Source organism: Ramlibacter sp. (genome assembly GCF_029866045.1).
Classification (GTDB): Bacteria; Pseudomonadota; Gammaproteobacteria; order Burkholderiales; family Burkholderiaceae_C; genus Ramlibacter.
Window position 1 is genome coordinate 1 of the sequence record NZ_JARXAB010000023.1, and the last position, 80,926, is coordinate 80,926.

Annotated in this window: 82 protein-coding genes, 1 tRNA gene and 3 pseudogenes; 66 read left to right on the top strand and 20 right to left on the bottom strand. The window is 65.9% G+C overall.

From position 1 onward, the window contains the following. Window positions 1–84: pseudogene (locus QE494_RS02380) on the top strand (glutamate synthase); the annotation flags it as partial. Window positions 85–131: 47 nt separating this feature from the next. Here QE494_RS02380 and QE494_RS02385 read toward each other — a convergent pair. From QE494_RS02385 to QE494_RS02395, 3 genes are read right to left on the bottom strand one after another with little or no spacing between them, the layout of a single operon-like run. Next, window positions 132–965, bottom strand: a complete 834-nt coding sequence (locus tag QE494_RS02385) for an NADPH-dependent oxidoreductase (protein ID WP_300041177.1) — start codon at window positions 963–965, stop codon at window positions 132–134. Window positions 966–1,023: 58 nt separating this feature from the next. Next, window positions 1,024–2,010, bottom strand: a complete 987-nt coding sequence (locus tag QE494_RS02390) for a tripartite tricarboxylate transporter substrate binding protein (RefSeq protein WP_300041179.1) — start codon at window positions 2,008–2,010, stop codon at window positions 1,024–1,026. 38 nt (window positions 2,011–2,048) lie between these two features. Next, a complete protein-coding gene (locus tag QE494_RS02395; RefSeq protein ID WP_300041181.1) occupies window positions 2,049–2,831 on the bottom strand; it encodes a citryl-CoA lyase in 783 nt (260 codons plus the stop codon). 238 nt (window positions 2,832–3,069) lie between these two features. Between QE494_RS02395 and QE494_RS02400 the strand changes: the two genes are divergently transcribed. The 25 genes and pseudogenes from QE494_RS02400 to tatC all read left to right on the top strand — a co-directional run. Continuing rightward, window positions 3,070–3,906 (top strand): ABC transporter ATP-binding protein, encoded by an 837-nt coding sequence (locus tag QE494_RS02400; RefSeq protein ID WP_300041183.1) that lies wholly within the window; start codon window positions 3,070–3,072, stop codon window positions 3,904–3,906. Continuing rightward, the gene (mlaE, locus tag QE494_RS02405; RefSeq protein WP_300041185.1) at window positions 3,903–4,685 is read left to right on the top strand and encodes a lipid asymmetry maintenance ABC transporter permease subunit MlaE; all 783 of its coding nucleotides are present in this window, start codon (window positions 3,903–3,905) and stop codon (window positions 4,683–4,685) included. Before QE494_RS02400 ends, mlaE begins: the two co-directional genes overlap by 4 nt. Window positions 4,686–4,715: 30 nt before the next feature. Next, entirely contained in the window at window positions 4,716–5,228 is a 513-nt protein-coding gene (mlaD, locus tag QE494_RS02410; protein WP_300041187.1) for an outer membrane lipid asymmetry maintenance protein MlaD, read from the top strand. Between the two features lie 3 nt (window positions 5,229–5,231). Continuing rightward, window positions 5,232–6,101: a VacJ family lipoprotein gene (locus QE494_RS02415; protein ID WP_300041189.1), complete on the top strand. Its 870-nt coding sequence runs from the start codon at window positions 5,232–5,234 to the stop codon at window positions 6,099–6,101. Continuing rightward, window positions 6,098–6,787: a phospholipid-binding protein MlaC gene (locus tag QE494_RS02420; RefSeq protein WP_300041191.1), complete on the top strand. Its 690-nt coding sequence runs from the start codon at window positions 6,098–6,100 to the stop codon at window positions 6,785–6,787. The genes QE494_RS02415 and QE494_RS02420 overlap by 4 nt, the downstream gene beginning before the upstream one ends. A 108-nt stretch (window positions 6,788–6,895) precedes the next feature. Further along, window positions 6,896–7,204 (top strand): lipid asymmetry maintenance protein MlaB, encoded by a 309-nt coding sequence (locus tag QE494_RS02425; RefSeq protein WP_300041193.1) that lies wholly within the window; start codon window positions 6,896–6,898, stop codon window positions 7,202–7,204. Window positions 7,205–7,234: 30 nt separating this feature from the next. After that, window positions 7,235–8,200 carry an ABC transporter ATP-binding protein gene (locus QE494_RS02430; RefSeq protein WP_300041195.1) on the top strand — a complete coding sequence of 322 codons (966 nt, stop codon included), beginning with the start codon at window positions 7,235–7,237 and terminating at the stop codon, window positions 8,198–8,200. Continuing rightward, window positions 8,197–8,952 carry an ABC transporter permease gene (locus QE494_RS02435; protein ID WP_300041197.1) on the top strand — a complete coding sequence of 252 codons (756 nt, stop codon included), beginning with the start codon at window positions 8,197–8,199 and terminating at the stop codon, window positions 8,950–8,952. Before QE494_RS02430 ends, QE494_RS02435 begins: the two co-directional genes overlap by 4 nt. A gap of 36 nt (window positions 8,953–8,988) precedes the next feature. Continuing rightward, window positions 8,989–9,228, top strand: coding sequence for a BolA family protein (locus tag QE494_RS02440; protein WP_300041199.1), 240 nt, complete (start codon window positions 8,989–8,991; stop codon window positions 9,226–9,228). Window positions 9,229–9,239: 11 nt separating this feature from the next. Next, window positions 9,240–10,502, top strand: a complete 1,263-nt coding sequence (gene murA / locus QE494_RS02445) for a UDP-N-acetylglucosamine 1-carboxyvinyltransferase (RefSeq protein ID WP_300041201.1) — start codon at window positions 9,240–9,242, stop codon at window positions 10,500–10,502. A gap of 10 nt (window positions 10,503–10,512) precedes the next feature. Then, window positions 10,513–11,187: an ATP phosphoribosyltransferase gene (gene hisG / locus QE494_RS02450; protein WP_300041203.1), complete on the top strand. Its 675-nt coding sequence runs from the start codon at window positions 10,513–10,515 to the stop codon at window positions 11,185–11,187. Window positions 11,188–11,224: 37 nt separating this feature from the next. Next, entirely contained in the window at window positions 11,225–12,541 is a 1,317-nt protein-coding gene (hisD, locus tag QE494_RS02455; RefSeq protein ID WP_300041205.1) for a histidinol dehydrogenase, read from the top strand. A gap of 47 nt (window positions 12,542–12,588) precedes the next feature. Beyond that, the gene (locus tag QE494_RS02460) at window positions 12,589–12,825 is read left to right on the top strand and encodes a CopG family transcriptional regulator (protein WP_300041207.1); all 237 of its coding nucleotides are present in this window, start codon (window positions 12,589–12,591) and stop codon (window positions 12,823–12,825) included. Then, window positions 12,803–13,252, top strand: a complete 450-nt coding sequence (locus QE494_RS02465; protein WP_300041209.1) for a PIN domain-containing protein — start codon at window positions 12,803–12,805, stop codon at window positions 13,250–13,252. Before QE494_RS02460 ends, QE494_RS02465 begins: the two co-directional genes overlap by 23 nt. Beyond that, window positions 13,249–14,340, top strand: a complete 1,092-nt coding sequence (gene hisC / locus QE494_RS02470) for a histidinol-phosphate transaminase (RefSeq protein ID WP_300041211.1) — start codon at window positions 13,249–13,251, stop codon at window positions 14,338–14,340. Before QE494_RS02465 ends, hisC begins: the two co-directional genes overlap by 4 nt. Next, entirely contained in the window at window positions 14,337–14,963 is a 627-nt protein-coding gene (hisB, locus tag QE494_RS02475) for an imidazoleglycerol-phosphate dehydratase HisB (RefSeq protein ID WP_300041213.1), read from the top strand. Before hisC ends, hisB begins: the two co-directional genes overlap by 4 nt. Before the next feature lie 51 nt (window positions 14,964–15,014). Beyond that, window positions 15,015–15,659 (top strand): imidazole glycerol phosphate synthase subunit HisH, encoded by a 645-nt coding sequence (hisH, locus tag QE494_RS02480; protein ID WP_300041215.1) that lies wholly within the window; start codon window positions 15,015–15,017, stop codon window positions 15,657–15,659. Between the two features lie 83 nt (window positions 15,660–15,742). Next, window positions 15,743–16,483: a 1-(5-phosphoribosyl)-5-[(5-phosphoribosylamino)methylideneamino]imidazole-4-carboxamide isomerase gene (gene hisA / locus QE494_RS02485; RefSeq protein WP_300041217.1), complete on the top strand. Its 741-nt coding sequence runs from the start codon at window positions 15,743–15,745 to the stop codon at window positions 16,481–16,483. Between the two features lie 54 nt (window positions 16,484–16,537). Beyond that, window positions 16,538–17,317 (top strand): imidazole glycerol phosphate synthase subunit HisF, encoded by a 780-nt coding sequence (gene hisF / locus QE494_RS02490; protein WP_300041219.1) that lies wholly within the window; start codon window positions 16,538–16,540, stop codon window positions 17,315–17,317. Between the two features lie 132 nt (window positions 17,318–17,449). Continuing rightward, a complete protein-coding gene (hisI, locus tag QE494_RS02495) occupies window positions 17,450–17,839 on the top strand; it encodes a phosphoribosyl-AMP cyclohydrolase (protein ID WP_300041221.1) in 390 nt (129 codons plus the stop codon). Beyond that, a complete protein-coding gene (locus tag QE494_RS02500) occupies window positions 17,836–18,225 on the top strand; it encodes a phosphoribosyl-ATP diphosphatase (protein WP_300041223.1) in 390 nt (129 codons plus the stop codon). Before hisI ends, QE494_RS02500 begins: the two co-directional genes overlap by 4 nt. 85 nt (window positions 18,226–18,310) lie before the next feature. Then, complete coding sequence (locus tag QE494_RS02505; RefSeq protein WP_300041225.1) at window positions 18,311–18,670, top strand: histidine triad nucleotide-binding protein; 360 nt, start codon at window positions 18,311–18,313, stop codon at window positions 18,668–18,670. 106 nt (window positions 18,671–18,776) lie between these two features. Further along, entirely contained in the window at window positions 18,777–19,043 is a 267-nt protein-coding gene (tatA, locus tag QE494_RS02510) for a Sec-independent protein translocase subunit TatA (RefSeq protein ID WP_300041227.1), read from the top strand. Window positions 19,044–19,122: 79 nt separating this feature from the next. Continuing rightward, window positions 19,123–19,584: a twin-arginine translocase TatA/TatE family subunit gene (locus QE494_RS02515; RefSeq protein ID WP_300041229.1), complete on the top strand. Its 462-nt coding sequence runs from the start codon at window positions 19,123–19,125 to the stop codon at window positions 19,582–19,584. Further along, window positions 19,584–20,351, top strand: a pseudogene (gene tatC, locus QE494_RS02520) (twin-arginine translocase subunit TatC); the annotation flags it as partial. The gene QE494_RS02515 and the pseudogene tatC, both read left to right, overlap by 1 nt. A 304-nt stretch (window positions 20,352–20,655) precedes the next feature. Here the strand turns inward: tatC and QE494_RS02525 are convergent. Next, on the bottom strand, window positions 20,656–21,837 hold the full coding sequence (locus QE494_RS02525) for a S1C family serine protease (protein WP_300041231.1): 1,182 nt from the start codon (window positions 21,835–21,837) through the stop codon (window positions 20,656–20,658). Window positions 21,838–21,890: 53 nt separating this feature from the next. Here QE494_RS02525 and QE494_RS02530 point away from each other — a divergent pair, with 53 nt between their 5' ends. From QE494_RS02530 to QE494_RS02570, 9 genes are all read left to right on the top strand, one after another. Continuing rightward, window positions 21,891–22,667 (top strand): Nif3-like dinuclear metal center hexameric protein, encoded by a 777-nt coding sequence (locus QE494_RS02530; protein ID WP_300041233.1) that lies wholly within the window; start codon window positions 21,891–21,893, stop codon window positions 22,665–22,667. Continuing rightward, window positions 22,664–23,719, top strand: a complete 1,056-nt coding sequence (gene pdxA / locus QE494_RS02535; protein ID WP_300041235.1) for a 4-hydroxythreonine-4-phosphate dehydrogenase PdxA — start codon at window positions 22,664–22,666, stop codon at window positions 23,717–23,719. Before QE494_RS02530 ends, pdxA begins: the two co-directional genes overlap by 4 nt. Window positions 23,720–23,835: 116 nt before the next feature. Beyond that, a complete protein-coding gene (gene petA, locus QE494_RS02540; protein ID WP_300041237.1) occupies window positions 23,836–24,432 on the top strand; it encodes a ubiquinol-cytochrome c reductase iron-sulfur subunit in 597 nt (198 codons plus the stop codon). Between the two features lie 8 nt (window positions 24,433–24,440). Continuing rightward, the gene (locus QE494_RS02545) at window positions 24,441–25,853 is read left to right on the top strand and encodes a cytochrome bc complex cytochrome b subunit (protein WP_300041239.1); all 1,413 of its coding nucleotides are present in this window, start codon (window positions 24,441–24,443) and stop codon (window positions 25,851–25,853) included. Window positions 25,854–25,874: 21 nt separating this feature from the next. After that, window positions 25,875–26,654 carry a cytochrome c1 gene (locus QE494_RS02550; RefSeq protein WP_300041241.1) on the top strand — a complete coding sequence of 260 codons (780 nt, stop codon included), beginning with the start codon at window positions 25,875–25,877 and terminating at the stop codon, window positions 26,652–26,654. Between the two features lie 146 nt (window positions 26,655–26,800). Further along, a complete protein-coding gene (locus QE494_RS02555) occupies window positions 26,801–27,412 on the top strand; it encodes a glutathione S-transferase N-terminal domain-containing protein (RefSeq protein ID WP_300041243.1) in 612 nt (203 codons plus the stop codon). Window positions 27,413–27,463: 51 nt separating this feature from the next. After that, complete coding sequence (locus tag QE494_RS02560) at window positions 27,464–28,036, top strand: ClpXP protease specificity-enhancing factor (RefSeq protein WP_300041246.1); 573 nt, start codon at window positions 27,464–27,466, stop codon at window positions 28,034–28,036. Between the two features lie 68 nt (window positions 28,037–28,104). After that, window positions 28,105–28,180, top strand: a tRNA-Thr gene (locus QE494_RS02565). A gap of 277 nt (window positions 28,181–28,457) precedes the next feature. Further along, on the top strand, window positions 28,458–28,973 hold the full coding sequence (locus tag QE494_RS02570; RefSeq protein WP_300041335.1) for a glutathione peroxidase: 516 nt from the start codon (window positions 28,458–28,460) through the stop codon (window positions 28,971–28,973). Between the two features lie 18 nt (window positions 28,974–28,991). Here the strand turns inward: QE494_RS02570 and QE494_RS02575 are convergent, their stop codons facing one another. Beyond that, window positions 28,992–29,315, bottom strand: a complete 324-nt coding sequence (locus QE494_RS02575) for a DciA family protein (protein WP_300041248.1) — start codon at window positions 29,313–29,315, stop codon at window positions 28,992–28,994. Between the two features lie 238 nt (window positions 29,316–29,553). Between QE494_RS02575 and secA the strand changes: the two genes are divergently transcribed. Continuing rightward, window positions 29,554–32,313, top strand: coding sequence for a preprotein translocase subunit SecA (gene secA, locus QE494_RS02580; RefSeq protein ID WP_300041250.1), 2,760 nt, complete (start codon window positions 29,554–29,556; stop codon window positions 32,311–32,313). A gap of 223 nt (window positions 32,314–32,536) precedes the next feature. Continuing rightward, the gene (gene cqsA / locus QE494_RS02585; protein ID WP_300041252.1) at window positions 32,537–34,006 is read left to right on the top strand and encodes an alpha-hydroxyketone-type quorum-sensing autoinducer synthase; all 1,470 of its coding nucleotides are present in this window, start codon (window positions 32,537–32,539) and stop codon (window positions 34,004–34,006) included. Here cqsA and QE494_RS02590 read toward each other — a convergent pair. Further along, window positions 34,003–35,001, bottom strand: coding sequence for a response regulator (locus QE494_RS02590; protein ID WP_300041254.1), 999 nt, complete (start codon window positions 34,999–35,001; stop codon window positions 34,003–34,005). The two genes, cqsA and QE494_RS02590, sit on opposite strands and share 4 nt — an antisense overlap. Continuing rightward, window positions 34,998–36,155, bottom strand: a complete 1,158-nt coding sequence (locus QE494_RS02595; protein ID WP_300041256.1) for a sensor histidine kinase KdpD — start codon at window positions 36,153–36,155, stop codon at window positions 34,998–35,000. The genes QE494_RS02590 and QE494_RS02595 overlap by 4 nt, the downstream gene beginning before the upstream one ends. Window positions 36,156–36,497: 342 nt before the next feature. Here QE494_RS02595 and QE494_RS02600 point away from each other — a divergent pair, with 342 nt between their 5' ends. Together QE494_RS02600 and QE494_RS02605 are read left to right on the top strand one after the other, a co-directional pair. Beyond that, window positions 36,498–37,166 (top strand): helix-turn-helix transcriptional regulator, encoded by a 669-nt coding sequence (locus QE494_RS02600; RefSeq protein WP_300041258.1) that lies wholly within the window; start codon window positions 36,498–36,500, stop codon window positions 37,164–37,166. A 99-nt stretch (window positions 37,167–37,265) separates the two neighbouring features. Further along, complete coding sequence (locus tag QE494_RS02605) at window positions 37,266–38,048, top strand: type III pantothenate kinase (RefSeq protein WP_300041259.1); 783 nt, start codon at window positions 37,266–37,268, stop codon at window positions 38,046–38,048. 118 nt (window positions 38,049–38,166) lie between these two features. Here the strand turns inward: QE494_RS02605 and QE494_RS02610 are convergent, their stop codons facing one another. After that, window positions 38,167–39,363 (bottom strand): M20 aminoacylase family protein, encoded by a 1,197-nt coding sequence (locus tag QE494_RS02610; RefSeq protein ID WP_300041261.1) that lies wholly within the window; start codon window positions 39,361–39,363, stop codon window positions 38,167–38,169. A gap of 124 nt (window positions 39,364–39,487) precedes the next feature. On the opposite strand from QE494_RS02610, the gene QE494_RS02615 reads away from it, so the two are divergent. Continuing rightward, a complete protein-coding gene (locus QE494_RS02615) occupies window positions 39,488–41,638 on the top strand; it encodes a molybdopterin-dependent oxidoreductase (protein ID WP_300041263.1) in 2,151 nt (716 codons plus the stop codon). A gap of 35 nt (window positions 41,639–41,673) precedes the next feature. Then, window positions 41,674–42,786 carry an aminopeptidase gene (locus QE494_RS02620; RefSeq protein WP_300041265.1) on the top strand — a complete coding sequence of 371 codons (1,113 nt, stop codon included), beginning with the start codon at window positions 41,674–41,676 and terminating at the stop codon, window positions 42,784–42,786. On the opposite strand, the gene QE494_RS02625 is transcribed toward QE494_RS02620, so the two are convergent. Continuing rightward, window positions 42,767–43,021 (bottom strand): acyl-CoA-binding protein, encoded by a 255-nt coding sequence (locus tag QE494_RS02625; protein ID WP_300041267.1) that lies wholly within the window; start codon window positions 43,019–43,021, stop codon window positions 42,767–42,769. The two genes, QE494_RS02620 and QE494_RS02625, sit on opposite strands and share 20 nt — an antisense overlap. A gap of 285 nt (window positions 43,022–43,306) precedes the next feature. Between QE494_RS02625 and QE494_RS02630 the strand changes: the two genes are divergently transcribed. From QE494_RS02630 to QE494_RS02685, 12 genes and pseudogenes are all read left to right on the top strand, one after another. After that, entirely contained in the window at window positions 43,307–44,413 is a 1,107-nt protein-coding gene (locus QE494_RS02630; protein ID WP_300041269.1) for a glycosyltransferase, read from the top strand. A 9-nt stretch (window positions 44,414–44,422) separates the two neighbouring features. Beyond that, window positions 44,423–45,439: a hypothetical protein gene (locus QE494_RS02635; RefSeq protein WP_300041271.1), complete on the top strand. Its 1,017-nt coding sequence runs from the start codon at window positions 44,423–44,425 to the stop codon at window positions 45,437–45,439. 177 nt (window positions 45,440–45,616) lie between these two features. Beyond that, a complete protein-coding gene (gene argB, locus QE494_RS02640) occupies window positions 45,617–46,477 on the top strand; it encodes an acetylglutamate kinase (protein WP_300041273.1) in 861 nt (286 codons plus the stop codon). 120 nt (window positions 46,478–46,597) lie between these two features. Continuing rightward, a pseudogene (locus QE494_RS02645) lies at window positions 46,598–47,287 on the top strand (response regulator); the annotation flags it as partial. A gap of 171 nt (window positions 47,288–47,458) precedes the next feature. After that, window positions 47,459–48,265, top strand: coding sequence for a HAMP domain-containing sensor histidine kinase (locus tag QE494_RS02650; protein ID WP_300041275.1), 807 nt, complete (start codon window positions 47,459–47,461; stop codon window positions 48,263–48,265). Window positions 48,266–48,424: 159 nt separating this feature from the next. Continuing rightward, complete coding sequence (gene slmA / locus QE494_RS02655) at window positions 48,425–49,072, top strand: nucleoid occlusion factor SlmA (protein WP_300041277.1); 648 nt, start codon at window positions 48,425–48,427, stop codon at window positions 49,070–49,072. 140 nt (window positions 49,073–49,212) lie between these two features. Next, window positions 49,213–49,878, top strand: coding sequence for a TetR/AcrR family transcriptional regulator (locus QE494_RS02660; protein ID WP_300041278.1), 666 nt, complete (start codon window positions 49,213–49,215; stop codon window positions 49,876–49,878). 49 nt (window positions 49,879–49,927) lie between these two features. Continuing rightward, on the top strand, window positions 49,928–51,724 hold the full coding sequence (locus QE494_RS02665) for an acyl-CoA dehydrogenase C-terminal domain-containing protein (protein ID WP_300041280.1): 1,797 nt from the start codon (window positions 49,928–49,930) through the stop codon (window positions 51,722–51,724). A gap of 68 nt (window positions 51,725–51,792) precedes the next feature. Further along, window positions 51,793–52,245 (top strand): DUF2147 domain-containing protein, encoded by a 453-nt coding sequence (locus QE494_RS02670; protein WP_300041282.1) that lies wholly within the window; start codon window positions 51,793–51,795, stop codon window positions 52,243–52,245. A 14-nt stretch (window positions 52,246–52,259) separates the two neighbouring features. Further along, window positions 52,260–54,689 carry a 3-hydroxyacyl-CoA dehydrogenase/enoyl-CoA hydratase family protein gene (locus QE494_RS02675; RefSeq protein ID WP_300041284.1) on the top strand — a complete coding sequence of 810 codons (2,430 nt, stop codon included), beginning with the start codon at window positions 52,260–52,262 and terminating at the stop codon, window positions 54,687–54,689. Window positions 54,690–54,708: 19 nt separating this feature from the next. Next, a complete protein-coding gene (locus QE494_RS02680; protein ID WP_300041286.1) occupies window positions 54,709–55,917 on the top strand; it encodes an acetyl-CoA C-acyltransferase in 1,209 nt (402 codons plus the stop codon). A 65-nt stretch (window positions 55,918–55,982) separates the two neighbouring features. Further along, a complete protein-coding gene (locus QE494_RS02685) occupies window positions 55,983–56,747 on the top strand; it encodes an enoyl-CoA hydratase (protein ID WP_300041288.1) in 765 nt (254 codons plus the stop codon). Between the two features lie 9 nt (window positions 56,748–56,756). On the opposite strand, the gene QE494_RS02690 is transcribed toward QE494_RS02685, so the two are convergent. Both QE494_RS02690 and QE494_RS02695 read right to left on the bottom strand, forming a co-directional pair. Continuing rightward, window positions 56,757–57,821 carry an AI-2E family transporter gene (locus QE494_RS02690; RefSeq protein WP_300041290.1) on the bottom strand — a complete coding sequence of 355 codons (1,065 nt, stop codon included), beginning with the start codon at window positions 57,819–57,821 and terminating at the stop codon, window positions 56,757–56,759. Beyond that, the gene (locus tag QE494_RS02695) at window positions 57,818–58,231 is read right to left on the bottom strand and encodes an acyl-CoA thioesterase (protein WP_300041293.1); all 414 of its coding nucleotides are present in this window, start codon (window positions 58,229–58,231) and stop codon (window positions 57,818–57,820) included. The genes QE494_RS02690 and QE494_RS02695 overlap by 4 nt, the downstream gene beginning before the upstream one ends. A 43-nt stretch (window positions 58,232–58,274) precedes the next feature. Here QE494_RS02695 and QE494_RS02700 point away from each other — a divergent pair, with 43 nt between their 5' ends. The 7 genes from QE494_RS02700 to QE494_RS02730 all read left to right on the top strand — a co-directional run bounded on the left by QE494_RS02700 (window position 58,275) and on the right by QE494_RS02730 (window position 66,080). After that, window positions 58,275–60,098 (top strand): ABC transporter ATP-binding protein/permease, encoded by a 1,824-nt coding sequence (locus QE494_RS02700; protein ID WP_300041295.1) that lies wholly within the window; start codon window positions 58,275–58,277, stop codon window positions 60,096–60,098. Window positions 60,099–60,156: 58 nt separating this feature from the next. Continuing rightward, window positions 60,157–61,107: a LysR substrate-binding domain-containing protein gene (locus QE494_RS02705; protein ID WP_300041297.1), complete on the top strand. Its 951-nt coding sequence runs from the start codon at window positions 60,157–60,159 to the stop codon at window positions 61,105–61,107. Between the two features lie 135 nt (window positions 61,108–61,242). Continuing rightward, window positions 61,243–62,664: an aspartate ammonia-lyase gene (locus tag QE494_RS02710; RefSeq protein WP_300041299.1), complete on the top strand. Its 1,422-nt coding sequence runs from the start codon at window positions 61,243–61,245 to the stop codon at window positions 62,662–62,664. Window positions 62,665–62,914: 250 nt separating this feature from the next. Next, window positions 62,915–63,814 carry an amino acid ABC transporter substrate-binding protein gene (locus QE494_RS02715; RefSeq protein ID WP_300041301.1) on the top strand — a complete coding sequence of 300 codons (900 nt, stop codon included), beginning with the start codon at window positions 62,915–62,917 and terminating at the stop codon, window positions 63,812–63,814. 110 nt (window positions 63,815–63,924) lie between these two features. After that, window positions 63,925–64,647 carry an amino acid ABC transporter permease gene (locus QE494_RS02720; protein WP_300041303.1) on the top strand — a complete coding sequence of 241 codons (723 nt, stop codon included), beginning with the start codon at window positions 63,925–63,927 and terminating at the stop codon, window positions 64,645–64,647. Between the two features lie 2 nt (window positions 64,648–64,649). Further along, window positions 64,650–65,321 (top strand): amino acid ABC transporter permease, encoded by a 672-nt coding sequence (locus tag QE494_RS02725; RefSeq protein WP_300041305.1) that lies wholly within the window; start codon window positions 64,650–64,652, stop codon window positions 65,319–65,321. Window positions 65,322–65,342: 21 nt separating this feature from the next. Next, window positions 65,343–66,080: an amino acid ABC transporter ATP-binding protein gene (locus QE494_RS02730; RefSeq protein WP_300041307.1), complete on the top strand. Its 738-nt coding sequence runs from the start codon at window positions 65,343–65,345 to the stop codon at window positions 66,078–66,080. Window positions 66,081–66,901: 821 nt separating this feature from the next. Here the strand turns inward: QE494_RS02730 and QE494_RS02735 are convergent. The 3 genes from QE494_RS02735 to QE494_RS02745 form a co-directional block, all read right to left on the bottom strand. Continuing rightward, window positions 66,902–69,199, bottom strand: a complete 2,298-nt coding sequence (locus QE494_RS02735; RefSeq protein WP_300041337.1) for a TRAP transporter large permease subunit — start codon at window positions 69,197–69,199, stop codon at window positions 66,902–66,904. Then, entirely contained in the window at window positions 69,199–69,777 is a 579-nt protein-coding gene (locus QE494_RS02740) for a TRAP transporter small permease subunit (RefSeq protein WP_300041309.1), read from the bottom strand. Before QE494_RS02740 ends, QE494_RS02735 begins: the two co-directional genes overlap by 1 nt. Before the next feature lie 83 nt (window positions 69,778–69,860). Further along, a complete protein-coding gene (locus QE494_RS02745; protein WP_300041311.1) occupies window positions 69,861–70,979 on the bottom strand; it encodes a TRAP transporter substrate-binding protein in 1,119 nt (372 codons plus the stop codon). Between the two features lie 303 nt (window positions 70,980–71,282). On the opposite strand from QE494_RS02745, the gene QE494_RS02750 reads away from it, so the two are divergent. The 4 genes from QE494_RS02750 to QE494_RS02765 are packed head-to-tail and all read left to right on the top strand — an operon-like array spanning window position 71,283 to window position 74,356. After that, window positions 71,283–71,705: a rhodanese-like domain-containing protein gene (locus QE494_RS02750; RefSeq protein ID WP_300041313.1), complete on the top strand. Its 423-nt coding sequence runs from the start codon at window positions 71,283–71,285 to the stop codon at window positions 71,703–71,705. 41 nt (window positions 71,706–71,746) lie between these two features. Continuing rightward, window positions 71,747–72,976, top strand: a complete 1,230-nt coding sequence (argJ, locus tag QE494_RS02755) for a bifunctional glutamate N-acetyltransferase/amino-acid acetyltransferase ArgJ (protein ID WP_300041315.1) — start codon at window positions 71,747–71,749, stop codon at window positions 72,974–72,976. 7 nt (window positions 72,977–72,983) lie between these two features. Continuing rightward, window positions 72,984–73,865 carry an ATP-binding protein gene (locus tag QE494_RS02760; RefSeq protein ID WP_300041317.1) on the top strand — a complete coding sequence of 294 codons (882 nt, stop codon included), beginning with the start codon at window positions 72,984–72,986 and terminating at the stop codon, window positions 73,863–73,865. 11 nt (window positions 73,866–73,876) lie between these two features. Beyond that, a complete protein-coding gene (locus QE494_RS02765; protein WP_300041339.1) occupies window positions 73,877–74,356 on the top strand; it encodes an NUDIX domain-containing protein in 480 nt (159 codons plus the stop codon). An 11-nt stretch (window positions 74,357–74,367) separates the two neighbouring features. Here QE494_RS02765 and QE494_RS02770 read toward each other — a convergent pair whose 3' ends face one another. The 6 genes from QE494_RS02770 to pilB form a co-directional block, all read right to left on the bottom strand. Beyond that, on the bottom strand, window positions 74,368–74,556 hold the full coding sequence (locus QE494_RS02770) for a DNA gyrase inhibitor YacG (protein WP_300041319.1): 189 nt from the start codon (window positions 74,554–74,556) through the stop codon (window positions 74,368–74,370). Continuing rightward, window positions 74,553–75,308: a cell division protein ZapD gene (gene zapD, locus QE494_RS02775; RefSeq protein ID WP_300041321.1), complete on the bottom strand. Its 756-nt coding sequence runs from the start codon at window positions 75,306–75,308 to the stop codon at window positions 74,553–74,555. Before zapD ends, QE494_RS02770 begins: the two co-directional genes overlap by 4 nt. Window positions 75,309–75,318: 10 nt before the next feature. Beyond that, a complete protein-coding gene (gene coaE / locus QE494_RS02780) occupies window positions 75,319–75,918 on the bottom strand; it encodes a dephospho-CoA kinase (RefSeq protein ID WP_300041323.1) in 600 nt (199 codons plus the stop codon). A gap of 30 nt (window positions 75,919–75,948) precedes the next feature. Next, a complete protein-coding gene (locus tag QE494_RS02785; RefSeq protein WP_300041341.1) occupies window positions 75,949–76,920 on the bottom strand; it encodes an A24 family peptidase in 972 nt (323 codons plus the stop codon). Window positions 76,921–76,955: 35 nt separating this feature from the next. After that, window positions 76,956–78,173 (bottom strand): type II secretion system F family protein, encoded by a 1,218-nt coding sequence (locus QE494_RS02790; protein ID WP_300041325.1) that lies wholly within the window; start codon window positions 78,171–78,173, stop codon window positions 76,956–76,958. Between the two features lie 108 nt (window positions 78,174–78,281). After that, window positions 78,282–80,024 (bottom strand): type IV-A pilus assembly ATPase PilB, encoded by a 1,743-nt coding sequence (pilB, locus tag QE494_RS02795; RefSeq protein WP_300041329.1) that lies wholly within the window; start codon window positions 80,022–80,024, stop codon window positions 78,282–78,284. A 286-nt stretch (window positions 80,025–80,310) separates the two neighbouring features. Between pilB and QE494_RS02800 the strand changes: the two genes are divergently transcribed. Further along, complete coding sequence (locus QE494_RS02800; RefSeq protein WP_300041331.1) at window positions 80,311–80,457, top strand: hypothetical protein; 147 nt, start codon at window positions 80,311–80,313, stop codon at window positions 80,455–80,457. A 1-nt stretch (window position 80,458) separates the two neighbouring features. Beyond that, on the top strand, window positions 80,459–80,926 hold a 468-nt coding region (locus tag QE494_RS02805; RefSeq protein ID WP_300041333.1), incomplete at its 3' end, for a hypothetical protein.

Here is an 80,926-nt window from a genome sequence, read left to right on the forward strand (position 1 = left end):
GTGGTCTGGGCCATCCGCGAAGGCCGCCAGGCGGCGCGGGCGGTGGACGAGTTCCTGATGGGGGCGAGCGTCCTGCCGCGTTGAGGACCTGCTAAGGGCGGGTCCAGCTCGAGAGCCTATCCCTTGATGGGTCAGCGCGCCAAAAAGCCCCGCGCCTTCAAAGCCTCGGCCAGCCGGTCGCGCCCCCTCATGGCTTCCGGGCCGCGAACGCGGTGCAGCGAGTGTTCGGCCCAATCGCCGTTGGTCTTCATCTGTTGTGACTTGTAGAAGTCCGCCATCGTGGCCACGTAGCGGTCGACGGGCTCGCCCTGGGCTGCCGTGTCGTAGCGTTCCCGGTGGAGCACGGCATCGATCGGCAGGCGTGGTTTGATGGAGGTTGGCCGCGCCGGGTCGGGGTAGCCCACGCACATGCCAAAGACGGCGACGGTGCGTGGCGGCAGGCCCAGTTCGGCGGCCACTTCTTCTGGCCTGTCACGCATGCCGCCGATGTAGACCACCCCCAAGCCCTGCGCCTCGGCGGCCACCGCGGCGTTTTGCGAGGCCAGTGCGGCGTCCATCGCGCCGACCAAAAGCAGCTCGAGGTAGTCCAGCCCGTCACGCGGTCGATTGCGTCGCTCCCCCACTGCCTCAAGCCGAGCGAGATCTGCCAGCCAGACCAGGTACAGCGGGCACTCGCGGATATGGCGCTGGTCTCCCCCCAGGCGTGACAGCCGCTCCTTGGCGGCCGGATCCTCCACCGCCACCACGCTCCAGGTTTGCAGGTTGGACGAGGTCGACGCCGACTGGGCGGCGGCAATCATCATTTCAAGCGCCTGCGCCGGTACCGGCTGCGGCGTGTAGGCGCGCACCGAACGGTGACTCAGAAGCAAGGCGAGCGCGGGATCTTCCGCGACGTCCGGCAGTGAAGGGGCATCGGCGCCGTAGCGCGCCTGGAGCAGGGAGTTGATGTCGGTCTGGGTTGTCATGGGGTCAGATTTCAGCGAGGCATGCGGACGGGCCGTTGGTGGGCCGTGTCAAGGTGGATCAGCGCGGCGCCATGGTGGACGGCTTGATCAGCCGCTTCCAGCGCACCACTTCGTCGCGGATGAACGATTCGAATTCCTGCGGACTGGAGGTCCGTACATCTCCGTCGATCACCGCCAGGCGCTTCTTCACTTCCTGGTCGGCCAGGCTGGTGCGCAGTGCTTGGTGGATCTTGTCGACCACTTCCTTGGGCGTGCCGGCGGGGGCCAGCAAGCCCCACCAGACCACCGCGTTGAACCCGGGCACGCCTTGCTCGGCCACCGTCTTGGCGTCGGGCGCGGACTTGAGTCGGTACTGGCCGGTCGAGGCGATCACCTTCACACGCTTGGCGTCGATCAGGGGCTGCACCTGGGACATGCCTGTGAAGGTGAGGTCGATGTGCCCTGCGGCCACATCGGAGATGGCCGGGCCGGCGCCGCGGTAGGGAATGGTCTGGATGTTGGTGCCGGTGGCCTCCTTGAACAACTCGGCGGCCAGGTGCGCGCCGGAGCCGTCGCCCGAGGTCGAGATATTGAGCTTGCCCGGGTTCTTCTTCGCCAGGGCAATCACCTCCTGCACGGAGTTGGCCTCCAGCGTCGTGCGCGCCACCATCGCGAAGGGGTAGGAGATGACGTGGCTGATGGGGGCGAAATCTTCCGGCGTGCGGTATTTCAGGTTGGGGACCAGCGAGGGGTTGGTCGACAGCGCCGTGCTTGCAAACAGCAGCGTGTAGCCGTCGGGCGTGGCACGCGCGACGAACTCCGAGCCCGTCACGGTGTTGCCGCCACCCCGGTTCTCGATCACCACCGGCTGGCCCAGGGCGGCGGAGAAGTTCTCGGCCCAGCTCCGTACGATGAAGTCGCCACCGCCGCCGGCAGCAAAGGGCACGACGATGCGCACGGGGCGGGTGGGCCAGGGGTCTGCCGCGAACACCGGCAGGGCGGCGGCCGCCAGGGCGGCGCACAGCGCACGCCGGGTGAAAGAATTCAGCAGTTGGGCTTTTTTCATTTGCAGGTCTCCTTTTTTGTGTCAATCGGGTGGGCGCTTCAGGCCGGCGGCCGGTGGTGGGCGGTCGCCATCTCCTCAACCATGGTCTTCATCTCGCGCGCCAGGGGGTCGCGCAACTCCTCCAGCACATGGGCTACCAGGCCGATGGCCCGGGCCATCACGCCAATGCCTCGGACGATCTCCCAGGGCAGTCCGAGCTCGCAGGCGATGGCAGCAATGGCGCCGGTGGCGTTGACTGGCAGGCTCTTGCCCAGGCGCCTGCCGGCCTCCTCGGCGACCGCCTGCATCAGTGCGACGTAGGGCCCCTCAAAGCCTTGTTCACGGGCGATGGCAAAGAGCGCGGGGGCCCGCGGGTCCACCGGCTTGTGAATGTGGTGGCCGATGCCTGGAACGTTGCCGCCGGCGGCCATCTCGCGCTCCACCAGATCGCGCGCCAGCGCAGCGATGTCTGCGTCGGGATCCGGCTGGGGCATGGCCTGCTGAAGCAGCCGGGCCGCGTCCTCCATGCTGCCGACGAACACGCTGCCCAGACCGCACAAGCCCGCGCCCACCGCGGCCTGCATGGCCTCGGGTGCCCCGGCGATCGTCAGCCGAGTGACCAGTGCGCTGGGGGTCAGGCCGTGCTCGACGAGGCAGACCGCGATGGCGTTGAACATCACCGATTCGCGCGGTGTCGGCAGCCGGTCGGTCATCTCGAGAAAAGCCATGTCACCCAGAGACACCTTGCCCAGGATGTCCTTGCAGACGTCCAGGCCTTTGACGGTGATGGTGTCGGTGGTGCTCCAGGCGATGTTCGTCTGGATGGTCTTTCGCTTTGCCATGGGTACTTTTGACAATGGTGGGCAGCGTGCCGCCGAAATTCAGGGTGTCGCTTTGCTCGCAAATGTAAACCGGACCCGGACTCGCCCGTTACTTCGTCCGGCACCTCGTCCGGTGTCACCCCGCTGTGTGGCCATCTATTGGCACCACCCGAGGCAGCGCTGCTTGACCCGATGCCACCGTATCATTGGGGAGAAAGTTCCCGCCGGTCATCTTCATGCCGCCGGCCTCATCGCGTCCATGCCCCTGACTGCCCCTTCCCCCTTGGTGGAATGCCGAGACTTGCGTTTCGGCTACGGTAACCGCCCCATCCTCGATGGGGTGAGCTTTACCGTGCCGCAGGGCAAGGTGACGGCCCTCATGGGCGCCTCAGGCGGCGGCAAGACCACCGTCTTGCGCCTGATCGGTGGCCAGGTCCGCCCTCAGGGCGGCAGCCTGCGCTTCGAGGGGCAGGAGGTGGCGGCGCTCGACCGCTCCGGCCTCTACGCCATCCGTCGACGCATGGGCATGCTGTTCCAGTTCGGCGCGCTGTTCACAGACTTGTCGGTGTTCGATAACGTGGCCTTTCCCCTGCGCGAGCACACCCACCTGCCCGAGGCGCTGGTGCGCGACATCGTGCTCATGAAGTTGCAAGCGGTCGGCCTGCGCGGCGCGCGTGACCTGATGCCCAGCGAGATTTCCGGCGGCATGGCCCGTCGCGTCGCCCTGGCCCGCGCCATCGCCCTGGATCCAGCGCTCGTCATGTATGACGAACCCTTTGCTGGCCTCGACCCGATCTCCCTGGGCACTGCCGCCCAGCTCATTCGGCAGCTCAACGACGCTCTGGGCATTACCAGCCTCGTCGTCTCGCACGACTTGGAGGAGACCTTCCGCATTGCCGACCAGGTCATCATCCTGGCCGGCGGCAAGATCGCTGCCCAGGGCTCGCCGGCCGAGGTGATGGCCTCTGAAGACCCGCTGGTGCGCCAGTTCGTCCATGCCCAGGCCGACGGCCCGGTCCGATTCCATTACCCCGGTCCCACCGTGGACCAGGACTTTGGCCCAGCCGGCGCGCCAAGCCGGGGAGGGCAGCGATGAGGTTCCTGCACCCCGCACGGGTGGGCTACGCCGTCCGCGGCCAGGTGGCGGACCTGGGCCGCGCCGCTCGCCTCTTCGGTCGCCTGATGCGTCTGTCGGGCCCAACCCTGGCCCGCTTCGGCCTGGTGCGCGACCAGATCCACTTCCTGGGCAACTACTCCCTTGCCATCATCGCCATCTCCGGGCTCTTCGTCGGATTTGTGCTGGGCCTGCAGGGCTACTACATCCTCCAGCGCTACGGCTCTGCCGAAGCCCTGGGCCAGCTGGTGGCCCTGACCCTGGTGCGCGAGCTCGGGCCGGTGGTCACCGCCTTGCTCTTTGCCGGCCGTGCCGGCACCTCGCTTACTGCCGAGATTGGTCTGATGAAGGCCGGCGAGCAGCTGGCGGCGATGGAAATGATGGCGGTGGACCCGGTGCGCCGCATCTTGGCGCCCCGGCTGTGGGGCGGCATCATCGCGATGCCGCTCCTCGGCGCGGTGTTCAGTGCGGTCGGTATCCTCGGCGGATGGGTCGTGGGCGTGGTCATGATCGGAGTCGACTCCGGCTCTTTCTGGAGCCAAATGCAGGGTGGGGTCGAGGTCTGGAAGGATGTTGGCAATGGCCTGGTCAAGAGCTTCGTGTTCGGCATTGCGGTGACCTTCATCGCCCTGTGGCAGGGCTACGAGGCGCACCCCACGCCCGAGGGTGTGTCTCGCGCGACCACCCGCACGGTGGTGAGCGCCTCCCTGACGGTGCTGGGCCTGGACTTCATCCTCACCGCAATGATGTTCAGCCTGTGAGTTGGGCGAACAGTTAGAAGGATTTGCAAGATGGAACGTTCTAAGAATGATGTGTGGGTGGGTCTCTTCGTCCTGGTGGGCGCGGCGGCGATCCTTTTTCTCGCCCTGCAGTCGGCCAATCTGCTGACCTTGAGCTTCCAGTCCACCTATCCGGTGGTCGCCAAGTTCGACAACATCGGCGGCCTCAAGGCCCGTGCTGCGGTCAAGAGCGCTGGCGTGGTGGTCGGTCGGGTGCAGTCGATCACTTTCGATGACAAAAGTTTCCAGGCCAGGGTGACTTTGGCGCTCGAGTCGCGCTACGCTTTCCCCAAGGACAGCTCCCTCAAAATCCTGACCAGCGGCCTGTTGGGTGAGCAGTACATCGGAATCGAAGCCGGCGCCGAAGAAAAAAACCTCGGCACGGGTGATCAGGTGTCCAGCACCCAGTCGGCCGTGGTCCTCGAGAACCTGATTGGACAGTTTCTCTATAACAAGGCCTCCGATGCCGGCGGCTCTGCTGGCAAGCCCGCGGCTGCCGGTACCCCGGCCGCGACTCTCAAGTAATCCATGCGTTTTAAGTCGTCCTTCCATCGTCTGCTGCGCGCCGGGGCCCTGGCCCTGGTAGCGGCCTGGCTGGCGGGCTGCGCGAGCCTGGTCGGGGATCCAACCCACCCGGTTGATCCCTTCGAGCCCATCAACCGCAAGGTGATGGCGTTCAACGACGACCTGGATTCGGCCGTGCTCAGGCCGGTGGCCGTGGCCTACCGCGACCACATGCCCCGGCCGGTCCGGCATGGCGTGAGCAATGTCCTGGGCAACATTGCCGATGTCTGGTCCTTCTTCAACAGCACCTTGCAGCTCAAGCTCCGCCAGGCCGCCGAATTGGGAGGCCGGGTGGTCATCAACTCCTTGTGGGGTCTGGGCGGCCTGGTGGACGTGGCCAGCGACCTTGGCCTTGAGCATCGCTCCGAGGACTTTGGCCAGACTCTGGGCCGCTGGGGCGTACCTTCGGGGCCTTATCTGGTGCTGCCGGTGCTGGGCCCCTCCAGCGTCCGTGACGCCGCCGCCACCCTGACCCTAGACCGCTACATGGACCCGCTGACCCACATTGACCATCTCCCGGTCCGGTTGTCGATGTTCGGCCTGCGCGCGGTCGACACCCGCACCAACCTCCTCAAAGTGACTAACGTTCTAGACGATATCGCGCTGGACCGTTACACCTTCACCCGTGACGCCTACCTGCAGCGGCGGTTCGCCGAGGTCAGCCGGGGTCGACCCGCGCTGCCGCCCCTCGACCCGGGCGACACGTGGGACGGGCGTGACGACAGCCCGGCGCCCGCCGTGCCTGCCGCGACCACCCCTCCGGTTGGCGCTCAAGTCAGCCCGGCCTTGCCACCACCAGGGCTGCCCGCGCCAGAGCACAATCCGAAGCCATGAGCACTCCCGACTTCTCCCTCGCGCTTTCCCGGACCCGCCGCCAGCTGCTGACTCTGGCTGTCCTGCCGCTGTTCCTCGCCCTGGCTACCTCACTGGCCCTCCTGCCAGGTGCCGCCCGTGCGGCCGAGGAATCGCCCGACGCGTTGGTTCGGTCCCTCTCGGAAGAGATGCTCAAGACCATCCGCGCCGACCCCGCACTGCGCTCCGGCGATATGCGCCGGATCATGGCCTTGGTCGATGCGAAGGTCATGCCCAATGTGAACTTCCAGCGCATGACCGCGCTGGCGGTGGGTCCCACCTGGCGGCAGGCCTCCCCCGAGCAGCGCAAGCGCCTGCAGGAGGAGTTCAAGACCCTGCTGGTGCGCACCTACGCAGGCGCGCTCACCCAGATCCAGGATGAGACGGTGGTGGTCCGACCGGTCCGTCTGTCACCCGGTGACACCGAGGTGGTGGTCCGCACCGAAATCCGTGGCCGTGGGGACCCGATCCAGTTGGACTACCGTCTGGAGAAAACGCCCGGTGAGGGCGCAGGCTGGAAGATCTTCAACCTCAATGTCCTCGGTGTCTGGCTGGTCGAGACCTACCGCAGCCAATTCGCCCAAGAGATCAATGCCCGTGGCCTCGACGGCTTGGTCAACGCCCTGGCCGAACGCAACCGGACGGCTGGCAGCCGCCCGCGCAACTGAAGGGCACAACCGCCCGCGTAACTGATTGGCTGGACAGATCGGTTCGACGGATCGGCCCACCCCAGACCTTCTCTCGCCCTGCGCGCGACCACCTCACACTCGAAGCCCATGCCGACCCTGGCCCTGCCCTCCACACTGACCCACGCTGAGGTGCCTGCCTGCCTGCAGGCCCTGGCTGCGGCCTGCGCCCCGACGGATGCAGGAGCGGGCGTGGGTGTGGGTGGTGCCGCAGCCCAGACCCTGGTGGCCGATGCATCGGCCTTGGCGCACTTCGACTCCTCGGCCCTGGCGATCCTGCTCGAGGCCCGTCGGCTGGCCGCAGCCCGCGGCCTGAGCTTTTCAGTGCAGGGCCTGCCCGTGCGCCTGGCTGGTCTGGCCGCGCTTTACGGCGTGGGCGACCTTCTGTCCGGCCAATAGCAGCCTAGCCGCCTAAAATGGCGGGTTCCCATGCCCGTTGCCATCTCCTTTCAATCCGTCTCCAAGACCTACCGCTCCGCCGACCGTGAGCTGCGGGCCTTGGATCAAGTCAGTTTTGACATCCAGCCCGGCGAGTTCTTTGGCCTGCTGGGACCCAATGGCGCGGGCAAGACCACCCTGATCAGCATCCTGGCTGGCTTGGTGCGTCCCACCTCGGGCCAGGTCACCGTCCATGGCCACGATGTGCAGGCCGATTACGCCCAGGCGCGCCGCCAGCTGGGCATCGTGCCGCAGGAGCTGGTCTTCGACCCCTTCTTCAATGTCCGCGAGGCGCTTCGCTTCCAGTCAGGCTACTTTGGCGTCAAGCACAACGAGGCCTGGATCGACGAACTGCTCGAAAGCCTGGGGCTTGCCGACAAGGCGGGCAGCAATATGCGCCAGCTCTCTGGCGGCATGAAGCGCCGGGTGCTGGTGGCCCAAGCATTGGTGCACAAGCCGCCGGTCATCGTGTTGGATGAGCCCACGGCCGGCGTGGACGTGGAGTTGCGCCAGACGCTGTGGCAGTTCATCGCCAAGCTCAATCGCGAAGGCCACACGGTGCTCCTGACCACCCACTACCTTGAAGAAGCCGAGGCCCTGTGCAGCCGACTGGCCATGCTCAAGTCGGGCCAGGTGGTGGCGCTCGAGCGCACCTCCGAGCTGCTGCGCGCGGCCTCGAGTAACGTGCTGCGCTTCAAGACCGACGGGCATGCCCTGCCGCCGGCCCTCGCAGCCAAGGCCCGCATCACCGGCCGCATCGTGCAACTGCCGGCCCATGACGCGCGCGAGATCGAGGCCTATTTGGCCGCGGTGCGTGAGGCGGGTCTGGTGGCCGAAGACGTAGAAATTCGCAAGGCCGACTTGGAGGACGTCTTCCTCGACGTGATGGCCGACCGGCAGAAGGCGGGCGCCGCGCCGGCGGCGTCGAGCCCGGCTTCGCTGGAGGCGGCGCCATGACCGGTTGGCAGACCCTGTTCTACAAGGAAGTGCTGCGCTTTTGGAAGGTCGGTTTCCAGACCGTGGCGGCGCCGGTGATCACTGCGCTGCTCTATTTGATGATCTTCGGGCATGTGCTCGAGGGCCATGTCAAGGTCTACGACCGCATCGAGTACACCGCCTTCCTCGTTCCCGGGCTGGTGATGATGTCGGTGCTGCAAAACGCCTTTGCCAACAGCTCCTCGTCGCTGATTCAAAGCAAGATCATGGGCAACCTGGTCTTTGTGTTGCTCACGCCGCTATCGCACTGGGCTTGGTTCCTGGCCTACGTGGGATCGTCCGTCGCTCGCGGACTGGCGGTGGGCACCGGCGTGCTGGTGGTCACCTCGTTTTTCGTGCGGCCGGAGTTCACCTACCCGCTGTGGATCCTGCTGTTTGCCCTGCTGGGTGCGGGCATGCTGGGCGCGCTGGGGCTGATCGCCGGCTTGTGGGCAGAGAAGTTCGACCAGATGGCCGCCTTCCAGAACTTCATCATCATGCCGATGACGTTCCTCTCGGGCGTGTTCTATTCCATTCATTCCCTGCCGGGCTTTTGGCAGCAGGTGAGTCACCTCAACCCCTTCTTCTACATGATCGACGGCTTCCGCTACGGCTTCTTTGGCCAGAGCGATGTGTCGCCCTGGATCAGTTTGACCATCGTGGGCAGCGCCTTCCTGGTCGTCTCTGCGGTGGCGGTGCGTCTTCTGCGCATCGGCTACAAGATCCGCAGTTGAAGTCCGCCTCCTTTTTCTTTTTTCCAGCGCAAACCCATGACTGCCGAAGAACTGCAAGCCATCATCGCCGCCGGCCTGCCCTGCCAGCACCTGCAGGTTCAGGGCGACGGCCGGCACTGGTCGGCCGTCGTCGTCTCGACCGAGTTCGAAGGCAAGCGCCTCGTCGCCCGTCATCAGCGGGTCTATGCCACCCTGGGTGAGAGAATTCGCAACGATGAGGTGCACGCCCTGTCGATGAAGACCCTCACACCGGCCGAATGGGCCGCGCAGGCCTGACCGGACCACTGATGGACAAACTCCTCATTCGCGGCGGCCGCCGTCTCCAGGGCGAGGTGCAGATCGCTGGCGCCAAGAACGCCGCCTTGCCCGAGCTGTGCGCCGCCCTCCTCACCGACCAGCCAGTGGTGCTCAAGAACGTGCCGCGACTGCAGGACGTGAGCACCATGATCCGCCTGGTGCAGAACATGGGTGTGACCGTTATCCGCGAGGGCGAGCAGGTTCACCTGGACGCCGGCGCCCTGACCAAGCCGGAGGCGCCCTACGAACTGGTCAAGACCATGCGTGCCTCGGTGCTGGCCTTGGGCCCGCTGCTCGCCCGCTTTGGCCGCGCCCGTGTGTCGCTGCCGGGTGGCTGCGCCATCGGCTCGCGACCGGTGGACCAACATATCAAGGGCCTGCAGCAGATGGGGGCTGTCATTGCCGTCGAGCACGGCTACATGATCGCCAGCCTGCCCGAGGGCCGTACCCGGCTGCGGGGCGCCGTGATCCGCACCGACATGGTCACGGTGACCGGCACCGAAAACTTCATGATGGCCGCCGCCCTGGCCGAGGGCGAGACCGTCCTTGAGAACGCGGCGATGGAGCCCGAAATCGGCGACCTGGCCGAGATGCTGATCGCCATGGGCGCGCGCATCGATGGCCACGGCACCAGTCGCATCCGCATCCAGGGCGTGCCGCGCCTCTCGGGCTGCACGCATCAGGTGGTGGCCGACCGCATCGAGGCCGGTACCTTTTTGTGCGCGGTGGCCGCCACTGGCGGCGAGGCCTTTCTCAAGGACGGCCGGGCCGACCACCTGGAGGCGGTGATCGACAAGTTACGCGCCGCCGGCGCCCAAGTGGAGGCAACCCCGGGCGGAATCCGCGTGTCTGCGCAGAGCCGGCCGCAGGCGCAGAGCTTTCGCACCACCGAGTACCCCGGCTTCCCGACCGACATGCAGGCACAGTTCATGGCGCTCAACGCCATCGCCCAGGGCTCGGCCATCGTGACCGAGACCATCTTCGAGAACCGATTCATGCACGTCAACGAGATGGTTCGCCTAGGCGCGCACATCCAGGTCGACGGCAAGACGGCCTTGGTCGAGGGCGTGCCGCGGTTGTCAGGCGCCACCGTGATGGCCACCGACCTGCGGGCGTCGGCGAGTTTGGTCATTGCCGGTCTGGTGGCCGAGGGCGAGACGCAGGTCGACCGCATTTACCACCTCGACCGGGGTTACGACCGTATGGAAGAAAAACTTCGTGGCCTGGGTGCCGACATCAAGCGGGTGAAGTGAGGGCCTTGCAATGAGCGACACCAACGTCACCTCTAGCTCCGTGACCCTCGCCCTGTCAAAGGGCCGCATCTTCGACGAGACCCTGCCCCTGCTTCGGGCCGCCGGTATCGAGGTGCTGGAAGACCCCGAGAAGTCGCGCAAGCTCATTCTTGCGACGAACCAAGCGCAGGTGCGCGTGGTCTTGGTGCGCGCCTCTGATGTACCCACTTACGTGCAGTACGGGGGCGCCGATCTGGGCGTGACCGGGCTCGACACCCTGATCGAGCACGGCAGCCTGGGCCTGTACACCCCGCTGGACCTGGGCATCGCCAAGTGCCGGGTGAGCGTCGCGGTACGCGCCGACTTCGACTACGCCCGCGCGGTGCGCCAGGGCGCTCGCCTGCGGGTGGCGACCAAGTACACAGGCATCGCTCGCGAGTTCTTCGCCACCAAGGGCGTGCATGTGGACATGATCAAGCTCTATGGCAGCATGGAGCTGGCGCCGCTCACCGGCTTGGCCGACGCCATCGTGGACCTGGTCTCCACTGGCAATACGCTCAAGGCGAACCACCTGGTCGAGGTCGAACGCATCATGGACATCAGCTCCCGATTGGTGGTCAACCAGGCCGCCCTCAAGCTTAAGCAGGCGCCGATCCGGCGCCTGATCCAGGCCTTCGCCACCGCCACCGGCGGCAAGGCGTCCTGATTCACGCCACCCGCCCCCGTTCCACTCCGCTTTTCTCATGAGCTTTTCTGCCCGCCCCCTGCGACTTGCCACCTCGGACGCCGGCTTTGACGCGGCCTTCCAGGCGCGCCTGCATTGGTCGGCCGACACCGACGCCCAGGTCGAAAACCGCGTGGCCGAAATTCTGGCGGCGGTGCGCCAGTCCGGCGACGCCGCGGTGCTCGAGTACACCGCCCGCTTCGACCATTTGCCCGCCCACACCCTGGGCGAGCTGGAGCTGACCCAGTCCGAGCTCAAGGCCGCCTTCGAAGGTCTGCCCGCCGACCAGCGCAGCGCCCTGGAGCAGGCGGCCGCCCGCGTGCGCAGCTACCACGAGGCGCAAAAAAAGGCCTCGGGCGAAAGCTGGAGCTACCGCGACGCCGACGGCACCTTGCTGGGACAAAAAGTCACCCCGCTCGACCGGGTCGGCATCTACGTACCCGGCGGCAAGGCCGCTTACCCCTCCTCGGTGCTGATGAATGCCATCCCCGCCCATGTGGCGGGCGTGGGCGAAATCATCATGGTCGTGCCCACCCCGCGCGGCGAGAAAAACCCGCTGGTGCTGGCCGCCGCGTATGTGGCCGGGGTCACCCGCGCCTTCCAGATCGGCGGTGCGCAAGCCGTGGGCGCTCTGGCCTATGGCACGGCCACCGTGCCCCGGGTCGACAAGATCACCGGCCCGGGCAATGCCTATGTGGCCGCCGCCAAGAGGCGGGTGTTTGGCCAAGTGGGCATCGACATGATCGCTGGGCCCAGTGAAATCCTGGTGCTGGCCGACGGCAGCACCCCGGCCGACTGGGTGGCGATGGATCTCTTTTCGCAGGCCGAGCACGACGAGCTGGCCCAGAGCATCCTGCTGTGTCCGGATGCCGCCTACATCGACCGGGTGCAGGCCGAGATTGACCGCCTGCTGCCGCAGATGCCGCGCGCCGAGATCATTGCCAAATCGCTCACCGGTCGCGGCGCGCTGATTCACACCCGCAGCATGGACGAGGCCTGCGCCATCAGCAACCGTATCGCGCCCGAGCACCTCGAGATTGCTTCGAACGAGCCGCACCGCTGGGAGCCGCAGCTCAAACACGCAGGCGCCATCTTCCTGGGTGGCTTCACCAGCGAGTCGCTGGGCGACTACTGCGCCGGCCCCAACCATGTGCTGCCCACCAGCAGCACCGCGCGCTTTTCCAGCCCGCTGGGCGTCTACGACTTTCAAAAGCGCTCCAGCCTGATCGAGGTCAGCGAGCAGGGCGCCCAGGTGCTGGGCAAGATCGCCTCGGTCCTGGCCCACGGCGAGGGCTTGCAGGCCCACGCCCGGGCGGCCGAAATGAGGCTGAAGTAACTACACGAATTTCGTGTTGCACGGGATTCGTGGGTTAGACTGGGTGCATGAAGAACGTCACCATCACCGTCGAGGACGAGGCCCTGGAGTGGGCTCGTATCGAGGCGGCCAAGCGCAATACCAGCGTGTCGCGGCTGGTGGGCGAGTTGCTGGCCGATCGCATGCGCCAAGAAGATGCCTACGAGCTGGCTATGCGCGAGGCGCTGAACTTCCCGTCCTGGGGTAAATCGGAAGGCCCCTACCTGACCCGCGACGAACTCTATGACCGCGCTCGTTTTCGTTGACACCAACGTCCTGCTCTACACCCATGACGAGCGGGACCTGGACAAGCAGGCCCGTGCCCGTGAGTGGGTGGGCTGGTGCTGGCGCCAACGTGCCGGCCGTATCAGCACCCAAGTGCTCAATGAGTTCTACAACAACGCGATCACCAAGTTTCGCAAGTCGGTCACCTTGCAGGAGGCGCGCCACCAAGTGACCCGCCTGCGGCTGTGGCAGCCGCCCCACTTGGATGTCTATACCGTCGATGGCGCCTGGGCCTTGCAAGACCGCTACCCCCTGAGTTATTGGGATGCGCTGATCGTTTCCTCGGCTCACCAGCAAGGCTGTGCCTGCCTGCTTTCCGAGGATCTTCAGCACGGCCAACTGCTTGACGCTGTGCGTGTGGTGAACCCCTTTCAGGCCTTGCCCGCCGATCTCCCCGCCCTGACATGAGCCAGCCCTTGCCCCCTCCGATCGACCCCCGCATCGCCCGCCTGATCCGCCTCGACGTACAGTCCATGCACGCCTACGTGGTGCAGGACGCCGCCGGCTTCGTCAAGCTCGACGCCATGGAGAACCCCTACCGGCTCTCTCCCGAGCTCCAGGCCCAGTTGGGTGAGCGCCTGGGCCAGGTGGCGATCAACCGCTACCCGGGTCCGCGCATCGACGAACTCAAGGCCGCCTTGGCTGCCCACGCCGGGCTTCCCGCCGGCTGCAGCCTGATCCTGGGCAATGGGTCAGACGAGCTCATCTCCCTGCTGGCCCTGGCCTGCGCCCGGCCCGGCGCCACCGTCCTCGCGCCGCTGCCTGGCTTCGTGATGTACGCGATGAGCGCACAACTGCAGGGCCTGCGGTTTGTCGGCGTCGACCTCACCGCGGATTTCGCGCTTGACCTGCCGGCCATGCTGGCCGCCATCGAGCAGCACCAGCCGGCCATCATCTACCTGGCCTATCCGAACAACCCGACGGCCAATCTGTGGGACGTCGCCGCCATGGACGCCATCGTCGCCGCCGCGCCAGGCCTGGTGGTGATTGACGAGGCCTACCAGCCCTTTGCTAGCCGCAACTACCTGGGCGGCCTGGCCGCCCATCCCCATGTGGTTTTGATGCGGACTCTGAGCAAATTTGGGCTGGCCGGCATCCGTCTGGGCTACATGATGGGTGCCAGCGCCCTCATCGCCGAGATCGACAAGGTGCGCCCGCCCTACAACGTGAGCGTGCTTAATGCCGAGGCGGCGCTCTTCGCCCTCGAGCATGCCGACGTCTACGAGGCCCAGGCCCGCGAGCTGCGCGAAGAGCGGCAGATGCTGCTGGAGCGCCTGGCGCAGATGCCAGGGGTCCTGCCCTTCCCGAGCGACGCCAACATGATCTTGGTACGGGTGCCCGATGCCAAGGCTGTTTTCGAAGGTATGAAGCGCCGAGGGGTACTGATCAAGAACATTTCTACAATGCACCCCTTGCTGGCCCAGTGCCTGCGCCTGACTGTCGGCAACCCCGAAGAGAACGTGCGTATGCTCGCCGCCTTGCAGGCCTCACTATGACCACCACTTCCGCCCCTACGGCCACGACGCCGGCCGCCCGCACCGCCGAAGTCTCGCGCAATACCGCCGAGACCAAGATCCGCGTGCGCGTCAACCTGGACGGCACCGGCCAGGCCAAGCTGTCCACCGGCATCGGCTTTTTCGACCACATGCTCGAGCAGATCGCCCGCCACGGCATGATCGACCTTGAAATTGAGGCCCAGGGCGACCTGCACATCGACGGCCACCACACGGTCGAAGACGTGGGCATCACCCTTGGTCAGGCTTTCGCGAAGGCGATGGGCGACAAAAAAGGCATTCGCCGTTACGGCCATGCCTATGTGCCGCTGGACGAGGCGCTCTCTCGCGTGGTGGTCGACTTCTCTGGCCGCCCGGGCCTGGAGATGCATGTCCCCTTCAAGAGCGGAATGATCGGCGCCTTCGACACGCAGTTGGCCTTTGAGTTCTTTCAGGGTTTTGTGAACCACGCCTTCGTCACCCTGCACATCGACAACCTGCGCGGTGAGAACGCCCATCACCAGTGCGAAACCGTCTTCAAGGCCTTCGCCCGCGCCCTGCGCGCCGCGGTGGAGGCAGACCCGCGCGCGGCCGGCATCATTCCCTCCACCAAGGGCTCGCTCTAAGCCGCCCCTGCGGCAGATGGCGCGAGCGGTGAGCGGACAGGCAAAGAACGAATGAAAACCGTCGCCGTCGTTGACTACGGCATGGGTAACCTGCGCTCTGTCACCCAGGCTGTTATGCATGTGGCCTCGGGCAGCGGGGTAGAGGTTGTCTGGGCTCGCCGCCCCGAGGAGGTGCTCGCTGCCGACCGGGTGGTGCTGCCTGGCCAAGGCGCGATGCGCGACTGCATGCGCGAACTGCACGCCAGCGGCATGCATGCGGCAGTGCTGCATGCCGCAGCGCACAAGCCGCTCATGGGTGTCTGCGTCGGTATGCAAATGCTGCTCGATCGCTCCGAAGAGGGCCCGACCGAATCCCTGGGCCTGATCCCGGGCGAGGTGGTGCGCTTCCAGCTGGCCGGTCGGCACCAGGCCGACGGCAGCCGTTTCAAGGTGCCCCAGATTGGGTGGAACCAGGTGCGCCAGAGCCGCCCCCACCCGGTCTGGGCGGGGGTGGAAGACGGCAGCTGGTTCTATTTCGTCCACAGCTACTACGCCCGAACGTCGGATGCCCGCCACAGCGTAGGGGAGGCCGACTACGGTGGCGGCTTTACGGCAGCGGTTGCCCGGGATAATATTTTCGCTACCCAGTTCCACCCTGAAAAAAGTGCGCAGGCCGGCCTCGCTCTGTACCGCAACTTCTTGCTCTGGAATCCCTGATTTCCCAGCGCCCTGCGATCCGCCGCACCCGCCCACCTTTTGAGCCCGTCGCACCGTTTCATCCACCCCCGCCGCCGTTTCACATGCTCCTGATCCCCGCCATCGACCTGAAAGACGGTCAATGCGTGCGCCTCAAGCAAGGCGACATGGACCAATCCACCGTCTTCAGCGAGGACCCGGCCGCCATGGCCAAGTCTTGGCTAGACAAGGGCGCCCGTCGGCTGCACCTGGTTGATTTGAACGGCGCCTTCGCCGGCAAGCCGCAGAACTTTGCGGCCATCAAGACCATCCTCAAAGCGGTGGGAGATGACATTCCGGTGCAGCTCGGGGGCGGCATCCGCGACCTCGACACCATCGAGAAATACATCGACGGCGGTTTGCGCTACGTCATCATCGGCACCGCTGCGGTCAAGAACCCGGGTTTCCTCAAGGATGCTTGCACCGCCTTTGGCGGGCACATCATCGTCGGCCTCGACGCCAAGGACGGCAAGGTCGCAACGGACGGCTGGAGCAAGCTCACCGGCCACGAGGTGGTCGACCTGGCCAAGAAATTCGAGGACTGGGGCGTCGAGTCCATCATCTACACCGACATCGGCCGCGACGGCATGCTCTCGGGCGTCAATGTTGAGGCCACCGTCAAGCTGGCCCAGGCGCTCACCATTCCGGTCATCGCCTCTGGCGGCCTGGCCGGCATGGCCGACATCGAGGCCCTGTGCGCGGTGCAAGACGAAGGCATCGAGGGCGTCATCTGCGGCCGAGCGATCTACTCCGGCGACCTCGACTTCGCCCAGGGCCAGGCCCGCGCCGACGAGCTGGCCGGCTGACCCTCCCGCATTTGATCCCGCCCACCGGCCGCCTGGCCTCCTGAAGGTTCCCGCTTGCTTGCCAAACGCATCATCCCTTGCCTCGACGTCACCGGAGGCCGGGTCGTCAAGGGCGTCAACTTCGTCGAGCTGCGTGACGCTGGCGACCCGGTGGAAATCGCTGCCCGCTACAACGAGCAGGGTGCCGACGAACTCACCTTCCTGGACATCACTGCCACCAGCGACGGGCGCGACCTCATCTTGCACATCATCGAGGCGGTGGCTTCGCAGGTCTTCATCCCCCTCACCGTGGGCGGTGGGGTCCGCACCGTCGAAGACGTGCGCCGCCTGCTCAACGCCGGCGCCGACAAGACCAGCTTCAATTCGGCGGCTATTGCCAATCCGCAGGTCATCTCCGACGCCTCGGACCGCTATGGCTCCCAGTGCATCGTGGTGGCCATCGACGCCAAGCGCCGTGTGGGCGACGATCTGGCTGCCCGTGGCGAGGGCTGGGATGTCTACAGCCATGGCGGTCGCAAGAACACCGGCCTTGACGCGGTGCAGTGGGCGTTTGACATGGCCCGCCGCGGCGCGGGTGAAATTCTCCTCACCAGCATGGACCGCGACGGCACCAAGAGCGGCTTCGACCTGGCCCTCACCCGCGCCGTGGCCGACGCGGTGGAGGTGCCGGTCATTGCCTCCGGCGGGGTGGGTAACCTCGAGCATCTGGCCGATGGCGTGCAGCAGGGCGGCGCCGACGCGGTGCTGGCTGCCAGCATCTTTCACTACGGTGAGTACACCGTGGCCCAAGCCAAAGAGGCCATGCGCGCCCGGGGTATCCCGGTGCGGCTCTGAGCCCAGCCCGCAACCGTCTGGCGCGGGGGTGACCGCCCTGGTGATGGCGGCCGCGACGCACGTGGCGCCGCAGGCGGCTGCGGAGGCGGCAAGCGCGTCGCCGCTCCTCGCGCCATCAGCGACAATGCCAGCATGGAGTGGCTGGATCAGATCAAGTGGGATGCGCAAGGCCTCGTGCCCGTCATCGCCCAGGAGGCGACCACCGGCGACGTGCTGATGTTCGCCTGGATGACCCGCGAGGCGCTGGCGCTGACCGCGCGTGAGGGCCGGGCGGTTTATTACAGCCGCTCGCGTCAGCGCCTGTGGTTCAAGGGCGAGGAGTCCGGTCACGTCCAGCAGGTGCACGAGCTGCGCCTGGACTGTGACCGCGATGTGGTGCTGCTCAAGGTCACCCAGACCGGCCATGAGCCTGGCATCGCCTGCCACACCGGCCGCCATAGCTGCTTTTTCCAGGTCCTCAAGGACGGGCAGTGGCAGGCGGTTGACCCGGTCCTCAAAGACCCGGAGAGCATCTACAAGTGAACCCATCTTCCAACGATTCGCTGGCCCGCCTGGCTGCTGTCATCGAGAGCCGAAAGCCGGCCGCCGGGGGCGACCCCGAGAAAAGCTATGTCGCCCGCCTGCTTCACAAGGGGCCCGACGCATTCCTCAAAAAGGTCGGCGAAGAGGCCACTGAGGTGGTCATGGCGGCCAAGGACCTGGCCCATGGCCCGGTCGATGCCGCAGCCAGCCGGGCCGCCCTAGTCGGCGAAGTGGCCGACCTCTGGTTCCACACCATGATCGCGCTGGCCCATTTCGGGCTGTCGCCGGCCGATGTCGTGGCGGAGCTTGAGCGCCGCGAGGGCCTCTCTGGTCTGGAGGAAAAGGCCCTGCGCAAGGCCCAGGCCCGCGAGGCCGGGCAGACTTAACGCTGGCCAAGACGCGACCCCCTCAAAGCGCCACCCTTCGCACCTTTGACCCCACCGCCTGGGTGGGTGTTCCCGGAGCTCCCTTATGACCCACGACCCAAACTGCCTCTTTTGCAAGATCGTCGCCGGTACGATTCCCTCGCGTAAGGTTTACGAGGACGAGGAGATCTTCGCCTTCCACGACATTCACCCTTGGGCCCCGGTGCACTTCCTCATGATCCCCAAGGCCCACATCCCCTCCATGGCCCAACTCGGGCCTGAGCATGCCAACCTCATGGGCCGGCTGATGACGCTGGCCCCGCGCCTGGCCCTGGAGCAGGGCTGCAACCCCTACCCCCAGGGGGGGTTTCGCATCGTTGCCAATACCGGCGGCGAGGGCGGCCAAGAGGTCCACCACCTGCATATCCATGTGATGGGCGGTCCGCGGCCCTGGCTCAGGGGCTGAGGGCCCGACACGCGCCGCAGGGTCGGCGAGCGCTGCAATCCCCGTCCGCGAGACCGGCCCGGGCGCGCAGGACTAGAATCAGGCTAAGTTCTTTCAGGAGTTTTCCATGGGTTCCTTTTCCATTTGGCACTGGCTGATCGTGCTGGCGATCGTGGTGCTCGTGTTCGGCACCAAGAAGCTGAAGAACATCGGCTCTGACCTCGGCGGCGCAGTCAAAGGCTTCAAAGACGGCGTGCGTGACGGCACCACCCCCGCGGAGCAGGCCCAGCCGGCTGCGCCGGCCGCCCCCGCCCAGCAGGTTTCTGCGTCTGCCACGGTCGACGCCAAGAACGATGGCAAGACCATCGACGTCGAGGCCAAGAGCAAGTCCTGACCTGGCCACCCGGATTCGGCCCGCCTCTCCTGCGGGCCGCCCCTGACGTGCACCCCCGGGCCTCTTCCCCCTTCCCCTCGTGATCGACATCGGCATTTCCAAGATAGCGCTTATCGGCGCGGTGGCGTTGATCGTCATCGGGCCGGACAAGTTGCCGCGCCTCGCCCGCACGATCGGCGCGCTCTTGGGCAAAGCCCAGCGCTATGTTGCCGATGTGAAGGCCGAGGTCAATCGGTCGATTGACCTCGACGAGCTGCGCAAGATGAAGGACTCGGTCGAGACGGCCGCCCGGGACGTGGAGACTGCGGTGCACGAGACCACCTCCGGTATCGAGCGTGACCTCGGAGCCATCGTCGACGAGTCCACCTCCGCCTCAGAGCCCCTGGCCACGCCAGTCCCCGAGTACAAGAACCCCGGCAAAAACTGGCGCCTTAAGCAGGGCGCCATGCCGCAGTGGTACAAAGCCCGCGCCGGTGTGCGCCGGCATGTGCTCTCCGGGGCCGCCCGCGTGGCGCGCTACCGGCCCAAGAAATTCAGCTGATGGCCGCAACTGACAAAGAAGACGAACTGGCCGGTACCGAGCAACCCTTCGTCTCCCACCTGATCGAGCTGCGCGACCGCCTGGTGAAGGCGCTGATCGCAGTCGTTGTCGCCGGCGCCGTGCTGGCGCTGTGGCCGGGACCTGGCCGCCTCTACGACTTCCTGGCCGCCCCCCTGATTGCCACGCTGCCCCAGGGCGCGACGCTCATCGCCACCTCGGTGATCTCGCCCTTTTTGGTGCCACTCAAGATCTTGCTGATGGCGGCCTTCCTGATAGCGCTGCCGGTCGTTCTCTACCAGGTCTGGGCCTTCGTTGCCCCCGGCCTCTACAACCACGAGAAGCGGCTGGTGCTTCCGCTGGTGGTCTCGAGCACCTTGCTGTTCTTCATCGGCGTGGCTTTTTGCTACTACTTCGTCTTCGGCCAGGTGTTCAAGTTCATCCAGAGCTTCGCCCCCAAGAGCATCACTGCTGCGCCTGATATCGAGGCTTACCTGAGCTTCGTGCTGACCATGTTCCTGGCCTTCGGCCTGGCTTTCGAGGTTCCCATCGTGGTGGTAGTCCTGGCTCGCATGGGCGTCGTGACCATCGAGAAGCTCAAGGCCTTTCGCAGCTATTTCATCGTGCTGGCCTTCGTCATCGCCGCGGTGGTGACGCCGCCGGACGTGGTGTCGCAGTTGGCCCTGGCCATTCCGATGTGCATCCTCTACGAGGTGGGCATCGTGGCGGCCAAGTTCTTCATGACCTACACCAAGGCGCCCGAGGAGCCTACCGACGGCGCGGCCGCAGACCAGACGGCTGGCCAGGGCGCGCAGGCCGCGCCCACTCCCGCTGACGGGTCTACAGCCACCGCTGACGGGCCTACGACGCCTGCCGGTCAGTCGCCCAGTGAGGTCACAGTTGCTGGAGAAGCCCCTCCTGGCGCAAGCGGTGACACGCTTGCGGCGACGGGTCCAACCGAACCACCTCGGCCCTGATCCGGGAGGCTTGCTTGGCATCTGGCGCCTGGCCAGGTCTAAGCTTTGCGCGAGCGCCCAGCGCAAGGGTTCCCGGTCCCGGATGTGGGGCGGCTGCCTAGCGCGGCCCCTGCGGCCCCTGCGGCCCCTGTGACCCTTGAGACATAGGCGGCCGAGGCCGCAGGCCTGGCGTGATTTTCAGCGCTAGCTCGTCCGCGCGGCGCTGCACTTTGAACACGGTCTCAACCCCGGGTTTGAGCGCCGCCACTTGGCTCAGCAACTCGGGCACGTTGCCCACCCGCTGGCCGCCGACCTCCTCGATGACGTCGCCGGGCCGAATGCCCGCCTTGGCGGCTGGGCCACTTTGCAGCACGCCGGTAATCAAGACGCCGCGCGCCGCCTGTGCGCGGAAAGTCTCGCGCAGCTCGGGCGTGAGGTCGGCAGGCTCCACCCCGATCCAGCCACGGCGCACGGACCCCTCTTTCACGATGCTCTCCAGGATCTGACGCGCGGTAGCCACGGGAATCGCAAAGCCAATGCCCATGCTGCCGCCTGAGCGGGAGTAAATGGCGGTGTTGATACCCACCAGGTGGCCCTGGATGTCGACTAGCGCGCCGCCGGAGTTGCCAGGGTTGATCGCGGCGTCGGTCTGGATGAAGTTCTCGAAGGTGTTGATCCCCAGCTGGTTGCGGCCCAGGGCGCTGACGATGCCGCTGGTCACCGTCTGACCCACGCCGAAGGGGTTGCCGATCGCCAGCACCTGGTCGCCCACCTGCAGTGCGTCGGAGCTGCCCAGGGTGATCGCTGGCAGCTTGTCCAGGGTGATGCGCAGCACAGCAAGATCGCTCTCCGGGTCGGTGCCGATCACCTTGGCCCGGGCGCTGCGGCTGTCGTTGAGAACCACCTGAATCTCATCGGCGCCCTCCACCACATGGTTGTTGGTGAGGATGTAGCCCTCGGGGCTGATGATCACCCCGCTGCCCAGGGCCGCCTGCGGCTGGTTGCCCTGGTCGCCGAAGAAGAAGCGAAACCAGGGCTCGTTCGCGTGCGGCCCCTGTCCGGCGGCCTTGGATGTGTTGATGCTCACCACCGCCGCAGCGCCCCGCTGGGCCGCCTGCCGGAAGCTCCCCGGGGGTGCGGCGCCGCCAGAGGAGGGCGCCGCCTCCAGCAGGGCCACGCCGGAGCTTCGGCCCAGCCCTGGCGCCTGGCGCAGCCAGTCCGGTTGCAGGGTGGTGACCACGAAATAGGCCGCCAGCAGGACCGTTACCGACTGGGAAAAGAGGAGCCAAAAGCGTCGCATGGCCGGAGAATAACGCCGGTCGATCATCGACAATGCGCCTCGAACGGATTCCCATGGCCACCCTGCAACAACTTATTCAAGCCTGCGACGGCCTGCTCCAGCCCGAGCGCTTCCGCGATTACGGCCCCAACGGCTTGCAAGTCGAGGGGCGCCCGCAGGTGCACAAGCTGGTTTCTGGCGTCACCGCCAGCCTGGACCTGATCGACGCAGCGATCGCAGCCGGCGCCGACGCGGTTCTGGTGCACCATGGCTTGTTCTGGCGCGGCCAGGACGGCCGGGTCACCGGCTGGATGCGCCAGCGTCTGGCCCGCCTGCTGGCCCACGACATCAGCGTGCTGGCCTACCACCTCCCTTTGGACGCACACCCGGAGTTGGGCAACAACGCCCAGCTCGGTCGGGTCCTGGGCCTGCTGGCTGACGCCCGATTCGGGGAGCAAGACCTGGGCTTTCTCGGTGGACCGGCCGACGGCCAGGCCTTTGCCGACACTGCGGCCCTCAGGGCCCGTGTGGAGCAGGCGCTGGGGCGTCAGGTCACGGTGGTCGAGGGCCGCAACGCCCAGGGCGCAGCGCCCGCATCCTTGACTCGCATCGCTTGGTGCAGCGGCGGAGCCCAGGGCTACTTTGAGGCCGCCATCGCCGCCGGCGCCCAGGCCTTCCTCACCGGCGAGATTTCCGAGCCTCAGGCCCATTACGCGCGCGAATGCGGCGTGAGCTTCTTGGCCTGCGGCCATCACGCCACCGAGCGCTACGGAGCGCCGGCGGTGGCCGCTCGTGTGGCGCAGGACCTGGGCCTGGCGCACGAGTTCATCGACATCCCGAACCCCGCATGAGCACGCACCTCCCGATCGCGCTGACCATGGGCGACGCCGCTGGCATCGGTGGAGAGGTTCTGGTCAAGGCCTTTGCCACCGAGCCCGCGCTGATGGCCGGCTGCTTTGTCGCTGGCGACCTGGCGCACCTGCGCCGGGCTGCCGCCGCTGTGGCGGCGACCGGTGTCGGGCCGGCCCCGGGCATGGCACTGCCGGTGGCCCTGATCGAGGGGCCCGAGCAGGCCCACGCGGTGCCCGCAGGCTGTCTGCCTGTCGTTCAGGTCGGCGCGCCGTCGGCCACCCTGGTCCCCTGGGGCCAGGTGGACGCCCAGGCCGGTCGCATGGCAGCCGAGTCTGTCATCTGGGCCGCTCGGCAGGCGCTGCGCGGCGAGGTGGCGGCGGTGGTCACCGCGCCCCTGCACAAGGAGGCGCTGGCGGCTGCAGGCGTGGCCTTTCCGGGACACACCGAGCTGCTGCAGGCCGAGGCCGCCGCGCACCTGGGCCGGTCGATCGCCGAGGTGCCGGTGCGGATGATGCTGGCCAGCCCCGCCCTGCGCGTCGTGCTCGTGAGCATCCATGTCTCCCTGCGTCAGGCCATCGAGGCGGTGACGTTCGAAAACGTGCTGCAAACCCTGCGCATCACCCACGCCGCCCTGTCCCGGGCCCTCGGCCATCCCCCGCGCATCGCGGTGGCGGGCCTCAACCCCCATGCCGGGGAGGGCGGCCTGTTCGGCCGCGAGGAGATCGATTTCATTGCACCGGCGGTTACAGCAGCGCGCGCCGAGGGCATGCAGGTCGAGGGGCCTAGGGCGCCCGACACCATTTTCATGCGCGCCCGCCACGCGCCAGACCACCCCGGCGAGTTCGATGTCGTCGTGGCGATGTACCACGACCAGGGACTCATCCCGGTGAAGTACCTGGGCCTCGATGAGGGTGTCAACGTGACCCTGGGCCTGCCCCTGGTGCGTACCAGTCCCGACCACGGTACTGCTTTCGATATCGCCGGCAGCGGCCGTGCCGACCCCGCCAGCTTGCTGGCGGCGGTGCGAAGCGCACGCAGCCTCGTGCTTTGAATCCTTCCGTACCACCCGGTCTGGCGCCCGCTGTCTCCACACATCGAGGCGGGCTGAAATGGTTCGCTACAATCGCGGGTTGTCCCTAATCCAAGCATCTTCCGTCGAGGACCCCCATGAGTAGCACCCCAGTGGACGCCAGCAAACGGACGTGGTTGATCGCGTCTGGCTGTGCCGGCGCAGTGGGCGGCGCGTTCGTCGCCGTTCCCTTCGTGAGCAGCTTCCAGCCTTCCGAGCGCGCCAAGGCCGCAGGCGCTGCCGTGGAGGTCGACATCTCCGCCCTCCAGCCCGGCGAAAAAGTCACTGTCGAGTGGCGAGGCAAGCCGGTCTGGATCATGAAGCGCACGCCGGAACAATTGGCCGCCCTGCCCAAGTTCGATGGTCAGCTGGCCGACCCCAAGTCCGATCGCACCGCGTACCCCACTCCGGACTACGCCAAGAACACCCACCGTTCGATCAAGCCCGAAATTTTTGTGGGTGTGGGCATCTGCTCCCACCTGGGCTGCTCGCCCAGCGACAAGTTTCAGGCGGGGCCGCAGCCTTCGCTGCCCGATGACTGGCAAGGCGGCTTCCTCTGCCCCTGCCACGGTTCCACCTTCGACCTGGCCGGCCGCGTGTTCAAGAACAAGCCCGCGCCTGACAACCTCGAGGTGCCGCCGCACATGTATGTGTCCGACACCAAGCTGGTGATCGGCGAAGACAAGAAGGCGTGAGACAGACCATGGCTCAATTCAAGGAAATTTCCCCCAATGCCTCGGCCTCCGAGAAGCTGACCAACTGGTTCGACAACCGCTTCCCGACCGCCTTTGCCGCGTACCGCGACCACCTGTCCGAGTACTACGCACCGAAGAACTTCAACTTCTGGTACTTCTTCGGCTCGCTGGCGCTCCTGGTGCTGGTGATCCAGATCGTCACCGGCATCTTTCTGGTGATGAACTACAAACCCGACGCGAACACTGCCTTCGCTTCGGTCGAGTACATCATGCGTGATGTGCCCTGGGGCTGGCTGATCCGCTACATGCATTCCACCGGCGCCTCGGCCTTTTTCGTCGTGGTCTACCTGCACATGTTCCGCGGCCTGATCTACGGCAGCTACAGAAAGCCCAGGGAGCTGGTCTGGATCTTCGGCTGCGCGATCTTCCTGTGCCTGATGGCTGAGGCCTTCATGGGCTACCTGCTCCCCTGGGGGCAAATGTCTTACTGGGGTGCGCAGGTGATCGTGAACCTGTTCGCCGCCATTCCCTTCATCGGCCCTGACCTGGCGCTGCTTATTCGCGGCGACTACGTGGTGTCCGACGCTACCCTGAACCGCTTCTTCAGCTTCCACGTGATCGCGGTGCCCCTGGTTCTGCTGGGCCTGGTGGTGGCGCACATCCTGGCGCTGCATGACGTCGGCTCGAACAACCCGGATGGCGTCGAGATCAAGGGCCCCAACGCCCCCAAGGATGCCAACGGAAAGCCCCTTGACGGCATTCCCTTCCATCCGTACTACACCGTTCACGACATCTTGGGCGTGTCTGTCTTCCTGTTGGTGTTCTCCGCCATCGTGTTCTTTGCGCCTGAATTCGGCGGCTACTTCCTGGAGTACAACAACTTCATCCCAGCCGACCCGCTCAAAACCCCGGCGCACATCGCCCCGGTGTGGTACTTCACGCCGTATTACTCAATGCTGCGCGCCATTACCTCCGAGATGGTCTACGTGCTGGTGCTGTGCGTGGTAGCAGCCGCTGCCCTGGTGTCACTGCGCTCCAAGCTGCCCACCTTCATCAAGGGCGGTATCGTGATCGGCGCCGTGGTCGGCATCGCCCTGCTGCTGGGTATTGATGCCAAGTTCTGGGGTGTGGTCGTGATGGGTGGCGCCGTGATCATCATGTTCTTCCTGCCCTGGCTCGATCACAGCCCGGTGCGCTCCATCCGCTACCGCCCGAGCTGGCACAAATACGTCTACGGCGTGTTCGTCGTCAACTTCTTCGTTCTGGGCTATCTTGGCGTGCAGCCGCCCTCGCCGATCGGTGAGCGCGTCTCGCAGGTGGGCACCTTGTTCTATTTCGGCTTCTTCCTGCTGATGCCGTGGTGGAGCCGCCTGGGTGAGCCCAAACCGGTGCCCGAGCGCATCACCTTCGCGCCCCACTGAAGTCAAGGCAGGGACCATTCCATGAAAAAGACCCTCTCTTCCCTGTTCCTGGCGCTGGTCACGGCCCTGAGCTTGGGGCTCGCCGGCACGGCAGCCCATGCGGCGGGCGGCGACACCATCGCCTGGGACAAGGCACCCAACAAGGTCAACGACCTGCCCGCCCTGCAAGAAGGCGCGAAGCTGTTTGTCAACTACTGCCTGAACTGCCACTCTGCTGCCTACATGCGCTACAACCGCCTGCAGGACATCGGCCTGACCGAGCAGCAGATCAAGGACAACCTGCTGTTCGCCACCGACAAGATCGGTGACACGATGAAGTCCAACATCGACCCGAAGCAGGCCAAGGAGTGGTTTGGTGGCCTGCCGCCTGACCTGACCCTCGTCGCCCGTTCGCGCGCTGGCCACGGCGGCACTGGCGCAGATTACCTGTACACCTACCTGCGTACCTACTACCGTGACCCGACCAAGGCCACCGGCTGGAACAACCTGGCCTTCCCGAATGTCGGCATGCCGCATGTGCTCTACCAACTGCAGGGCGAGCGTGAGCCAATCTACGAAACCGTGAAGGCTCACGGCCAGGACACCCAAGTCTTCAAGGGCTGGAAGCAGATCACCCCCGGCACGATGACGCCCCTGCAGTACGACCAGGCGATGGCCAATCTGGTGGGCTACATGCAGTGGATGGCGGAGCCTGCGCAGAACACCCGCGTACGGGTGGGTGTTTGGGTCCTGCTGTTTTTGGCGGTATTCACTGTTTTTGCCTGGCGCCTCAACGCCGCTTTCTGGAAGAATGTCCGCTGACGCGGCGTGCTGAATGGACAAGGCCGCTCACGCGGTGTCCTGAAGTACACCGGGGTTTGGGCGCATAACGCGCCCGAACCCAGCGAATCCCCCTGGAGTGGGCCGCCTCGCGGGCCCGCTCCTTTTTGATTTAAGGAGCCACCGACATGATGGTGCTGTACTCGGGCACAACCTGCCCTTTCTCCCACCGCTGCCGCTTTGTCCTGTTCGAAAAAGGCATGGACTTCGAGATCCGCGACGTGGATCTGTACAACAAGCCCGAAGACATCAGCGTGATGAATCCCTACGGCCAGGTGCCTATCCTGGTCGAGCGTGACCTCATCTTGTATGAGTCCAACATCATCAACGAGTACATCGACGAGCGCTTCCCGCATCCGCAGCTGATGCCCGGTGACCCGGTCGACCGTGCCCGGGTGCGCCTGTTCCTGCTGAACTTCGAAAAAGAACTGTTCGTTCACGTGAGCACGCTGGAGTCACGCGCTGCCAAGGGCAATGAGAAGGCGCTGGAGAAGGCCCGCGCGCACATTCGCGACCGCCTGACCCAACTCGCGCCGGTGTTCCTGAAGAACAAGTACATGCTCGGCGACAACTTCTCCATGCTCGACGTGGCCATTGCCCCTCTGCTGTGGCGCATGGACTATTACGGCATTGAGCTGTCCAAGAACGCATCGCCCTTGCTCAAGTACGCCGAGCGCATCTTCTCCCGTCCGGCTTACATCGAGGCGCTCACGCCCTCGGAGAAGGTGATGCGCAAGTAAGCGGTCTTTCCGCACGCCTTGCGCTCGCCCGGCCACGTTGCGATCTGCCGCATGAACGCCATCGAGTCCACCTCCACGCGCCCGTACCTCATTCGTGCGCTGTACGACTGGTGCACGGACAACGGTCTCACCCCCTATGTGGCGGTGGCGGTGGATGACAGCGTGCAGGTGCCGCGTGACTATGTGAAGAACGGCGAGATCGTTCTGAACATCAGCTTCGACGCCACCAGCTCGCTCAAGCTGGGCAACGATTTCATTGAGTTCAAGGCGCGCTTTGCGGGCGTTGCCCGCGACATCATGGTGCCGGTGGGCCGGGTTTTGGCCATCTACGCCCGGGAGAACGGCCAGGGCATGGCCTTCCCGGTCGACACCTCGGCCGACAGTCTGCAAGCTGGCGAGGCGGGGGCGGCCGGTGCCGCCGGCGAAGCGAGTGGTGCGGATGGCACGGGCGTGGGTCGCGGCCGCAGCTCCGCGCTGACCCGCGTGCCCGCTGCAGAAGGCGATCGGCCCCAGTTGGTTCCCCTGGATTCGCCCGCATCAGCGCCGGAGTTGGCCGGTGACGAGGAACCGCCGCCGCGTCCTGCTGGCGGTGGACCGCGCCCCGCGCTCAAGCGGGTGAAGTAATGGCATCCGTCCTGGTGGAGGTGTCAGTCCCTTCAACCGCCTCGCTCAGGCCCTAGAATTTCAGAGTCGCCGGTTTAGCTCAGTTGGTAGAGCACCCGCCTTGTAAGCGGAAGGTCGTCAGTTCGATTCCGACAACCGGCACCACACGTCCCCAACCCTGCTGAGTCACTGGCTCAGCAGGGTTGATCTTTTCGGGCGACACTCGTCTCCCACGGTGGTGGATCCCGATCGGCTGATCGATCCCGTACCGGGCAAGAATCAGGCTGGACATTCGATGCACTTCACCCCTCTTCACGGTCGCCCGGCGGCCCAGGCCGCCCGGTCGTTACTGCCCCTGCGCCCTGATCTATTTGCCAAGGGTTTGCTGGCGTTTGCGTTGGGTATCGGGTCAGCCGTCGCTGCGACACCTGCCGCCCCCCCGATGGCCGCCTCCGCGCGGGCCCCTGCGGCCAGTGCCTGCCCCCCCCTGCTCCAGCACAGTTTTCCGCGGCTTCAGGACAACCAGCCCCAGGCCCTGTGCCAGTACAGCGGCAAGGTGGTGCTGGTGGTCAACACCGCCAGCTACTGCGGTTTCACCTCGCAGTTCGAGGGCCTAGAGGCGCTCAACGCCAAGTACGCGGCACGTGGCTTGGTGGTGCTGGGCTTTCCTTCCGGCGACTTCAAGCAGGAAGACGCCGACGCCCGTAAGACGGCCGAGGTCTGCTTCAATACCTACGGGGTGAAGTTCCCCATGTTCACCGACACCCGCGTGCGGGGCAGTCAGGCCCACCCGCTCTTTGCCGAGCTCGCCCGGGCTACGGGCTCGCAGCCGAGTTGGAACTTCAACAAGTACCTGGTGGGTCGTGATGGCCGGCCCATTGCGCACTTTGGCAGCATGACGGCGCCCGACAACCGCAAGTTCACCGCCGCCATCGAGGCCGCGCTCGCAGCGCGTTGAGAGCTGGGCCAGCCGGCCTCAGGTGCCGCGGCTGGTCAAGACCTTCAGCCGGATCGCCTCCACCGCCATCCCGCGTTGACGCAGGTGGGTCTGCAGTGTGGGCAGCATCTGTCGCAGCTTGGCCGCTGCGGCGCTGCTCTTGACCAGCAGGCACCAGTCGCCCCCCTCCAACGGACCGGCCTCCACCTGGCTCGCCAGTGCGCCAGGCAAAAGCGGGCGCACCGCCGCCAGGCGCTGGGTCGAAGCCTCGGCCCTGGCCGCCAGGGTGGCCAGTTGCGGCGAGGCTTCGGCAGCCTGAAGCACGCTCAAGGCCTGGCGCAGGCGGGGGGTTTCGGGATTCATGGTGACCAGCATATCCCGAACCGGCGTGCGCCCATCGTGTCAGGCGCTGCCGAGGGCCCCCACCGGGCTAAAATGCCGTGTTTGTCCGCACTGCCATGCAGGCAGCGCCGCGCACTGGGTTCTCGTGCGGGTATCCGCGCTGATGCGGCGTCCCGCGCAAAACTCACGGCAGCACTCGTGTTGACGAGTGTGGTCGGCGGGCTGTTTGCGGGCTTGTTCCGTCCGGGCTTTCCACTTCATGGCCAAAAACTTCTTCACTCAGATCTTCGGCTCGCGCAACGACCGGCTGCTCAAGCAGTACCGCAAGACGGTGGAGCGCATCAATGCCCTGGAGCCCGGCCTCGAGAAGCTCGACGACGAGGCCCTGCGCGCCAAGACCGACGAGTTCCGCAAGCGTGTCGCCCAAGGGGAGTCACTCGACGCGCTCCTGCCCGAGGCCTTTGCAGTGGTGCGCGAGGGCTCCAAGCGCGCCATGAAGATGCGCCACTTCGACGTCCAGCTGCAGGGCGCGATGGCCCTGCACCAGGGCAAGATCGCCGAGATGCGCACCGGCGAGGGCAAGACCCTCACCGCTACCTTGGCCGTCTACCTCAATGCCCTGGCCGGGCAGGGCGTGCACGTGGTCACCGTCAACGACTACCTGGCCAATCGTGATGCCCAGTGGATGGGGCGCCTGTACAACTTCCTGGGTCTGTCGGTGGGTGTGAACCTGCCGCAGATGCCCCGCGAGCAGAAGCAGGCGGCCTACCGCGCCGACATCACTTACGGCACCAACAACGAGTTCGGCTTCGACTACCTGCGTGACAACATGGTCTACGAGCCGGCCGACCGGGTGCAGCGGAGCCTTCAATACGCGATCGTCGACGAGGTGGACTCCATCCTGATCGACGAGGCCCGCACGCCGCTGATCATCAGCGGCCAGGCCGAGGACCAGACCGACCAGTACATCGCAATGAACCGGATCGCTCCGCGCTTGCAGCGTCAGGAGGGCGAGGCCGACCCCCGCACCGGCGAAGGTGTGACCAAGCCGGGCGACTACACGTTGGACGAAAAAGGCCGGCAGGTCTACCTCACCGAGCAGGGCCACGAGACCGCCGAGCGCATCCTCGCCGAGATGGGCCTGATCGACGCGGGCGCCAGCCTCTACGACCCGGCCAACATCACCTTGATGCACCACCTGTATGCGGCGCTTCGGGCCCATACCCTGTACTTCCGCGACCAGCACTATGTGGTGCAACAAGGGGAAAGTGGTCAGGCTGAGGTGGTCATCGTCGACGAGTTCACCGGCCGCCTGATGTCAGGCCGCCGCTGGAGCGACGGCCTGCACCAGGCCGTGGAAGCCAAGGAGGGGGTGCCGATCCAGGCCGAGAACCAGACCATGGCCTCGATCACCTTCCAGAACTACTTCCGCCTCTACGGCAAGCTGTCGGGCATGACCGGCACCGCCGACACCGAGGCCTACGAGTTCCAGGAGATCTACGGCCTCGAGACGGTGGTGGTCCCCCCCAACCGCCCGAGCAGCCGGGACGACCAGCTCGACCGCGTCTACAAGACGCCGCGCGAGAAGTACAACGCCGCCATCGACGACATCCGCGACTGCCACACCCGAGGCCAGCCGGTGCTGGTGGGCACCACCTCGATCGAGAACTCGGAGCTGATCTCCCAGCTTCTGACGCAGGCCAAGCTGCCGCACCAGGTGCTCAACGCCAAGCAGCACGCCCGCGAGGCCGACATCGTGGCCCAGGCCGGTCGGCCGGGCATGATCACCATCGCGACCAACATGGCTGGCCGCGGCACCGACATCGTGCTGGGCGGCAACGTGGAGAAGGCTGTTGAGGCGGTCGAGGGCGACGCCTCTCTCGACGCGGGCGCCAAGGCCGCTCGCTCCGCTGCGCTGCGAGAGCAGTGGCAGAAAGACCACCAAAGCGTGGTGGCCCAAGGCGGGCTGCGCATCATCGCCACCGAGCGTCACGAGTCGCGCCGCATTGACAACCAGCTGCGTGGCCGCTCGGGCCGCCAGGGCGATCCGGGCTCCTCGCGCTTCTTCCTGAGCTTGGACGATCCGCTGATGCGCATCTTTGCAGGCGACCGGGTCAAGTCCATCATGGACCGTCTCAAGATGCCCGAGGGCGAGGCCATTGAGGCGGGCATTGTCACCCGCAGCATCGAGAGCGCGCAGCGCAAGGTCGAGGCCCGCAACTTCGACATCCGCAAGCAGCTGCTCGAGTACGACGACGTCTCCAACGACCAGCGCAAGGTGATCTACCAGCAGCGCAATGACATCTTGGATGCGGCGGATCTTTCAGCCCAAATCGCTGCCCTGCGCGAAGGCTGCTTCACTGACCTGGTGCGCCAGCATGTGCCGGCCGAGTCGGTCGAAGAGCAGTGGGATGTGGCCGCGCTCGACAAGGTGCTGGCCGATGAATGGGGCATGCCGCTCGAGCTGTCAAAGCAGGTCGCGGAGTCCTCGGCGATCACCGACGAGGACATCACCGAGAAGGTCGTGGCTGCGGCCCATGCTGCCTTCGCCGCCAAGGTGGCCGAAGTGGGTGAGGCCAACTTCACCCAGTTTGAACGAATGGTGCTGCTGCAAAGCATTGACACCCACTGGCGCGAGCACTTGTCGGCGCTTGACTACCTGCGTCAGGGCATCCATCTGCGCGGCTACGCGCAAAAGCAGCCCAAGCAGGAGTACAAGCGCGAGGCCTTCGATCTCTTTGGCCAATTACTCGACTCGGTCAAGAATGAGGTCACCCGGATACTGATGACCGTGAAGGTGCAGTCCGGTGAGCAGCTGGAAAAGGCGACTGAGGCGCTGGAGGGCCGGGCCGAGCAGATCGCCAACATCACCTACTCCGCACCCACCGAGACCGGCGAGGTCGAGGTCACCACCGACGCGGCCACCTCAGCCGTCGCCGTGCCCCGGGTGGGCCGTAACGACGCTTGCCCCTGTGGCAGTGGCAAGAAGTACAAGCACTGTCACGGCGCGCTGAGCTAAGCGCCTGTTGGGCTGGGCCCGGTGACTGTTCTGTTGATAACAGCGCCGCGCCTCTGAGGCACGCGGTTGCGGCGTGCTTCGCCGCCCACAGGACTCGCTCGAATCTCGGTGTCCACCCGTGAGGGATGGCAGTCGAGACTGGTAGTCCTGCCAGGGCTGCTTGTAACCAAATTTTTTTCCCGAATTGAATGAGGGGGTGTTCCCGAACCTTAGGAGGCCTCCCATGAGCGAGCAGCTCAATATCCAGGCGCCGGCACGACCTGCCAGCCTTGGATTGGCAGTGTCCGGTGGTATCCCCACCCGGGTCCTGCCCCTGCAGTCCCTTGCCCCGCGCAGTGCGGGTCCACAGTCAGCCGGTCTGCTCGGTGCAGTTCCCCACCCTGGCCTCTCCGAGGCCCTGCGCGCGCGCATTGCGCGAGATTTCATGCCCCGCTGGACCCACGAGTGGGGTGGGCGCTTCTTTGCCGAGGGGCGTGTGCCAGGCCCCCAGGCGGTACGTCTAGACGGCAACGACTACCTGTCAATCGCTGGCCATCCCAAGATCGTCTCCGCCCAGATCGACGCCCTGCGTCGGCACGCCAGCTTCATGGTCCAGTCTGGCATCTTCCAGAAAACCGATTCGCCGGGCCTGCGGCTGGAGGCGGATCTGGCGGCTTGGCTGCAGGCCCAGGGCGTGGTCCTCTGCCAGTCGGGCTATGCGGCCAACCTGGGTCTGCTGCAGGTGATCGCTGAGCCGGATACCCCGGTGTATATCGACGCCTTGGCGCATATGTCACTGTGGGAAGGCATTCGCGCCGCGCGTGCGCAGCCTCGGCCCTTCCGGCACAACCAGCCCGACCATCTGGCACGCTGCATCCGCGAGCATGGGCCGGGTGTGGTCGTGGTGGACGCTGTCTACAGCACGACCGGGGCTCTGTGCCCTCTGGAAGAAATGGTCCGTGTCGCTGAAGAGGGGGGCTGCATGATCGTGGTCGATGAGTCGCACTCGCTCGGCACGCATGGCCCACAGGGGCGCGGCCTGTGTGTCGGGCTGGGTCTGGCGCACCGGGTGCACTTCATCACCGCCAGCCTGGCCAAGGCATTTGCGGGGCGGGCGGGTTTCTTCACCGTCCCCGACGAGTTGCGGCCCTACCTGAGCCTCAACAGTTTCCCCAGTGTCTTCAGTTCCTGCCTCTTGCCCTACGAGGTGATTGGTCTGCAGGAGACGCTCGCCGTGGTGCAGGCTTCAGACGACGCTCGGCTTCGTTTACGGCAAATCACCCTTCGCCTGCGCCGCCACCTCACCCTCTTGGGCTACCCGGTGGGGCAGGGCACCGAGCAGATCATTGCCCTGGAGACCGGCCGTGAAGCCGACACGCTGGCGCTACGTGACGCGCTTGAGGCGCAGGATATCTTTGGCGCCATGTTCTGTGCCCCGGCCACTGCGCGGGATCGGGCCATGGTGCGCCTGACCCTGACCGCGGGCCTCACGGACTCTGAGATCACGCGGGTGGAGTCCGTGCTGGCCGCCATGGCGCCTGAACTGCGCCCCTGGGATTGGCCGGCCGCCCGGCGCCAGCGCGCAGCGGAGGTCCGGGCGTCCGCGCTTGGGTCGGGTCTGGGGCGCGATCAGAGCGCCGTCGCCATGCCCCAGGCGGTGAATCCGAAGGCGGTGATGCCTGAGCCAGCTATGCCCGAGCCAGCGTTACGCTAGTCGCCCAAGCCCTGGATGCGGCGCGCGCCCTGCGCTGCGAGCCAGGATCGGTAGCCTTGTATTGGCTCTGGCAAGGCCTCTGTCGGTAAGGGAAACAGGGCTGCCAGTAGTTGGCCGCCCTCGTCGAGCGTAAAGGCCTGCTGGAACGGGCCCGGACCGTTCAAACCCAGGCTCTGGTGAACCTCCGGCGCCACGAGCACATCGCCCTGCTCCAAGAGCCCCCGATAGTCCCCTGGTAAGCCGCTCTCGGGCGCTGTGGTGAGCTCATGCACCCGCTGTGGCAGCGCCTCGCGCGCTTGCAGTTGCAGCCAGCTGGCACGGCCCTCGGCGTCCAGGCCCAGCACGCCAAAGGGGTCTCCGCACACCACATACTCCACCCACTCCCGGTCCATCAGCGCCTTGAGCGCGCGACCCGCACCGCCTTGGCGGAGCAGGGCCATCTGTTGCGGCCGCAGCGTGGCGCGCCAGATAGCGTCGTGCCGGTCGTGGCAATGGTCGGCCAGGCGCTCCAGGCTTCGCGCAAGCAGGCTGGCCATCTCGGCGGACTGTTTGGCGATGTACTGGTCGATCAGGCCGTGATTGAAGGCGTCGACCGCCACTCGCTCATCGGCCTGCCCCGTGAGTAGCACGCGCGCGCCTGGCCAGCCGGTGCGCAGCTGGCCGAACACTTCGAGTCCGCTCAGCCCCGGCATCATGTGGTCACTGACCCCGACATGCGTCAGACCATACCGTTGGGAATGCCGCGCCCAGTAGCGGAGCATCTGTGGGATGAGAGGGCGCCCCTGGCGCCAGAGGTCGACCACGGTCTCCTGTCGGTAGCAGTCGGCGGCCCAGTCCTTTTGCTCCTCCCGCATATGTTGCAAGCAGCCATGCGGCCGCAGGAAGAGGCGCACATGGCGCTCGGGCGGCAGCAGCAAGGCCATCAGGTCGAGGTAATCAGGGTCGTCGTCGAGCAGGAAGATGCTGCCGGGGCGTCGGAACAGGTGAAAGCTCATATGACTTTGTTCGGCGTGCTGGGGCGCATCTGGGTCGCCCGAGACTTCGCTGCGGTTGATTTGCGGGAGGCGGCCGAGACCGGCAGCTCGATGATGAAGGTGGCGCCTTCTCCGAGCGCCGACTCGACCCGCAGGCGGCCGCCGCCTCGGTGAACCACCCGCTGGCAAAAGGCCAGGCCCAGGCCGTGTCCGCTGGCATGGTGGCTGGAGACGAAGGGCTGGAACAGGCGCGCCTGCAGATGCGGTGGGATGCCAATGCCGCGGTCGATGACCCGTATGCGGCCCCAGCGCGGGGAGGTTTGCTCAATTTCCACCCGCAGGTCGCCAGGCACAGGGCCTTCTGGCAGGCTGGCCAGGGCGCGCAACGCGTTGCGCAGGAGGTTGTCTACGACCTGGAGGAACAGGCTGCGCACAGTGTCGAATTCGAAGTCGCTGTGCACCACCAACTCGACACATTGGCGCTCACGTTCATGGCGGAAGGGGTGTGACGCCATGGCTTCCCGCAGCAGGCAGGCGGCGCTCACACTCTCGGTGGCTGGTGGCAGCCGGAGCAGGCGTGCATTGGTGATTTGGGTGTCGATTTGCCGGTGCATATTGCGCACCAGGTTGAGTAGCCGATGGGCCAGGTGTTCGACCTGCTCACGGCGCAGGGGCGTTGCGGTGCGGGCCTCCTGCCGCATGGCCTCACCGATGAGATTCATCGTGGCCAGCGGGGTGCGCAGCTCATGGGCCATGATGCCCATGGTGTCCAACGCCTGCTTGAGTTGTTCCCGCCGCAGGTTCGAGGTGGACATGCCGAGCATCAGCCCGGTGGCGGCGCAAAACACAAAGACCACCGCCTGCGCCTGGACGGCTTCGGTGGGCAGCGACAGCGTGTCGGGGCCGAACCCGGCGAACAGCATCCAGCCGGCCGGTAGCCCGGTCACGAGGCCCAGGCTCGCCAGCCGCCAGTCGGTCAGGTTGAGATAGATGAGCAGCATTGCCGCGGCGGAGGCAAACCAGACCGCATTGCCGCCGTTGCACAGGTACATCCAGGTGAAGTAGACGGGCAAGGTGATCCAGAAGATCACCGACGTGACCAAGGTGGCGGTTCGTGTGGGCGGGCAATGAGAAAGGGCTGGTGTGACGATGAGCACCAGGCCGAGGCCGCTCATCGCGAGACGCTGCCAGGGGTCGTCATAGGGCTGGGGCGTCCAGCGCGTCCACAGAAGGTGGAACAGGGGGTGCCCTACCGCTGTGAAAAGGCCGAGTGCCCGTACCCGGCGGGGCAGTGGGCTCTGCAGCGGGTCGAACAGCGGCGCCAGCAGGGTTTCACCCCACGAGGAGAACCATGAGGAGACCCTCGACGCGAACCATGCAGCAGCCCGGCCAATGGCCCATGAAGCCGGGATACCTGACCACCCCTGTCGCCAGGACCTGGCCGTCGTGCGCGAGCGGGTTGATGCCATCGTTTGTAGTGCTATCGTTCTCATTTTCGAGGACGTACGACAAACACCATGGGAGATCCTGTTAACTTCTACAGCGTGTGCCTGGACGGCATCCTGAGCGACTGGCTGGCCACCTTGCGCGAATTTGCCGTCGAGGCGGTGGTTGTGCTCGGGCCCGACCCGCTGGGCGGCGCCGACGACCGCCAGGTCGTTTGTGTCCATCCGCCGATGGCGTCTGACACCGCCAGCGCGCTGGCGGCCAGCACTGATTTCAGCGGCGCCTGGCGCGACTCCGACGCACCCTTGGTGGCCTGGCAGCACATCGCCCGGGGCGCGGCCCTGCACGACACCGGCTGGCGCGGCCTGGCGCGCGCCCATGGCTTTCAGTCCATGGTTCGAGTGGAGTTTCCCTTGCCGGCACAGCGCTCCTTCGAATGCTTCATGTTCAGCCCGCGCGAGCTGATCGACCGCACCGAGGCAGCGCTGCTGGCCTGGTCGACCCTGAGCGTATGGCCCCTGGTACGCCGCTCCATCGCCGACGAACGCTCGGCGCTGAGCCCGCGTGAACGCCAATGCCTCTCGCTGGCCTTTGACGGCCACACCGCCCGGGAGAGCGCCTCGCGCCTGTCTTGCACCGAGCGAACGGTCAATTACCACCTGGCCAATGCCATGGCTAAGCTCAAGGTGGAGAACAAGCTGGCGGCAATCCAGCGTGCAAGCTGGATCGGTGCCATCTGATTGCTGCAGCTTCGGTCTCTGCTCCGGCGCTGGCCCTGGTCCTCAGCGCAGTGTGACAATGCCGGTTTTGCTGACCAACGGTTTTCCCGAAAGACCCGCATGCTGCTTGCCATCGACGTGGGGAACACGCGCCTGAAGTGGGCGCTCTATCCATACGCCCGTCCCGGTGCCCAGCCCCTTGCCCAGGGCGCCGAATTTCTCGAAAACATCGACAAGCTCGCGGAGGGCCCCTGGCGCGAGCTGCCGGCGCCCCGGCAGATGATCGGATGCACCGTAGCGGCCGACGCCATCAAGCAACGGGTCCAGGAGCAGATCGAAGAACTGTGGGATTTGGCGCCGCGCTGGGTCCATGCCAATGCGGCGGAGGCGGGGCTGGTCAACGGCTACGACCACCCTGCCCGCTTGGGGTCCGACCGCTGGGTCGCCATGATCGGCGGCTGGCATCGCATGCGTGCTGCTTGCGCCGAAGGTCCGGCTCGGCCGCTGGTGGTCGTCATGGTGGGTACCGCGGTCACCGTGGAGGCGGTCAGTCCCGAGGGCCACTTCCTGGGCGGCCTGATCCTTCCGGGGCACGGCATCATGCTGCGCGCGCTGGAGTCTGGCACCGCCGGCCTGCACGTGCCCACCGGCGAGGTGCGGCCCTTTCCCACCAATACCAGCGACGCGCTCACCAGCGGCGGCACCTATGCGATCGCCGGCGCCATCGAGCGCATGGTGATGCACCAGCGCCAGCAGTTCGGGTTGGAGCCCCTGTGCTACATGACTGGCGGCGCGGGCTGGAAGATGGCGCCGCATCTGACCATGCCTTTTGAGTTGGTCGACAGCCTCATCTTCGACGGCCTTTTGCAGGTGGCCCAAGCGCGGGCATTGCTACCGGCTTGAGTCGGCTCTCCAGCCGTAGGGTGTCAGCCGAGCGTGCGCTCCAGGCTTCAGAGGGTGCGCCCCAGGCTTCAGAGGGTGCGCCGAGCCTGCGCCTCAGGCTGTGCGCCGGGTCAGTGCCTCAGGCCGCCGGGCGGGCGAACCAAGCCTCGGCCAGCCGCACCCAGTAGGTGGCGCCGAGGGGGATCAGGTCGTCGTTGAAGTCGTAGCTCGTGTTGTGCAGCATGCAGGGCCCGCCGCCATGGCCGATCTCCCGGTGGGCGCCGTCGCCGTTGCCAATGAAGCAATAGGCGCCCGGCTTGGCCTGCAGCATGTAGGCGAAGTCTTCTGCGCCCATAGTGGGTTCTTGGACTTGCACATTGTCTGCGCCGACGATGTCGGCCATCACCTCGCGCGCGAAGTTGGCCTCGTGTACAGCGTTGATCGTTGGCGGGTAGTTGCGCTCGAAGGCGAATTCGCAGACGCAGTCATGGGCGGCGCACAGATGCTCGGCAATCTGGCGCATTCGCCGCTCGATCAGGTCCAGCACCGGTGTGGTGAAGGTGCGCACCGTGCCCTGGATCTCGCAGTTGTCCGGTACCACGTTGGTGGCCTCGCCGGCGTGGATCATGGTCACCGAGATCACCGCCGTGTCGATCGGCTTTTTGTTACGGGTGATGATGGTCTGGAAGGCCTGCACCATCTGGCAGGCCACGGGAACGGGATCGATCGTGTTGTGCGGCAGCGCCGCATGGCCACTTTTGCCCCGAATGGTGATCTTGAATTCGTTGGACGAAGCCATGACCGGACCGGGGCTGGCCGCGAAGCTGCCCACGGGTGCGCCTGGCCAGTTGTGCATGCCGAACACCGCCTCCATCGGAAACTGCTCGAACAGGCCGTCCTTGATCATCTCCCGGGCGCCGCCCCCGCCCTCTTCGGCCGGCTGGAAGATCAGGTAGACGGTGCCGTCGAACGGGCGGTTGCGCGCCAAGTGCTGGCCCGCGGCGAGCAGCATCGCGGTATGGCCATCGTGGCCGCAGGCGTGCATCTTCCCCGGATGGCGGCTGGCATGCGCGAAGGTGTTGAACTCCTGCATCGGCAGGGCATCCATGTCGGCCCGCAGGCCGATGGCGCGCGGCGAGTCGCCCCCTTTGACAATCCCCACCACGCCGGTGCGGCCCAGGCCGCGGTGGATGGGAATGCCCCACTCGGTGAGCCGCGCGGCCACCAGGTCGGCGGTGCGGTGCTCCTCGTAGCAAAGCTCAGGATGGGCGTGCAGGTCGCGGCGGAGGGCAGCGATGCCGGCCGACTGGGTGACGAGAGAGTCGATCAGTTTCATGGCGGGTCAGGCTCCACCGGCATCGGCGCAGCAGACCCCAGGCCCGCCCCGGCGCCGGCGCCGGTCAAGTTCCCAGTCTAGCGGGGGATGTGCCGGCGGTCGACGGCTGGTCCAAAATCCCCTCATGGCCAACTCCCTTGCCGCCCCTGGCGCCTTGCCCCTGCCGCATACCGGACCTACTGCCTTGTCCGGTACCGCTGCCTCGCCTGCCGATTTCCGCCCGGGCGCGAGCAGCACCGTGCGGGGCGCCTGCCCGCATGACTGCCCCGACACCTGTGCCCTGGTGACCACCGTCGAGGGCGGCCGTGCCGTGCGGGTCCAGGGCAACCCAGACCACCCAATGACCGAGGGCGTGCTCTGCACCAAGGTGTCCCGCTACACCGAGCGCACCTATCACGCTGAGCGTGTGCTCACCCCGCTGCGCCGGGTGGGCCCCAAGGGCGCGGGTCGCTTCATTCCCTGCAGTTGGGAGGACGCGCTCACCGACATCGCCGCCCGGCTGGCGGGCATCGCGGCCCGTGACCCGCAGGCCATCGTCCCGTACAGCTACGCCGGCACCATGGGCCTGGTGCAGGGCGAGGCCATGGCGGCCCGATTTTTCAACAAGCTGGGCGCTTCCCTCCTTGATCGCACCATCTGCGCATCCGCAGGCGGTGAGGGTTTGGTCACCACGCTCGGCGGCAGGGTTGGCATGCGAATGGAGCAATTCGCCCATTCGAAGCTGATCCTCATCTGGGGAAGCAATTCGATCGCCAGCAACCTGCATTTCTGGCGCCTGGCGCAAGAGGCCAAGCGCCAGGGCGCGCGCCTGGTCTGCATCGACCCCCGCCGCACCGAGACCGCCGAGAAGTGCCATGAGCACATCGCACTTTTGCCCGGTACCGACGCCGCGCTTGCCCTGGCTCTGATGCACGAGCTGGTGGTCAACGACTGGCTGGACCACGACTACATTGCCCGCCACACCCTGGGTTTCGAGCCGCTACGCGAGCGGGCGCTGCAATGGCCTCCCGAGCGCGCGGCCGAGGTCTGCGGGGTACCGGCCGAACAGATTCGGCGCCTCGCCCGCGACTACGCCCACACCCGGCCGGCAGCCATTCGCCTGAACTACGGCATGCAGCGCGCCCGTGGCGGCGGGAACGCGGTGCGGGCCGTGGCCTGCCTGCCGGCGCTGGTGGGCGCCTGGCGGCATCCGGCCGGCGGCCTGCTGCTGTCCAACTCTGGACGTTTTCCGGTGCGCAGCGAGGCCCTGCAGCGCCCCGACCTCCTGGCGGGGCGTCGGCCGCGCACGATCAATATGAGCACCATCGGCGATGACCTGTTGCGCGAGGCCTCAGCGGACTTCGGTCCGCGAATCGAGGCTCTGGTGGTCTACAACAGCAACCCGGTCGCGGTCGCGCCCCAGTCCTCAAAGGTCGCGCGGGGTTTTGCCCGCGAAGACCTGTTCACCGTGGTGCTCGAGCATTTCCTCACCGACACCGCTGACCACGCCGATTACGTGTTGCCCGCCACCACCCAGTTGGAGCACTGGGACATTCATCTGTCCTACGGTCATACCGACGTCTTGCTCAATCGGCCAGCCATCGCGCCGGTCGGGCAGGCCCTGCCGAATTCCGAAATCTTCCGCCGGCTGGCCCACGCCATGGGCTGGGCCGACCCCTACTTCGGCGAGGACGACGAGTCGCTCTGCCGTGCAGCTTATGGCGAGGCGGTGGACTGGCAGCGCTTGATGGCGCAAGGGTTCGCAGCGCTCTCAGTGCCCCAGGCGCCATTTGCGGAAGGGGGCTTTCCAACCCCCTCGGGCCGCTGCGAGTTCTACAGCCAACGCCTGGCGGCCCAGGGCCTGGACGGCCTGCCCGATTGGCTTCCCAACCATGAGCCTGCCGGCAGCGACCTGCGACATCCCTTGGCCATGATCTCGCCGCCGGCGCGCAACTTCCTCAATTCGACGTTCGTCAATGTGAAGAGTCTGCGTGACATCGAGGGGCGGCCCTTGCTGGAGATCCACCCACAGGACGCAGCCCCGCGCGGCATCGACAGCGGGACCCTGGTGCGGGTGTTCAACGAGCGCGGCGAGTACCACTGCGAGGCCGAGGTCAGCACGCGGGCGCGGCCCGGGGTGGTGCATGGTCTGGGGATCTGGTGGCGCAAGCTGGGCCCGCGCGGGACCAATGTGAACGAACTCACCAGCCAGAAGCTCACCGACCTGGGGCGGGCGCCGGTGTTCTACGACTGCCTGGTGCAGGTCGAGGCGGCTGGAGACGAGGCAGCGTCATGATGCGCGGCTGGACGACTGTCGGCAGGCGAGGACGCTTGACGGCGTCGGCGATCGCTCTGGTTGCGGGGCTGGCCGCCTGCGCCCATACGCCGCCTGGTGCGGAGCCGGTCGAGGCGCCGCTTGCCTATTACTGGCAGTCGGCAGAGGGGCACCTGCGCCTGCTGGCGGCCGCCCGGCCGGTCAACGATTGGCTGGTGGAGGAGGGCGCTCCCGCGCAGCTCAAGGCCCAGTTGCGGCTCGCCCAGCGACTGCGCGAATTCGCCAGCCAAGCGCTGGCACTCCCCGACAACGCCAGCTACACCCGGTACGCAGACCTGCGCCGGTCGGCGGCCTTGTGGAATCTGGTGGCTGCGCCGCCTCTGTCCCTGCAGCTGCGGACTTGGTGCCACCCAGTGACGGGCTGCGTTGGCTACCAGGGCTGGTTCGACGAGGCCAGGGCCGGCGAGGCGGCGGCCCGTCTTGCGGGCCGAGGGCTGGATGTAGCGGTCTACCCGGTCCCGGCCTATTCCACGCTCGGCTGGTCAAACTGGTTGGGCGGCGACCCGCTCCTCAACACCTTTGTCCAGGGCGGCGAGATCGAACTGGCCCGCCTTATCTTTCACGAACTGGCCCACCAGCTGTTCTATGTCAAGGACGACACCGCGTTCAACGAATCCTTTGCGACCGCAGTCGAGCGCTTGGGTCTCGCGCGTTGGCTGGCGGGTTCTGCCGACGAGCGCCTGCGCCAGGCCTATCACGAAGCCGAGCGACGACGACAGGCATTTCGGGCCCTCAAGCGTGAGACGCGAGAGCGTCTGGCGGATGTCTATGCCCAGACCGGGCTGTCCGACTCGGAGAGGCTCGGCCGCAAGGCCCAGGTACTCGCGGACTTGCGCGGAGCCTATCGGCAGCTTCGTGCGGGCTGGGGCCTCGATCCGGCGCGGGTTTTTCCCGCCGACCGTTGGGTGGAAGAGGCCAACAACGCCAGCCTGGCCGCCGAGGGTGCCTATGACCAATGGGTGCCAGCGTTTGAGGCGCTGTTCGCGCGCGAGGTCGGTGGCGGTACCGACTGGCGGCCGTTCTACGCCGCTGTGCGCCGGCTGGCCGACCTGCCAGTGCCGGCGCGCCGCGATGCGCTGGAGGCCTTGCTCAGGACAGGGAGTCGATGAGGTCCACGTACTGCTGCATCGCGTCTTCCTGCGGCAGGCCGTTGAGCTTGTTCCACGCGTCCCATTTGGCGCGGCCCACCAGGTCGCCAAATCCCGGCTTGTCGCCGGTGACATCGCCTTCGGTGGCCTGCTTGTAGAGGGCGTAGATCTGCAGCAGGGTGCTGTTGTCGGGCCGCTGCGAAATGTTGCGGCTGTTGGAAACTGCGGCCTGGAAGCGGCTACTGAGGTCAGACATGGGGGTGACGCACGGCGTGGAAGGAGTGCGCCAGTATCGTGCATCAGCGGTTCCCGTGGCGCGTCGCCCATCCTTGAGCCTACGCGCTGCGGTCCTTGTGTTCCTTGACAGTTCCGGGGCTGGCCAATGGGTGATTTGTGCCTTAATAGCGGGCGATGCCGCCCCCTTGGGAGAGCGGTATGTGGAGTCCGTATCGGGATCCGTTTTGGGGCGTGCAGTGCAGTGTGTTTGCGCGTTGCACGGCTTGAATTTTCTGGAGGTGAGCCTCTGTGGGGATAGGCGTCTATGGGTGAACAGGCAGTATCGGCAGCGTGGATCGCGGGCGTTGTGGCGTTTGCCACCAGCCTGCTGATCGTGCTCACCCGTCACTGGCATGGCCGCTTCACTCTGGACGGCACCCAGGGCGTGCAGAAATTTCATGCTGCGCCCACGCCGCGCATCGGAGGCCTCGCGGTCGTCCTGGGCTTGGTGATTTCCCTCAACGTTCTGGCGCCGGCGGTCGCACAGATCCTGGGTGCGCTTCTGCTCTGCGCGGTCCCTGCTTTTTTCTCCGGCTTGGGCGAGGACCTCACCCGCCGCGTCAGCGTCCGCACCCGCCTGCTGGCCACACTGGCCAGTGGCGCGCTGGCCTGGTGGCTGGCCGATGCCGCGCTGCGCCGGCTGGACATCCCCGTGCTCGACTCTTGGCTGGCCTGGGCACCTGTTTCCCTGCTCTTCACCGCGTTTGCGGTCGGGGGTGTCGCCAACGCCATCAATATCGTTGACGGCTTCAACGGACTGGCCGCCGGCATCGTGCTCATCGCACTGGCGGGCCTGGGTCTGCTGGCCCAGGGAGCTGGCGACACCGCAGTCGCCTCGGTATGCCTGGTTGTTGGCGCAGCAGTCCTCGGCTTTGCGCTGGTCAACTTTCCTCTGGGCAAGATCTTCCTTGGCGATGGCGGTGCGTACCTGCTCGGGTATCTCCTGGCGGCGCTGGCGGTCCTGGTCAGCACGCGCAACCCCCAAATCTCACCCTGGGCCGCCCTCATGGCCTGCGCCTATCCCATCTTGGAGGTCGCTTTCAGCGTGGTGCGGCGCATCCGCAGACAGCATCCGGCCGGTCATCCAGACCGCCTGCACCTTCACAGCCTGATCAACCGGCGGATCATTCGCAAGCGCTTTGCGCCCCTGTCGGCCACCCTCCAGAATTCCGCCGTTTCGCCCATCGTCTGGGGGCTGGCAGCGGCCCCTGCCGCCTGCGGGCTCCTGTTTCGGGACAGTACCCCGCGCCTGATGACGGCGACGCTGCTCTTTGCCTTGCTCTACGCGATCGCTTATCTGCGGCTGGTTCGCTTCTCATGGTCCTGGCGTGCACGCCGCCCAGTTCTGCCTGGCGCAGTGAGCAGCCGCTGAGCGCACACCATGACTGCCCGCCCGACTGACCCCGGCATTCACGGCTTGGCCGTGGCCGCCGTTGATGGCGGCTTCGATGGCAACCGCGCTCGAGATGCCGATCGCGATTCCGCTCGCGATGCCGATCCCGCTGCTGATCCCGCTGCTGATCCCGAATTGGGCCTAGCAGACCTGCTCCTGGTCCTCGCAGAGAACGCCCGCTTGCTCGTGATCGGCCCCGTGCTTGCGGCGCTGGTCGCTCTGGCCCTTGGCAGCCTGCTTCCCCAGCGCTGGGAGAGCGTCACCCTTTTGCGGGGCGCCTCGCCGACGCTGGTCACGGTGGTCACGAGTCCGGCGGTCCTGCTACCGGTGGCCCGCGCCCAGGGGCTGGCGGCGGGCCAGTCCACTGATGAGGCGGTCGAGAAGCTGCGCGGCCGCATCAAGGCGAGCTTCAACCCCAAGGATCTGGTGCTCACGCTGGCCGTTGTCGGCGATTCGCCTCTGGCGGCCCAGGCCCTCGGCCTTCGTATCTTCGAGCAGCTCAAAATTGCCTCGGCACCCGCAGGCTCCGAGAAGGCGCGTTTCGAGACCCAAATGGCCGACATCAACCGCCGCGAAGAGCAGATCGACGGCCCGATTGCGGCGCTCTCGGCCCGCCTGCGTGATACGCCACCTGCCGTTGCATCGGAACTCTCCCGCAGCTTCGGCCAGCTGATTTCAACGGCCCACCAGCTCAACTCCGATCGCATGGCAATCGCCAAGCAGCTGGCTGGCGTCGACGAGTCCCATCTGCTGCAGGCGCCCTCCCTGCCGGATCGGGCGCAGGGCCGCAAGCTCGCGCTGGTGGCTCTGGCCGCCGCACTGGGCGTTTTTTGCCTGCTGCTGGTCGTGGCCTTTTTTCGCCTTGCGCTGCGCGCAGCAGAGGGCGACCCCGCGTCAGCGCCCAAGCTGCTTCTGGCGCGTGAAGCCTGGCGCCGCGCCATCGGGCGGGAGGGGGCCGCGCCTGGCAGGCGTAGGCCGACTGGGCCTCGAGCGCGCCCGCGCTGAACCTGGTAGCTCATAGGCGAGCCAGCCAGATCCCGGCAGGCAAAGCGGCTCAATGGCGCCACCTCAGCGGATCTCTCCCCAGCGTGATCTCCCGTTTTGATCTCCCGCCGCCTGCCGCTCCAACTGCGCCGCGCCCGACTAGACTCCTGTTTTTTAACGTCCGGATTCCCGCATCCCATGAGCTCCGTCGACCTCCTCGTTCGCGCCCAGCCCTTCATCCAGCGCTTGCAGGGCAAGACCCTCGTCATCAAGTACGGCGGCAATGCCATGGCCGACCCGGCCCTGCAGCGCGCCTTTGCCGAGGACGTTGTTTTTCTCCAGATGGTGGGTATCCGGCCGGTGGTGGTTCACGGCGGGGGGCCGCAGATCGAAAAAGGCCTCGAGAAAATCGGTAAGAAGGGGCACTTCATCCAGGGCATGCGGGTCACCGACACCGAGACGATGCAGGTCGTCCAGTGGGTGCTGGCCGGCGAGGTTCAGCAGGAGATCGTGGGGCTCATTCTTCAGGCCGGCGCCCGAGCGGTCGGTCTGGCCGGGCCCGACGGTGGCTTGATCCGGGCCCGCAAGCTGCAACTGCCCGACGCGCAGGACCCGACCCTGCTGCACGACATCGGCCAAGTGGGTGATATCACCTCAATGGACACCGACATCATCCGCTCGCTCCAGAGCGCGGGCCTCATCCCTGTGGTTAGCCCCATCGGCTTCGGTGAGGCGGGCGAGATCTACAACATCAACGCCGACGTCGTCGCTTCCCGCCTGGCCACCGAGCTGCAGGCCGACAAACTGCTTCTTCTGACCAACATCGCCGGGGTGATGGACAAGGCCGGCCAGCTCCTGCCCGAGCTGAGCTCGCAGCGCATCGACGCCCTGTGCGCCGATGGCACCATTTCGGGCGGCATGATCCCCAAGATCGCTGGCGCTCTGGACGCGGCCAAGGCCGGCGTGGGCAATGTCCATATCATCGACGGGCGCGTTCCCCATGCCTTGCTGCTGGCGGTCCTGACCGACGAAGCTATCGGAACAGTGATCCGCTCCTAGAGGTTCGCGGGCTAGGGGTTTGTTCATCAAAATTAGCTCTTAATATCTATATAAAGCTCTTCCAATTAGTCTTTTCGTCTGATACCTTTAAGCCTCCTAATGCTGTAGGGGGATCAGGCGATGCGACTTTTGCTCGTGGAAGACGACGTGATGGTGGCCAGCGGCATCAAGCTGGGGCTCACTGGCGAGGGCTACGCGGTGGACTGGGTGGGCAGTGGGGAGCGGGCGGAGCAAGTGCTTCGGGCCGAAAGTTTCGACGCTGCCATCATTGACATCGGTCTGCCCAATATGGACGGGCTCGAATTGACCCGCAGGCTGCGCAAGCCGGACATGGCCAGTCACGGCATGCCGGTTCTCATACTCACCGCGCGCGACGCCCTCAATGACCGGGTGCAGGGCCTCGATCTGGGCGCTGACGACTACCTGGTCAAACCCTTTGAGCTTCCCGAGTTGCTGGCCCGGCTGCGGGCCTTGCTCCGGCGATCGCAGGCGGCAACGTCCTCGGTGCTCTCCTTCGGGCAGGTGGAGCTTGACACCGCCACCCGCCGGGCCGGTGCCCGCAAGGACCCCGACATCTTCGTTCCCATCGAGCTGGGGCCGCGCGAATGGACGGTGCTCGAGTACCTTCTGATGAACGCCCCCAAGCCCGCCAGCAAAGACAAGCTGCTGCAGGCCCTGACCGGCTGGGACAAGGAAATCACCCCGAATGCGGTTGAGGTCTACATCTCGCGGCTTCGCGCCAAGCTCGAGCCGCATGGCGTCGGCCTCAAGTCCATACGAGGCTTTGGCTATCGGCTGGAGGTGCGTGAGCCGTCAGTCCCGGCGCCTTCGGGAGCGATAGACGAAATGCCAGCACGGGATGCCACCGTGGCGGATACCTCCTTGGCGGTCCTGCCGACGCTGGGTGCGACTGGCGCAGGCGCCTAATCGCGGGTCTGCCCGCGTTCAGCGCCGTCACCGCAACGCCCGTCTATGCGGGAAATGTTCCTTTCCCTCAGGCGCCGGCTGCTCCATCGCCTGCTTGCGCCGCTCCTGGCCGAGCAGGCCGAGCACCAGCGCCGATTCATCGCCGACGCGGCGCACCAGTTGCGAACGCCGCTGGCCGGCTTGCAGTCCCAGGTAGAGGCCTGGGCCCAGGCGGCCCGGCGCATCGTGCCCCCTGGGGGCAGTGGCAGTCTGCTGGTCCCTGTCGACCAGGTCGACAAGCTTCGCAACGCCACCCGTCGCACCACACAACTGGCCAATCAGCTGCTGGCTCTCTCCCGCGCCGAGGCCCGAACCACCAGCGACCATCCGATGGAGCCTGTAGACCTTCGCGCACTGGCAGGGGGCGTCCTCGAAACCTACCTGGACCGGGCCGCTGCGCGACGCATCGACCTGGGAATGGCCCTGGAAGGCGATGGACCCGAGCCCGCCCGCGCCTGGGGTCAGGAGTGGTTGCTGAGGGAGCTCTTGGCCAACCTGGTGGACAACGCCATCAAGTACACCCCTGAAGGCGGCACCATCACCATTGGCGGCGGCCTGCGCCCGGGCGGCCCGGCCTGGCTTTCAGTCGAGGACGACGGCCCCGGTGTCCCGGAGGCGCTGCTGCCACGCCTCTTGGACCGCTTCTACCGGGTGCCCGGCAGCACCGGCGAGGGCACCGGCCTGGGCCTGGCCATCGTCGACGAAATTGCCCGGGTCCACCGCGGGCGGCTCCTCCTCGGTGCCGGCGCTGAAGGGCGCGGGCTGCGGGTGGTGATGGAATGGCCTGGCTCGCGGGCCCCTCTGGCCAGCGCCGAGCCCTGATGGGCAGCGAGACCTGTCCCCGCCCTACTCCAGGCGGCCTAGAGCCGAGGCCAAAAGATACGCAGGTGAGCGCGCACTCATGACCTTTGCCGCACCGGGACAACCCGTGGCGAGAGCGTCTTTTGCCTGTGCGAGAATGCCCGAAACCAACCGTCTGCCATGCCCGACGCCGAGTCCTCCCTGCCCTCTGACAACGACGCCCAGGCGCCGGCTGTTGCGCCTGCGCGCAAGCGCCCCAAGCCCGGTGAGCGGCGGGTCCAGATCCTTCAGGCGCTGGCCACCATGCTCGAGCAGCCGGGTGCCGAGCGCATCACCACCGCCGCGCTAGCAGCCAAGCTGTCGGTCAGCGAGGCAGCCCTTTATCGCCACTTCGCCAGCAAGGCGCAGATGTTCGAGGGGCTGATCGACTTCATCGAGGAGACAGTGTTCTCCTTGATCAACCAGATCCAGTCCCGGCAGCCTGGCGATGCCTTGCGCCAGACCGCTGGCATCGTCTCCGTCGTGGTGCAGTTCGCCGAGCGCAACCCGGGCATGACCCGCGTCATGGTAGGAGACGCCCTGGTCTTCGAGCACGAGCGGCTGCAGCAGCGCATGAACCAGTTCTTTGACAAGCTCGAGGCGGCCCTGCGCCAGTGCCTGCGCGAGGCCATGGAGGCCGCTGACACCGCCACGCCCACCGTCGACGCCCAGGTTCGGGCCTCCCTGCTTACCGCCTTCCTGCTCGGGCGCTTGCAGCGCTTTGCCCGCTCGGGCTACCGCAAGTCACCCTCCGAGCACCTCGACGCTTGCCTGGCCCGGATGCTCTGAGTCCGTAGGCCCTGCTCCCCGCGCGCGCCGGCACGCTCGGTCGCCCACCGCCAAGTTCCCGAGCAAAGCAGGCATCGAACCTGTGGGAACCATGGTAAAAATAGAACGACCGTTCGTTTTATTTCGTAGAGTCCGACGCCATGGCCGATCCCGTCCTGTCTGAACCCCCCCCAGCTGACACCGCCGAGTCCAGGCCTGGACGCAACCTGCACAAGGGCCAGCAGACCAAGGCCGCCATTCTCGATGCCGCGCTGGCGCTGGCTGGCCAGGTCGGCCTTGAAGGCCTCTCCATCGGTGCCCTGGCGGAGGTCGCCGGCATGAGCAAGTCCGGCGTCTTCGCGCATTTCGGCTCGCGCGAAGAACTTCAGATTTCGGTGGTGCGCGAGTACCACCGCCGTTTTGAAGACGAGGTGTTTTTTCCGGCGATGAAGGCCTCCCGCGGCCTGCCACGCCTGCGCCAGTTGTTCGCCAACTGGATCTTGCGCACCTCGATCGAGATCGACTCGGGCTGCATCTACATCAGCGGCGCGGTCGAGTTCGACGACCGGCCGGGCCCGGTGCGCGACGCCCTCGTGGAGTCGGTGCGCATCTGGCATGCGGCGGTACATCGCGCCATTGCCGGTGCCAAGCAGGCCGGTCATCTGAAGGCCCAGACGGACGAGGACCAGCTGCTGATGGAGATCCATGGCCTGATCCTGGCCCTGCACTACGAGGCGCGCTTCCTGCGCAACCCCGGCTGCATTCCCCGCGCCCATCACGGATTTGACAACCTGCTGCGCCAGCATCTGACCGACGCGGCATCCTGACCGTATCCCCCAATCTGTCCCATATTTCCCCGTTTCCAAGGAGATCCCCATGCCCAGCTACGTTCCGCCCCTGCGCGACATGCAGTTTGTTCTGCACGAGGTTTTGCAGGTCGCCGGCGAATTCAAGGCCCTGCCGGCCCATGCCGAGGTTGACGAGGGCACGGTCAACGCCATCCTGGAGGAGGGCGGTAAGTTCGCCAGCGAGGTGATCGCGCCCCTCAACCGCGTTGGCGACGAGGAGGGCTGCACGCTCGACCGCGCCACCCATGAAGTCACCACCCCCACCGGCTTCAAGGCGGCGTTTGCCAAGTACGTGGAAGGCGGCTGGCCCGCCCTCTCGGCCGACCCGGCCTACGGCGGCCAGGGTCTGCCGATCGTGCTGAACCAGTGCTTCTACGAAATGCTCAACAGCGCCAACCAGGCCTGGACCATGTACCCGGGCCTGACCCACGGCGCCTACGAGTGCCTGCACGCCCATGGCACGGAAGCGCAAAAGCAGATGTACCTGCCCAAGCTCACCAACGGCGAGTGGACCGGCACCATGTGCCTGACCGAGCCGCACTGTGGCACGGACCTGGGCATGCTGCGTACCAAGGCTGAGCCCCAGCCCGATGGCAGCTACCGCCTCACCGGCCAGAAGATTTTCATCTCCGCCGGGGAGCACGACTTTGTCTCCAACATCGTCCACCTGGTGCTGGCCCGCCTGCCCGACGCGCCGGCCGGCAGCAAGGGCATCAGCCTGTTCATCGTGCCCAAGTACCTGGTGAACCCCGACGGGTCGCTGGGCGCGCGCAACGGCATTTATTGCGGCGGCCTCGAACACAAGATGGGCATTCACGGCAATGCCACCGCCCAGATGGTGCTCGATGGCGCCGTCGGCACGCTGGTGGGTCAGCCGCACAAAGGCCTGGCGGCGATGTTCATCATGATGAACGCCGCCCGCATCGGCGTGGGCATGCAGTCCCTGGGCCTGACCGAAGTGGCCTACCAAAACGCCCTGGCCTACGCCAAAGACCGCCTGCAATCGCGCAGCCTGTCTGGCCCCAAGATGAAGGACAAGCCGGCCGACTCCATCCTGGTGCACCCCGACGTGCGCAAGATGATCCTCACCGCCAAGGCCTATGCCGAGGGTGGCCGCGCGCTCAACCTGTTTTGCGCGCTGTTGATCGACCGTGAGCTCAATCACCCCGACGAGAAGGTGCGCAAGGACGCCGCCGAGCTCGTGGCCCTGCTCACGCCCATCGTCAAGGCCTTCATCACCGATAACGGCCACATCGCCACCAACGCCTGCATGCAGGTCTTCGGCGGTCACGGCTTTATCAAGGAATGGGGCATGGAGCAGTTCGTGCGGGACAACCGTATCAACATGATCTACGAGGGCACCAACACCATCCAGTCGCTCGACCTGCTGGGGCGCAAGGTGCTGGGTAACCAGGGCGCCACGCTGAAAAAATTCGGCAAGCTGGTCGCGCAGTTGGTCGAGGAGGAAGGCGTCAACGAGAAGATGGCCGAGTTCATCAACCCGCTGGCCTACCTGGGCGACAAGATGACCAAGTTCACCACCGAGCTGGGTTTTCGCGCCTTCCAGATCCCGGATGAAGTGGGCGGCGCCGCCGTCGACGACCTCCGGGGGGCCGGCCACCTGGTGTTCGGCTACTTCTGGGCTCGCATGGCCCAGGTCGCTCTGCGCCAGATCGAGGCCGGCAACTCCGACCCCTTCTACAAGGCCAAGCTGCAGACGGCGCGCTTTTACTTCGCCCGCCTGTTCCCCGAGACGGCCAGCCTGATGCTCACTGCCCGCAGCGGGGTGAAGGTGCTACTCGACACCGAGGAAGCGCTGGCCTGAAGGGCCTCTTCCCCTCTGCGCATCATCGCCACCGACCCGAACCCAAGACGCCCTATTTGGAGACCTGTATGAACGCTCCCAACCGCTTCGCTCGCCTGCTCGCCGCTTTTTCGCTCGCCGCCACCGGCAGCGCCTGGGCCCAGATGACCCCGGTAGGCACCTGGCACAACATCGACGACAAGACCGGAGAGATCAAGTCCGAGATCCGCGTCTACGAGGCCGACGGGGGCGCTGTCCATGGTCGTGTCGAAAAGCTGCTTCGAAAAGACGCCAAGCCCGACAGCCGTTGCATGGACTGCGAAGGTGACCGCAAGGACAAGCTGATCGTCGGCCTGGAGATCATTCGCGGCGTCCGCAAGGTGGCCGGCAAGGACGTCTGGGAAGGCGGCAAGATTCTCGATCCGGAAAATGGTCGCGAATACAGCCTGCGCATTACCCCGATCGAGGGTGGTCGCAAGCTCGAGGTGCGTGGCTCTATCGCCTTTATTGGCCGCACCCAGACCTGGGTGCGGGTACCGTGACCCGGGCGGACAACATGAACCAGTTCCAGGTCAGGAAGGTCGCCGTGCTTGGCGCCGGGGTGATGGGGGCGCAAATTGCTGCTCACCTCGTGAATGTGAAAGTGCCGGTGGTCCTGTTTGACCTGCCGGCCAAGGACCAGGACGGGGGACGGACCCCGTCCGCCAAGTCCTCGAAGAACGGCATCGTCACCAAGGCGATCGAGGCCTTGAAGAAGCAGAAGCCCTCGCCCTTGGGCATAGCAGCCGACGCCGACCTGATTCAGGCAGCCAATTACGAAGAGCATCTCAAGCTCCTGAAGGACTGCGACCTGGTGATCGAGGCAATCGCCGAGCGCATGGACTGGAAGCTCGACCTCTACGCAAAAATAGCGCCGCACCTGGGCCCGCGCACCATCGTCGCCTCCAACACCTCGGGCCTGTCTATCCGCAAGATGGCCGAGGCCCTGCCCGAAGCCGTGCGCCCGCGCTTTTGCGGTATCCACTTTTTCAACCCCCCCCGGTACATGTATCTGGTGGAGTTGATTGCCACCCCGTCGACCGACGCCCAGGTGCTGGACGACCTGGAGACCTTTGTCACCAGCGGACTGGGCAAGGGCGTGGTGCGGGCCAAGGACTCGCCCAACTTCATCGCCAACCGGGTGGGCATTGCCGGCATGCTGGCCACCATGGCCGAGGCCGACCGCTACGGCCTGAGCTATGACGTGGTGGACGACCTCACGGGCAAAAAGATGGGTCGCGCCGGCAGCGGCACCTTCCGCACCGCCGACGTGGTGGGCCTGGACACCATGGCGCATGTGATCAAGACGCTGCAGGACAACTTCAGCGAAGCCTCTGATCCCTTCTACCCGAGCTTTGCCACGCCCAAGGTGCTGCAGACGCTGCTCGAAAAGGGCAACCTCGGCCAGAAAACACAGGCGGGTTTTTACAAGAAGGTCGGCCGCGACGTGCTGCGCTTCGACGCAGCGCAGGGCGACTACGTCCCCGCCGGCCAGAAGTGCGACGAGGTCTACGCCCGCATGCTCAAAAAGCCTGCGGCCGAACGCCTGGCCCTGCTTCGCAAGGCCGAAGGGCCGCAAGGCCGCTTTCTCTGGGCCCTGCTTCGTAACGGCTTTCATTACGCCGCGGTGCACCTGGGCGGCATTGCCGACACCGCTCGTGACCTCGACCTCGCGCTGCGCTGGGGCTTTGGCATGAAGCAGGGGCCTTTCGAACTCTGGCAGGAGGCGGGCTGGTTGCAGGTGGCGCGTTGGGTGCAAGAAGACATCGACGCGGGCCTCGCCCTGTCGAAGGCGCCGCTGCCGAAATGGGTGTTCGAAGGCCCGGTGGCCGAGGCTGGTGGTGTGCACACGCCGCAAGGCTCCTTCAATCCCACGACAGGACGCTTCGAGCCGCCGCGCCGCCTGCCGGTACACGCGCGCCAGCTGTTCCCCGAGTCGGTCCTGGGTAGCGAGGCGCAGGGCTTCGAGACCGCGGGCCGCAGCCTGCACGAGGACAAGAACATCCGCCTCTGGACGCTGGACGAGGAGGTGCTCATCACCTCGCTCAAGACCAAGATGCACGTCATCAGCCCCGAAGTGGCCGAAGGCCTGCAGAAGGCGGTGACGCTGGCCGAACAGCAGTTCAAGGCCCTGGTGATCTGGTCTGGCGACGAGCCCTTTTCTGCCGGTGCCGACCTGGAGTCCATGCTGCCCGCCTTCATGGCGGTGGGCGTGGCCGCGATCGAGGACGCCGAGGGCTTCTTGCAGCAAACGATGCTGCGCATTCGCTACGCCGGTGTGCCGGTGGTCAGTGCCATTCGTGGTCTGGCTCTGGGCGGTGGCTGCGAACTCGCCATCCACTCCGCACGTCGCGTCGCCGCAATGGAAAGCTACATCGGCCTGGTGGAGGTGGGCGTGGGTCTGGTGCCTGGCGCCGGCGGCCTGGCCTACATCGCCCGCCGTGCCGCCGAGAACATGGCGCTGTCGGCGCACAAGGACATCACGCCCTTCCTGACCGACGGTTTCGCCGCGGCCGCCATGGCCAAGGTGGGCACCAGCGCCATCGAATCACGCCAACTCGGCTACCTGCTCGACTCGGACCTGATCGTTCCCAACAAGGACGAACTGCTGTGGGTCGCCCTGCGTGAGGCGCGGGCCCTGGCCGACGGTGGCTGGCGCGCGCCGCACCGCAGGCCCTTCCCGGTCGGCGGTCGCGCGCTCAAGGCGACGCTCCAGGGCCAGTTGGTGAACATGCGCGACGGCGGTTTCATCAGCGCGCACGACTTTCGCATCGCCAGCCACATTGCCCATGTACTGACGGGTGGCGATGTGGACCCGGGCACCTTGGTCACCGAGGAATACCTCATGACCCTCGAGCGCCAGGCCTTTTGCGCCCTGGTCGCGCACCCGAAGACGCAGGAACGCATCCTGGGCCTGCTGTCCACCGGCAAGCCCCTTCGCAATTGAGCCATTGACGGAGTCCGCCATGAGCAAACAGATTCAGGACGCCTACATCGTCGCCGCCACCCGCACGCCCATTGGGCGCTCGCACCGGGGCTTTTTTCGCCAGACCCGTCCCGACGACCTGCTGGCCCATACCTTGCGCGCTGCCCTGGCCCAGGTCCCTGGGCTCGACCCGGCGGCGGTAGAGGACATCGTCTGCGGCTGCGCCATCCCCGAGGCCCAGCAGGGCCTGAACGTGGCGCGGGTCGCCGCCGTGCTGGCGGGGCTCCCGAAGTCGGTGGGCGGCGTCACCGTCAACCGCTTCTGCGCCTCGGGCCTGTCGGCGGTGCAGATGGCGGCCGACCGCATCCGGGTGGGAGAGGCCGAAGTGATGATCGCCGCTGGCGTCGAGAGCATGAGCATGGTGCCGATGATGGGCAATTCGCCCTCGCTTTCACCCGCCATCTTCAAGGACCCCGACGACCTTGAGGCCTACGGCATCGCTTACGGCATGGGCCTCACCGCCGAGAAGGTGGCGCAGCAGTGGAAGGTCTCCCGCGAAGCGCAGGACCAGTTTGCCTACCAGTCGCACATGCGCGCGCTTGCCGCGATGAAGGCCGGCGAGTTCGACGCCGAAATCACCCCAGTGACGGTGGAAGAGCGCAGCGTCGACCTGGCCAGCGCCAAGGTCACGGTCACCCCCCGCACCGTGAGCCTGGACGAGGGCGCTCGACCCGACACCACGCCCGAGGGCCTGGCGAAGCTCAAGACCGTGTTCGCCGCGCGCGGCAGCGTCACCGCCGGCAACAGCTCGCAGACGTCTGACGGCGCCGGCGCACTCATCTTGGCCAGCGAGTCTGCTGTCAAGCGCTTCGGCCTCACGCCGCTCGCCCGCTTCGTGAGTTACGCCAGCCGGGGCGTGCCGCCGCACATCATGGGCATCGGCCCGGTCGAGGCGATTCCCGCTGCGCTCAAGGCCGCGGGTCTCAAGCAAGACGCACTGGACTGGATCGAGCTCAATGAAGCCTTCGCTGCGCAGTCGCTGGCGGTGATGAACACACTCGGCCTCGACCCCGCCAAGGTCAACCCCATGGGCGGCGCCATCGCCCTGGGTCACCCCCTGGGCGCCACCGGCGCGATCCGCGCGGCCACGGTGGTCCATGCGCTGCGCCGTAAGAACCTGCGGTACGGCATGGTCACCATGTGCGTCGGCATGGGGCAGGGCGCAGCCGGTATCTTCGAGCGGGTCTGAAGCTGCGCGCTTGCGGCTGGCCCGGATATCCTTCACCTCAAACAAGCAGTCACGGAGAGACTTTCATGAGCGACATCCTCGTCCACACCGAAGCGGGTGTGTGCACCCTCACCTTCAACCGCCCCGAGCGCAAGAACTCCATCACCGCCGCCATGTACGCCACGCTCGCCGACGCGCTGGAAGCGGCGGCGGCGGACCCCGCTGTGCGCGTCGCTGTCTTCCAAGGCAGTGAAACCGTGTTTTCTGCTGGCAACGACATCGGCGACTTTTTGAACAACAAGCCCAGTGGCGAGGAAGCGCCGGTGTTTCGCTTCATGCGCGCCCAGGCCATGTTCCCGAAGCCCTTGCTGGCCGCGGTGTGCGGGCCGGCGGTGGGCATCGGCACCACGCTCCTGTTCCACTGCGACCTGGTCTACGCTGGCGACAACGCGGCTTTCTCCATGCCCTTCGTCAACCTGGGCCTGTGCGCCGAAAACGGCTCGAGCCTGCTGGCGCCGCGCTTGTTCGGCTACCAGCGCGCCGCCGAGGCGCTGCTGCTGGGCGAGCCCTTCATGGCCGAGGCGGCCCTGGAGGTCGGGCTGGTCAATCGTGTGGTGCCGCCTTCTGAAGCCAACGCCCTGGCCCAGGCTCAGGCGCGCAAGCTGGCGGCCAAGCCGCTGTCGGCATTGATCGAAACCAAGCGCCTGATGAAGCAGGGCGCCCAAGGCGAGGTGATGGCCCGCATCCGCGAAGAGGGTGAGAGCTTCCGTCGCATGCTGGCCGAACCGGCGGCGCGCGAGGCCTTCACCGCCTTCATGGAAAAACGCAAGCCCGATTTTTCCAAGGTCTGAGCGCTGGGCTCAGCGCGGGTCGGACGGCCCGCGGTCCGTCATCAGCTGCCAGGCCACCAGGAACATGGCGGCGATCACTGGCCCGATGACGAAGCCGTTGATGCCAAACACCGCGATACCGCCGATCGTGGCGACCAGAACCAGGTAGTCGGGCAGCCCGGTGTCCTTGCCCACCAGGATCGGGCGCAGCAGGTTGTCTACCAGACCGATCACGCCCACGCCCCAGACGGTGAGGCCAATGGCCGCCGCCACCTGTCCGGTGACCAGCATGTAGACCGCCACCGGTCCCCAGACCAGGGCCGCCCCCACCGCTGGCAGCAGGGACAGTAGCGCCATCAGCGTGCCCCAGAGCAGGGCGGCTGGCAGGCCCAAGAACGCGAAGGCGATGCCGCCCAGCAGACCCTGCACCAGCGAGATGACGATGTTGCCCTTGACCGTCGCACGCACCACGGTGACGAACTGCCCGAGCAGGCGCTCGGTGTGCCGCGGATCGAGCGGGATCGAGCGCGCGATTCGGTCGGACAGGTCTCGCCCGTCGCGCAGCAGGAAGAACAGCAGGTACACCATGATCGCCAGCGCCACGAGGAAGTCCAGCGTGTTCTGGCCGAGCCCGAGCAAGTGGGTGGTGATGAACTGGCCGCTGCCCGCCAGCAGCGCGGTGAGCTGGGCCTGCAGCGCCTCGAGGTTGACGATGCCCAGCCGATTGAGAATGGCCCGCGCCCAGCTTGGCAGCATGTCGACCATCTGCTGCAGGTAGACCGCGAAATTGAGCTCACCGCTACGCACCCGCTGCACTGCGGTGGCCGCTTCCTGGACCACCGCAATACCTACCAGCACCAGCGGCAAGATGACGATGGCCACGATCAGGCCCAAGGTGAGCAGCGCGGCGACGGTCGGGCGCGAGCCGACCTGCAGGCGGACCCGGGCGTGCAGTGGCTCAAAGACGATGGCGATGAACACCGCCCACAGCACCGCGCCGAGGAAGGGCAACAGAATCAGGGCAAAGCCGGCACCCAGCAGGGCCACCAGCAGGGCCAGCATGCGGCCCTGGTTCGGGGGCTGGTGCGCGCTCATTGGTAGGCCTCCGGCGGCAGCGGTCGGGGGCGGCCGGCCTCGTCGATTGCCACATAGGTGAGAAAAGCCTCGGTCACCTTGGTCACGCGGCCGCCGTAGGCGTGCAGGCGTTCGGCGAAGACCTGCACCTTCACCGTGATGGAGGTACGCCCCACCTTGGTGATCACCGCGAAGAAGGACAGCAGGTCGCCCACCTTGACCGGCTGCTTGAAGACGAATTCGTTGACCGCCACCGTCGCCATGCGCCCGCCCACCTTGCGCGCCGGCAGCACCGCGCCGGCCATGTCGACCTGGGCCATCACCCAGCCGCCGAAGATGTCGCCATTGGCGTTGGTGTCCGAAGGCATGGGGATCACCTTGAGCACCAGCTCCTGGTCGGTCGGCATGGTTTCGGGGGGGGCATCGGACATGGGCACAATCTCCGCTCGGACCTCAGAGCGGACATTGTCTCCCATGCGCCACGCCGGCCACGCACAGCCCCTTCCTTCCCCCACCCTCCCGGGCGCCCCCCGAACCGACTGGGCGACCTTGCGCCGCCTGGCGCCCTACCTGTTGGAATACCGCTGGCGGGTACTGGCGGCGCTGGTGTTCATGGTGGGCGCCAAGCTGGCCAATGTGGGGGTGCCGGTCATCCTTAAGGAGATGGTCGACGCAATGACCCCGCGCCTGGGCCCGGCCACTTTGCCCCTGCTGGTGCCCGCCGGCCTGCTCTTGGCCTACGGGCTGCTGCGCCTGTCAACCTCCCTCTTCACCGAGCTGCGCGAGCTGGTTTTTGCCAAAGCCACCCACGGCGCGGCGCGCAGCATCGCCCTGCGCACCTTCGAGCACCTGCATGCGCTCAGCCTGCGCTTCCACCTGGAGCGCCAGACCGGTGGCATGACGCGCGACATCGAGCGCGGGGTGCGCGGCATCGAGTCGCTGATTTCCTATTCCCTCTACAGCGTGGTGCCCACCCTGATCGAGGTGGTGCTGGTGCTGTCGATCCTGGCGATCAAGTTCGACGTCTGGTTTGCCGGCATCACCGTGCTGGCGCTGGCCATCTACATCGTCTTCACTATCAGCATCACCGAGTGGCGCACCCAGTTCCGTCGCGAGGCCAACGAGTTCGACTCGGTCGCCCATACCCGGGCGGTGGACTCGCTTCTGAACTACGAAACCGTCAAGTACTTTAACAACGAGGGCTTTGAGGCCCGCCGCTACGACGAGAGCCTGGAACGCCTGCGCCGCTCGCGCCTGAAGTCGCAGACCACTCTGTCGCTGCTCAACACCGGCCAGCAGCTGATCATTGCCATCGCCCTGGTGGCCATGCTCTGGCGCGCGACCCAGGGCGTGGTCGAGGGCCGGATGACGCTGGGCGATCTGGTCATGATCAACGCCTTCATGATTCAGCTCTACATCCCGCTCAACTTCCTGGGGGTGCTTTACCGGGAGATCAAGCAGAGCCTGACCGACCTCGACCGCATGTTCACCCTGATGGACCGCGATCGCGAGGTTGCCGACGCGCCCGGGGCCCAGCCGCTGTCCGGTCTGGACCAGGCCAGCGTCACCTTCGACCGGGTGCGCTTTGCCTACGAGCCCTCACGCGAGATCCTGCACGAGGTAAGTTTCGAGATCCCGGCGGGCAAGACGGTGGCGGTGGTGGGGCCCTCGGGCTCGGGCAAGTCGACCCTGGCGCGCCTGCTTTACCGCTTTTATGACGTGCAGGCGGGCAGCATCCGCATCGGCGGCGAGGACATCCGCCAGGTCACCCAGGCCAGCGTGCGCCAGGCGATCGGCATCGTGCCCCAGGACACAGTGCTGTTCAACGACACCGTGGCCTACAACATCGCCTATGGGCGCCCCGGCGCCGGTCAGGACGAGGTCGAGACGGCGGCCCGTGCCGCCCACATCCACGACTTCATCGCTGGCACCCCCGAGGGCTACCAGACCCGTGTCGGCGAGCGCGGGCTCAAGCTTTCGGGCGGCGAGAAGCAGCGGGTGGCGATCGCTCGCACCCTGCTTAAGAACCCGCCCATCCTCATCTTCGACGAAGCCACCTCCGCGCTCGATTCGGCCAACGAGCGGGCGATCCAGGCCGAGCTGCAAAGCGTGGCCCGCAACAAGACCACCCTGGTCATCGCCCACCGCCTGTCCACCGTGGTGGACGCCCATGAAATTCTGGTGATGGACGCCGGCCGCATCGTCGAGCGCGGCAACCATGCCGAGTTACTCGCCCGGGGCGGCCGCTACGCCGGCATGTGGGCGCTGCAGCAAGAGCGCGAGGACGTGCCGGGCTGATCGGCCGCCGGGGCGTCGCCCCTGTTCGGGCGCCCGTCGCCCTCCCATAATCAGGCCCATGGAAACCAAGTGGCTCGAGGACTTCGTGAGCCTGGCCGAGACCCGCAGCTTCAGTCGGTCCGCCCAGCTGCGCCATGTCACCCAGCCGGCCTTTTCCCGCCGCATCCAGGCGCTGGAGGCCTGGGCCGGCTGTGATCTGGTCGACCGCAGCACCTACCCGACCCGGCTCACCCCGGCGGGCCAAACCCTGTACGAGCAGTCGCTGGAGATCCTCCAGGCCCTGCAAAGCACCCGGGCGATGCTGCGTGGGCAATCGGGCGCGAATCAGGGTCTGGTGGAGTTCGCCACCCCCCACACCCTGGCCTTCACGTTTTTTCCTGGCTGGCTATCGGGCCTGCGCGCTGGCTTTGGCCCCGTCAAGAGCCGGCTGACCGCCCTGAACGTGCACGACGCGATGCTGCGTCTGGTCGAGGGAAGCTGCGACCTGCTGATCGCCTACCACCATGAGGCGCTGCCCCTGCCGCTGGAGGCCGAGCGGTACGAGATGGTCAGCCTCGGTCGCGAGACGGTCGCTCCCTACTGCCGACCCGACGCCGAAGGCCGCCCTACATTTCTTCTGCCTGGACGCGTCAGCCACCCCTTGCCCTACCTGGGCTACGCCAGCGGCGCCTACCTCGCCCAGGTGACTGAACTGCTGCAGCGGCAGTCGCTAGCACCCTTGCACCTGGACCGGGTCTACGAAACCGATATGGCCGAGGGTCTCAAAGTCATGGCGCTGGAGGGTCACGGCCTGGCTTTCTTGCCGACGAGCGCAGTGCGGGCCGAATTGGCCGCGGGGCGCCTGGTGCCGGCCGACGAGGGTGGGCTCGGTCCGCTGCGCATGACGCTCGAGATCCGGGCCTGGCGCCAGAAGCCGGGTCGCGAAGGCATGCGCCATGTCCAGGGCGCTGCGCAAGCGCTGTGGGACTACCTGGTGGCACAGGCCCCTGGCTCCGCCGCAGCCGGCTGACTGCTGCTCGCCCGGCGCTGTTTCAGATTCCTGACGGGCCATGCGGACCTGGCATGGGCCATTGCCGCCTCGGCATTGGCGCAGGCGATCGCGCAGACCTACATTGGGCCTCCGACTCACTCAGGAGGATGGCCCATGAATGCCGACACCGCCGAACGATTTCGCACCGAGCAGGATTTCCTCGGCCCCCGTGACATTCCCGCCGACGCCTACTGGGGCGTGCACACCGCGCGGGCAGTTGAGAACTTCCCGATTTCTGGCACCGCCCTGTCGGCCATGCCCGACCTGATTCGGGCCCTGGCCTTGGTCAAGAAGGCCGCCGCCCGCGCCAATCTGGCCCTGGGCGTGATCGATGCCAAGCGCTTCCATGCCATCACCCATGCCTGTGAGCAACTCTCCGCCGGGCGCTTCCATGAGCAGTTCGTGGTCGACGTGATCCAGGGCGGTGCGGGCACCTCCACCAACATGAACGCCAACGAGGTCATCGCCAATCTGGCGCTCGAGCGCATGGGCTTTGACAAGGGCCGCTATGACGTGCTGCATCCCAACGACCATGTGAACGCTTCGCAGTCGACCAACGATGTCTATCCCACCGCGGTGCGCCTGTCCCTCTGGTTCGGCATTGACCGGCTGCTGCTGTCCATGAGCCGCCTGCGTGAGTCGTTCGAGCGCAAGGCGACCGAGTTCCATGCGGTGCTCAAGATTGGCCGCACCCAGTTGCAGGATGCGGTGCCCATGACCCTGGGCCAGGAGTTTTCCACCTATGCGGTCATGCTCGAAGAGGACGAGGCCCGGCTGCGCGAGGCCCGGGCTTTGATCCAAGAAATCAACCTCGGCGCCACCGCCATCGGCACCGGCATCAACGCGCCCGCCGGCTACGCCGAGCTGGCCTGTCGGGAGCTGGCCGAGATCAGCGGCATTCCGGTCGTCAAGTCGAAGAACCTGATCGAGGCCACCCAAGACACGGGTGCTTTTGTTCAGCTCTCAGGGGTGCTCAAGCGGGTGGCCACCAAACTGTCCAAGACCTGCAACGACCTGCGCCTGCTCTCCAGCGGCCCCCAGGCGGGCTTTGGCGATATCAAGCTGCCGCCCCGGCAGGCCGGCTCGTCCATCATGCCGGGCAAGGTCAACCCGGTGATCCCGGAGGTGGTCAACCAGGTGGCCTTCGAGGTGATCGGCAATGACATGACGGTCACCTTGGCCTCGGAGGCTGGGCAGCTTCAGCTCAATGCCTTTGAACCCATCATGGGCTGGAGCCTGTTCAAGAGCATCAAGCACCTGGCCAATGCCTGCGACACCCTGCGCGAGCACTGCGTCGACGGCATCGTCCCCAACTACGAACTGCTGGCAAGGCGGGTGCGCGAGTCGGTGACCCTGGTCACCGCCCTCAACCCGGTGATCGGCTACGAGAAGGCGGCGCTCATCGCCAAGACGGCCATCGCCACCGGCGGTGCCATTGACGAGGTGGCCGAGTCGCTGGGCATTCTGACTCGCGAGCAAATCGAAGCCCTGCTGGTGCCCGAGCGGCTCACCCAGCCCGGGCGGTTGATGTCTTGAGGTGTCTCATCTCTCGCGGCCTTGGGGGCTGTGTCGTATGCCTGCCGCGGGTTGCCGTTGGGCATTGCCAGGCCAGAACGGTGGCCGGAGCCGCCGGTACGACTCGCGCACCGCGGGTTTACCCTGTGATTCCCCTTAAGCGCCGCAACGGCTCGGTGCGAAATGTCCTGTCTTGTGGCGGGATGACTGCAGCCATGCCTAGAATCAGTGTTCTTTCCTTCCACTTTGCAATTTGCACAGGAGATCTTTCATGAAGAAGCATCTGTTGGCCTTCGCGGTCGCTGCCCTTGCTGCCGGTAGCGCCCTCGCCCAGGCCGGTGACACCTTGGCCAAGGTCAAGTCCTCTGGCGTGATCACCATGGGTGTGCGCGATTCCTCGGGTGCCCTGTCTTACACCCTGGGTGACGGCAAGTATGCCGGCTTCCACGTCGAGCTGTGCCAGCGCATCATCGGCAACGTTGAGAAAGCCGTCGGCCGCAAGGTGGATGTGAAGTACCAATCGGTCACCTCGCAAAACCGCATTCCCCTGGTGCAAAACGGCACCGTCGACATCGAGTGCGGCTCCACCACCAACAACGCCGCCCGTCAGAAGGACGTGTCCTTCGCCGTCACGACGTTCGTGGAGGAAGTGCGCATCGCGGTCAAGGCCAACTCCGGCATCACCAGCATCGCCCAGCTGAAGGACCGCAACGTGGCCACCACCACCGGCACCACCTCGGTCCAGCTGCTGCGCAGGCATGAGCGCGCCAACGGCGTCGACTTCAAGGAAATCTTTGGCAAGGACCACGCAGACAGCTTCCTGCTGCTCGAATCCGGCCGTGCCGACGCCTTCGTGATGGACGGCCAGATCCTGGCTGGCAACATTGCCGCTTCCAAGAGCCCGGCTGATTTCCGTATCGTCGGCGAAGTGCTGAGCGTCGAGCCCATCGCCATCATGATCCGTAAGGACGACCCGGCCTTCAAAAAGCTGGCGGATGACACCCTGCGTGACATGATGAAGTCCGGCGACATTGCCAAGCTGTATGACAAGTGGTTCGTGCAGCCCATTCCCCCGAAGAACACCCGCGTTGGCCTGCCGGTCAGCGAGGCCACCAAGGCGGTCTGGGCCAACCCCAACGACAAGCCGGTGGAAGACTACGCCAAGAAGTAAGCTGACGACTTGAGCCAACAAACCCCGCGGCGCCTGGCGTCCGCGGGGTTTGTGTTTTTTGCAGCGACGCGTTACAACCGACGACCTTTTTTCCGCGGAGCCGATCCCCCATGACCCTGGACTGGCAGGTATTTCTCACCGACGACGGCGGCGGCCGCACTTATCTCGAATGGATGATGGAGGCTTGGCGATGGACGCTGGCAGTGGCCGGCGCCTCCTGGGTGGTGGCCATGATCACCGGCGCCTTCTTTGGCACCCTGCGAACCCTACCGAACAACCCCTGGTTGGTGCGCCTGGGTAACGCTTGGGTGGAACTGTTCCGCAACATCCCCATCCTCGTTCAACTGTTCATCTGGTACTTCGTGGTGCCCAAGATGTTCCCCGCCTTCCAGCAGGTGCCCGGTTTTGTGCTGGTGGTCTTCGGGCTGGGCTTTTTCACCTCGGCGCGGATCGCCGAGCAGGTACGCGCGGGCATCCAGTCGCTACCGCGCGGGCAGCGCTACGCTGCCATGGCCATGGGCCTCACCACGACGCAGACCTACCGGTATGTCTTGCTGCCAATGGCGTTTCGCATCATCTTGCCGCCCCTGACCAGCGAGTCTATGAACCTGCTGAAGAACTCCTCGGTGGCGTTTGCCGTGTCCATCGCCGAGTTGACCATGTTCGCGATGCAGGCCCAGGAAGAAACCTCGAGGGGTATTGAAATCTACCTGGCAGTCACCGGCCTCTACGCCCTCTCGGCCTTCGCCGTGAACCGCATCTTTGCCTACATCGAGCGCAGGGTGCAGGTTCCCGGCTTCATCGCGGCCGGTGGTACCGGGGGAGGGCACTGAGCATGCTGGGCAACCTCGACCTCTCCTTCGTCAGCTGGGACATCCTCAGCAAGTTTGTCCTCAGCGGCTTCATTTTCAGCATCCAACTGACCATCGTGGCCACGCTGGGCGGCATCTTCTTTGGCACCTTGCTCGCGCTCCTGCGCCTGTCGGGCCGGCCGTGGCTGGTCATCCCCGCCACCTTCTATGTCAACGGCATGCGGTCCATCCCGCTGGTGATGGTGATCCTCTGGTTCTTCCTGATGGTGCCGCTGATCATCGGGCGCCCGGTGGGTGCAGAGGCCTCGGCGGTCATCACCTTCATTGCGTTCGAGGCGGCCTACTTCAGCGAAATCATGCGTGCGGGCATTCAGTCGATCCCGCGCGGTCAGGTCTATGCTGGCCAGGCACTGGGCATGACCTATGGTCAGAACATGCGCCTGGTGGTGCTGCCCCAGGCCTTTCGCAACATGCTGCCGGTCTTGCTCACCCAGACCATCATCCTGTTTCAGGACACCTCCCTGGTCTATGCCATTGGCGCCTATGACCTGCTCAAGGGCCTAGTGACCGCCGGCAAGATCTATGGCCGGCCCGAGGAGGCCTACCTGCTGGCCGCCATCATTTACTTCACTCTGTGCTTCGGCCTGTCCTGGCTGGTGCGTCGTCTGCAGGCGCGCATTGCCATCATTCGCTGAGTTTGACTGGGACTATTGAACATGATCGACATCAAGAACATTTCCAAGTGGTACGGCCCGGTGCAGGTGCTGAGCGATTGCTCGGTGAGCATCAATAAGGGTGACGTGGTGGTGGTGTGCGGACCTTCGGGCTCGGGAAAATCCACCCTCATCAAGACAGTCAACGGCCTGGAGCCGGTGCAAAAGGGCAGCATCACGGTCGATGGCGTGCAAATCACTGACCCGGCCACCAACCTGCCCAAGCTGCGCAGCCGGGTGGGCATGGTGTTCCAGCACTTCGAACTCTTTCCGCACCTGTCGGTGACTGAAAACCTCACCTTGGCCCAAATCAAGGTGCTGGGCCGCACGCCTGATGAAGCCATGACCCGGGGCCTGAAAATGCTCGACCGCGTGGGCCTGATGGCGCACAAGGACAAGTTCCCCGGCCAGCTCTCTGGCGGCCAGCAGCAGCGGGTAGCAATCGCCCGCGCCCTGTCGATGGACCCAGTGGTCATGCTGTTTGACGAGCCCACCTCTGCGCTCGACCCCGAGATGGTGGGTGAGGTGCTCGACGTGATGGTCACCCTGGCCAAGGAAGGCATGACGATGATGGTGGTCACCCACGAAATGGGCTTTGCCCGCAAGGTGGCCAACCGCGTCATCTTCATCGACGTGGGCGGGCGTATTCTTGAAGACTGCTCGAAGGATGATTTCTTCGGCAACCCGGAAGCCCGTCAGCCGCGGACCAAGGACTTCCTCAACAAGATCCTGGCGCACTGAAGCTTTTTACTTTGGGGCATTCCTGCCCGGTTGCTTGCTCTCATTGCGAAGGGCGCATCCTGATCGCTTTCCATTCTGAGATGTGTTTCTCTCCAATGGCCTGCAGCGCGACGGGCATGCGGTACGGGCGCAGTGGCTTCGATGCGGGGGCCCTTCGGGCTTCCTTGCGGTGCTCGGTCGCCAGGGGCACGCGAGGCAAACTCGGCCCTGCGGGCCTCAAACATGCCTCGCTCTTCGGCCCCCAGCGCCCTCCGCTCCTCAGCCCCGCATAGGCGCCACTGCACCCGCACCGCATACCCGCCGCTTTCCTCTCTCGAAAGACTTCTTGCCGGCAGCCCCTCCGCTCCCCGCTGATTTCTGGACCCATTCCAACGAGGTCACCAAAGGCAGCGCCGAGAAACCTAGCGCCAGAGGTAAGCGTCGGGTGTGTGGCAGGGGTTCGGCGGCGCCTATGCGGGGCCGAGGAACGCAGGGCGCTGGGGGCCGAAGAGCGAGGCATGTTTGAGCCGCTGCAGGCGGCGAGTTTGCCTCGCGTGCCCCTGGCGACCGAGTACCGCAGGGGAGCCCGAAGGGCCCCCGCATCGAAGCCGCCGGGCCGCTGCCGCACACACGGCGCGTGCCCCGCCAACGCCAACGCCAAGACCCAAGCAATGACCTAAGCAATGACCCAAGCCGACAAAGCCAAAAAGCCAAGGCCTCTAAGTTCCCCATTCCATGGCCAGCACGATCGACCCATAAAAAAGGGCGCCCGCCAGGGGCGCCCTCGGTGGGCCTGTGCGGTGGGCGGACCGGGCCATGGGGCATGGTCCGCCGGGGCCGCTCTAGCGGCCGTACAGCACCTGCGGCAGCCACAGGCCGATCTGCGGGAAGACGTACAGCATCACGATGGCGATGATCTGAATGCCCATGAAGGGCAACATGCCAGCGAAGATCTGATTGAGCGTCACATGCGGCGGGCTGACACCCTTGAGGTAGAAGGCCGCCATCGCCACCGGCGGACTGAGGAAGGCGGTCTGCAGGTTCAGCGCCACCAACAGGCCGAAGAACAGCGGGTCAACCCCGAAGTTGTCCAGCAGGGGGATGAAGATCGGCATGAAGATGACGATGATCTCCGTCCACTCCAGGGGCCAGCCCAGGATGAAGATGATCAGCTGGGACAAGATCAGAAACTCTGTCTTGCTCAGATTCATCGACATCACCCACTTTTCCACCAGCTCCTGGCCACCCAGCAGGGCGAAGGCCGCCGAGAAGATGGCGCTGCCCACGAACAGCCAGCAGACCATGGCGCTGGTCTTGGCGGTCAGCAGCACAGACTCCTTGACCTCTGACTCCAGTCGGGCCTGTCGGTAGGCGAGGACGCACCAGATCGCAACGCCGATCGCGCCCACAGCCCCCAGCAGGTTGGGCACCTCCGCAGCCACGATCCCTTCGGCTTGCAGCACGAACCAGACGATGGCCCCCAGGGCGGGCGACCACAGCAGTAGCCAGGTCAGGAAGATGGGGGCTCGCGCCCCGGTTCTCTTGGCAATGACCCCGTAGACCGCGGCCAGCAGGAAGCCTCCGAACGCGCCCACGGCCGCCGCTTCGGTCGGTGTGGCCAGCCCCATCACGATGGAGCCGAGCACCGAGAGAATCAGGACCAACAGCGGGAAGAAGCTGGTAAGCAGCATCTTGAAGATCTCCAGCCGCTGGAAGGTCAGCAGGGCATAGAAGCCGACCAAGGCCAAGGCGCCCACGCCGAGGCCGATCCAGAAGCCGCGCGTCGCCGGGCTGCGCTCTTGGGCCACGGTGGTATCTGCCTGCGCAGTGGCCGGTGCGTTAGTCGGCGTCGCCGAGCCTGCACTCGGCGGCTCCTGGACGCCGCCCGCACCCGGGGGCTCCTGGACCCCACCGGTAGTGGCGGCGGTCGCTGCACGGGCTGCGCCAGGCGGCTCGGACAGGCCGCCAGAGGTGCCCGGAGGCTCTTGCAGCCCGCCACTGGCCCCTGGTGGCTCGGAAAGACCACCCTTGGCGCCCGGGGGTTCGGCCAAGCCGCCGCTGGACGGCGGCTCCGCCAGCCCGCCGCTGGACGGCGGCTCCGCCAGCCCGGTCGGGCTCGCTGACTTTTCTGCCGTGTTCCCCGGCTCGGACACGCCGCCCGGCTCTGTGACTTCGGCCGCCGGCGGGGTGGACTCTTGCGCCGGCACGGGACGGGTATTGAGGTGCCAGGAGATCAGTGAGAAGAAGGCAAACAGCAAGAGCGGCAGCAGGGCCACCAGCAGTTGCTTGCGCAGGTAGGGACGCTCGGCCGGCGCCTCCGCGCCTCCGCGCAGCAGGCCTGGCAGCGCCAGACGGGAGACACTTTGCGAGATCCGGTCCAGGGCTGGCGGCAGCGGCACGAAGCGCTGCTCGGCCGAGAGCGGCGGCATCAGTGAGGGCTTGATCTTGGCCAGCACAATCACATAGATGACGTACAGGCCCGCGAGCATGATCCCTGGAAAGAATGCGCCTGCGTACAGCTGTACCACCGAGACGCCGGCAGTGGCTCCATAGACGATGAGCATCACAGACGGAGGGATCAAGATGCCCAGGCAGCCACCCGCGGTAATGGCGCCTGCCGACACCTTGATGTCGTAGCCGCCCTTGAGCATTTGGGGGAGTGCCAGCAGTCCCATCAGCGTGACCACGGCGCCCACGATGCCCGTGGCGGTTGCGAACACCGCGCAGGTGAACAGCGTGGCGACCGCCAGCGAACCGGGTACCCGGGCCAGGGCCAAGTGCAGACTCTTGAAGAGTTTGTCGATCAGGTTGGCCCGCTCGACCAAGTAGCCCATGAACACGAAGAGCGGAATGGAGATGAGCACGTCATTGCCCATCACCTTGAAGGCCGACTGCACCATCAGGGTGAGCGTCTTGGTGGTATCTCGCTCGTACGCCAGCCAGGTGAAGATCATGCCCATACCCATCAGGGTGAAGGCAGTGGGAAATCCCAGCATGATGGCCACAACGACCAGGGCCAGCATCATCAGGCCCAGATGGCCGGTGCCGAGCTTGTCGGCCGAGAGCAGCATCACCGCCGTGCCGGCGATGATGAGTGCCATGAGGGAGAAGCCGAACCAGAGTTCCTTGCGCAGACGAATCATCGTGCCGCTCCTTCCGACTTGACCATCTCCTTGAGCTTCTCGACGTCGACTTCCTCGACGTCCGCCTCTCGCGAGGGCCACGCGCCCGTCTGTATGCACTGGACGCAGCGAACGATCTCGACCAGCCCCTGCAGCAGCAGCATCAGGCCGGCGACCGGAATCATGAACTTGAAGGGGTATAGAGGCAGGGGCGTCGCGGAGAAGGTGCTCTCACGGATCGCCAGCGACTCCTGCGCAAAGGTCCAGCCCGCCCAGGTCAGGGCGACGATACCGGGCAGGAAGAAAAGCACATACAGCACCAGGTCGATCCAGGCCTGTGTACGCTGTTGAAAAAAACCGTACAGCACATCGCCGCGCACATGGCCGTTCTTGGCCAGGGTGTAGGCGCCGGCCAGCATGAACAGCGTGCCGTACATCTGGATCTGGGCGTCTAGCGCCCAGTCGTGCGGCGTATTGAGCACGTAGCGAGAAAAGACCTCCCAGGCAATCAAGCAGGTCAGCAGGATGATCAGCCATGCGCAGGCCTGACCGAGGCGGGTGGAGGTGCGATCCACCATCATCAAAATATTTTTCATTCTCCCCTCCCAAAAAGATATCAACTGGAAAGGGCCGCCCGACTTGCGCCAGGCGGCCCTTTCGTCACTCAGACGGCAGTGCGTCAGGCCTTCTTCGCGGGCTGGCGGAAGTAGCGGTTCCAGGCCATCTTGAAGTCGACCGAGTAGTCGTTTTGCCAGGCGCCGGCGCGCTCAGCAAATGCGCGCTGGGAATCCATGACCTTTTTGAACATCGCGTTTTCTTTGGATTTCTCGGTGGTCACCTTGTCCCAGGCATTGAGCTGGGCCTGCAGGATGCTGTCGGGCGTCTTGTAGAACTTGACCTTGTCCTTCGTCTTCAGGTCAATGTAGTCCTGCGAGTTCCGGCTAATGCCCTTCCAGCTCATGTCGGCGCTGGAGGCTTGCACCGCGTAGTCGATGATCGACTTGAGCTCGGCAGGCAGCGCGTCGTACTTGCCCTTGTTGAACAGGATTTCGAACTGTTCGCCGCTCTGGTGGAAGCTCTGCAGCATGCAGTTCTTCACCACATCGGGGAAGCCGAGCACGCGGTCAGACGAGGCGTTGTTGAATTCAGCCGCATCGAGCAGGCCGCGGTCGAGTGCCGGAACGATTTCGCCACCGGGCAGCGGGTTGACTGCAGTGCCCAGTTCCTTGAACACGTCGACAGCCAAGCCAACGGTACGGAACTTCAGGCCCTTGAGGTCTTGCACCTTCGCGACCGGCTTCTTGAACCAGCCCAGGGGCTGCGTGGCCATGGGGCCATAAAGGAATGACACCACGTCGATGTTGATGGACTTGTAGATCTCTTCCAGCAGGGCCTTGCCGCCGCCGTAGTAGTGCCAGGACAGCACCATGTTGGAGTCCATGCCGAAGGCCGGGCCCGAACCCCACAGGGCCAGCGCAGTGTTCTTGCCGTAGTGGTAAGCCACCACGCCGTGGCCGCCGTCGAGCGTGCCTTTGGCAACCGCGTCGAGCAGCTGGAAGGCCGGGACGACCGCGCCAGAGGGAAGCACCTCAATCTTGAGGCGGCCGCCAGCCATGTCGTTGACCTTCTTGGCGAAGTCGTTGGCGTACTCGTGGAAGATGTCCTTGGCGGGCCAAGTGCTCTGGAAGCGCATCGTGGTGGTCTGCGCAACAGCCACCATGGGGGCGGACATTGCGGCGCCGGCAACGGCAGCGCCCTTCAGTAGGCTGCGGCGGCGGGGGGTTTTGGCTTCACTCATGCTTGACTCCGTGGGGGTTGGTTTTGGAAAAAATGGCAAAGGTGTGACTGTTACGGAACGGCTGTTACGGACGTAGAGGGTTTTCACCAACAAAAATTCTTCCAAAACTATACCCGGAGATTGTGAAGTAATTAATTAGATTTCATCCGGCTTTTTCGCGCGTTTTGCGAAGTTTCGCAGGGTGCAGGGCGTGGATCGTGGATCGCGGAGCGGGAGCAATGCGGCAGCTCAGCGGCCAAGCGGCTCGCGGCGCCGGGCGCCCCAACTCGGATTGCCTGCCTGGCCGCTGGCAAAATCGGGTGCATGACCGATTCCTCTGACGAAATCCAGCCCGCCCCCGGCTATGCCGGCGACATTGCACCCGATGTGGCCTGCCGCTGGTGGCAGGCCGGCGATGCGGTGCTGGTGGATGTGCGCACCAGCGCTGAGGTGGCCTGGGTGGGCTTTGTGCCCGGCTCGGTCCATGTGCCCATCAAAGAGTGGCCCACCATGGCCGTCAACCCGCGCTTTGACGAGCAGGTGATGGCGGCAGTGCCCCCGGGCGGGAAAGTGGTCTTCCTGTGCCGCAGCGGCATCCGCTCCATCGCCGCTGCCGAGCGCGCCACCGATCTGGGGTTTACCGCCTTCAACATCCTGGAAGGCTTCGAGGGCGACCCGGACGCCCAGGCCCACCGGGGCACACTCGGAGGCTGGCGCGCGCGCGGCCTACCCTGGGCGCAGAACTGATTTCATCCCTGCACTGATTTCTTTTTTCCGGAAAGTACGAGATGCCCGTGAACCTGTCCGCGCCGCGCGCGGAACAACTGCTGCCCATCCCGGGCTTTCGCATTGGTGTGGCCGAGGCCGGCGTCCGCAAGGTCGGCCGCAAGGACCTGACCGTGATGCTGCTAGAACCCGGTGCGGTTGTTGGGGGCGTGTTCACCCAGAACCGTTTTTGCGCCGCGCCGGTGCAGGTGTGTCGCGAGCACCTGGCCGCTGGGCACGAGGTGCGTGCCATTGTGATCAACACTGGCAACGCCAATGCGGGCACCGGCGAAGATGGCCTCATCCGCGCCCGCCAGACCTGCATCGCGCTGGCCCGCCGACTTGAAGTTTCGCCCGAGCAGATCCTGCCCTTTTCCACCGGCGTCATCATGGAGCCGCTGCCGGTCGATCGCATCCAGGCCGGCCTGCCCGCTGCCCTGGCCGACGCCAAGGAAGACAACTGGCTGCGCGCGGCCGAGGGCATCATGACCACCGACACCGTGGCCAAGGGCGCCAGCAGCCAAACCACGATCGCCGGCCGCAGCGTCACTGTCACCGGCATCAGCAAGGGCGCCGGCATGATCCGACCCAACATGGCCACCATGCTGGGCTACCTGGCCACCGACGCCGCCATTGCCCCTGCATTGGCCCAGCCGCTGGCCTACGCCCTGGCCGAGAGCTCTTTCAATCGGGTCACCGTCGACGGCGACACCTCCACCAACGACTCCTTCCTGGTCATTGCCACCGGCAAGGCCGGAAACCCGCCGATCACCTCGCTTGAGAGCGCCGAGGGGCGCGCCCTGTTCGACGCCATGCTCGCGGTCGCCCGTCAGCTGGCTCACGCCATCGTGCGTGATGGCGAGGGCGCCACCAAGTTCATCACCGTGCAGGTCGAAGGTGGCCGTGACACGGCCGAGTGCCGGCAGGTGGCCTACGCCATCGCCCACTCGCCCTTGGTCAAGACCGCGTTCTACGCTAGCGACCCCAACCTCGGCCGGATCCTGGCCGCGGTGGGCTATGCGGGCATTGGCGACCTCGACCAGACCCGCATTGAGCTGCACCTGGACGACGTTCATGTGGCCATCGGCGGCGGCCGGCATCCGGCTTACCGCGAAGAGGACGGTCAGCGCGTGATGAAGCAAAGCGAGATCACGGTGCGCGTGGGCCTGGGCCGCGGCACGGCCACCGACACCGTGTGGACCTGTGATTTCAGCCACGATTACGTGAGCATCAACGCCGACTACAGGTCGTGAGCGCCCGATGAACGAAAAATTTGAACACCTGATCGAGCGCGTGGGCCTGCTGATGGACCGGCTGGAGCGGGTCCTTCCTCAGCCCCTCTCGGCGCCCGATTGGTCGGCGAGCATCGCCTTCCGCTACCGCAAGCGCAGCAGCGGCCACGGCACGCTCGAGCCAGTGCGGCATGTGGGTGCCATCGCTTTGGCAGACCTGCAAGAGATCGACGGTCAGAAAGAGAAGATCGAGCGCAACACCTTGCAGTTTGTCCAGGGCCTGCCCGCCAACAACGTCCTGCTCACGGGGGCGCGCGGCACCGGCAAGTCGTCCCTGATCAAGGCCTGCCTTAACGCCTATGCGGCGCAGGGCCTGCGCCTGATTGAGGTGGACAAGACGGACCTCATCGACCTGCCCGACATCGTCGAGGTGGTCGCAGACCTGCCGCACAAGTTCATCGTTTTTTGCGATGACCTGAGCTTCGAGGACGGCGAGCCCGGCTACAAGGCGCTCAAGTCCATTCTCGATGGCTCGGTGGCAGCGGCCACGGCCAACGTGCTGATTTACGCCACCAGCAACCGGCGCCATCTCTTGCCCGAGTACATGAAGGAGAACCTCAGCTACACCCACACCGCGGATGGCGAGGTTCATCCCGGCGAGGGGGTGGAGGAAAAGATCTCCCTCTCCGAGCGCTTTGGCCTGTGGGTCAGTTTCTATCCCTTCAGCCAGGACGAGTACCTGGCCATCGTCGATCAGTGGCTGGGGTCCTTCGGCATCGCACCCGCAGCTTGCACCGCCGCCCATGCCGAGGCTTTGGTTTGGGCGCTTGAGCGAGGTTCGCGCTCGGGCCGTGTGGCCTACCAGTTCGCCCGCGACTTCGCCGGTCGGCGCTCGGCCGACGGGCAGTGAGCGAGACCCGCATCTTGGTCGCCGACGGCGACCGCCCCCGCGAGGGCGGCGCTGACCGACCCGAGGTGCAGGTGGCCGTCGGCGTGCTCGTGCGGCCCGACGGCCGATTTCTGCTCACCTCCCGTCCGCCCGGCAAGGTCTACGCTGGGTACTGGGAATTTCCCGGCGGCAAACTCGAGGCCGGCGAGACGGTCGCGGAGGCCCTGCGCCGCGAACTGCAAGAGGAAATCGGCATCACCATCGGACAGGTTCACCCCTGGAAGGTGGAGCGGGTCGACTACCCACATGCCCTGGTGTGCCTGCATTTTTGCAAGGTGTTCGAGTGGACGGGCGAGTTGCAGATGCACGAGGGCCAGTCGTTCGCCTGGGAGGCCTTGCCAGTGCGCTCAGAGCCGGTGCTCCCTGGTACGGTGCCGGTGCTGGCCTGGTTTGCGCAGGAGCGCGGCTTCGAGGGGGCCACTCACGCCCCGGCGGGCGGCGCGCCGGCCTGACCCGGCCGCGTTCACTGCAAACGCGGGTCGCCGAAAGGCTGGTCGTCCGGCGGCGACTCGGCCTCCATCCGGAAGCTCTCGCTGGCCCAGGCGCCCAGGTCGATGCCTTTGCAGCGCTCGCCGCAAAAAGGCCGGTAGGGGTTGGACGGTGCGTAGACGCTGTCGCCGCCGCACTGCGGGCAGCGCACGGTGCGTGTCATGCGCACAAGGCCAGCTCGAAGCTCACGTCTTCGGTGCTGGCACGCAGGCGTTCGGCCGGCTCGTGCGTCATCAGGCGAACCACCACCATGAGCCGGTTTCCGCTGATTTCGGGTACCAGATTGAGCGTGGGGTCGATGCGCAGGCGCAGCAGCTGGAAGCTACGCCCTTGGGGCAGGTTTTGCTGCAGCTGTCCGCCGGTGGCCATCACCTTTTGTGGCGCGCCGGAGTCACGCAGAAGCTTGAGCAAGAGGCGCACCGGGTCGACGATGGGCGACAAGGTCTTGGCCCAGCGATGAAGGTCGCCCTGGCGGCGGGCCGGGTCGAGTTGCTGCCAGGCGTGGTAGCCCGGCAGATCAAACTCGCAGGTACCGCCGGGGATGGCAATGCGGCTTCGCACCCCCATCAGCCACTCGTTGTCGCTCAGGGCCTGGCCGGGCTTGCCCGACTGGTCTTGCAGTGCGCCATAGCAGGCGTCGAGCTTGCCGATGATGTCTTCGAGCACCGCTTCGGCGATGGCGGGGTTGCCACGGTAAGCGGCCAGTGCGGATTTCTGCCGGTCCAGGTCTTTCAGGACCTCCGACTTGAGGTCGGAGCGCCCAGCCACTTCCATGATCTCGAACAGGGTGGCGAGCGCGAAGTGGTGGTCAATCGCCTGCTCGCGGGCGAGCAACTGGAGCAGACGCCGGAACAGGGTTTCAAGCCGCAGATAGGTGCGGACGCGCTCGTTGAAGGGGTACTCGTAGAGGATCACGGCGACAAGATCATAGCCCGAAGCCAGCCGCCACCCTCCGGACCTCGGCCTCGAGCTGCGCCAGGCTCAGGTCTTGGTTGAAGATCACCGTGTCGGCCGCCGCCAGGCGTGCCTCGCGCGGCGCCTGCGCGGCGATGATCGCGCGCACCTCGGCCTCATCCAGGCCGCTGCGCGCCATGACCCGCTGCACTTGGGTCTCCGGCAGGCAGTCGACCACCAGCACATGGTCCAGCGCATGACGCTCGCGGCCGCCTTCGACCAGCAGCGGAATGTCGATCACCAGGCAGCGGCGCCCTTCGGCCATCGCCTGCTCGCCTTGCGCCCGAATGGCGGCCGACACCAGCGGGTGGACGATGGCCTCGAGCTGGCGGCGCGCCTCGGGCCGGCTGAACACCTCGGCGCGCATCCGATCCCGGTTCATCGCACCGTCGGGCGCGACAAATTCGGGCCCGAACTCGCGCGCAATGGCGGGCATGGCCGCGCCACCCGCCGCGGTGGTGGCCCGGGAGATGGCGTCGGCATCGATGGTTGCCGCGCCCAAGGCGGCGAGCGTCTTGAGCACGGTGCTCTTGCCACTGCCGATGCCGCCGGTGAGTCCGATTCTCAACATCCCTTTTTCCTCTCACTGCCCTCGCCTATTTCAGCCCAGGCCCATCGCCCGGCCTAGCCGGTCCGGGCCTGCCGCCATGGCAACGAAGCCCGCCGCCGCCAGCCAGGGACCGTACTGCACATATTTGCCCTCGACCAGACCGATGGTGACCTTCATCAGGCCGCCGGCCACCGCGCCCAAGAGCGAGGAAATCAGCACCAGGGGGATGAGCGCTGGCCAGCCGAACCAGGCGCCCAGGGCGGCCAGCAGCTTGAAGTCGCCATAGCCCATTCCCTCCTTGCCCGTGAAAAGGCGGAAGGCCTGGTAGACGGTCCAGAGAAACAAGTATCCGCCTACCGCGCCCCACAGCGCGGTGGGCAGGTCTGTGCCGGTCCACCCCTGGGCGCTGGCCAGCAGCCCGCCCCAGACGAGTGGCAGGGTCAGGTCGTCGGGCAGCAGCGTGGTGTCCCAGTCAATCAGGGCCAGTGCCAGCAAGGTGGCGCCAAAGGCGGCCCAGGCCAGCCCGGGGCCGGTCAGACCCCAGCGCCAGGCGACCAGACCAAACAGGGCCCCGGTCGCCAGTTCAACCAGCGGGTAACGCGGGCTGATCCGGGCCTGGCAGTCGGCGCAGCGCCCGCGCAGCCACAGCCACCCCAGCACCGGGACGTTGTGCTGCCAGCGAATGGCATGGCCGCAGCTGGGGCAGCTGGAACCGGGACGCATCAGGTTGTAGGGGGGGTCCTCGGCGCCGGCGTCCACTGGGGATGTGGCCGCGTGGGCATCGGCCCCCGCCTCGGCTTGCGTCACCGCCGCTGCCGCGCCCACTGTCTTGTCTATCGCCTCTACTTCTGCCGGCGAGCGAGAGCCGATGCCGTCGGCGGCGAAGGCCGCGCACTCTTGGGCCCAGCGGCGCTCGAGCATGCGGGGCAGCCGGTACACGACGACATTGAGGAAGCTGCCCACCGCCAGGCCCACCAGCACCGCCAGCGCGGTCTGGGCCCAAGCCAGGCTCGGGTCTCCCAAGGTCTGCACGGCCCACCCCTCGAATAGCCCGCCCATCAGACCACCTGCCCCAAGCGGAACACCGGCAGGTACATGGCCACCACGATGCTGCCGATGATGGTGCCCAGCACCACGATGATGATCGGCTCGAGCAGGCTCGACAGGCCGGCCACCATGTCGTCGACCTCGGCCTCAAAGAAGTCAGCAGCCTTGCCCAGCATCTGGTCCAGCGAGCCGGACTCTTCGCCAATCGCCGTCATCTGCAGCACCATCGACGGAAAAACCTGGGTGCCGGTCATGGCGCTGGTCAGGCTGGTGCCGGCCGAGACCTCCTGGCGAATGCGGTCGGTCGCCTGGGCGTAAACCGAGTTGCCCGCCGCTCCGCCCACTGACTCGAGCGCATCCACCAGCGGCACCCCGGCGGCGAACATGGTCGCCAGCGTGCGGGTCCAGCGGGCCACCACCGTCTTGTAGATCAAGTCGCCAAAGATTGGCAGCCGCAAGGACAGTCGGTCTACCACCTCGTGCAGCTTCTGGCTCGTTTTCCAGGCCCGCGTCGCAGCGACCGTGGCCAAGCCCACCATGCCCAGCATGGCCCACCAGTAGCCGACAAAGAATTCGCTGATGGCAATCACCAGCAGTGTGGGGGCCGGCAGGTCGGCGCCGAACGATTTGAAGATGTCGCGAAACGACGGGATCACGAAAATCATGATCACTGCCACCACAACCAGGGCGACGAGCAGGACCGTTACCGGGTACATGAGGGCCGAGCGCAGCTTGGATTTGATGCCCTCGATCTTTTCCATGTAAACGGCCAGTCGCTCGAGCACCGCGTCCAAAATACCGGCGGCCTCTCCGGCCTCGATCAGGTTGCAGTACAGCGCGCTGAAGTGATTGGGGAACTTGCGGAAGGCCGCCGACAGCGAGGTGCCGGTCTCGACGTCCATACGGATGTCTTCGAGCAGGCGCGCCAGATTGGCATTGGGGTTGCCACGTCCGACGATGTCGAAGGACTGCAGCAGGGGCACGCCGGCCTTCATCATGGTGGCCATCTGGCGGGTGAACAGCGAGATGTCCTTGGGCCGGATGCGCGGGCCCCTGCGTTGCTTGCGCTTGCGGATGCGCAACTGGCTCACGCCTTGTCGACGCAGATTGGCCTGAACCTGGTTCTCGCCTGCGGCCCGTGCCTCGCCGCGCACGATGCGGCCCTGCCGGTCGCGGCCTTCCCATTCAAAAATGAACTCTTCAACCCTGGCGGTGGGTGACCTGGCCATGTGCGTATCCTTGGTGAGGCGGCGTTTCGGCGGCGTTGGGGCGTCGGTGCGCGAGGGGATGGCTGGAGCGAGCAGCGGAAGTCAGGGGCGGAGGTGAGGGGCTGGCGATCACTGATTGGTCACCGCCAGCACCTCTTCGAGGGAGGTCATACCCAGCCGGACCTTGAGCAGGCCCGACTGCCGCAGGCTGCGCACGCCCTCGGCCTGCGCCTGGCGGCCGATTTCGACCGCATTGCCATCGGCCAGGATGATGTTCTGGATGCCCTCGCTGATGGGCATCACCTGGTAGATGCCCACCCGGCCCTTGTAGCCCTCGTTGCAGGCCGAGCAGCCCACCGGGCGGTAGGGCTGCCAGGTGCCGTCGAGGTCGGCCGGAGTAAAGCCGGCGTCTAGCAGGTTTTGCTTGGGCAGATCGAGAGGCTGCTTGCAGTTCGGGCAGAGCCGCCGCGCCAGGCGCTGGGCCGAGATAAGAATCACGCTGGAGGCAATGTTGAAGGGCGCAATGCCCATATTGCGCAGCCGGGTGAGCGTGGCGGGGGCGTCGTTCGTGTGCAGGGTGGACAGCACCAGGTGGCCGGTCTGGGCCGCCTTCATGGCGATGTCTGCCGTTTCCAGGTCACGGATCTCACCGACCATGATGATGTCTGGGTCTTGCCGCAGGAAGGCGCGCAAGGCGCTGGCGAAGGTGAGCCCCGCCTTCTCATTGACGTTGACCTGGTTCACCCCGGGCATCACGATTTCCGAGGGGTCTTCTGCGGTGGCAATGTTCACCCCTGCCTTGTTCAGCATGTTCAGGCAGGTGTAGAGCGAGACCGTCTTGCCCGAGCCGGTGGGGCCGGTGACCAGAATCATTCCGTAGGGCCGCTTGATCGCGTCCATCAGCCGCGCCCGCTCGTCGGGCTCGTAGCCCAGGGCGTCGATGCCCAGACGTGCGGCTGCGGGGTCGAGGATACGGATCACAATCTTCTCGCCGAAGAGCGTGGGCAGGGTGGAGACGCGGAAGTCGATCACCCTCTCAGGGCCGATCTTGAGCTTCATGCGGCCGTCTTGCGGCACCCGCTTCTCGGAGATGTCCATCTTGGAAATCACCTTGATGCGGGAGGCCAGCTTCTCCTTGATTGCCACCGGCGGCGCCGCCATCTCGCGCAGCTCGCCGTCGATGCGAAAGCGCACCCGGTAGTTGTGCTCGTAGGGCTCGAAGTGAATGTCTGACGCCCGGGCGCTGAACGCGTCGAGCAGCATCTTGTGCAGGAACTTGACGACCGGCGCGTCTTCAACCTCGGCCGAGGCGGCCTTGTCTTCATCGCCCGCCAGTCCCATGTCCAGCGAGGCGTCGTCGAACTGGAAGTCATCCCCGATGAGGGAGTCCATGGTCTCGGCAGCGGTGGTGGACTGCGCATCCACCAGGCGCGAGAGCTTGTCGTACTCCGTCAGAACCCAGTCGACTCCCATCTGGGTGGCGAACTTGATCCGCTCGGCGGCCTGCTGGTCGGAGGGGTCGGCGGTGGCCACCGAGATGCGGTTGTTGCGCTTGGCGAGTGCCACCACCCGGTACTTTTGGCAGAGCTTGCCGTCGAGCAAGGTGCGCGGCAGACGCTGGGGGTCGATCGCATCAAGGTCGAGCAGCGGCACGCCAAAGGTCGTTGCCAGTGTGTGGGCCATTTCGGCCGGGGACACCGCGCCCGACCCAGTCAGCTCGGCAATGAAGGTCTGGCCGGTGGACTGGGCCTTGCGGTAGACGGCCTCTGCGGCCTGCTGCTCGAGCTTGCCAGCGGCGATGAGGGCGCGGGCCAGTCCGGGAAGGGCCGGCGGCTGCTGGAGAGGGGCGGCGGTGGTGTCGGCAACGGCCATCGGAGGGTGGGGGCGCCATCCGCAAGGCGCCCGGGGTCGGGTGTTCGAGGTTGGGGCGATCATCGCCCAAGTTGGATGTACTGTAAATGTAGCAACTTTTGGTTTGCGACTCGCTCAAAGGCTACCGTTCGGCGAAAACCCCGGCCAGGTTTGGTCTGGCGGCAAACGATGGGAGGCCGGTGGGAAAGGAATTTCGAAAGGTGTATTCGCCTGGCGGAGAAGCGGTCTGCCCCTCGATCAGATGGTCATAATGATTTTTCTACTCATATCGAACAAGGAAGCGCCCGTGAACAAGATCAAGAAGTTTTTGGGGAGTGCCGGCGTGGTACTTCTGTGCGTAGTGGGCGGGCTTTCCCTGGCCTCTTGCGGTGGCGGCAGCTCCAGTTCGGGCGGTGGTTCGAGCGGCTTCTCTGTTGGCGTGCAGGGGTTCTAAGATGAAAAAACGCATTGTTTTGGCTTCGGCCGCTGCGGTGACTGCAACCGTCGTTTTGGCCGCGGTGGTGGGCCCGGTGTCGGGTTCTTCGCTCGACTTCCCGACTCTGTTTGGTGGAACCACGGGTGTTTCTGCTGCCTTCCCCGATTGCACCGTCACGGGCTCGGGCATCACAGTCACCGCCGGAACCGACTGCAACATCCAGCCGGATGTGCAGACGGTCACCGTTTACAAGATGGCCCTCTGCACCGCTAAACCCAGCGCACCGACAGCGGCGGCGGCGACATCGCTTTCTGCCTGCAGCACGATTTTTGAGTCGACCAGCGCAACGGGATCCCCGGTCAATATCGTCCTCAATACGTTGGCCTCCTTGCCCGATGGCACGGTGACCAAGCCCGCCAACGGCACCTACTACTACCTGTATGTGGAAGTAGACCCGGAGGTCAAGATCCAAGCGACTGTGCAGTTC

Bases quoted from the DNA above. Each gene is read 5' to 3' on its own strand.
- QE494_RS02570 (WP_300041335.1), top strand. From the start codon at position 28,458: ATGGCCGCCTCCGCGCGGGCCCCTGCGGCCAGTGCCTGCCCCCCCCTG.
- QE494_RS02595 (WP_300041256.1), bottom strand. From the start codon at position 36,155: ATGAGCGGCCTCGGCCTGGTGCTCATCGTCACACCAGCCCTTTCTCAT.
- QE494_RS02545 (WP_300041239.1), top strand. From the start codon at position 24,441: ATGGCTCAATTCAAGGAAATTTCCCCCAATGCCTCGGCCTCCGAGAAG.
- QE494_RS02720 (WP_300041303.1), top strand. From the start codon at position 63,925: ATGACCCTGGACTGGCAGGTATTTCTCACCGACGACGGCGGCGGCCGC.
- QE494_RS02400 (WP_300041183.1), top strand. From the start codon at position 3,070: ATGCCCCTGACTGCCCCTTCCCCCTTGGTGGAATGCCGAGACTTGCGT.
- hisD (WP_300041205.1), top strand. From the start codon at position 11,225: ATGAGCTTTTCTGCCCGCCCCCTGCGACTTGCCACCTCGGACGCCGGC.
- hisB (WP_300041213.1), top strand. From the start codon at position 14,337: ATGACCACCACTTCCGCCCCTACGGCCACGACGCCGGCCGCCCGCACC.
- QE494_RS02660 (WP_300041278.1), top strand. From the start codon at position 49,213: ATGGCCGATCCCGTCCTGTCTGAACCCCCCCCAGCTGACACCGCCGAG.
- QE494_RS02530 (WP_300041233.1), top strand. From the start codon at position 21,891: ATGGCCACCCTGCAACAACTTATTCAAGCCTGCGACGGCCTGCTCCAG.
- QE494_RS02670 (WP_300041282.1), top strand. From the start codon at position 51,793: ATGAACGCTCCCAACCGCTTCGCTCGCCTGCTCGCCGCTTTTTCGCTC.
- QE494_RS02750 (WP_300041313.1), top strand. From the start codon at position 71,283: ATGACCGATTCCTCTGACGAAATCCAGCCCGCCCCCGGCTATGCCGGC.
- QE494_RS02420 (WP_300041191.1), top strand. From the start codon at position 6,098: ATGAGCACTCCCGACTTCTCCCTCGCGCTTTCCCGGACCCGCCGCCAG.
- QE494_RS02590 (WP_300041254.1), bottom strand. From the start codon at position 35,001: ATGAGCTTTCACCTGTTCCGACGCCCCGGCAGCATCTTCCTGCTCGAC.
- QE494_RS02575 (WP_300041248.1), bottom strand. From the start codon at position 29,315: ATGAATCCCGAAACCCCCCGCCTGCGCCAGGCCTTGAGCGTGCTTCAG.
- QE494_RS02700 (WP_300041295.1), top strand. From the start codon at position 58,275: ATGCGCCACGCCGGCCACGCACAGCCCCTTCCTTCCCCCACCCTCCCG.
- QE494_RS02385 (WP_300041177.1), bottom strand. From the start codon at position 965: ATGACAACCCAGACCGACATCAACTCCCTGCTCCAGGCGCGCTACGGC.
- hisH (WP_300041215.1), top strand. From the start codon at position 15,015: ATGAAAACCGTCGCCGTCGTTGACTACGGCATGGGTAACCTGCGCTCT.
- QE494_RS02770 (WP_300041319.1), bottom strand. From the start codon at position 74,556: ATGACACGCACCGTGCGCTGCCCGCAGTGCGGCGGCGACAGCGTCTAC.
- mlaE (WP_300041185.1), top strand. From the start codon at position 3,903: ATGAGGTTCCTGCACCCCGCACGGGTGGGCTACGCCGTCCGCGGCCAG.
- QE494_RS02610 (WP_300041261.1), bottom strand. From the start codon at position 39,363: ATGAAACTGATCGACTCTCTCGTCACCCAGTCGGCCGGCATCGCTGCC.
- QE494_RS02440 (WP_300041199.1), top strand. From the start codon at position 8,989: ATGACTGCCGAAGAACTGCAAGCCATCATCGCCGCCGGCCTGCCCTGC.
- QE494_RS02430 (WP_300041195.1), top strand. From the start codon at position 7,235: ATGCCCGTTGCCATCTCCTTTCAATCCGTCTCCAAGACCTACCGCTCC.
- QE494_RS02435 (WP_300041197.1), top strand. From the start codon at position 8,197: ATGACCGGTTGGCAGACCCTGTTCTACAAGGAAGTGCTGCGCTTTTGG.
- QE494_RS02690 (WP_300041290.1), bottom strand. From the start codon at position 57,821: ATGAGCGCGCACCAGCCCCCGAACCAGGGCCGCATGCTGGCCCTGCTG.
- QE494_RS02650 (WP_300041275.1), top strand. From the start codon at position 47,459: ATGTTCCTTTCCCTCAGGCGCCGGCTGCTCCATCGCCTGCTTGCGCCG.
- QE494_RS02505 (WP_300041225.1), top strand. From the start codon at position 18,311: ATGACCCACGACCCAAACTGCCTCTTTTGCAAGATCGTCGCCGGTACG.
- QE494_RS02550 (WP_300041241.1), top strand. From the start codon at position 25,875: ATGAAAAAGACCCTCTCTTCCCTGTTCCTGGCGCTGGTCACGGCCCTG.
- QE494_RS02615 (WP_300041263.1), top strand. From the start codon at position 39,488: ATGGCCAACTCCCTTGCCGCCCCTGGCGCCTTGCCCCTGCCGCATACC.
- QE494_RS02725 (WP_300041305.1), top strand. From the start codon at position 64,650: ATGCTGGGCAACCTCGACCTCTCCTTCGTCAGCTGGGACATCCTCAGC.
- QE494_RS02395 (WP_300041181.1), bottom strand. From the start codon at position 2,831: ATGGCAAAGCGAAAGACCATCCAGACGAACATCGCCTGGAGCACCACC.
- QE494_RS02460 (WP_300041207.1), top strand. From the start codon at position 12,589: ATGAAGAACGTCACCATCACCGTCGAGGACGAGGCCCTGGAGTGGGCT.
- QE494_RS02630 (WP_300041269.1), top strand. From the start codon at position 43,307: ATGGGTGAACAGGCAGTATCGGCAGCGTGGATCGCGGGCGTTGTGGCG.
- QE494_RS02760 (WP_300041317.1), top strand. From the start codon at position 72,984: ATGAACGAAAAATTTGAACACCTGATCGAGCGCGTGGGCCTGCTGATG.
- secA (WP_300041250.1), top strand. From the start codon at position 29,554: ATGGCCAAAAACTTCTTCACTCAGATCTTCGGCTCGCGCAACGACCGG.
- QE494_RS02600 (WP_300041258.1), top strand. From the start codon at position 36,498: ATGGGAGATCCTGTTAACTTCTACAGCGTGTGCCTGGACGGCATCCTG.
- QE494_RS02790 (WP_300041325.1), bottom strand. From the start codon at position 78,173: ATGGCCAGGTCACCCACCGCCAGGGTTGAAGAGTTCATTTTTGAATGG.
- QE494_RS02555 (WP_300041243.1), top strand. From the start codon at position 26,801: ATGATGGTGCTGTACTCGGGCACAACCTGCCCTTTCTCCCACCGCTGC.
- QE494_RS02730 (WP_300041307.1), top strand. From the start codon at position 65,343: ATGATCGACATCAAGAACATTTCCAAGTGGTACGGCCCGGTGCAGGTG.
- QE494_RS02705 (WP_300041297.1), top strand. From the start codon at position 60,157: ATGGAAACCAAGTGGCTCGAGGACTTCGTGAGCCTGGCCGAGACCCGC.
- hisI (WP_300041221.1), top strand. From the start codon at position 17,450: ATGGAGTGGCTGGATCAGATCAAGTGGGATGCGCAAGGCCTCGTGCCC.
- QE494_RS02390 (WP_300041179.1), bottom strand. From the start codon at position 2,010: ATGAAAAAAGCCCAACTGCTGAATTCTTTCACCCGGCGTGCGCTGTGC.
- QE494_RS02465 (WP_300041209.1), top strand. From the start codon at position 12,803: ATGACCGCGCTCGTTTTCGTTGACACCAACGTCCTGCTCTACACCCAT.
- petA (WP_300041237.1), top strand. From the start codon at position 23,836: ATGAGTAGCACCCCAGTGGACGCCAGCAAACGGACGTGGTTGATCGCG.
- tatA (WP_300041227.1), top strand. From the start codon at position 18,777: ATGGGTTCCTTTTCCATTTGGCACTGGCTGATCGTGCTGGCGATCGTG.
- QE494_RS02745 (WP_300041311.1), bottom strand. From the start codon at position 70,979: ATGAGTGAAGCCAAAACCCCCCGCCGCCGCAGCCTACTGAAGGGCGCT.
- argB (WP_300041273.1), top strand. From the start codon at position 45,617: ATGAGCTCCGTCGACCTCCTCGTTCGCGCCCAGCCCTTCATCCAGCGC.
- QE494_RS02695 (WP_300041293.1), bottom strand. From the start codon at position 58,231: ATGTCCGATGCCCCCCCCGAAACCATGCCGACCGACCAGGAGCTGGTG.
- QE494_RS02635 (WP_300041271.1), top strand. From the start codon at position 44,423: ATGACTGCCCGCCCGACTGACCCCGGCATTCACGGCTTGGCCGTGGCC.
- hisG (WP_300041203.1), top strand. From the start codon at position 10,513: ATGAGCGACACCAACGTCACCTCTAGCTCCGTGACCCTCGCCCTGTCA.
- QE494_RS02560 (WP_300041246.1), top strand. From the start codon at position 27,464: ATGAACGCCATCGAGTCCACCTCCACGCGCCCGTACCTCATTCGTGCG.
- QE494_RS02715 (WP_300041301.1), top strand. From the start codon at position 62,915: ATGAAGAAGCATCTGTTGGCCTTCGCGGTCGCTGCCCTTGCTGCCGGT.
- QE494_RS02740 (WP_300041309.1), bottom strand. From the start codon at position 69,777: ATGAAAAATATTTTGATGATGGTGGATCGCACCTCCACCCGCCTCGGT.
- QE494_RS02425 (WP_300041193.1), top strand. From the start codon at position 6,896: ATGCCGACCCTGGCCCTGCCCTCCACACTGACCCACGCTGAGGTGCCT.
- murA (WP_300041201.1), top strand. From the start codon at position 9,240: ATGGACAAACTCCTCATTCGCGGCGGCCGCCGTCTCCAGGGCGAGGTG.
- argJ (WP_300041315.1), top strand. From the start codon at position 71,747: ATGCCCGTGAACCTGTCCGCGCCGCGCGCGGAACAACTGCTGCCCATC.
- QE494_RS02525 (WP_300041231.1), bottom strand. From the start codon at position 21,837: ATGCGACGCTTTTGGCTCCTCTTTTCCCAGTCGGTAACGGTCCTGCTG.
- QE494_RS02605 (WP_300041259.1), top strand. From the start codon at position 37,266: ATGCTGCTTGCCATCGACGTGGGGAACACGCGCCTGAAGTGGGCGCTC.
- QE494_RS02665 (WP_300041280.1), top strand. From the start codon at position 49,928: ATGCCCAGCTACGTTCCGCCCCTGCGCGACATGCAGTTTGTTCTGCAC.
- slmA (WP_300041277.1), top strand. From the start codon at position 48,425: ATGCCCGACGCCGAGTCCTCCCTGCCCTCTGACAACGACGCCCAGGCG.
- QE494_RS02415 (WP_300041189.1), top strand. From the start codon at position 5,232: ATGCGTTTTAAGTCGTCCTTCCATCGTCTGCTGCGCGCCGGGGCCCTG.
- pdxA (WP_300041235.1), top strand. From the start codon at position 22,664: ATGAGCACGCACCTCCCGATCGCGCTGACCATGGGCGACGCCGCTGGC.
- QE494_RS02685 (WP_300041288.1), top strand. From the start codon at position 55,983: ATGAGCGACATCCTCGTCCACACCGAAGCGGGTGTGTGCACCCTCACC.
- pilB (WP_300041329.1), bottom strand. From the start codon at position 80,024: ATGGCCGTTGCCGACACCACCGCCGCCCCTCTCCAGCAGCCGCCGGCC.
- coaE (WP_300041323.1), bottom strand. From the start codon at position 75,918: ATGTTGAGAATCGGACTCACCGGCGGCATCGGCAGTGGCAAGAGCACC.
- hisA (WP_300041217.1), top strand. From the start codon at position 15,743: ATGCTCCTGATCCCCGCCATCGACCTGAAAGACGGTCAATGCGTGCGC.
- cqsA (WP_300041252.1), top strand. From the start codon at position 32,537: ATGAGCGAGCAGCTCAATATCCAGGCGCCGGCACGACCTGCCAGCCTT.
- mlaD (WP_300041187.1), top strand. From the start codon at position 4,716: ATGGAACGTTCTAAGAATGATGTGTGGGTGGGTCTCTTCGTCCTGGTG.
- QE494_RS02625 (WP_300041267.1), bottom strand. From the start codon at position 43,021: ATGTCTGACCTCAGTAGCCGCTTCCAGGCCGCAGTTTCCAACAGCCGC.
- hisC (WP_300041211.1), top strand. From the start codon at position 13,249: ATGAGCCAGCCCTTGCCCCCTCCGATCGACCCCCGCATCGCCCGCCTG.
- QE494_RS02680 (WP_300041286.1), top strand. From the start codon at position 54,709: ATGAGCAAACAGATTCAGGACGCCTACATCGTCGCCGCCACCCGCACG.
- QE494_RS02710 (WP_300041299.1), top strand. From the start codon at position 61,243: ATGAATGCCGACACCGCCGAACGATTTCGCACCGAGCAGGATTTCCTC.
- QE494_RS02675 (WP_300041284.1), top strand. From the start codon at position 52,260: ATGAACCAGTTCCAGGTCAGGAAGGTCGCCGTGCTTGGCGCCGGGGTG.